Raw genomic sequence first — 110,161 nt, 5'->3', positions numbered from 1 at the left:
GAGATGCTCGCCTGTCAGCAGGCCGTCAACTCCGCCCTCGCCCAACAGCCGGCGCCGCCGCAATCGAAAGACCCGTTCGCGGCAAAGCCGGATACGCAGACCGCTTCCGATCCCTTTGAGCTGTAGAGCAATTCCAGAAAGAGCGTGAAACGGTCTTGCGTCCGGAATTGTTTGGAAACAACGAGATGGAGCTGCTCGCGGCTGGATCGACGCCGTTTGCGAAAACGGCGTTGCGCCTCAGTTGAGCACGCGCAGCAGGCCGGGCGAGTCCAGCGAGAAGGCGGGAATGTCCACGTCGAACAGCTCGCCTTCGTCCGTCTCCATCTGGTAATGGCCGAACATCAGGCCGGACGGCGTGTCGAGCGGGCAGCCGGAGGAATATTCGTAAGTATCGCCCGGCTGCAGCCGCGGCTGCTCGCCCACCACGCCGGGGCCGCTGACCTCGTCGATCTGCCCGTTCTGGTCGGTAATGTTCCAGTAACGGTTGACGAGGCGCACGGCGATGCCGGAATTGTTGCTGATGACGACGCGATAGCCCCAGACATAACGATCGTCGTCCGGATCGGATTGCTCCTCCAGATAAAACGGCTCGACAACGACTTCTATGTCTCGTGTGAGGGCGCGATACATGCCTTACACCTTAGTCAGTATATGTTACCCGTATCTTATAAGAGGCTTGCCCCGTCAAGAAACGGTACAGTGATCGCAGCCCCTCCACCCCCGGTTGGACCGCCTTTCGTTCATTAAGCCTAACTCTCAGTGTTAATTTCAAGGCAAATGCTACGGCCGCGGCGACTTCCGCGGCCGTAGCCTGCAGATCAGGCCGAAACCTTCGACAGCGCGCGGGCGAAATCCTCGATCAGGTCGTCCGTGTCCTCGATGCCGGCCGACAGGCGCACGGTGCCCGGCGAGATGCCGAGTTCGGCGCGGGCCTCGTCCGTCAGGTTCTTGTGCGTGGTCGTGGCCGGATGCGTGATCAGGCTCTTGGAATCGCCGAGATTGTTGGAGATCTTGACGATCTCAAGCGCGTTCTGCAGCGCAAATGCCGCGTCCTTGCCGCCCTTCAGCTCGAAACAGACGAGCGTGGAGCCGCCCGACATCTGCTTGGCGATGATGTCGGCCTGCGGATGGTCCTTGCGGCCGGGATAGATGACCTTGGCGACCTTGCCCTGGTCGGCCAGGAAATCGGCGATCTTGGCGGCGTTGCGCGTCTGCTGGGCGACGCGCAGCGGCAGCGTCTCGATGCCCTTCAGGAGCGTCCAGGCGTTGAAGGGCGACATGGCCGGGCCGGTATGGCGGAAATAGTCGTGCAGGTTCTCGTCGATCCATTCCTTGTCGGAAAGCACGACGCCGCCGAGGCAGCGGCCCTGGCCGTCAATATGCTTGGTGGCGGAATAGACGACGATATGGGCGCCGAGTTCCAGCGGCTTCTGGAAGAGGGGGGTGGCAAACACGTTGTCGACGACGACCTTGGCGCCGATCTGGTTGGCAAGCCGGGCGACGCCGGCAATGTCGACCACTTCCAGCGTCGGGTTGGTCGGGCTTTCCAGGAAGAACACCTTGGTCTTCGGCGTAACAGCCTTTTCCCAGTTTTCGAGATAGCGGCCGTCGACGAGCGTGCAGTCGATGCCGTATTTCGGCGCCAGCGTCTCGACCACCCAGCGGCAGGAGCCGAAGAGGGCGCGCGCCGCAACGATATGGTCGCCGGCCTTCAGCTGGCAGAGGATGGCGGCGGTGACGGCGGCCATGCCGGAAGCGGTGGCGCGGGCGTCTTCGGCGCCTTCCAGCGCGCACATGCGCTTTTCGAACATGTCGTTGGTGGGGCTGCCGTAGCGGGCGTAGATGAAACCGTCCGTCTCGCCCTTGAAGCGCGCTTCGGCGGCTTCCGACGTATCGTAGACGAAGCCCTGCGTGAGATAGATTGCCTCGGACGTCTCGCCATACTGCGAGCGCAGCGTACCGCCGTGGACGAGTTGGGTTGCCGGGCGCCAGGTCTTGCTCATGCCATCACCACTTTCAAACAACAAAAAAACCGGCCGCAAAAGCAGACCGGTTTCATACCCGGTCCTTTTAGCCACTTGTTTAACGTGGCTGCAAGCCGACCGGCCAAATCACCACGGGATAAATTTGCAATACTGCCGTTCTGTGCTTGCGTCAATTCCCCGACTTTGGTTTTGTCGGCACCAGATTATGGATGGAGCATGATGGCTCGCGAAACTGGAATTCTGGCCGACCGCGCGATTGCGGCGCTGTTTGAAACGGGGCGTCTGAAAAGCGAGCGCGAGCTCGACCGCGACCAGATCCAGCCCGCAAGCCTGGACCTGCGGCTGGGCGCCAAGGCTTTCCGCGTGCGCGCGAGCTTCATGCCCGGTCCCTCCCATCTCGTCTCCGACAAGCTCGACCGGCTGAGCCTGCACGTCATCGACTTGAGCGAAGGCGCGGTGCTGGAAACCGGCTGTGTCTATATCGTGCCGCTGATGGAACATCTCGACCTGCCGGCCGACATGTCGGCCTCGGCCAATCCGAAAAGCTCGACCGGCCGCCTCGATATCTTCACCCGCGTCATCACCGATTACGCGCAGGAATTCGACAAGATCCCGGCCGACTATTGCGGCCCGCTCTATCTCGAAATCAGCCCGCGCACCTTCCCGATCGTCGTTCGCCGCGGCTCGCGCCTGTCGCAGATCCGTTTCCGCGTCGGCCAGTCGGTGCTCGGCGAGCCCGAGCTTTTGAAGCTGCACGAAACGGAAACTCTGGTCGCCTCAAAACAACCCAATATTTCCGGCGGCGGCATTGCGCTGTCCATCGACCTGACGGGCGACAAGGACGGCCTGATCGGCTATCGCGGCAAGCACCACACCGCCGTCGTCGACGTCGACAAGAAGGCCCAGCACGATATCTACGATTTCTGGGAACCGCTCTACAGCCGCGGCCGCAACGAACTGATCCTCGACCCGGACGAATTCTACATCCTCGTCTCGCGCGAGGCCGTGCACGTCCCCCCGCATTACGCCGCGGAAATGACGCCCTTCGACCCGCTCGTCGGCGAATTCCGCGTCCACTATGCCGGCTTCTTCGACCCCGGCTTCGGCCACGCGCCGGCCGGCGGGCGCGGCAGCCGCGCGGTGCTCGAAGTGCGCAGCCACGAAGTCCCCTTCATCCTCGAAGACGGCCAGATCGTCGGCCGCCTGATCTACGAGCACATGCAGGAACAGCCCGAAAGCCTCTACGGCTCCGGCCTCGGCTCCAACTATCAGGCCCAGGGCCTGAAGCTGTCGAAACATTTCCGCATCTGAAATGCGTCAATGCCGCGGCTTGACAGCGGCGGCCATCTGTTGGAAATCTCGCGCATCAGGCGGGTGTAGCTCAATGGTAGAGCAGCAGCTTCCCAAGCTGAATACGAGGGTTCGATTCCCTTCACCCGCTCCATTCACCTTTTCAAGGGGTTGGAGGAAGATTTGTCGGCGGATTTTCGGCCGGTTTTACAGGCAGTTTTACACTGGCATTGATTTGACTGATGATCGCCCGCGTTGCTGCGGACCTGTCAACTTACCTGCGAATGATCCCTCGCACCTCATCCTCGGAAATACCGGATTGGTGACCTGGCGGCACAAGAAGTGAAAGACATTCAGAAGGTTGTTGATGAATCCGGAAGGCCTATAGACGTTGTAGGTTCGGCGGCAAAAGGAGCGGGACGATCACCTGCGGAAAATTTGCCTTACGGTAAAGGTCCAAGAACAAAAAGCGACATAGACTATGTCACGACGCCCAGCAGTTTAGAGTATTACAAGGGTATGGATGGAAGGCTGCCAGGTCTTGATCCCAAAACTGGGATAGTTCCAGGCACCCGTAACCCTTATATCGGACCCTCTCTCCGCTTTGAGCCCGGTTCTCCGCCTCGTTTTGTCCCAGGGCAATAGGATAATAATGAAACTATTTTGGATAGAATTTAAAAAAGGATCGACAGGAATGTTATTTCGATTGGGCTGCGGGATAAGTGCAGTTGACAAAGAGGATGCTTGGAAGGTGGTCAGAGAAAGCAAAACATTATCAACAATGATGGAAAATGTTTCATCTATAAAGGAGATAAAAGCGTCGGAGATAGAGAAAAACCATGTTTTGCCAAACTCTGGAAATTATGCCTCCAGAGGAATTTGGTTTCCAAACGGAATATAGGCTATATTATAAGTATACGATAGTTTAAAATCGGCGTGGGGAAGTGTCCCGTTCGTCTCCGCCATCGATACGGCCGATCATTATCCGCGAGGATGCATCGAGTTCGCTCATAATGATACCCCTTCCGAAGCGCTATCCATTCCACGCGTGAGCGTGGCCTGTCGGGAAGATAAGCAGAGCCGAGCTGCATACGTTGCTGAATCCAGAAAACGTTGCCGCCATCGAACTATGCGCGATCCTAAGAAAGGATCTCAACATATCAGCCGTTCGTGAGCCACAGCGAGGTCAATACGCGAGGGCCAATATATCGTCGAAGAAATAGCACTCGGTATTTTCAAACGGGACGCGCGATATGTTTCTCGCTTTGGCTGAACTGGCGATGCCCGGTGTCCCTCAATCATCCCCGAAAATATTGATCGGCCGGTATTGCCGGTGGGCGATCGCGAGGCTTCGGTCCGGGCGGATGATGTAGGTCTCCTCCACCTGCCGCCCGTACTGATCGATGAAATCATGCGGGAAGGTGGAGCCGACGGGTGATTTCGTCAGTTTGGTGCGCGGCTGGCCGTTATAGGTGATGCTGCCGGGAATGGGTTCGAGGCCGGGGCCGGTGTAATCGACAGTCGTGCAGCCGGCAAGCGCCAGCGCGCCGATGAGGCCAAGTGCGATCAGTTTCATGTCGGGAGCCTTTCCTTCCGCAGCACGGTGTCATTGTACCGCAAATCGCCGAAAGCTCACGACAGAAACGGCGCCGGTCCGTTCAACCCTTCGAGAAGCGCCTCGGTAAAGGTTGCGATCGGTTGCGCCAGCCGACCGGCCGGCGGGCGGTGGAGAACCCAGGCGTTCACCTTCGGCTGGAAATCGACCGAGTCGATCACGTCCACCTGATGCCGCCACGGGCTGCCGGCGAGCGCTGCCGGCGTGACGATGCCGATGCCGAGCCCGCGCGCCACGAGCGAGAGCCTGAGATCGGCGCTGAGAGCCTCCACCGCGACCTGGAAGGGCAGGCGGGCACTCTCGAAACGGTGGCGGATATAGGCGCGGAAGCCGCAGCCGGTTTCGTTCATCACGAAGGCAAAGCGGGAAAGCTCCTCCAGCTTCGCCGCCTTCGGAACGCCGAGCGAAGGGGAGGCGACGAGCAGGACGGAATGCGAGCCGATATTTTCCGCAACCAGGTCATCCGGCGGGCTGACGCCGTCGGCAAGGCAGACGGCGACGGCATCGAGCCCGCTGCGCGCCACCTGTTCCATCAGATGCAGCGACCATCCCGAAACGATGCGCAGCGTCAGTTCCGGAAACCGGCTGCGCAGCCGGTCGAGAGGTACGGCCAGCGCCGCTTCGGAAAGATAGGGCATGATGCCGAGGCGAAACTCGCCGCGGACCGCGCCGCCGGGCGAGACGCCGGCCTTGAGATCGTCGAGCGAGCGCAGCACCCGGCGCCCGTGCTCATAGGCCTCGCGGCCCGCGGCCGTGGGTTTCAGCGGCTTCGACTGCCGGTCGAGCAGGATCGTGCCGAGGCTGTCCTCCAGGTTCTGGATGCGGCGGGTGATGCCGGGCTGCGTTAGGTTGATCTGCGCCGAGGCCGCCACGATCGATCCCGTCTCGACGACGGCGACGAAGGCTTCGAGGTCATGAATGTTCATGCAAGATCCGCATAAAGAATATCACTTCAATTCAATTGTAGCATTATGCGATAAAAATATAAATGGGCTCCTCGATATGCCATAAATTTATTGGAGAACCCATGTCTTTGGAATCGAACCTTGCAGAGGAAGCGGACCTTGCCGAGCTGGAGCAGGCCGCGCCCGCTGCCGGCATCAGCCCGTCGCTGATCCTGCTTTTTGCCCTGTCCACCGGCGTCATCATCGTCAATCTCTTTGCGCCGCAGACGCTGATCGGCGTCATCGGTCCCTCCCTCGGCTTTTCGGATGCCGGCGCCAGCCTCGTCGCCATGGTGACGCTGCTCGGTTATGCGGCCGGTCTCTTTTTCCTCGTGCCGCTCGGCGACCTCGTCGAAAACCGGCGCCTCGTGCTGCATCTGCTCGGCGCGGCGGTGGCGGCGGCCTTTGCCGCCGCAGCCGCACCCAGCGGCTGGCTGCTTCTGGTCTTCCTGTTCCTGCTGGGGGCGGCCTGTTCGGCCATCCAGATCCTCGTGCCGGTCGCCGCATCCATGTCGGCGCCCGAACATCGCGGCAGGGTCATCGGCAATGTCATGAGCGGCCTGATGGTCGGCATTCTCCTGTCGCGGCCGGTCGCCAGCATGATCGCCGACGGCTGGGGCTGGCGGAGCTTCTATGTCGCAAGCGGCGTTGCCATGGCGGCGCTGGCGGCCGTGCTGGCCGTGCGCCTTCCCGAGCGCCGGCCCGAAGCCGCCGCGGGTTACGGCGCCCTCATCGCCTCGCTCTGGCATCTGCTTCGCGACGAACCGGTCCTGTGCAGCCGCGCCTTCAGCGCCGCCATGGCCATGGGCTGCTTCAGCCTGTTCTGGACGGTGGTAGCGCTGCGCCTCACGCTGCCGCCCTTTGGCCTCGACCAGGCGCAGATCGGCCTCTTTGCCCTTGTCGGCGCCGGCGGCGCGGTCTCGACGTCCTATTTCGGCCGGCTCGGCGATCGCGGTCTCAGCCGCCGCGCGACCGTCATCGCCGATCTGGTCATGATCGCCGCCATGGCGCTGGCCGCCTATGCCGGCACGGCAATGTCAGACGGTTTCTGGCCGTCGCTCGTTCTTCTCGGTGTCGCCGCCGTCATGCTCGATGTCGGCGTGACCGGCGACCAGACGCTCGGCCGCCGGGCGATCAACCTGCTGCGGCCGGAAGCGCGCGGCCGGCTGAACGGCCTCTTCGTCGGCGTCTTCTTCCTGGGCGGAGCGCTCGGCTCCGCCATTGCCGGCCCGGCCTGGAGCTATGGCGGCTGGCTTGCCGTCTGCGGCTGCGGCGGCGCCTTTGCCCTGCTCGCGCTTGTCGCCGCTGTTGTGAAGCCGCTCGATTGAGCCGATTGCCGCTCGTTGCGCAATCTGCTACAGCGGCGCTGTCGAAAAAGGCAGGACCGGATGAGGTAAGCCCGGTCCCTTCCGTTATGGAAGCTCTGCTCCGTGTTTCACACGAGAACCCGCGACGTGGCCCGCATGCGAATGCGGGGTCCCGGCGGCATGCGGAGCGTTAGAAGATGCACTCCTCCGGGATTTTATTCTCAAAGGAGAGACCAATGCGTTTGAACCATCTTGATTTCCACGTGCCCGATATCGCCGCGACGGCCGATTTTTTCCTGCGTTATTTCGCTCTGGAATTGCAGGAGATGAACGAAAGGATCGGCCGGGCGATCCTCCGGGACGAGCAGGGAACGGAGATCGTGCTGAGCCGCCCCGTGCCGAAATTCGGCGGTGCCGATCAGGTCGGGCTGCAGCGGCAGACCTATCATATCGGCTTCATTCTCGCCGAGAGGGCGCAGGTCGACCGGCTTCACGGCCGTCTGGCGGCAGATGGCGCCGACGTCTCGGGACCGCCGGCCGCCATTCGCGGCGGCTGGCTGTTCTATTGCACCGCGCCCGGCAATGTTCTTGTCGAGATCGGCTGGCGGCCACCGGCCTGAAAGGCCCGGAACGAAAATGGGCTGCGAAGCCGCCCATTCTCACGCAAACATGTCTTTCGCTCAGAATTCCGTCCAGTCCGCCTCCTGCGGGGCGGACGGGGCGGCGGCATTGCTCACCCCGAAGGCGCTGGCGAGCTTCTGGCCGAGCGCGCGGGCCGGCGAAGCCTTCGGGCGGGCCGTGCTTTCGGCAATGCGGACCGGGGGTCTCGCGGCTGGCCGTACGGCGGCGCGGGGCGCTGCCGGTGCCGGTGCCGTCGTGACAGGCGCGGCCGCCACGAAACCGCCGGTGCCCGTCAGGCGGAACTGGCCGAGCAGGTTGTTGAGCGCCGAGGCTTCCGTGGCAAGGCTGTGGCTTGCGGCGGTCGATTCCTCGACCATGGCCGCGTTCTGCTGCGTGCCCTGGTCCATCGTGTTGACGGCGGTATTGATCTCCTGCAGGCCGGTCGACTGTTCGCGGGCGGCTTCGGCGATCGCGTGGACGTGCTGGTTGATTTCCTGCACCTCGTGGACGATCGCGTCGAGCGCCTTTCCGGTCTCGTCGACCAGCGAGACACCGGTCTGCACATGCGTGCCCGACGTGGTGATCAGCGCCTTGATCTCCTTGGCGGCGTTGGCCGAGCGCTGGGCGAGTTCGCGCACTTCCTGGGCGACGACGGCAAAGCCCTTGCCGGCCTCACCGGCACGCGCGGCTTCCACGCCGGCATTGAGCGCCAGAAGGTTGGTCTGGAAGGCGATATCGTCGATGACGCCGATAATGTTGCCGATCTCGACCGAGGACTGCTCGATCTGCTGCATGGCCGAAACCGCCTTGCGGACGATCTCGCCGGACCGTTCCGCGCCGAGACGGGTGCGGGCGACGAGATGGCTTGCCTCTTCGGCGCGTTTTGCCGCGTCCTTCACCGTCGTGGTGATCTCTTCGAGGGCGGCTGCCGTTTCCTCGACGGAGGCCGCCTGCTGCTCGGTGCGCTTGGAAAGCTCGTCGGCGGACGAGCGGATCTCGTTGGCGCCGGCGCTGATGGCCCGCGCATTGGCGCCGACCGTGTTCATGGTCTCGTTGAGCTTCTCGACCGAGTTGTTGAAGTCCTGGCGCAGCGCATCGAGATGGGCGACGAAAGGTGTGTCGATATGCGAGACGAGGTCGCCGGCGGCAAGCCGGCGCAGGCCGTCGCCGAGCGCGCTGACGGCACGTTCGAGCTCGGCGGCTTCCTCAGCCTTCTGGGCCTCGCGTTCGCGGCGCTCGCTGTCGCTGAGGCTGCGGTCGGCTTCGGCGCGGGCCTCGAGCTGGATGCGCTCGATGGCGTTGTCGCGGAAGACCGCGACGGCTTCCGCCATCTTGCCCACTTCGTCGCGGCGGTCGAGCCCGGCGATTTCGCCGTCAGTATCGCCTTCGGCGAGCGCGGTCATGCGGTCGCGCAATTTTGCCATCGGCGTGGTGATGCCGATCTGCGAGATGACGACGCTGAGCCCGATGGCGCCGACGACGGCAAGGCCGATCAGGGCGAAGCAGAGGTCGATGCGACCGTTGACGGTGGCCGAGAGCGTGTCGCCGCCATCGTTCAGCATGCTCATCATCGCGTCGTTATTGGCCGTCATCTTCGGCGTCAGCACGTTCAGCTTGGCATTCATCTGCGTGATCGTCTGCTGCAGGCCGGCGCTGTCCTTGGCCTTTGCCTGTTCGACCGCCTTGGCGGCAAGGCTTTCGAGTTCGTCGATGCCCGCCAGGATTTCGTCGATCGCGGCTTTGCGGCTCGGCACCAGGTCAAGCGCCTGTTTCAGCCGGTCGCGGGCCTGCGGCAGTTTGCTCGGCGTGGAAACCGCCGTTGCGAAGGCCGGCGTATCCGGCTTGATATTGGCGAGCATGCTTGCCTGCAGCACCGAGGAGACGACCGAGGCGCTGGCGCGCGAACCCTGCATGGCGGCGACGGCCTCATGGTCGATGAAGGCGCTGTAGGCCGCGTCCGCGCCGCGGAATTCGGAGATGATATAGACCAGCCCGCCCATCGCGATCACCCCGAGAAGGGCGACGACAGAGATGATCTTCGTACGGATCTTCAGATGTTTCAGCATGGAAAAGTCACCCGATTGGCCGGGCGTGTTGCGTACCCGGTGTTTTGGAAATCATTTGTGGCAGAAGGATTCTTCGGTATTGCGCTGGTGGGATACCCTAAGAGGTTCGACATGCGCGTCATGCGGTCGGCCGGAGGGTCGATGTCGTCGCTACAGATAAGATGGGATATTGCTTAATTCCGCGCTAACGGGGCGTGCGATTCCTGTTAGTTTCAGGGGGTGCGGACCGCCCCCCCGTGTCCCGCGCAGGCTGCGAAAGCGCGACGGCCTCTCCGGCGCTCTTGCGGCCTGGAGAACGGACCGGCCATATTCCCCGCCGAAGACGATTCTGTTACATCTCGGCCGGGCGGCAAGCCCGCGTGCAATCTCTAGGCAGGTCATTATGGTGCGATCTAAACCGGCGTTTCCGGCTTCCGGAGGGATTCTCATCCTCTGCCTGCTGTCGATGATCCTGCTGTCGGCCCTGTCCGTTTGCGCCCAGCAGGCGGGCCCCTCCGTGCCGCTGCTCTTCGATTCCCGCGAGCGCCTGGCAAGGCCCGATCTCTCCTCGCTCGTGCGCCTTCGCTTCCTGACCTCGGTGGATTTTCCGCCCTTCAATTTCACCGACCAGAACGGCAAGCTCTCCGGCTTCAACGTCGATCTCGCCCGCGAAATCTGTTCCGAGCTGGAGATCGCCGACAAGTGCGAGATCCAGGCGCTGCCCTTTGCCGACCTGCAGAAGGCGCTCGCCGGCTCGCAGGGCGATGCCGTCATTGCCGGCCTTGCCGTCACGCCCGAGCTGCGCCGCGAGTTCCTGTTCTCCCGCCCCTACCTGATGCTGCCGGCCCGCTTCGTCCGCAACACGGCTGCCGCCATCACCGGGACGACGGCCGCCGGCCTTGCCGGCCATTCCGTCGGCGTCGTCAAGGGCACGGTGCATGAGGCGATGCTGGCCGCCTTCTTCCCCGCCCTCAAGGCCGAGCCCTTCGACAACAAGCAAGCGCTGCTGACGGCGCTGAAGGAACGCAAGGTCGACGCCGCCTTCGCCGATGCGCTGCAGCTTTCCTTCTGGGTCGCCTCGCCGGCATCCGACAAATGCTGCGCCCTGTTCGACGGTCCCTATATGTCCGAGCATTTTTTGGGCGAGGGCATGACGATCATGCTGCGCCAGAACGACAGCGTGCTGACGGCCGCCATCGACCATGCGCTCGCAACGCTCTCGCGCAACGGCCGCCTGCAGGAAATCTACCTGCGTTATTTCCCGTACGGGCTTTATTGAACCCGATTGGATCTCAGCCCTTGCGGAAGCGGGCGATCGCGCTGCGCTCGATGGCGGCGCAGGTCAGCTTGTCGAGGCCGAGACGGTCGCGCAGCAGGCTGAGCAGCCGCAGCTCTTCGGCCTTGACGGAAAGGTCGGCCGAGGCGACTTCGACCGCCAGCGCATAGGCCGTGTCGTAGAGACGGGCAGGCAGCGTGTCGCGAACGGTTTCCAGCACAACATCCAGCCCTTCCGGGCCGGCCAGCAGCGAGGCGCAGTCACGGGCGATGGAAATCAGGTTGTCGTCGTCGAAATCGCGGAACACCGGCAGGAAGCCGATCAGCTGGCCCATCCTTTCCATCTCCCGATCGTTCATGGTGCTGTCGACGGCGGAAGCCATCACCATCACATAGATCAGCGCGTCATGGGCAGAAAGCGGCTTGTTCATGTCTGATTCCTTCTTCGATGGGCGGAGATTAAAGCATGTCGCGCAAAAGTGTGTAGCGGTTTTGCGATAACGACATGCGTCGGACAAAATCCTGAAGCGTGGACGAGCGAATCTCAGAGATCGCGGCACGCTTGGGGAACTGGCGAGGTTCATTACAAGGGACGGTCCTGAAGGGGATCGTCCGGCTGCGGCCGGGGCGCTGCCGCCGGCCTGCGGCGCGGGTCCTCGCCGTGAATGCCCGCTTTCGCCTGCCTTGCCTTCTCGCCGGCAGCAGCAAGCGGCGAACCCGGCTGCGCCTCCGCCCAGCCGTTTTCCACCAGCCAGGCGCCGATATCCTGCTGCCCCAGCCGGCAGGCGGCTACCGCCATATCCTCCCATGCGTCGGAAGGCAGGTCGCAATCGATCGTGCGGTTGCGCAGGTAGAGCCGCAGCGCCGTCTTCGCCATCATGCCGCAGGGCCATCGCCGGCCTTCGGAGCCGCAGCTCCGGTCCACCGGCGTCTCGACGACATCGGCAATCTGCAGCCGTCTTTTGCCGAAGGAGAGAATGCCGGCGCTCTCCACCGTCGGCCGCAAGAGTTCCACGCTGTCCTTTCCCTCGGATGCGGCAGGCGGCGTCCCGCCCGGCGCGGCAGCATCTTGCGCCGTCTCCTCCGCCGGCGCATTGCCGGCGGCAGGCGTCGCGCCGTCTCCGGCCTGGGCTGCGGCTGGCTCGGCCGGCGCTGCTTCCGTTGCCCGGGCAACCAGCGCCGCCTCCTCGTCCGTCAGCGATACCGACGGTTTGGCCGCATCGGCATCCGCATCGGGCCGTATTGCGGTCATGCTGGCATCGGCGCCGGATGGCGGGCCTTCGCCGCCTTCGAGCTGCGCCCGTCCCGCCAGAAGCAGGCCGACCACCACCGCCATCCCCGCGATACCTGTGATCAAGGCTGCAGGGCGCATGATTATTTTCCTATTGGCTGGCCCAGATGATGCGGGCTATCCATTCGACGTCGGAAAGCTCGATCGTGCGGTTGGGATGTTCGGGATTGAGCGACAACAGTTCGATGGAACGCGGGCTCTGGCGCAAGAGCACCTTGGCCATGACCTCGCCCTCGCGCGTCTTGACGACGACGCGGTCGTTGCGGCGCACCTGTGCGCCGGGCTCGACGATCAGCACGTCGCCGTCGCGATAGAGCGGCATCATGCTCTCGCCCTGTACTTCGAGCGCGTAGACGCCGGCCTTGCGCGAGGGGGCGGCCGGAAATTCCACCACGTCCCAGCCCTGGCCGGCCGGAAAACCGCCGTCGTCGAAAAAGCCGCCGGCACCTGCCTGTGCGAAGCCGAGAAGCGGGATGGAACTGCCCGGCGCGGAAAAAAAACTGTCCGGCAGGCTGGTCGCCGGCCGCATGAAGCCGAGGAACTGCTCCATGCTCGCCCCCGTTGCCTCCAGCACCTTGGCGATGGATTCCGTCGAGGGCCAGCGCAGGCGCCCGTCCGCCGAGAGCCGCTTGGATTTGTTGAAGGAGGTCGGATCGAGCCCGGCCCGCCGCGCAAGACCCGACGGCGTCAGGTCATGCCGCTCGGCAAGCCTGTCGATCGCTCCCCAGATCTGGTCGTGTGACAGCATATGCGTCCGGTCCCGCGGTCCATCCGGCCGCTTTTTATCGCCGGCAGATTAACCGAGGCCCGTGCCCGAGTAAAGCGGCAATGAGGAATAAAATCCTGTCCTGCCGCGCGGGTTCAGGCGACCATCGCCATATTGATCTTGCCGAGCTGGATCACCGCCTGCGTGCGGCTGTCGACATTGAGCTTCAGGAGGATCGCCGAGACATGCGCCTTGATCGTCGCTTCGGAAACGCCGAGCTCGTAGGCGATCTGCTTGTTGAGCAGCCCTTCGCCAAGCATGGTCAGCACCCGGCTCTGCTGCGGCGTCAGCGTGTGCAGCCGGTGGATGAGGTCTGCGACGTCGGGATCCTGTTCCTGCCCGTGGCGATAGCTCTCCGGCGTGGCGATGTCGCCTGCCAGCACCGTCTGGATGCCGCGGCGAATATCGTCGATATCGGACGATTTCGAGATGAAGCCCGAGGCGCCGAGTTCCAGCGCCCGGCGGATCGTTGCCGCGTCGTCGCTCGCCGAGATGATGACGATCGGCAGGCTGGCGAATTCCGAGCGCAACGCCATCAGGCCGGAAAAGCCGCTGACGCCCGGCATGGCGAGGTCGAGCAGCATCAGGTCGGCATCCGGATGTTGCGATGCCGCCGTCCGTGCCGCGGCAAAATCCCCCGCCTCGACGATGGCCTGCCGGCCTTCCATGCCAAGCACCGCCTGCCGCAGCGCGTCGCGGAAAAGCGGGTGGTCGTCAGCAATGATAATGGTTTGTTGCATCGAAAACTCCCTCCCAAGAGCTCGACCCGATCGGCCCTGTCCGGCTCCCCCGCACGAACATGACCCTCCACTTATATGAATATAACCAGATCAACTGCGCTGCGGAAGAGGATTGGCCTCGTCCTCTGCCCGGAATTCCCGCACTATACCCATGAAACTGCGCATCATCCGCTCCATGATGCCGATCGAGCGGTCGACTTCCGCATCCGTCGGCAAGGCGGGGCGGGGCGCCATGCTCTTCTCCAGCGCGCTGACCCGGTCGGCCAGCCGGTCGAGTTCGTCCTCGTAAGCGGCGCGTTCGTCGGCGCCCATGCGGCAGACCAGGGCGCCGTCCTTTTCGGAGCAGAGAGACATGGCGCCGGTCTGCCGGTCGAGGCGCACGAAATGGTCGCCGCTGCGTTCGATCTGGAAGCGCGCCGCATCGGGCTCCGCCGCCAATGCCGCAAGCGGCAGAAGGCCGGCGGCAAGCAGGATTGCAAATGCCTTCATCGTCTCATCCTCCGCAAACCGCTGGCCTGTCCGTTTTTGCGCCCTCGGGCGTGGACATCGCCGTCTCTTTGGGGCAAAGCCCTCCTCAAGCAAGGCCAGCAAACGGGATCATCATGACCGCGACATCGACCCTTTACAAGATCGTGCCGGAGGCGCTCTGGCAGCAAGCCAGACAAACCGGCGTTTTTCATGGCGCCGGCATCGATATCAAGGACGGCTTCATCCATTTCTCGACGGCCGATCAGGTGAAACAGACCGCAGCCCTGCATTTCGCCGGCCAGACGGGCCTTGTCCTCGTCGCCGTGGACGGCAGGAATTTCGGCGACAGGCTGCTCTTCGAACCCTCGCGCGGCGGCGCGCTCTTCCCGCATCTCTATGCCGACCTGCCGCTTTCGGCCGTGCTCTGGGAGGCGGCGCTGCCGCTCGACGAAGCCGGCCTTCACATCTTCCCGGAGCTTGCCCCGTGATCGACCCTTTCAAGCGCATCGCCCGCCGCGGCCTCTTTCTCTTCGATCCCGAAACCGCGCACGGCATGTCGATCGCCGCGCTGAAATCGGGCGTCGTGCCCGCCTGCCGCATTGCGCCGGACCCGCGCCTGCGCCAGACCGTTGCCGGCCTCGATTTTGCCAATCCGCTCGGCATGGCGGCCGGTTACGACAAGAATGCCGAGGTGCCGGAAGCGCTGTTGAAGCTCGGTTTCGGCTTCACCGAGATCGGCACCGTCACGCCGAAGCCACAGCCCGGCAATCCGCGCCCGCGCATCTTCCGCCTCGTGGAGGATGATGCGGTCATCAACCGGCTCGGTTTCAACAACGAGGGCCATGAAGCGGCCTTCCGCCGCCTCTCGCGGATCGGCCGCGCCGGCATCGTCGGCGTCAATATCGGCGCCAACAAGGACAGCGAGGACCGGATCGCCGATTACGTTACCGGCATCCGCCGCTTCTATTCCGTCGCCCGTTACTTCACCGCCAATATTTCCTCGCCCAACACGCCCGGCCTGCGCGACCTGCAGGCGCGCGAAAGCCTCGCCGCCCTTCTGTCGGCCGTATTGACGGCGCGCGACGAGGAAGCGGAAAGGGCCGGCAGAAAGATCCCGGTCTTCCTGAAGATCGCCCCCGACCTTACCGAAGAGGGCATGGACGATATCGCCGCCGAGGCGCTCTCCCATGCGCTGGACGGCCTGATCGTCTCCAACACCACGCTGTCGCGCGACGGCCTGAAGGATCAGGTCCAGGCGAAGGAGGCCGGCGGCCTTTCCGGCGCGCCGCTCTTCGAGAAATCGACGGTCGTGCTTGCCAAGATGCGCAAGCGCGTCGGCCCGAGCCTGCCGATCATCGGCGTCGGCGGCGTTTCCTCGGCCGAAACGGCGCTGGAAAAGGTGAGGGCCGGGGCCGATCTCGTGCAGCTCTATTCCTGCATGATCTATGAAGGCCCGGGCCTGCCCGGCGCGATCGTGCGCGGCCTGTCGAAACTGCTCGACCGCGAGAAGGCCACCTCGATCCGCGATCTCAGGGATAGCAGGGTCGATTACTGGGCGGCGCGGAAGGTCTGAGCCGCCCGCGGCCTGATGAGCACCGCCAGGAAGAAGCCGCGAAACAGGAGGAAGGCGTTCATCGCCAGCCACAGGCCGTGATTGCCGAAGAGCGGCACGAAGACGGCGAGCATCGCCAGATAGCCGGCAAAGGACATCAGCATGCGGTTGCGCATGTCGGCCGACCATGTCGCGCCGATGAAGACGCCGTCCATCAGGAAGGCGAGCGCGCCGGTCAGCCCCGTCACCGCCGCCCAGGGCAGATAGGTCTCGGCCGCCGCCTGCACCTCCGGAGAGCTGGTCAGTCCGGCAATGAGGGCTGGGCCGGCGAAATAGAAGAAGGCGGAGATGATCGCCGCCAGCCCGAAGGACCACAGCGTCGTGAGCTTCAGCCCACGGTCGAAGGCCGGCCGGTATTGCGCGCCGATCGCCCGGCCGGTGATCTGCTCGGCGGCATTGGCAAGCCCGTCGAGATAATAGCCCGACAGCAGGAAGAAGTTCATCAGCACCGCGTTGGCCGCAAGCGTGATGGCGCCGAAGCTGGTGCCGATGCGGGTCATGATCGCAAACGAGCCGATCAGCACGAAGGTGCGGATCAGGATGTCGCGGTTGAGCGCGAAGAGTTCGGCGAGTTTCGCGCGCGAGAAGATTTCGGCCCGGCTTGGCCGGTGTGCCGCATCGAAGCTGCGCAGCACGACGAAGAGCCCGGCAAGCGCACCGGCCGTCTCGCCCGCCATCGTGCCCCAGGCGACGCCCGACACACCCCAGTCGAGCCCCAGGCCGAGATAGATGGAGAGCAGGATGTTGATGCCGTTGATCAGCGCCTGCAGCACGAGCCCCGTGCGGCCCTGGCCGCGGCCGAGCACGAAGCCGAGCAGCGCGTAATTGGCTAGCGCTGCCGGTGCGGCGAGAATGCGGATCGAGAAATAGGTGCCGGTCGCCTCGGCAATCCGCCCCTCCGCCCCCATCAGTTCCAGCCCGACGAGGATCAGCAGCGGCGAGAGGATGAGCAGCGCCAGACCGGAGCCGAGCGCCGAGACGATCGCCCGCCAGAACACCGCCTGCTGCTCATGCTGGTCGCGCCGCCCGAGCGCCTGTGCCGTCAATCCGGTCGTGGACGCGCGCAGGAAGTTGAAACTGCCCATGATGAGGTCGAACAGCATGGCGCCGATCGCAAGCCCCGCCAGCGCTTCCGGATCGCCCATATGGCCGACCACGGCCGTATTGGTGATGCCGAGCAGCGGCGTCGTCATGAAGCCGAGCGTCATCGGAATGGCGATCGACAGCACCAGCCGGTGCGTCACGTCGAAGGCCAATGTGTTTCTGCTGCCGCCGGTATCCATATCCGCCTCGTGAGGATCGAGGCGGGACCGCCTCAGTTGGAAAGCACCATTGCCCAATAGGGCAGATTCTTCGAAGACGTATTATGTGCAACGGCAACGCCGAGACCGCTATAGCGTCCGAGCATATTTTCCAGATGGTGGGGGGAATTGATCCAGGCGGTGACGGCCGCATCGACGCTCTGCTGGCCCGACGCGATGTTTTCGGCCGCCGGCAGGGCCACGCCGCTGGCCTTCACGCGCACGCCGAAACTGTCGGTCATGCCCATCAGATGCGCCATCTTGCCGGCACCTGCCATGCGCTTGGCCTGGAAGATGGCCGCCGCGCTGGCATGCGGATCGACGCTGAGCGGCGGCAGGCCGTTCTTGGCGCGAAGCTGGTTGACGAGCGGCAGCGCCGAAGCGGTCTCGTCGGTGGCGTTGGAGGGCGTGCCGGCAAGTTTCGGGGTCGTCGTGCAGCCGGCAATGCCGGCCACGACGGCAAGGCCCGAAAGCTGCAGCAAGCCGCGGCGCGAAAGGATGATCGAGCTCATGTTATTTTCGATAGCTGAAGAGACGGATGATGATGAAGATCGGGACGACGATGGTGGCGCCGAGAAGCAGGTAGTCGCCGACGCGCCCGAGCGCCGCAAAGCCCTGGCGCCACAGGTGCAGCACGAAATCGCGGAAATTGTAGATAAGCTCCCAGGGGGTGAGCCCGAAAATGGCCATGACGAAACCGACGATCAGCGACACCACCAAGAGCTTGATGATCGTGCGGCCGATTGAATCGCCGAGGAACCTGTTCACCTGATCGGACATGCGCCATCTCCTGTTTGCCTTGAGATACGGTCGCGGCGATTCGCCCGCAAGCCTTTTCCGCCAGGACAGCACCGCCTCTGAAATAGGACTTGAGTTTTTTTGTGGCCGCCGCCAAATGCCGGGAGATCACAGGGTCCGATCATGCAGCCAAGCCAGCTTTCCTCCGGCGACGTCATCGCCGACCGCCGCGCCGATTACGCCAGGATGCTTGCCGAGGGCGGCGATGCTGAAGCGGCGGCCGAGCTGATGGAGCAGGCGCTGGATCTCGCGCCCGGCTGGGCGGCCGGCTGGTATCGGCTCGCCACCTATCGGGAAAAGGCCGGTAAGGCGGATGCCGCCGTCCAGGCCTATCGCCGCACGCTGGACCTCGACCCCGAGGATATATTCGGCGCCGGCCTCAAACTTGCCCTGCTCGGCGATGCGCAAACGCCGGCCCGGCCGTCGAGCCGCTATGTCGAGCGCCTGTTCGACGATTATGCCGATCGCTTCGAGACCTCGCTGGTGGAAAAGCTCGACTATTCCGCCCCCGAGAAGCTTGCCGCCCTTGTCGCCTCCACCGGCCGGCACTACCGGCGCGCCGTCGATCTCGGCTGCGGCACCGGCCTGCTCGGCCCGGAAATCCGCTCCCGGGTCGCACAGCTCGAAGGTTTCGACCTGTCGCAGAACATGCTGGCAAAGGCGGCCGAAAAGCATGTCTACGACCATCTCGCCCAGGCGGACCTGTCGCTGGCATCGCAGGCCTCCGGCATCTTTTCCGGCGGCGGCCGGCAGCGCGCCGATCTCGTGACCGCCGCCGACGTGCTGATGTATCTCGGCAATCTCGAAAGCGTCCTTGCGATCGTCGATGACCTCGCCGCGCCGGGCGCCGATTTCGCCTTTTCGGTCGAGGATGGCGGCGAAGGAAACGGCTTCCACCTGGCGCCGTCGCTGCGCTATGCCCACACGCAGACCTATGTCGAAGGGCTTGCGGCGGCCCACGGGCTCGAAATCCTCGATCTCGTCAAAACCACCATTCGCAAAGATGGCGGCAAACCGGTTTCCGGCATTCTGTTCCTTACGCGCAAAACCCTCTGAGCGCATGTTTCTTGCGATTTTGAAATAGGTCAGCATTGCTTACGTATTTCGCTTGCGCGCAACCGGAAAAGCCCTGATAATCCGGCCATTCCGCGAGCAGGCGACGCACTTTCCAGGTGCCGTACGCGCCGCATCCACCCGTCTATTTCCTCTCCCTCCGGCCTGCCCGGAACAGCCGCCATCGGAGATCGCGACATGAGCCAGCTCATCAGTGCCCTCGGTTTCTGGAACACCACCGCCACGCGCCACACGCCGGTCGAGGATGTGCAGGGCATATTCTCCGGCAGCCTCGTGTCCGCGCTCGGCCTTTACGTCCTTGCCAGCGCCGGACTTCTGACCGGCAGCACCGCCGGCATCGCCTTCCTGCTGCATTACGCCTTTGGTGTGAATTTCGGCCTTGGCTTCTTCCTGCTCAACCTGCCCTTCTTCTATCTCTCGTGGAAGCGGCTCGGCCTGGCCTTCACCACCAAGACCTTTGTCGCCATCGGCCTGACCTCGGCGCTGACCAGCCTGCAGCCGAAGGTCATGGAGATTGCCGCGATCCATCCGGCCTGGGCGGCCCTTCTCGGCGGTCTGCTGCTCGGCTTCGGCCTTCTGGCGCTTTATCGCCACCGCGCCAGCCTCGGCGGCGTCGGCATTCTCGGCATCTACATGCAGGAGCGTTTCGGCATCCGCGCCGGCCTCGTGCAGCTTGCCATCGACATGTGCGTGCTGGCCGCCGCCTTCTTCGTCACCACGCCGCCGGTCGTCTTCTATTCGGTGCTCGGTGCGGTCGTCCTCAACCTGTTCGTGGCGATCAACCACCGTGCGGACCGTTACATCGCCCTCTAGGGTCAGCGTCAACCTTACAAAACCGTAAGCCCTTCTGAACAAAACGTAACTTGCCTGTGATCGGTCCTGGCGCGAGACTTTTCCCCGCGCCGGATATGATGAGGTAAGCTATGTCGGATTTGGAAAAGCTTGTCAGACGCCGCATGCAGGAAGAATACGCCAGGGGCGCTTCCGCAGAGGAAATCGCCAAAGTCGTGCGCGGCATATTCAACAGCATCGACCTCTCGGGCAAATGGCCTGAAGCCGCTGCCGTCAGGGCCACCGCAGAGCGCGAGTGACCATATATTCAACCGACCCGATCGTTTCGGGTCGGTCGCCGGGATCCGATCCCTCGTTCATCCAGTCGCGGTCAGGCCGCCTTCTGCGGCGCATCGACCGGATGCTGGCTGCGGAAGCCGACGGCCAGCCGGTTCCAGATGTTGATCGTGCCGATCGCAACGGTGATCTTGGTCATTTCCTCTTCGGAAAAATGCGCCTTGAGCGCTTCGTAATCGGCATCCGGCGCGCCGGTTTCGGCGATCTTCGTCACCGCATCGACCCAGCCGAGCAGGGCACGTTCGCGGGCGTCGTATACGGGCGATTCCCGCCACACGCACATCAGGTTGATCCACTGTTCGGAAAGTCCGTGATGGCGGGCTTCCTTCGAGTGCATGTCGACGCAATAGGCGCAGCCGTTGATCTGCGAGGCGCGAAGCTTGATCAGGTGAATGAAGCGCTTGTCCAGTCCGCTTTCCTGGACATATTGCTCCAGCGCAGCGACGGCCTTGTAGGCATCCGGGGCGGCTTTGCCGAAGTTGAAACGTGCTTGCATCGTAGTCTCCTTGGGTTGGGTTGGTTGGTGGCGCGGCTCAGCGAGCCGCCCTTCTCTCGTGCATGTCCATGAAAGCGCAGCCTCTGGCGGCGATGCCGCCGTCGTCATCCGCGGAAAGTTCGGCCAGGATATCGGCGATGCTGGTAGCGGCGAGTTCGGCACGGTAGGCGCGCTCGGCCCGCATCATCGCGGCACTGACCTGGCATGGTTTGGTGAAGTAGCGCTGCGGCAGCGGGTTCGGCCCGCGCTGGCGGATCTCCGAACAGCGGAAGGCCGGCGCCGGTCCCTCGATAGCCAGCACGATATCGAGCAGCGAGATATCCTCCGGCTTCTTCGCCAGCCGGTAGCCGCCTCTCGGCCCCGGCACCGTCTCCAGAATCCCGGCACCGGAGAGCGCCTGCAGGTGTTTCAGCAGGTAGCTCGTCGACACGCCGTGGAACTCGGCAAGCGCTGCCGCCGAGAGCACGCCGCCCTCGGAAAGGCCCGAGAGGACCGCCACGCAATGAATGCCCTGTTCGACACCGTCACCAAGCTTCACATCTCGCCTCCTCTAATCATGGATATTATTTATCCACGATTATTGCCGCGAGTCAATAGCGCTTCTCTTCGTCGTCGTTTGAACTACATTTGCCGCGTGGATCAGATCGAAGCCGACCTCAGCCTTGCCTTGCCCGCCCCCTTTCTCCGCTGGTTTGCGGAAAAAGGCTGGCGCCCGCGCGCCCATCAGCTCGAACTGCTGGCCCGCGCCGAGGCCGGCGAGAGCACGCTGCTGATCGCGCCGACAGGTGCGGGCAAGACGCTTGCCGGTTTCCTGCCCTCGCTGACCGACCTCACCCGCCGCGGCAAGATCCCGCCGGGTTCGGCCTTCACCGGCATCCATACGCTCTACATCTCTCCTCTGAAGGCGCTGGCCGTCGATATCGAGCGCAACCTGACGAAACCTGTCGCCGAAATGGGCCTGCCGATCTCGATCGAGAACCGCACCGGCGACACGCCGAACGCCAAGCGCCAGCGCCAGAAGCTGAACCCGCCGGATATTTTGCTGACGACGCCCGAACAGGTCGCCCTTCTGCTGGCAAACCGGGAAGCCGAGCGCTTCTTCAAGGATCTGAAATACGTCATCTTCGACGAGCTGCATTCGCTCGTCACCTCCAAGCGCGGCCATATGCTCTCGCTCGGCCTTGCCCGCCTGCGCCGTCTGGCGCCCGAGCTGAAGACGATCGGCCTCTCAGCCACCGTTGCCGAGCCGATGGACCTGCAAAAATGGCTGGTGGCGCAGCAGGAGGGCAGGGACAACCATGCCGGCCTCGTGCTCGTCGAAGGCGGCGCCAAGCCGGATATTTCCATTCTCGATACGGAAGAACGCATTCCCTGGTCCGGCCATGCCGCCAGATATGCGATCCCGGACGTCTACCGAAAGCTCATCGACCACAAGACGACGCTGCTCTTCGTCAACACCCGCTCGCAGGCCGAAATGCTGTTTCAGGAACTGTGGACGGTCAACGAGGAGAACCTGCCGATCGCGCTCCATCACGGCTCCCTCGATGTCGCGCAGCGCCGCAAGGTGGAAGCCGCCATGGCCGCGAACCGTCTGCGCGCCGTCGTCGCCACCTCCACCCTCGATCTCGGCATCGACTGGGGCGATGTCGATCTCGTCATCCATGTCGGTGCTCCCAAGGGCGCCTCGCGCCTTGCCCAGCGTATCGGCCGCGCCAATCACCGCATGGACGAGCCGTCGAAGGCGATCCTCGTTCCCGCCAACCGTTTCGAGGTCATGGAGTGCCGGGCGGCACTCGACGCGAATTATATCGGCGCGCAGGATACGCCGCCCGTCGGGCGCGGCGGGCTCGACGTGCTGGCCCAGCATATCCTCGGCATGGCCTGCGCCGAACCTTTCGACATGCTGGAGCTGCATGACGAGATCACCAGCGCCTTGCCCTATGCCGATCTTTCCTGGGAGACCTTCGAGCGCGTCGTCGATTTCGTCGCGACCGGCGGTTATGCGCTGCGCACCTACGAACGTTACGCCCGCATCCGCAAGACCAGGGAGGGTCGCTGGCGCGTCTCCAATCCGCAGGTCGCCCAGCAATATCGCCTCAACCTCGGCACGATCGTCGAAGACCCGATGCTGAACATCCGCATGGCCAAGCGCGGCGAGGGCGGCAGGCTCGGCCGTCCCGGCGCCGTGCTCGGCAAGGTCGAGGAATATTTCCTCGAACAGCTTGCGCCCGGCGACACGTTCATCTTCTCCGGCAAGGTCTTGCGCTTCGAAGGCATCAGGGAAAACGAGGCGCTGGTCAGCCAGGCCTACTCCTTCGATCCGAAAATCCCCTCCTATGCCGGCGGCAAGTTCCCGCTCTCGACCTATCTCGCCGATCAGGTGCGCTCGATGCTGGATGATCCCGACCGCTGGCATCGCCTGCCGGACCAGGTGCGCGACTGGCTGTCGCTGCAGAAGGAAAAGTCCCTGCTGCCGAAGCGCGACGAGCTGCTGATCGAGACATTCCCGCGCGGCAGCCGCGGCTACATGGTCATTTATCCCTTCGAGGGCCGGCTTGCGCACCAGACGCTCGGCATGCTGCTCACCCGCCGGCTGGACAGGGCAGGGGCAAAACCGCTGGGCTTCGTCGCCACCGATTATTCCCTCGCCATCTGGGGTCTGGAAGATCTCGGCCTGATGATCGCCAATGGCGGCTTAAGCCTTTCCGATCTCTTCGACGAGGACATGCTCGGCGACGATCTGGAATCCTGGCTGAACGAATCCTTCCTTTTGAAGCGCACCTTCCGCAATTGTGCCGTCATTGCCGGCTTGATCGAGCGTCGCCATCCGGGCAAGGAAAAGACCGGCCGGCAGGTCACCGTGTCAGCCGACCTGATCTATGACGTGCTGCGCACCCACGAGCCAGACCATATCCTGCTGCAGGCGACACGGCAGGATGCCGCGACCGGTCTTTTGGATATTTCCCGCCTTGGCGATATGCTGAGACGAATCAGGGGCCACATCACCCACCGGGCGCTGGATCATATTTCGCCGCTCGCCGTGCCGGTCATGCTGGAAATCGGCAAGGAATCGGTGCCGGGTCAGGCCCATGACTCGCTGCTGGCCGAGGCCGCCGACGACCTGATCGCCGAGGCGATGGCCTGAATCTATTGGGAATACGAGAGTGATGAACCGCCTGGCGCTTGCGCGCGACATGACCAGCCTTGCCGCAATACCGGGCGTCGAAACCGCCGTTCACGGTGTCGCCGCCGTCTGCGATCCGCTGGGCGCCCTCTACCTGCCGGATGCCGGCATTCTCGTCGTTTCCGACCTGCATTTGGAAAAGGGCGCGGCCTACGCCCGCCGCGGCATGATGCTGCCGCCCTACGATACGCTGGCGACACTGACTGTGCTCGCCGCCGTCGTCTCCCGCTACGATCCGAGGATCGTCATATCGCTTGGCGACAATTTCCACGACCGCGTCGGCTCCGAACATCTGCCGGAAGCCTTCCGCACGCTGATCGTCGAAATGGCCCGCGGCCGCGAATGGATCTGGATCAACGGCAATCACGATCCCGACGGCACGGTCGACCTGCCCGGCACCTGCTCGGACGAACTCTTCCATGCCGGCCTGACCTTCCGCCACGAGCCGCGCGACGGACTGCAGAAGGGCGAGATCGCCGGCCATCTGCATCCGGCGGCCACCGTCCGCCGCCGCGAAAAATCCGTCCGCCGTCCGTGCTTTGCCACCGACGGCGCCCGCCTGCTGATGCCCGCCTTCGGCGTCATGAGCGGCGGTCTCGACCTCGGCCACACGGCGATGAAAGGCCTGTTCGACAAGGCCTCGCTGGTTGCCCATCTGCTCGGCCGTGACCGGATTTACTCCGTTCGTTACGGCAATCTGCGCGGCTAGTTACATCCCTGCAACTGCTGCTGATAGGTGCCGGCCATGCGGGCAAACTTCTGCGCCGTCTGCTGCAGCTGGCCGTTGCTGCGCCAGTCGCCGCGCTTGTAGCCGGTCGGGCCGGAATAATAGGCGAGGTAGAGATTGTAGGCGTCGTTGAGCGGAATGCCGGTCGCCTGGGCGTTGCTGTAATGGTACCAGCCGATGAAATCGATCGCGTCGGCAAAATTGGTGCGGCTTGCCGACCAGTTGCCGGTTTCGGACTGATAGTGATCCCAGGTTCCGTTCAGCGCCTGCGAATAACCATAGGCGGTCGACGGCCGTGTCCACGGAATGAAGCCGAAGAGTTTGGTGCGCGGCGGGCGCGCATAGGGCTGGAAGCCGGATTCGACATACATGGTCGCCATCAGGATCGGCACCGGAACGCCGTATTTCTTTTCCGTGCGCTCGGCAGCTCCCTGCCAGCTGGTGAAGAGACCATCCTTCTGGTCGAACACGGCGCAGATATTGCGCGTCTGGCGCGGCGCTGTCGCGCAGCCCGCAAGCAGGGCCAGCCCGACGACCGCAAGCACGGTACGAGTACGCATGATACAAACCTCTCGTTTCCGAGAGATTACTAACTCGTAAACGTTAAAGAGCGGTTTTTATGCGAATGCGAGATGTTCCGACGGTTTTTTGTGAGGCCAGGGATTCGCCCCGTCCCTGAGCCAGAGCAAACTGTCGAGCCAGAAGCCGGCGGCATGGCGCGCGTGAAAGAGATCGAAATGCCCGATCCGCGTAAATCCGAGATCGTCTGGCGCAAGCAGCACCTCCTCCACCTGGGCGTTGCGATAGTGGGAAAGGCCGCGGCGAACGGCCCGCACGGTCGCAATCCCGTCATCGGTGACGGTGAGGCTGAGGATCGGCGCATGAAAAGTCTCGAAGGATCTTGAGGCATCCGTTTTTGCTGCCGAACGAGGACCGTTCCATCTCCGCTGCAATGCCCAGTCCAGCGCCACGCCCTTCGGCAGGTCCTCAAGCCAGCCGAGAGACCGTCCGGGAAAGTAGCCTGTCAGCAAGGTCATCGCCGGCATGAGCAGGTGCCATTTTACAAACAGCCGCCGGCGATGCGCCGGGGCGTAGTCCCGCCAGTTTCCATATTGCGCGCCGACCGCCAGCATCCGGGCAACACGGCCGGCATGCGCTGAAAGGCCGGGCAGGAAGCCGCCGATACTGTGGCCGACGACAAGAAGCTCTTGGCCGGGCCTTAGAGCCTCCATGAACAGCAGCGCCGCATCGAAATCCCGCTCGCCCCAGTCCCGCCAGCGATAGCCGCAGCCGCGCAGCCGTTCCGGGCGCGACTGGCCGATACCTCTGTAATCGTAGGTCAGCACGTCGAAGCCGTGCTCGGCGAGAAAGCGCGCATAGTAGTGGTAGTAGCGGGCCGCGACCCCGGTCGCCGGGTTGATGACCACGCTGCCGCTGCTCGGTCCGACGGCGCTCCAGAGGTGGCCGCCAAGCGCCACGCCGTCACGACAGCCGATCATGACAGCCTCCGCTTCCCGCGCAAGATCGCTCTTTCTGCCTGTGCTGCTTGCCGGCATGGCTGCTTCCTTTGTCCTGGTTCGACAAGCACGGTAGGCGGCATTGCGCGTTGATGACACTCACTAGTCGGTATACATTGCCGTCATGGCAAAAAACGCATCCGACACGCGCGAGCGCATCGTCGCCGCCGCCGCCAAGCTCTTCTACAGCGAGGGCATCCGTGCCGTCAGCGTCGATGCCGTGGCCGAGAAGGCCGATGTCACCAAGCGCACCCTCTACTATCATTTCGACAGCAAGGACGATCTGATCGCCGCCTATCTGGAGACCCGCGACCAGCCCAATCTTGCGGTCTACCGCCGCTGGTTTGCCGAGACGGATGGCGACCTGCCGGCGAAGGTGAGGGGCATTTTCGATCAACTGGCCCGCTCGGCCCGGCATCCGAAATGGAGGGGCTGCGGATATCTCAGAACATCGGCCGAACTTGCCAACATGCCCGGCCATCCCGCCATCAAGGTCGGTGCCGCGCACAAGAAAAATGTCGAAAAGTGGCTGGCATCTCTCTTCGAGGAGAAAGATTTCGCCGAGCCGGCAAAGCTCGCCCGCCAGATCGTCCTGCTGCTGGACGGCTGCTTTGCCGCCGTGCTCCTGCATCGCGATCCCGCCTATATGGAAACGGCCGGAGAAGCGGCCGCAACGCTTGTCGCCGCGGCGATGAGGAAGGCGAAATGATCAATCCTTGCGGAAGATCAGGCTGGCGCCCCATCCGGTCAGCACGGCCAGCAGCACGGCGAAAAAGCCGTAGAAAATCGGCTGCTCATGCGCCGCATCGGTGATCGTCTGCTCGATGCCGGTCTTGATGACGCGCAGAGGCTGCGATTTCTGGGTCACGAATTTGCCGCTCTTGAAGAGATAGGCGCGCACCGTATGCACGCCGTTCGGAATATTGGCGGGCAGCCGCAGGCTTGCCTTGAACAGGTTGGAGGAGACGAAGCGAACGCCGCTCGGATCGCGCTCATAGAGCCCGCCTGACTGCTGTATGCGCCGGAAGGAGGCGCGGAATTCGTTGAGACTGTTGAAGTTGCCGGTAAAATCGATCGGTCGCAGCGGAATATGGTCGATGCCGATACCCTCTCCGGTCAGGTCGAGCGGCGTCGTGATGTCGTCGATGGAACGCGAACTCGACATCGAATAGGAATGCGGTACCTCGGCAAAGGTCATCGACGTGGTATTGATCCAGATGCCGAAGACCCGTTCCTTCCTGCGCACCGTGGCGTCCACGCGCGGACCTTCCAGAACCACGACGACGTCATACTGGCCGATGGCAAGCAGAAGGTCGTCCGTATTGGTCACGGCCCCGAAAATCGTCAGGTCCGCGCCGCGAAAATCGGACGTGATGGCGATCTCGCTGGTGGACGTGCCGATTTCCAGCCCCTCGCGCTCGGCCTGCGTCGTTCCCTGTCCGGGCAGCAGCACCTGGCCCGCGGCGGCGGCAGGCATGAGAAGGGCAAGGATCAGCAGGAGCCGAAACATCAGTTCCCCACTCCCATCACCACCGAATAGATATCCTCCGGCGTCACCACCAGCGCGACGGCAAGGCGCAGGCCGACGGCAAGGACCAGCAGGCCGAGCAGGGCGCGCAGCTGCTCGCCGCGCAGCCGCTGGCCGACGCGCACGCCGTATTGCGCGCCGATGACGCCGGCGAGCATCAGGAAGAAGGCAAGCACGATATCGACGGAATAGTTGGTGGCCGCCTGCACGATGGTCGTATAGGCGGTCACGAAGATGATCTGGAAGAGCGAGGTTCCGACGACCACGTTGGTCGGGATGCGCAGCAGGTAGATCATCGCCGGCACCATGATGAAACCGCCGCCCACGCCCATGACCGAGGTCAGGATGCCGATGGCAAAGCCGAGCGCCACGATCGGGATGACCGACAGAAAGATCTTCGATTTCTTGAACCGCATTTTGAGCGGCAGCTTGTGGACCCAGTGCTGATGGCCGGGCCGGCGCGGGGCGGGCGCTTCGTTGCGGGCCGCGCGGCGCATGGCGTTGACGCTCTCCCACAGCATCAGCCCGCCGACAGTGCCGAGGAAGACGACGTAAAGCAGCGAGATGAACAGGTCGAGCTGGCCGATGGAGCGCAGCAGCGAGAAGATCCAGATACCGACCGTCGCGCCCGAAAGGCCGCCGACCAGCAGCACCGAACCGAGCTTCACATCCAGCGTACCGCGCCGGAAATGCGTGATCGCCCCCGATATCGAGGAAGCCACCACCTGGTTGGCGCCGGTCGCCACGGCAACGACCGGAGGAATATTGTAGAAGATCAGGAGTGGCGTGATCAGGAAGCCGCCGCCGACGCCGAACATGCCGGACAGGAAGCCGACGGCAGCCCCCATGCCGAGAATGATGAAGATGTTCACCGACAATTCTGCGATGGGCAGATAGATTGTCACAGCCGACCCCGATTATCGCCGCGCCCGCCGCGGCGGCCCGTCTCACGTCCCCGTTCGAATGGCGCATCCTACTGTGAAATCGTTGCCAGAGGCTTTCGAAGGAAAAAGCGCGATCAGCCGGATGCAGGCTCCGATATGTCCCGCATAATCCGGCTTTTTTCAGGTTTTGTGACACGCGGCCCGAAAAGGCCGAAAGCCCGGCGGCACGGGCCGCCAGGCGAAATCAGATGGCCTTGGCGCCCGGCTTGTTGCGCTCCAGCAGCGCCTTGACCGTCTCGTCGTTGACCTTGCCGGTCGGCTCCTGGCCGATCGACTTCTGGAAGTTCTTGATGGCGGTCACGGTCTTGGCGCCCATTTCCCCATCCGGCGGGCCGGCGTCGAAGCCGTTGTTGTTGAGGATCGCCTGGATGTTGCGGATCGCCTTCTTCATGTCCACGGTCGCCGTCTTCGGCGCGGCGCCGCTTGCCCATGCGTCGGGGATCTCGACGCCGTTCGCCTTGTTGTCGAACGGCTGCGGCTTCCAGAGGTCGGCCTTGGCGCGGGCGCGCTCCAGCTGGTCCGGCTTCATGGCGTTCGCCACTTCGTCGCGCTTCTGGGCGGCATCCTTGTCGCCGGATTTGGCGGCGATCGCAAACCACTTGTAGGATTCTTCCAGATCGGCCGGCACGCCGTTGCCGCGGGCGCACAGGATGGCAAGGTTGAACTGGCTGTCGGTAATGCCGAGATCCGCCGCCTTCTGGAACCAGGAGGCCGCCGTCGCATAATCCTGCTGGCCGAGCGCGCCGGACGCGTAGAGCACGGCGAGATTGTGCATCGCGCTGGCATTGCCCTGGCCGGCGGCCTGTTCGTAGAGGCCCTTGGCCTTCTGCACGTCGCGCTCGACGCCGTTGCCCTTCTCGTACATGCTGCCGAGGCGGTACTGCGCCGGCGCAAAACCCTTGTCGGCCGAAAGCTGGTACCAGCTTGCCGCCTGTTTCTGGTCGGCGGCAAGGCCGTTGCGGCCTTCGGTATAACGGGCGCCGATTTCGAAGAGTGCCAGCGCATCGCCGTTGCGCGCCGCGTCGGCGAGCGGCAGCGGCTGGATCGTGTCGGGAACGATGATCGCGGCGGTCGTCGAGGCAGCCGGCGTCACCGCCGGTTCGGCAGGCGTGCTCGGAACGAAGCCGGAGGCATCCTGCACCGGTGCCTGGGCGAAGCCTTCCGCGCCTTCGCCGTCGAGCGGCGCGGCATCGGTCAGGTGGTCGGCCGCGGCGGGAGCCGTTGGCGCCGGCGCGCTTGCCGGTGCCTCGGCGGCCGTCTCCGGTGCGGATGCGACCGGTGCGACCGGCGCCGGCGCTGCCATATTGGCCTGCGGCGTTTCCGCAGCTCCCGTCAGGGCCGAAACCTCGGCCGGCGGCGGCGCCTTCTGTCCCGATGTCAGCGTGCGGGCAAGCGGGAAAGCCATGATGGCAAGCAGTACGGCGCCGACGGCAAGCAGGATCGGCCGGCGGAAGCGCGAAAAGGCACTGCCCTTGCCGGCGGCCTTCTCGGGCTTGGCGGCACGGCGTTCGGCGCGCGTCGCGGGCTTGGCGTTGCTGTCGATTTCCATCGCGGCGGCCTGCGCGGCCCGGCGCGCGGCGGCGATATAGTCCGCCCGGTCGTTCTCTGTGGCCGCCTTGGCGCGCTGGGCGTTCTGGCTGGCGCGCACGCGCTCCAGGATCTTCTTCACGTCGGGCGCGCCCGAACCCGGTTCCAGGAGCTCGTTTGCGGCCTCGGCCGGCACCACGTCGACGGGATCGATCGAGGGGGCGGGATCGATGACCGGGCGCTCGGCGGCGGCCTTCTTTTCTTCCGCCTTGCGCGACGGCATCAGCTTGCGGCCAAGGCTGGCGAGCAGGCTGCCCCTGGCGGGAACGACCGGCTTGTCCGGCTGGCTGGTGGCTTCGATGGCGATCGCGCTGGTGCTGTCCGTCAATGCCGGCTCCGGCATGCGGGCCGGCGCTTCCTCGGCGATATCGGCCGTGCGCAGCACCGGCGAAGCCTTCGGGGCCTGCATCACGGCTGCCTTGGCCGGTTCCCGGCCGGCATCCACCAGCGCATAGGGATCGACGTTGAAATCGACATCGGCTGCCGGCATCCGGGCAGCGGGGCGCACCCGCTCTTCCATCGTGTCCAGCCGGTCGGCAATATGCACCAGCGTCTCGTGCAGGGCCTGGAAGGTCTTGTGGGTGCGCTCTTCGCTGTCGCGGCTCAGATCCTCGAGATGGCGCAGGTCTTCCGCAAGCGCGACGAGGGCCGACATGTCGGCGGCGGCCGGTGCCGCGCCCTGTGCCGCGCCGTTGCGGGAATAGGCGTCGACCACGGCTTCCGCCGCCTGTCGCGCCGCCTCGATAATATATTCGTCGTTGGTGGCGATATAATCTTCGATCGCGCCCATGCGGCGGTCGAGATCGGCGGATACTTCCGCATTTTCGCGCGGCGCGTTCAGGAGTTCGGAGAGATTGGCGATCTGGTCTTCGAGGTTCTTCAGCGCGCGCGTATCGGTCGGCGGTGCCGCCGTGCTTTCTTCCAGCCGCGCGGCGATGTCGCTGAGCCGGCCTTCGAGACGCTGAAAGGCGCTGTCGTCGATGACCGGCGCGGGCGCCGGGCGGATTTCCATCTCGTCGATGCGGCGTGCGAGATAGTCGAGCCGCTTGGCGAGGGCATCGTTGACCGAGCCGCTTTCGAGCGCATCGATCTTGCGGGAAATGTCGGAAAGCGCACCGGTCAGGTCCGGCTGCGGCGCCGCCTTCTGCGTGCGCTCGAGCAGGTAGGAAAGATGCTCCAGCCGCTCGTCCAGCCGTGAGGTCGCTTCCGCCTTGGCGAGGTCTTCGACGCGCGCCGTCAGCGCTTCCAGCCGGCCTGCCATTTCGTCTGCCGGGTTGGGCCGGCTCGAGGCGGCCCGCCCCATCAGCTCGATCTGGTCGCCGAGCGCGGAAAGGCGGCTCTCCAGCCGCTGTATCAGCGCCGGGTCGGTGCCGCCGGAGGTGCGTCCGCTGGCGGCGATCGCGCGGCTGATCTCGTCGAGCCTGATATCCATGGCGGCGAACTGCTCGGACATGATCCGGTCGTGCGGCTGGATCAGGTTGCCGAACTGCTCGATGGCGGAGGCGATGGTGATGAGCTTGTCTTCCAGCGCCTGCACGGCCAGGCTTTCGCCCATGCCGCCGAGATGCCGCTTGATGTCGTCGAGCCGGTAGGCGAGCGAGACCAGCTCTTCCTGCAGGCCGGCCGTGTCGAGGTCCGCCAGCCGGTTTTCCACGCTGTCCCAGCGCCGCTCCAGGTGGCGCATCGAATCCTCGCGCGCCAGCCCGTCCATCAGCGAGCGCAGCTCCTCGAATTCGTCGCGCAGGCCGCTCGCCTCCGGTCCGGCGGAGCGGCTGGTAAGCTGCGCGATGCCCTGCGACAGGCGGCCCATGTCGGCGCGGATGTCGTCGGCGAAATGCCGGTCCTGCGCGCTCGCCTTGATCTCGCGCAATTCGCTGCGCAGCGCATTCATTTCGCGCGTGACGCCTTCGGAAATGTCGCGCTTCAGGTCCTGCCGCAGGTTGACGAGCGCCTGGGCGATTTCGGTCATCGTGTCGTCGGAGCCACGGAAAGCGGCAGCGGCCGGCTGCGGTGCCGCGGCGTGCTGCGGGGCGGGCGTGCGGGCCGCTTCGCGCGTGTAGCCGCGCTCGCGATTGTCTCTGCCGGCGTCGAGCGCGCGCTGGCGCTGGCGGATTTCCGCAAGCGGATCGGCTGCGCGCGGACCATAGGAACCGGCGTAGGGATCACGGTCCGGCACCGGATTGCGCGGCCGCTGTTCGCGCCCGCTGCCCATCAGGCCTTCGATCCGCGCTTCCAGCCCTTCGATCGTGCGGTTCAACGCGTCGAGCGAGGTCCTGTCGGAATGCCGGGAAGAATGTGATCGCGATCCGTTCATGTTCTTGCTCGCTTCGATTGCCCGGTCCGGGCCAGATCATTGCCTTCGTCCGAAGCGCACCGGGGTACACGTCGGAGAGCGCCGTACATAAGGAAATAGTCAATTAGACTTTCCTCAAGTTGGACGGACTGTTGGCGGCACTCCTGAAACGCGAGACAGGAAAAAAGGAACGCAGATCGCCAATGCTCACCGCGCACCTTTTACGAAACGTGGTAAAGAACTCGTTAACCCGGATGAGAAATTTTTAACTTTTGCTATTTCGGGCCGGTTTTGCGCGCGAAACTCGACCTTCATCCGGTCCAGGCGCGGCATCGTCCCCTGCCAATCTGTCGGGGCGGCGTCGATCCAATCGCCTCGGCTGCGCTCGCGAAAGCGGATCTGCGGCACCATGCGCAGTATCGGGGGATCAGAAATTCTCGGTCCAGGGCCGCAATTCCACTTCCTGCGACCAGGCGCTGCGATGCTGCAGCAGAACGTCGATATAGGATTGGGCGATCGCGTCGGGCGAAAGCGTGCCGTCGGGCCTGTCTTCCCGGTCGGGTCTGGTCGCCGACCGCACGGCGCCGTCGATGATGAAATGCGCCACATGGATGCCGAGCGGCCCCAGCTCGCGGGCCGCACTCTGCGCCAGGCCGCGCAGCGCGAATTTGCCCATCGCGAAGGGTGCCGACTGCGCAAAACCCTTGACGCTGGCCGTCGCCCCCGTCAGCAGGATCGCGCCGCGCCCATGCGGGATCATCCGCCTTGCCGCCTGCTGCGCAACGAGGAAGCCGCCGAAGGCGCTCGTGGCGATCGCCTGCTGAACCTCCGCAGGGTCAAGCTCGGCAATCGGTCCGCGCAGCCGTCCGCTGGCATTGTAGATCACCACGTCGGGCTCGCCGATTTCGGCATCGACACGCTCGAACAGGGCCGAGACCGCCGCCGGCTGCGCGGCGTCGGTGGCAAAGGCCCTGGCCCCGGTCTCGTCGAGCAGCGGTCCGAGCTTGCCGATATTGCGCGCCGCAAGCCCGACCTTCACGCCGCGTTCCGAAAGCGCGCGGGCAAGCGAGCCGCTGATGCCGGAACCGGCGCCGACGATGAGCGCGCTGCGATAGGGAAACTCGGCCATGATCTTCTCCTTGGGATGAACCTTCCGGAGAGGTAGGCAGTCGCGGCGGTTCAAAAAACCGCCGGACGCGAATTTTTCACGCTTGCGGCGCGTCGATCGAAAGCCCGCAGATGCGCGAGAGGTGCGCGAGCGGCAGCCCCGTTTCCCCGGCCCAGCGGTTGAACGTCTGCTGGATCAGCTGCTGGTCCTTCTTGCCGGTCCCGGACGCCGAAAGCGGCACGCCCGCATCCCTGAGGCAGGCCAGCACGTCCGTCGTCATGATGAAGCCGTCGCGGCCGATGCCGCGCAGGAAATATTGTCCGGTCGCCCCGCCGAGCCGGTTGCCGCGTTTGCTGAGCACCTCGAGCAGGCCGATATGATCCTCGCGCGGCCAGTCCGCGAAAAAGGCGCCGGCGCTGCCGGCCTCGTTCGCCAGTTCGCGCACGAAGGCGGCGTTGGCGCGCACCGACATGATCTTCGCGCCGTTTTTGACGATGCGGTCGTCGCCGGTCAGGTCGTGCCAGAACTCGTCGGGAGCGATGTTGAGGGCGGCAGGATCGAAGCCTTCGAAAGCCTCTTCGAAGCCCGGCCATTTATTGTCGATGACCTTGTGTACGAAGCCGCTGTAGAAGATCCGCCGCGTCATCTGCGAAAGAATGCGGTCGTCGGGCAACGCGCGCAGCGCATCATGGTCCGGCAGGGCGGGCAGCATCGCCTTCAGCGCGTCGGCGCCGCCTTTTCTCTGCTCGGCGCGCTTGCGGATAGTGTCGAAATCGCTCAAGGCTCGGCTCCCGGATAACGTTGCTGGTGCAAGCCTATGCCGGGAGCGGCCCGATCTTCAAGCCGCGCGACCGATGCTCAGGCGGCGACAGGTTCGCGCACGTCGTCGAGCAGGAAATGCACGACGAGGTAATCGGTCCTGTAGTGCCGCCCGCTGTCGCCGACCTTCTCCTCCGAGCCGCCGTCGGCGGGATGCCAGGGGTGATAGTGCGGATTGGTGACGATCAGCGTCACCGCCTTGCCGGCATAGGGACCTTCGGCCGGCCGGAAGCGCATTTCGGCAAGCGGCCAGATGCGTTCGTAGGTTTCCATCGGAATGCGCACCCGAAGCGCCTTGCGCGGAGCCGGCGGCTCGTCATGGACTGCCAGCCTTTCGCCGTTGACCGGCTCGACCGCAACAGGTTCGATCGTCACTTCCTCCGCCGCATCGAAAATGGAATTGAACTCCGCAGGCCACGTCCTTCTCATGAAATCGCTCCTCCCAGGCTCTTTCTGCAGGTCTGATGGAATGTAGCGCGCTTAGCCGGAGAAGGAAACGGGCAGCATGCCGTTTGCAGCAGCTCGTTTCGCCTCTCACAAAATTGCGCGCATGCGGAATTTGACGTTTACGCAAACGTCAATATTTTGTAAGAGAGTCTCAAGGCCGGAGCGATCCGGTCGGCGAATTGGAGGAATTCGAACGATGCCAGTCTACAAGGCCCCGGTGAACGACACGCTTTTCGTACTCAACGACGTGCTGGGTCTCGAACGCTACAACAATCTTCCGGGCTTTGCCGATGCCACGCCTGACATGGTGGAGGCCATTCTGGGCGAGGCGGCCAAGGTGGCCGAGGAGGCACTGTTTCCTCTGAACTATTCCGGCGATCAGCAAGGTTGCCAGCGTCATGGCGACGGCACGGTCTCCACGCCGAAGGGGTTCAAGGAGGCCTATCGGGCCTATCGCGAAGGCGGCTGGATCGGTCTTGCCGTGCCGGAGGAATTCGGCGGCCAGGGCCTGCCCTATACGCTTCATGCCGCCGTCGGCGAATATACCTCGGCCGCCAACATGTCGCTGATGATGTATCCGGGCCTGACGCAGGGCGCGATTGCCGCCATCCTCGTCCACGGCACCGACGAGCAGAAGAGCACCTACCTGCCGAAGATGGTGGACGGCTCCTGGTCCGGCACCATGAACCTCACCGAGCCGCATTGCGGCACCGATCTCGGCATGTTGCGCACCAGGGCGGTGCCGCAGCCCGACGGCAGCTACAGGATTTCGGGCCAGAAGATCTTCATCTCCGCCGGCGAGCATGACCTGACCGACAACATCGTCCATCTCGTGCTCGCCCGCATCGAAGGCGCGCCTGAGGGCACCAAGGGCATCTCGCTCTTCATCGTGCCGAAATTCCTCGTCAACGCGGACGGCAGCCTGGGCGCCCGCAATGGCGTCAGCTGTGGCGCGATCGAGCACAAGATGGGCATTCACGCCAACGCCACCTGCGTCATGAACTACGACGGGGCGACCGGTTTCCTGATCGGCGCCGAAAACCGCGGCCTCAACGCCATGTTCGTGATGATGAACGAGGCCCGGCTGATGGTCGGCCTGCAGGGCATTGCCGTTGCCGAAATCGCCTATCAGAATGCCGCGAACTACGCCCGCGAGCGCATCCAGGGCCGCTCGCTCTCCGGTCCCAAGGCGCCGGACAGGAAGGCCGACCCGATCATCGTCCACCCGGATATCCGCCGCGCACTGATGACGATCCGGTCCTTCAACGAGGCCGGCCGCGCCTTCCTGCTCTGGACGGCGCTGAAATCGGATATCGCCCACCGCGCCAGCGACGAGAAGGAACGCCAGACGGCCGACGATATTCTCGGCCTCGTCACGCCGATCCTCAAGGGCGTGATGACCGACAGGGGCTTCGACCACGCCGTCATGGCCCAGCAGGTCTTCGGCGGCCACGGCTATATCGAAGAAAACGGCATGAGCCAGTATGTACGCGATGCCCGCATCGCCATGATCTATGAAGGAGCGAACGGCATCCAGGCGCTCGATCTCGTCGGCCGCAAGCTGGCGCTGAACGGCGGCCGCGCCGCCATGGCGCTCTTCAAGGAGATCGGCGATTTCTGCGAGGAAAACCGTGCTGACGAGCAGCTGAGCTTCTTCACCAAGCACCTGAAGAAGGGCTTGAACGACGTCCAGGGCGCGACCATGTGGTTCATGCAGAACGCCATGGCCAAGCCCGACAATGCCGGTGCCGGTTCGACCGATTACATGCACCTCTTCGGCCTCGTCGTTCTCGGCTACATGTGGGCGCGCATGGCCAAAGCCGCCAACGAACGCCTTGCCGCCGGCGACGCACGCGAGGATTATCTGAGGAACAAGCTGATTACGGCGAAATTCTTCATGGAGCGCATCATGCCCGAGACCGCCTTGCGCAAGGCCCGCATCGAAACCGGCGCCGACACGATGATGGAACTGGCCGCCGAAGCCTTCTGATTGGAGCCCCTTCTCCACGCAGGGGAGAAGGTGGCCCGAAGGGCCGGATGAGGGGGCCGCAAGCGCAGTCGTCTCCGGTTTCTGCCGGTCGGAAGAAAGAAATTCACCGGCGCTTCCGCGCCGCCAGGGAGATGAGACAATGACCGAGGTTTTCATTTACGATCACGTCCGCACGCCCCGCGGCCGCGGCAAGAAGGATGGCTCACTCCATGAAGTGCCGTCCGTGCGCCTTGCGGCCAGGACGCTGGAGGCGATCCGCGACCGCAACGGGCTGAACACCGAAACGGTCGACGACATCATCATGGGCTGCGTCGATCCGGTCATGGATGCCGGCGCCGTCATCCCCAAGGCCGCCGCGTTTGAGGCCGGTTATTCCACCAGGGCGCCCGGCATGCAGATCTCCCGCTTCTGCGCCTCCGGCCTCGATGCCGTCAATTTCGCCGCCGGCAAGATCGCGCAAGGGGCAGACGATATCGTCATTGCCGGCGGCGTCGAAAGCATGTCGCGCGTCGGCCTCGGCATGTCCGGCGGCGCGTGGTTCATGGACCCTTCGGTGAATTTTCCGGCCTATTTCATGCCGCAGGGCGTCTCGGCCGATCTCATCGCCACCAAATACGGTTTCTCGCGCGACGATGTCGATGCCTATGCCGTCGAAAGCCAGAAGCGGGCGGCCAATGCCTGGAACAACGGCTGGTTCAAGAATTCCGTCATCCCGGTCAAGGACCAGAACGGCCTGACCATCCTGGCCCATGACGAGCACATGCGCCCCGGCACCGACATGCAGGCGCTCGCCTCGCTCAATCCCTCCTTCCAGATGCCCGGCGAAATGGGCGGCTTCGAAGCCGTCGCCATCCAGGCCCATCCGGAAGTCGAGCGCGTCAACTATGTCCACCATGCCGGCAATTCCTCGGGCATCGTCGACGGCGCCGCTGCCGTCCTGCTCGGCTCGAAGGCCGGGGGAGCAAGCATGGGCCTGAAGCCGCGCGCCCGCGTCAAGGCCTTCGCCAATATCGGCTCGGATCCTGCCCTGATGCTGACCGGCCCCGTCGATGTCACCGAAAAGCTCTTGAAGCGCACGGGCATGACGCTTGCCGATATCGACCTTTTCGAGCTCAACGAGGCCTTCGCCGCCGTCGTGCTGCGCTACATGCAGGCCTTCGAGATCGGACACGACCGGATCAACGTCAACGGCGGCGCGATCGCCATGGGCCATCCGCTCGGCGCGACCGGCGCCATGATCCTCGGCACCGTGCTGGACGAACTGGAGCGCCGCGACCTCAACACCGCGCTTGTCACCCTCTGCATCGGCGCCGGCATGGGCACGGCAACCGTCATCGAACGCGTCTAAGGGAGAGAGACGATGAGCTACACCAATTTCACCGTCGAGACCGATGCCGACGGTATCGCCCTTGTCACCTGGGACATGCCCGGCAGGTCGATGAACCTCTTCACCCAGGAGGTGATGGACGAGCTCGACGCCATCGTCGATGCGACCGTCGCCGACAGCGCCGTCAAGGGCGTCGTCATCACCTCGGGCAAATCCTCCTTCTCGGGCGGCGCCGATCTCTCGATGATCAAGGCGATGTTCTCCTTCTACCAGCAGGAGAAGACCGCCGATCCCGAGAGAGCCGCGCAAAAACTCTTCGATCTCGTCGGCCGCATGACCGGTCTCTACCGCAAGCTCGAAACCTGCGGCAAACCCTGGGTCTCGGCCATCAACGGCACCTGCATGGGCGGCGCCTTCGAAATGTCGCTCGCCTGCCACGGCCGCGTCGCCTCCAACGCGAAGAGCGTCAAGATCGGCCTGCCGGAAGTCAAGGTCGGCCTCTTCCCCGGTGCGGGCGGCACGCAGCGCGTCGCGCGCCTGACCGATGCCCAGTCCGCCCTGCAGATGATGACGACGGGCCAGTCGCTGAACGCCTCGCGCGCCAAGGCGATGAACCTCGTTCATCAGGTGGTCGAGCCGGATCAGCTGATCCCGGCCGCCAAGCAGATGATCAAGGATGGCCTGAAGCCTGTCGCCCCCTGGGACGAGAAGGGCTTCAAGGTGCCCGGCGGCGGCATCTGGACGCCGGCCGCGGCCCAGCTCTGGCCGGCCGCGCCCGCCATCCTGCGCCGCGAGACGGCCGGCAACTATCCCGCCGCGCTCGCCATCCTGAAATGCGTCTACGAGGGCCTGCAGCTGCCCTTCGATACGGCGCTGAAGATCGAGCAGCGTTATTTCACCCAGGTGCTGCGGACCACCGAAGCCTTCTCGATGATCCGCTCGCTCTTCATTTCCATGCAGGAGCTCGGCAAGGGCGCCCGCCGCCCGGCCGGCGTGCCGAAGAGCGAGCTGAAGAAGGTCGGCGTCGTCGGCGCCGGCTTCATGGGCGCCTCGATCGCCTATGTCACGGCTGCCGCCGGTTTCGATGTCACCCTCATCGACCGCGATATCGAAGCCGCCACCAAGGGCAGGGGCGTCGGCGAAGGCCTCGTCAAGGATTCCATTGGTAAGGGTCGTCTTACCCAGGAGGAGGGTGCCGCACTTCTCTCCCGCATCACGCCCTCTGCCGACTACGGCGATTTGAAGGATGCCGATCTCGTCATCGAAGCGGTCTTCGAAGACCGTGCCGTCAAGAAGGCGGTCATCGAACAGGTGGAAGCCGTCATCCCGCAAACCACCATCTTCGCCTCCAATACCTCGACCCTGCCGATCACGGGCCTTGCCGAAAATTCGAAGCGGCCCGACCAGTTCATCGGCCTGCATTTCTTCTCGCCGGTCGAGAAGATGATGCTGACGGAAGTCATTCTCGGCAGAAAGACGGGCGACAAAGCGCTCGCCGTCGCCCTGGATTATGTCGCCGCGATCAGGAAAACCCCCATCGTCGTCAACGATACCAGAGGCTTCTTCGTCAACCGCTGCGTCTTCCGCTATATCCACGAAGCCTACGACATACTGATCGAAGGCGTGCCGGCGGCGATGATCGAGAATGCCGCCAAGATGGCCGGCATGCCGGTCGGCCCGCTCTCGCTGAACGACGAGGTGGCGATCGATCTGTCGCAGAAGATCCTCAAGGCGACTGTTGCCGATCTCGGCCCGAAAGCCGTCGACGAACGCCACCTTGCCCTCATCAACCGGCTGGTGGACGAACTCGACCGCCGCGGCCGCAAGAACGGCAAGGGCTTCTACGAATACCCGGCCAAGCCCGCCAAAAAATTCCTCTGGCCCGAGCTGAAGACCCTCTATGCGCAGAAGCCGGCCGCCGAGATCGACGTCGATATCCTGAAGCAGCGCTTCCTGGTGACGATCGCGCTCGAGGCCGCCCGCACCATGGAGGAGGGCATCGTCACCGACCCGCGCGAAGCAGACGTCGGCTCCATCCTCGGCTTCGGTTTCGCGCCCTATACCGGCGGTGCGCTGAGCTATATCGACGGCATGGGCGTGAAGGCCTTCGTGGACCTTGCCGAAAAGCTGGCCGCTGCCTACGGCGACCACTTCAAGCCGACACCGCTCCTGAAGGACATGGCCGCCAGGGGCGAAACCTTCTACGGCCGCTTCGACCCCTATCCGGCCGCTGAAAGGGTGGCATGAGCGGAGCATCCGGGGTCCCTCGCTGCAGCGCGGAGAGGGCTAGCGTGAGCGGCTCCGGGTCTCGGGCAGATCCAGGGGCCATATCTTGTCCTTGCCCTATCGCGCGGCCGCTTGGAAGCTTTCTCCGCCCGAAACGTTTTGGGCGAGCCGCGCAACGGCGGCCGGCCCGCCATGGGCGGCAATCCAGCGGTCCACGCGGCAGGCCGCCCGCGCGTAGAGTTCCTGCGTGCGTGCCGTCTCCACCCAGGCGCTGCGCGTCGTCGGCATGTCGCCGCCGGGTTCGATCAGGCAGCGGTCGCCATTGCCGGCCTGCCGCAGATAGCGCGGGTCGGCAGAGATGTCCGCGGCAAGGCCTTCGTCGAACCATTGCGGAATGGCCCTGTTCCAGGTCTTCACCAGCCCCAGCCGGCTGTGCAGCTCGATATGCGAGAGTTCGTGGGCGGCGATCACGTCGCTCGTGCCGCGCGGCGAAAGAAACAGCGCCCAATCGAGGATCGCCTGCCCGCGCGAGCCGCCACCGATCGGCTGATAACAATCCTCGCTCTTGCAGATCAGGATGCGGGGCCTGCCGTCAAGCGCACCGTAAAAATCCGCCACGCGTTCGCGCGCGGCCGCAACGACGGCTTGCGCCTGCTCGCGCTCCCCGACGCTCATGGTCTTTTCCACATAGATGCCGTTGCCGAGCCCCGTGAACCCATAGCAGTAAGGGCAGGCGACAGCCGCGACGGCGGGATAGGCGAAAGCCGTGCCCGCAACGGCAAGGACAAGAAAGGCCGCAAGGCCGATGACGATTTTCATGAGCGCTCCTCCGCGAGATGATCGCGACGGTGGGACCGGAAATCGCCATTTCCATGGCCGGTCGCCGGCGGGAAATGGCAAGGGATCGCACTCCGCATTCTCGCCTACCTCACAAATCTCTCGCCGGGCGCCTATATGCCTGTCTGGAATCATGACAAAAGGCGTGCAGGGCACCCTTCAGTTTAAGCGATGGAATCATGAAAAAGATCGGTTTTCTCTCCTTCGGGCATTGGACGCCCTCGCCGCAATCCCAGACGCGATCGGCAGGCGATACGCTGCTGCAGTCGATCGATCTTGCCGTCACCGCCGAGGAACTGGGCGCGGATGGCGCCTATTTCCGCGTCCATCATTTCGCCCGCCAGCTTGCCTCGCCCTTCCCGCTGCTGGCCGCCGTCGGTGCGCGCACCAGCCGCATCGAGATCGGCACGGCGGTCATCGACATGCGCTACGAGAACCCGCTCTACATGGCCGAAGATGCCGGCGCGGCCGATCTGATTGCGCGCGGGCGCCTGCAGCTCGGCATCAGCCGCGGCTCGCCGGAGCAGGTCATCGATGGCTGGCGCTATTTCGGCTACAACCCGCCGGAGGGCCAGAGCGATGCCGATATGGGCCGCCGCCATGCCGAAGTCTTCCTCGAAGTGTTGAAGGGCGAAGGTTTCGCCGAGCCCAATCCGCGACCGATGTTTCCCAATCCGCCCGGCCTCCTGCGCCTCGAGCCGCATTCGGCCGGCCTGCGCGAGCGCATCTGGTGGGGTGCCGGCTCGAATGCCACGGCCGTCTGGGCCGCCAGGCTCGGCATGAACCTGCAGAGCTCGACGCTGAAGGACGACGAGACCGGCGAAGCCTTCCATATCCAGCAGGCCAAGCAGATCCGCGCCTATCGCGCGGCCTGGAGGGAGGCCGGCCATCAGCGCGAGCCGCGCGTTTCCGTCAGCCGCAGCATCTTCGCGCTGGTCAACGATCGCGACCGCTCCTATTTCGGCTATGGCAATGAGGGCCAGGACAAGATCGGCTTCATCGACGAGAACACGAGAGCGATCTTCGGCCGCTCCTATGCCGCCGAGCCCGACGCCCTCGTCGAGGAGCTGAAAAAGGACGAAGCGATCGCCGAGGCCGATACGCTGCTGCTGACCGTCCCCAACCAGCTCGGCGTGGAATACAATGCCCACGTCATCGAATCGATCCTGAAATATGTCGCCCCGGCGCTCGGCTGGCGGTGATCGTCTCGGCCGACGGTCCTATGCCGTCGCCGTCTGCTTTGCTGCGCGCAAGGCCATCAGTCCGGCAAGGCTGACGAGCACGATTGCCGTGGCGTAGATATCGGTGGTCAGGCCGTAGCCGATCGATTTGACCAGGAAGCCGGCAAGGATCGCCGGCAGGCTGAAGGCCAGATAGCTCTGGACATAGAAGGCCGAAAGCAGGCCGGCGCGCTCCTCCGGCCTGGCAAGCGGCATGATCGTGCCGATCGAGCCGAGGAAGTTGGTGCCGAAACCGGCGCCGGTCAAAAGCGTGCCGACCAGCAGCAGCGGCACGCTGGCAAGATGCACGCCGCCGACCACCGTCGCGATGCCGGCTGTCTGGGAGGCAACGCCGAAGACGAGATTGGCCTTCGGGCTGCGGCTGCGCCGCAGGAAAACGGCGATTGCCCCCGACAGCATCAGCGCTGCGACGACAGCCCCGCCCGTCAGCGGCGCCCGGCTGCCGGTGGTGGAGGCAACCAGCGAGGGCACGAGCGACAGGTAGAAGCCGCCGAGCGTCCAGTTGGCGATGTTGATCGGCGTCACCAGCGACAGCGGCTTGCGCACCTGCGGCGGAATGAAAACCGCAGGCTTCAGCGCGTTGAGGATGCCGGGCCGCGTACCGCCGGTTTCGCGCGTCAGCCACAGCGCAAAGGCCTGCACGGCAAAGGCGGCCAGCAGCAGCGCATAGACGAGATGCAGCGGCTCGGGTCCGTACTGGATCAGCGCGCTCGTGCCGATGGCGCCGATCGCCATGCCGGAGAGCGGCGCGAGCGAGTTGACGATCTGCCCCTTTGCCCGGTCGATATCGACAAGGGCCGCACCGAGCGAGGCGCCGGCAATGCCTGTCGCAAGCCCCTGCACGATGCGCGCCGCGATCAGCCATTGCGGCCCGCTGGCCAGGCAAAACAGCGCCATGGCGATGATTTCGAGCACCAGCGCGCCGAAAATGACGGGGCGCCGCCCGAGGTGATCGGAGATCGAGCCGGCAATCAGGAGGGCCGCCAGCAGCGCGAAGGCGTAGACGGCGAAGATCACCGTGATGAGGAGGGGCGAGAGGGCGAATGTTTCCTGATAGATGCGGTAGAGCGGCGTCGGCGCCGCCGAGGCGCCGAAGAATATGGCAAGCGTCAGCGCATGGAAGCCCATGGGAGACGAATTCCGGATAGATTCGTGAGCGCCGGCCATGTAAGCTCCTTAAGGCTAATTCGTTGCGTTAGCCCCATCTAGGCGAGGTGAGGCTTAAAAGCAAATAATTTGCGTTAATGGATCGATGAAAGTTTCTGAACTGTTTGTGCCGGAGCCGTTTCAGCGAAAATGTGCAGCGCATTTGCGATAACGACATGTAAGGACAAAAGCCTAAAATGCGGCGCGCGAATCTGAGAGAACGCGGCCTGCGTCAGGTGGAGAAAGTTGGGTTTGGAATGGCAGTGAAAGAGAATGTCCGTCCGGGCGGCAGAAGTGCGCGTGTCCAGGCTTCCGTGCATGCCGCCGTGCGTGTGCTGCTTGCGGAGATGAGCCGGCCGGAGATCACCGTTCCGTTGATCGCGGCGCGGGCGGGCGTGACCCCGTCCACCATCTATCGCCGCTGGGGCGACCTGCAGGAATTGCTGGCCGATGTCGCCGTCGAACGTCTCCGCCCCGATATGGAGCCGGTCGATACCGGAACCGGTGCCGGTGATCTGGAAGCCTGGGCCGAACAATATGCGGAGGAAATGTCCTCCGGCCCCGGTCGGGAATATGTGCGCGACGTGCTCGCCGCCCAGACCTGCGACAATGCCAGCAAGTGCTGCAACTTCACCCGTCAGCAGATCGAGGCGATTGCCGGCCGGGCGAAGGCGAGGGGGGAGGCCTTTCCCGATATCGATGCGGTGATGGACCGTGTGGTCGCCCCCATCATGTACCGTATCCTGTTCGGCGACGCCCCGAGCGCCGCCCGCGTCCGGGAGCTTGTCGGCCATCTCTTCGGCCGCCGCAAGGCCGCCTGATCTTCACTCCGCCGCGGTGCGCTTCAGGCCGGAAACCTGCGTGATATAGGCGCGCAGCGCAGCCGGACGCACCGGCTTGTGCTGAACGGCGATGCCGTGTTTCTCCGCCTCGGCCCGCACTTCCGGCGTCCTGTCGGCGGTGATGAGCAGGGCGGGAATGTCCGCGCCGAAATGCTGCCTGAGATGCAGGATCGCCTCGACCCCGGTTCCGTCGGCGAGATGATAGTCGGCGATGACGAGATCCGGCGGCTGCCGGCCCGAAAGCCTCTGGACGGCGGCAAGCGAATCCACGGCCTGCGTGTCGCAGCCCCATCCGTCGATCAGAAGCCGCATGCCTTCGAGGATCTTCGTTTCGTTGTCGATGCAGAGGATGCGCAATCCCTTCAGCGGCTGGGCCGGCCGGTCGGCGGGAGGGGTGGCGGCCGTCGCCTGCGCACTCCTGGAGACGTCGAGCGGCATGAGGATACGGAATTCCGTACCCTTGCCATGCGTCGAATGCAGCTCGACCTTGTGGCCGAGCACGCGGGCGATGCGGTCGACGATGGAGAGCCCGAGCCCGAGGCCCGACGCGGTCCTGGCGCCCTCGTCCAGCCGCGCGAATTCCTTGAACACGGTGCGGAATTTCGAAGGCGGAATGCCGATGCCGGAATCGATCACCTGGATCATCACCTGGTTGCCGTATCTCCGGACCCCGACCAGCACCTTGCCGCTGACCGTGTATTTGATGGCATTGGAAACGAGGTTCTGCACCAGCCGGCGCAGCAGGTTCGGATCGGAGCGGACCCGCAGCGAGGTCGGCATCACCACGAGCTTCAGCTTCTTCTCGCGGGCAATCGGCGCAAAATCGGTTTCGATACGCTCCAGAAGGTCGAAAAGCGGCACGGATGCCAGCCGTGGCCGCATGGCGCCGGTATCGAGCCGGGAAATGTCGAGCACGGCCCCGAGGATGGATTCGACCGATTCAAGCGCGGAATCGATATTGCGCACGATCGGGCCGTTTTCCGATTGCGCCATGCGCTCGACAAGCGCCGAGGAATAGAGCCGGGCGGCATTGAGCGGCTGCAGGATGTCGTGGCCGGCAGCGGCAAAGAAGCGGGTCTTGCCGATATTGGCCTCGTCCGCCGCCGCCCGCGCTTCGGCAAGCTCCCGGTTGACGCGGGTCAGTTCCGCGGTGCGCTCGGCCACACGCTGTTCCAGCGTCTCGTTGGCCTGTTTCAGCGCCCGGTCGGCGGCCACGCGCTGGGTGATGTCGGTGAAGGTCGCGACGATGCCCTTGTCCGGCATGGCGTTGGAACGCACTTCGATGATGCGCTCGCCGCCGCCGAGCACGAGCGGGAAAGGCTTGTCGAGCGTCAGGAAATGCCGCACCGCCTGGCCCTGGTCGCCGGGGGCGATATCGCCGCGCTGGCTGAGGATATTGACGATCTCCGACAGCGGAAATCCGACCTGGCCGGCATTTTCAGGCAGGTCCAGCAATTGCCGGAAACGGCGGTTCCAGATCGTCAGCCGGTTGGAACTGTCGAAGACGGCAATGCCCTGGTCCATCTGCGACAGTGCGGTCTGCAGCATGTCCTGATTGTACTGCACCGCCTCGCTCGCCTGGTCGAGCAGCCAGGCCGTATCGGAAGACGCATCCTCGATCTTCTGCAGGATGAGCGAAAGCACGAGCCGCGCGGAAGACGAGCCGATGGCGCTGCCGAGAAGCTGTTCGGTGAAATGGATGAGCGCCATATCGGCCGGCTGGTCGTCCTCCAGCTTGCGCCCGGAGGTCTGCTCGTAGGTCGCGAGCGAACGCTGCATGCGCTCCTCGCCGAGATAGCGGGCGATCGCCGTTTTCAGGTCGCCGACGCTGACGCGGGTCTTCCAGCCGCGCGCGGCAAATTGCGAGCGCGAATGGCGCTTCACGAAGATGCCGGCCTGGATGCGCTCCAGCGGCTTGGCGTTGCGCGTCAGCGAGCCGACGATGAAGGCGGCGCTGTTGATGAGCAGACTCATCGCCGTCGCGTTGACCAGCGGATCGGCATCCGGGCCGGTAAAGAGCGTCGTGCCCGGAAGGATGAAGCCGAGGAAGCCGCTTGCCACATAGGAATAGTCCGGGCCGCCGAACGAAGGCAGGAACAGGAGGTAGAGCCAGACGATGAAACCGGAGGTCAGGCCGAGAATGGCGCCGCGCGCGTTCGCCCGCCGCCAGATCATGCCGCCGAAGAGGGCGGGCGCAATCTGCGCGATGGCGGCAAAGGAAAGCAGGCCGATCGAGGCGAGCCCCGCCGTGCTGTCGGTCGAGCGGTAATAGGCGTAGCCGAGCAGCAGCACGGCGAAAATGGCGCTGCGGCGGATGTTGAGCAGGCTCTTTGCGAAATCGTCGCGCTGGCTTGCAAGCCCCGCGAGCTTGCGGCGCAGGAAGAACGGCATGACGATGTCGTTCGACACCATGATGGAAAGCGCCACGGAATCGACGATCACCATCGCGGTCGCCGCCGAAAAGCCGCCGATGAAGGTAATCAGCGAGACGACCGGCATCTGCCCCGTCAGCGGCAGCGAGAGCACGTAAAGGTCGCCATTGCCGTTGCCGCCGAAGGTCAGCAGCCCGCCGATCGCGACCGGCAGCACGAAGAGGTTGATGGCGATCAGGTAAAGCGGAAAGAGAAAGCCCGCGAGCCGCAGCTGCTTTGCCGTGCGGTTCTCGACGACGGTCACATGGAACTGGCGCGGCAGCATGATGATGGCAAAGGCCGAAAGCAGCGTCAGCGTGATCCATCGGCTGAGCGGCGTCTGATAGTCGAGCGCGGCCGTGACCAGCGCGTTCTCCGACCCCTTCCGCCACAGGTCGCCCGGCCCGTCGAACAGGAACCAGATGACGCAGACGCCCGCCGTCAGGAAGGCGACGAGCTTCACCATCGATTCCATCGATACCGCAAGGATGAGCCCGTCCTGATGTTCCGTCGCGTCGGTGTGGCGGGTGCCGAACATGATGGCGAAGCAGGCGAGCACCAGCGTGACGATGAGCGGCAGGTCGAGGAAATAAAGGTTGCCGCTGCCGATGCCGTAGTCGGACGGGTTGACCATGGCCGTGACCGTCGCGGAAATGGATTTCAGCTGCAGCGCGATATAGGGAATGGTGCCGATGAGGCAGATCAGCGCCACGATGGTCGCGACGGTGGAATTCTTGCCGTAGCGCGCGGCGATGAAATCGGCGACGGATGTCAGCTTCTCGGCCTTGGCAAGCTCGATGATGCGCCTCAGGAGCGGCATGCCGAGCGTGAAGACGAGGATCGGCCCGATATAGATGCCGGCAAATTCCAGCCCGTGATGGGCGGCCAGGCCCACGCCGCCGAAATAGGTCCAGGACGTGCAGTAGATCGCCAGGCTGAGCGCATAGACCACGGGCCGGCCGCCTTCCGGCACGCCGAACTTGCGGCTGCGGCGGTCGCCGTAGCTTGCCACTGCGAAAAGCAGCAGAAGGTAAGCCAAGGCAAACGCAAATATGACCCAGCCTGGAAGCATCGACCCTCCGCCGGCGGATTGTCCGCCATCCTCCCGGAACATATCCGAGATTAGGGCAATTCAGCAGGTTTGGAAATTCCCGCGCTCTTGGTCTTAAGTTCTACGCGGATGGGGACGGGGGCCGAATATTTCCAATTGCCGATTGATTAATTGAAATGGAGGTGTAGCTAATAAATCAACGGCATGTCTTTGAAAATGCATCAAGGGGAGACGGATCGGATGCTCAACGAGTTCAAAGCTTTCATCGCCCGCGGCAATGTCATGGACCTCGCGGTCGGCGTCATCATCGGCGGCGCCTTCGGCGGCATCGTCAGATCTCTGGTCGAAGATATCATCATGCCGATCGTCGGCGCGATCTTCGGCGGTTTCGACTTCTCCAACTACTTCATTCCGCTGTCCTCCAAGGTCACTGCGGTAAGCCTTGCGGAGGCCCGTGGCCAGGGTGCCGTTTTCGCCTACGGCAACTTCATCACCGTCCTCATCAATTTCCTGATCCTCGCCTGGATCATCTTCCTCATGGTCAAGGCGGTGAACACGCTGCGCGAGCAGGTCGAGCGCAAGGAAAAGGAAGCGCCGGCAGAGGTTCCGCCGCCGCCGGCCGACGTCGCGCTGCTGACGGAAATCCGCGACCTTCTCGCCCGGCGCCCGGCGGTCTGATCTGGCGGTCTGATCCGGCCGGGAGCGCTTCAGCTCCGGCCGGGCTCATCCATCACGAAAATCGATATGCCATCACGCATTGTCATGGGATTTGCGCATGCAAATCCGCTATGAAGGCGTGAACCGGAGATATGCATGTCGATTATAAGCAGCCTCAGCCCGCGCGCCGTCGCCGCGCCAGAAAGCGGGATCGTCGAAGTCGTCAACTATGCCCGCGGCCGTGAAGGCCTGCTGCCGCTCTGGGTCGGCGAGGGCGACCTTCCCACTCCCGATTTCATCAATCAGGCCGCCATGCAGGCGCTCGCCGCCGGTGAAACCTTCTATACCTGGCAGCGCGGCATCCCCGAACTGCGCCAGGCGCTGTCTGACTACTATGTCAGGCATTTCGGCATCCGCCTGCCGGTGGAGCATTTCTACGTCACCGGCTCCGGCATGCAGGCGATCCAGATCGCCGTCCAGGCGCTGACCTCGCCCGGCGACGAGTTCGTCTACCTGACACCCGCCTGGCCCAACATCGCCGCCGCCCTCGAAATCGCCGGCGCCCGCTCGGTCGGTGTGACGCTGCAGTTCGAAGGCGGCACCTGGGCCGTCGACCTTGGCCGTATCGAAGCGGCGATCACGCCGAAGACCCGCGGCCTCTTCGTCAATACGCCGTCGAACCCGACCGGCTGGACGGCGACCAGGAAGGATCTGGCCGATATCCTGGCGCTCGCGCGCAGGCACGATCTCTGGATCATGGCGGACGAGATCTATGCGCGTTATTTCTATGCCGGCGGCCGTGCACCCTCCTTCCTCGACGTCATGGAACCGGCCGACAAGATCATCTTCGTCAACTCCTTTTCCAAGAACTGGTCGATGACCGGCTGGCGCGTCGGCTGGATCGTCGCCCCGCCCGAAACCGGCCAGGTGCTGGAAAACCTCATCCAGTATTCGACCTCCGGCGTGGCGCAGTTCATGCAGAAGGGGGCGGTCGCGGCCCTCAACGAAGGTGACGCCTTCGTGCAGTCGAATATCGACAAGGCGACCCGCGCGCGCGATATCCTCTGCGATGCGCTGATCGCCACCAACCGCGTCGAAACGCTGAAGCCGGATGGCGCGCTCTACGCTTTCCTCAAGATCGACGGCGTCACCGACAGCCGGAAGGCGGCGATCGACATCGTCGACAAGACCGGCGTCGGCCTTGCCCCCGGCACTGCTTTCGGTCCCGGCGGCGCGCTCTTCCTGCGCGCCTGTTTCCTGCGCGACCCGGCGCAGGTCACGGTCGCGGCCGAACGGCTCTGCGACTATATTCTCAAGCTTTAAGCGGAACGGCGCATCGCTTCCGGCAGCACCGGAAGCAGCGTCACGTTGCGGCCTTCGACAATGATGACCTCGCCGTCCCGCAGCGGCTGAAAGGGCATATCGGCCTCCTCCAGGAAACCGGCCGCCCTTTCGGCAGCTTCGGCCTCGTCATGCGCCGAGCGATAATGCGGGACGATGGAGAAATCGACGAGGCCAAGCCCGTCCCAGAGGATGCCCTCTTCGTAGCCCGGCGCGAGCAGATGCGGATCGTCCATGATGTCGATGCCCTTGAGCGAGGGCGCCGCCACGACCGCCCCGGCGCTGAAGCCGCCATAGACGAGCGCATCCGCGCGCAGCAATTCTCCGATGACGCGATCGAAGCCGCTCTGCCGCATGGCCCGCCGCAGAAGAAAGGCATTGCCGCCGACGGCCCAGACGAGATCGACACCGGCGAGCGTTTTTTCGAGCGCTTGCGGCTGTCCGAAATAGTCCCGCAGGTCGAGTTCTTCCGCCTCGATGCCCCAATCGGCAAGCTCTTCCCTGGGATCGTAGATATTGGCCGCATAGGCACGGCGCGCCCCGGAGGGAACGAAGTCCAAGGCGTTCTGGATGACGGCGGCGCGACGCCCGCCGTTGAGAAGCTTTCGGAGCCGGAAGGCGCTGGCGCCGAGCCGGTAGGATGACAGGTAGAGCCTCATGGTTGGCCCTCCCGGTTCCGGAGGGGCAGGTTGCAGGCGGGTCTTGAACGGTTTGGTGCCACGAGAAGTCCTTTGCATGGGGCGGACATCGGGGCCCGAAACAGAAAACCCCGCGCGTGTCCGGCGGGGTTGGGTCGGGTGAAATGAACAGTTTCAGGTCACAAGCCGACGCCCCCACCGCAAAGGGTGGTCGTCATGCCCATCGTCATGACCTGGAACGCGAACTTGTTCATGCTGCCAATCTGCCCCGCGGCGTGCCTGATGTCAACGAGGCGAAAATGAGAGGTTGCGAGAGGTTTTCGTCTCAAAACCGGCTGTCCGATAAAATTGTAGCAAAGCCCGAAATGGGCCTCTAACCACATGTCGAAACATACTGGCCGCAAAGGCTTTCCGAGGCGGTTTGATAACAAAATCGGAAAGGAAAACCCCGTTCTGATGCTCCCGAAAAAGATAAAACAGGGAATGCAGACATGGCGGTTCTGGTTACAGGTGGGGCTGGATATATCGGCAGCCACATGGTTTGGACGCTGCTGGATGCCGGTGAAGACGTCGTCGTGCTCGACCGGCTCTCCACCGGCTTTCGCTGGGCCGTGGCTCCGGCCGCGCGCTTCTATCTCGGCGATGTCGCCGATCCGGACGTCTTGAAAAAGATCTTCATCGAGAACGACATCGAGGCGATCATCCATTTCGCCGGCTCCGCCGTCGTGCCGGCCTCGGTCTCCGACCCGCTCTCCTACTACGACAATAATTCCGGCAAGACGCGCGCGCTCCTGAGCGCGGCGATCAAGGCGCACGTCCGCAACTTCGTCTTCTCCTCGACCGCTGCCGTCTACGGTCAGCAGAAAGGGTCCGCTCCGGTCAAGGAGACGGCGCCGCTCAACCCGGAAAATCCCTACGGCCAGTCCAAGCTGATGACCGAGACGATGCTGCGCGATGCCGCCGCCGCCTATGATTTCGACTATGTGGCGCTGCGTTATTTCAACGTCGCCGGCGCCGATCCGCAGCTGCGCACCGGCCAGTCCACCGCGGGCGCGACCCACCTCATCAAGGTCGCCTGCGAGGCCGCACTCGGCAAGCGCGACAGCATTTCCGTCTACGGCATCGACTACCCGACCCATGACGGCACCGGCGTGCGCGACTACATCCATGTGAGCGACCTGACGGCGGCGCATCTGAAAGCGCTGCAGCATCTGCGCAAGGGCAAGGGGCCGCTCGTCGCCAATTGTGGCTACGGTAACGGCTATTCGGTGCTCGACGTGCTGAACATGGTCACGCGCCTGAACGGCCATTCCTTCAAGATCCAGATGGCGCCGCGCCGGCCGGGCGATGCCGCAAGCGTCGTTGCCGACGCAACGCTTGCCCGCCGCGTGCTGGACTGGGTGCCGCAATACGATTCGCTCGAAACCATCGTCCGAAGCTCGCTCGATTGGGAGATCTTCCTGATGAACAGGAGTGTCGACGACCTGCACAGCATCCATCGCGCCCTGGCTGCGGCATCCTTCTGAGATGCGGTCGGCCGCAACCGGATATTTACCATCGCCGCCGGAAGGCGGGCTGCCTGACGTTACGTGAATAAGGAACAATCAAGCTTTCTCTGGCTCGTTTGCGCCAAGGGAAAAGGGATCATGAAGAACTTCTTAGCCTCGCTGCGGCTGCAAAAGGACAATCCGAAGTTTCTGGTGGCACAGTTCAAGGCTCTGTCGTCGCAGATCCCGATTCTATACGTTCTTCTCGTCATCAACGCGCTGGCCGTGGCCATCACCCACATCAAGTCGGCGCCGCTCTGGCTGTCTCTCTACATTCCCGTCGGCCTCAGCATCGTCTGTGTCTTCCGCCTCTGCTGGTGGGAGATTTCGGGCAAGGAAAACGTCACGCCCGAGCGGGCGCTGCGCCTGATGAAGGTGACGCTGGTCGGCGCCGCACTCCTGACGGTCGGCTTCGGCGGCTGGGCGATTGCGCTTTATCAATATGGCGATGCATCGCAGCAGGGCCAGATCGCCTATTTCCTCGTCGTGACCGGCATATCCTGCGTCTTCTGCCTGATGCACCTGCCGCTCGCCGCGGCAATCACCACGGTCATCACCTTCACGGCCATGGTCGTGACCTTCCTCTTTTCCGGCAACCCGGTTTTCGTCGCGACCGCCGTCAGCGGCCTTTTCCTGGTGCTGCCCTTCCTGCGCGTCATCAACAGCTACTTCCAGAATTTCGCCCATCTGGTGCGGCTTGCGGAAGAACTCAAGCAGAAGCAGGCCGAAGCCGAGGAACTGAACCTCGTCAACAGCCGCAATGCCCTGCAGGACCAGCTGACCGGGCTTGCCAACCGCCGCAGCTTCTTCCTGTCGCTCGAAAGGATGCTGCAGGCGGACCCGGCTTCGCCGCCCGTCATCGGCATCATCGATCTCGACGGCTTCAAGCCGGTCAACGACGTTTTCGGCCATGCCGCCGGCGATATCGTGCTGAAGGAAACGGCGCGCCGCTTCGTCTCGCTGGTCGGCGACCAGGGCGTCGTCTCGCGCCTCGGCGGCGATGAATTCGGCATCATCTTTCCTCGCGACATGACGCTGAGGGCCGTCTCCGATCTCGGCATAGGCCTGTGCGCGGCCGTTCGCGAACCCTATGAAATTCCCGACGGCTCGGTGCGTGTCTCCGGTTCCTGCGGCATCGTCTATCCGGACGCGGGTGAATACAGTGCCGAGGATCTTTACGAGAAGGCGGATTTTGCCCTCTATCAGATGAAGAGCAAGCGCACCGGCGGCGTCGAGCTCTTCTCGCCCGAGCATGAGAAGATCCTGACGCAGCGCTATCTGATCGAGCTGGAGCTGCAGGCGGAGAATTTCGCCCGGGAATTGAAGCTCGAATACCAGCCGATCGTCGAACTGCGCAGCGGCCGCGTCGTCGGTTTCGAGGCGCTCGCCCGCTGGGACAGCGCGCGCTTCGGCCGTATCAGCCCGGATGCCTTCATCCCCGCCGCCGAACGCACCGCCGTCATCGGCCGCGTGACGCGCATCCTCTTCGGTCAGGCGCTGGACGCCCTGAAAATCATGCCGCCGCACCTGCGCGTCTCCTTCAACCTGTCGGCCCGCGACATATGCGACCACGAAACCTCGATGGCGCTGCTTGCCATGATTACGCGTTCCGGCGTCGATCCCGGGCGCATCGAATTCGAGATCACCGAGACGGCGCTTCTGTCGGACTTCGACACCGCCGATCAGGTGATCGGCGTGCTGCGCGCCGCCGGCATCTCGATCGCGCTCGACGATTTCGGCACCGGCTATTCGAGCTTGAGCCACATCCACCGCCTGGCCTTCGACAAGCTGAAGATCGACAAGGCCTTCGTGATGAATTTCGATCGCGACGCGCGCTGCATGAACATCACCCGCTCCGTCGCCAGCCTCTGCCAGAACCTCGGCATTGCTTCCGTGGCCGAAGGTGTCGAAAGCGAGGATGTGGCGGAATCGCTGAAGGCTCTCGGCGTCCGGCTGGCGCAGGGCTACTATTTTTCCCGGCCGTTGCCGCTGGAACTGGCGATAGACTACGTCTCCAGGCGCGATGTCGCCGTTTCGCGATCCATCTCGGCCTGATTGGATAACCAGCCACTGGAACCTTGGCCCGACCGCGTTTATTCCTAATACCGGAGCGAGGTGGGATCATGGACAACGGCAATCAAAGCGAAGTCATCGTTGAACGGCGCGGCACGGCGGGCATCATCCGCCTGAACCGCCCAAAGGCCCTGAACAGCCTGACGACCCCGATGGTGCGCGCGATTGCCGCCGCCCTTGACGAGTTCGTCGCCGACCCGTCCGTGGCGAGCGTCGTCATCATGGGCGAGGGCGAGCGCGGCTTCTGCGCCGGCGGCGATATCCGTGCCATTCACATGAGCGGGCGCGCCGGCGACGGCCTGGCCGAAACCTTCTGGCGCGAGGAATTCCGCCTCAACCACAGGATCGCCAACTATCCGAAGCCCTATGTCGCGCTGATGGACGGCATCACCATGGGCGGCGGCGTCGGGCTTTCCAGCCACGGGCGCCATCGCATCGTCACCGAGCGCACCCGCCTTGCCATGCCCGAAACCGGCATCGGCTATTTTCCCGATATCGGCGCCACGTGGCTGCTGCCCCACATGCCGGGCGAAAGCGGCACATGGATGGCCCTGACCGGGCTCGACATCAACGCCGCCGATGCAATCCATGCCGGACTTGCGGATTTCTATATTCCGTCCGCGCGTCTCGAAGAGGCCGTCCGGCAAATCGCCGATCTGCCTGCAGGCAGTTCGTCCGATGATGTGGACGCGGCCCTGCGCCAACTTTCGCAGCAGCCGGGCGAGGGCAGGCTGCAGGCCAATGCCGCGATGATCGACCGTGCTTTCCACTTCAACAGTGTCGAGGACATCGTATCCGCCCTTGCCCGGGAGGAGGGCGAGTTCGCCGCCGAGACCCGCCGCGTGATGCTGACGCGTTCGCCAACCAGCCTCAAGCTCGCCCTGCGGCTCTTGAGGGCCGGGCGCCAGAGCCGCACGCTTGCCGAATGCCTGGCCCGCGAACTCGGCGCCTGCATGCATATCCTGCTTGGTGCGGATTTCTACGAGGGGGTCCGCGCAGCGGTCATCGACAAGGACCGCAATCCGAAATGGTCGCCGCCGACGATCGCGCTCGTCAACGATGAAATGATCGGCCGCTTCTTCGAACCGGCCAAACCGCCGCTTGCGCTCTGACCGGCCGCTTGGTCGGCGTCAACGCCACATGCCGCGCATGCGCGCGCCGACATCGATGCGCACCTGCCGGGCCTGCTGGGCCGCCGCCGTCTCGGCCTTCGCCTGCGGCCAGCCGCAGACTTCGAAGAATTGCAGCAGGGTGGCGGGAATGAAACGGCTGCGCGATGCGTAGACATGCCGGTCGCCCTGCGAATTCTGCCCATAGGTGAAGAAGCGCTGCGGCACGACAAGGTCGAGACTGTCCTTGGCGCGCGTCATCGCCACATAGAGCAGCCGCCGCTCCTCCTCGATTTCAGCCGTCGTGCCGACTGCGAGATCGGAGGGGATGCAGCCGTCGATGACGTTCAGCATGAAGACCTTGGTCCATTCCTGCCCCTTGGCCGAATGGATGGTCGAAAGGATGAGATAGTCCTCGTCGAGCAGCGGCACGCCGGCCTGATCCGAGGTCGCATCGGGCGGATCGAGAGTCAGCTCCGTCAGGAAGCGCTCGCGCGAGGCATAACCGCTGGCGATCTGTTCGAGCTGGATGAGATCGGCGAGCCTTGTGCTCGCATCCTCATGCAGCCGTTCCAGATGCGGCTCGTACCATTGCCGCACCAGTTCGATCTCCGCCGGCCAGCCGGCCTTGCCGGTCTTCAGCTCCTGCATGGTCGAGACGAAGGAGGTCCAGTCCTCGCCCGAACGCGGCGGGGCGGGCATGGCGGCAAGCGCCGTCATCGGGCTCGCATCCTCGGCCATATGGTCCAGCACCTTCTGCGCCGTGGAAGGCCCGATACCAGGCAGGATCTGCATCAGCCGGAAGCCTGCCACCCGGTCGCGCGGGTTCTGGGCAAAACGCAGCGCCGCCAGCATGTCCTTCACATGCGCGCTGTCGAGGAATTTCAGCCCGCCGAACTTCACGAAGGGAATGTTGCGGCGCGTCAGCTCCACTTCCAGCGGGCCGCTATGGTGCGAGGCGCGGAAGAGCACGGCCTGGCTTTTCAGCTTCACGCCCTCTTCGCGATTGTCGAGAACCTTGTCGGCCACGTAACGCGCCTGGTCGTTCTCGTCGCGCACCGTCACCAGCCGCGGCCGCTCCGGCGATTCCCGTTCCGTCCAGAGGTTCTTGGTGAAGCGCTCGGAGGCAAGGTCGATGACCGCGTTGGCGGCGGCAAGGATCGGCTGTGTCGATCGGTAGTTGCGGTCGAGCGTGACGATATTTGCGGCCGGGCTGAACGAGGCGGGGAAGTCGAGGATGTTGCGCACCGTCGCCGCGCGGAAGGAATAGATCGACTGCGCATCGTCGCCGACGACGGTCAGCCCCTGGCCGGTCGGTTTCAGGGCCAGCAGGATCGAGGACTGCAGCTTGTTGGTGTCCTGATATTCGTCGACCAGCACATGGTCGAAGCGGCTGCCGATATCCTCCGCAATCATGGGCTCGGCCACCATCTGCGCCCAGTAGAGCAGGAGGTCGTCGTAATCGAGCACGTTCTGGCTCTGTTTTGACTCGACGTAACAGGCAAAAAGCTCGCGCAGCTGCTTTTCCCAGGTGGCGCACCAGGGAAAGGCGTCGCGCAGCACCAGCGGCAATTCGGTCTCGGAATTCACCGCGCGCGAATAGATCGCAAGGCAGGTGCCTTTCGTCGGAAACCGGCTCTCGGTCTTCGAGAAACCGAGATCGTGGCGCACGAGGTTCATCAGGTCGGCACTGTCTTCCCGGTCGTGGATGGAAAAGGCCGGGTCTATGCCGATCTGTTCGGAATAGTCGCGCAACAGCCGCGCACCGATGCCGTGGAACGTCCCGCTCCAGGCAAGCGCATCCGCCATGATGCCGGAATTCTTGCCGAGAACCTCGCCGCAGATGCGTTCGACCCGCCGCCCCATTTCGGCGGCGGCCCGCCGGGAAAAGGTCATCAGCAGGATGCGGCGCGGATCCGCACCCTTGAGGATGAGATGGGCAACGCGATGGGCAAGCGTATTCGTCTTGCCGGAACCGGCGCCGGCGATGACCAGCAGCGGTCCCGCCACATGGCTGCCGTCCGTGAGCGTGCCGTATTCCACGGCCATGCGCTGCTGGGGATTGAGTCTTTCGAGATACATCCAGCCGTCCGGTTGGGCTCCGCGGAAGAATCAGCACCGCGAACAAGATCAGATGTTCCTTGGATGTTCTCGATTGGCGTCGCTGTCAAGCAGGCGCAGGCCGTCATGCACTATTGCGGAAAGTCCGGCACGATCTGGCGGCGCACCAGCTTCAGGCTGCGGTCGGGCTGCAGGATATAGGTTTCGTAGACGTGCTCGCCCTGCTGGTTGTAAAAGTCGTTGTAGACGGCGCTGCCGATCGGCGATTTCGTCAGCTTCGTGCGCGGCTGTCCGCCATAGGTGATGCTGCCGGGAATGGGCTCGAGCGCCGGCGCGTCCGCGGCCGAGCAGCCGGCGAGCAGCAGCGGCGCAGCCAGAAGGGCCGCGGCAAGAAGGGCAGGCACCAGCGTTTTCATCGTCGTCTCCTCCGGCCGCAATCCATCTGCGGCAGCGGGCGCCTCCGGCAAGGTTGCAATATCGGAGTATCATCATTGCGGCGACTTTGCATCCTGCCGCCCGCGCATCGCAACAAAACGTCGTCTTCCTGCGTTAAATCCCTATTAGCCAATGTCAGGAACGGTCATGGTGCTGCGGTTCCACGGTTCGCCGATGCAGGAGGAAGCCTGGATGAAGGGTCACAATGCGGCCGCCATGCGCGCGTCCGTCGAAAGCGCCCTGCATGCGGCAGCCGATCTCGATGCCGCCGAGATCACCGTTTCCACAATCGGTCCCTACGTCGTCCTCGAAGGGTTCGTGCCGCGATGGAGCGACAGCGAGCGGGCGCTGGCAATTGCCGAGGCGATCGTCGGAAGCGGCTACGTGCATTGCCGCATTCTGGTGAGATAAGTCCCGGAAACCGAGGAATTTCCAGGGAACCAACTCTGCGTCTTGCGTGTTGAAAAGCTGATTTCAATGCTGGAGACAATAATGCAAACGCTTATCCGCCTGTGGGCCGCCGGCCTTCTTCTCGGCTGCGGCGCCTTTGCCGGTTCCGCCTATGCCTCGCTCGAAGCCGGCATGAACTACTCGGCGCTGCCGAAGGACGAAATCGCCCTGAACGAATATTCCGGCGCCTCCGTCTGCAAGCCGGCCGAACCGCATTACCTGCCGTCCTTCATCCGCACTGCGGACGGCACAATCATCGGTGTGGGATATATTCAGGTCGAGGATGAGAATACTTCGGATTGCTGAGCGCATGTCTGAAAATTCTTTCGAACGAGGCTCGTCCGCAGTCTCCCGCAGAGGGTGACGAGCCTCTAACCATCATCATGATGGCTGGCGTCGTTCTATTGATGAACGGACGACCGGCGCAATGCTTTTCGGGACAAAGCCCTGCGCGGGCTGCGTGCAGGGTTAAGTGAAAATTAAGCATTGCTCCGTTTCGGAACGGATCGGACGTTCGTGGCCCGATATCGCCGCCAAAAGATTAATGCACTTTAAGCTTTGCTTCCTCGGCCGCCGCCATGAACTCTGCGCGGGCTTCCTCGACGCTCTTTCGGCCGTCGAGTGCTGCGCGGCAGGCGCTGCGTGCCTTCAGATATTTCAATCCGCGTGCGGCAGGCCACAGGTCGCTGAGGCATGCCAGGGCATCGAACGGTCCGTTAACCGTGCGCGCTCCCGCCTCGTCGAAACCCACCTTGATCGGACTATTCCATCGCTCAGTCGCCATCGATGCTCCTCCAGCATGTGTCGATAGAAACATTGAATGAAGCCTCGGGGTTCCCTCCGCAAAGACTTCAGGATGCCAATATTCTAGCGAGATTTTTGCCGGCAGCAATGGCACCAATTGGCGCGGTGGATAGCGACTTTGGAGGAGAAACTGGTGCTGCCGAGTGGGATTGAACCACCGACCTCACCCTTACCAAGGGTGTGCTCTACCACTGAGCTACGGCAGCAGGACCAGACGCGTGAGGCGCAAGCGCTCAATTCGCGTGAACGGGGCGCCTATTGCCACAGCTTCGGCAGGAGCGCAAGCCGCAAATTCCAACTTCTCTGGGAATAACGTCCGGACCACTTTTGGAACGGCGCAAATTCGGTTACTTCTGGGGCATGAACGAAGAGACTGAAAAGGCCCGGCAGAGCCGGAAAGCGGCCATGGAGGCCCAGGCGGCGCTGCGCCGCGAGCGGGCGGCCGAAAAGCTGAGAGAAAATCTTTCACGACGCAAACAGCAGGTGCGCGCCCGCCGGTCCGGCCAGGCCGACGAGACGGATGGCCTGCCGGCGGCAAAAAAGCCCGCCGCAAAAATGGACGAATCGTAATGTTCGCTCCGCGGCGAATTGAAGCGTCGGGGGATTTGCTCTAAAGACCCCCACTTCTTGCCTTGCCCACAGGCAAAACTTTTCAGGAAAGGCGGGCCTCGCCCGTAAGTGCACATGGATCGTATCAGAATTGTCGGCGGTAATGAGCTCAACGGCATCATTCCGATTTCCGGCGCCAAGAATGCCGCGCTGCCGCTGATGATCGCCTCGCTTCTGACGAGCGATACGCTGACGCTGGAAAACGTGCCCCATCTTGCCGATGTCGAATTGCTGATGCGCATCCTCGGCAATCACGGGGTCGACGTCGCCGTCAACGGCCGCCGCGAGCGCCAGGAAGATTCCTACGCCCGCACGATCCATTTCACCTGCCGCACCATCGTCGATACGACCGCGCCTTACGAACTGGTCTCGAAGATGCGCGCCTCCTTCTGGGTCATCGGCCCGCTTCTGGCGCGCGAGGGCCATTGCCGCGTATCGCTGCCGGGCGGCTGCGCCATCGGCACGCGTCCTGTCGATCTCTTTATCGAGGGCCTGACCGCGCTCGGTGCGACCATGGAAATCGATGGCGGCTATATCAACGCCAAGGCGCCCGATGGCGGCCTTATCGGCACGCACTATACGTTCCCGAAGGTCTCGGTCGGCGCGACGCATGTCATGATGATGGCGGCCACGCTTGCCCGCGGCACGACCGTCATCGGCAATGCCGCCCGCGAGCCTGAAGTCGTCGATCTCGCCAACTGCCTGAACGCCATGGGCGCCAAGGTTTCCGGCGCCGGCACCTCGACCATCACGGTCGAAGGCGTCACCTCGCTCTCCGGCGCGCGTCACCGCGTCCTGCCGGACCGCATCGAAACCGGCACCTATGCCATGGCCGTCGCCATGGCCGGCGGCGACGTCGTGCTCGAAAATACCGACGTGGCCCTCCTGGAAACGGCGCTGGAAACGCTGCGTCGCGCCGGCGCGGAGATTTCGCCGACCAACAACGGCATGCGCATCAAGCGCAACGGGGCCGGCATCAGCCCGGTCGATATCGTCACCGATCCCTTCCCGGGCTTTCCGACCGACCTGCAGGCGCAGTTCATGGCGCTGATGACGCGCTCGTCCGGCATCTCGCATGTCACCGAAACCATCTTCGAAAACCGCTTCATGCATGTGCAGGAGCTTGCCCGCCTTGGCGCGAAGATCTCGCTGTCGGGCCAGACGGCCAGGATCGAGGGTGTCCAGCGGCTGAAGGGCGCCCCCGTCATGGCGACCGATCTGCGCGCCTCCGTTTCCCTCGTCATCGCCGGCCTTGCCGCCGAGGGCGAAACCACGGTTTCCCGCGTCTATCACCTCGATCGCGGCTTCGAGCGGCTGGAAGAAAAGCTGACCCGCTGCGGCGCCATCGTCGAGCGCGTCAGCGAGTGATAAAGGGCGTCCATACGCCCTTTATCCCGGTTGCGTATTTGCCCTGAGCATCTTATTTCCCTTGTCTGACAGATCGCCGCAGTCGCGGCCGAAGGACATGGGATAGAGGCCGGATGGCAGACCTGAAGCTTGTTGCGCTCGATAGTGAGGACCTTGCGGTCATTTCCGCGCATACGCAGGACAGCGTCTTCAAGGTGGCCGATATCGACTGGTCGCCGCGCGACAAGCAGTTTGCGCTCGCCGCCAACCGTTTCGTCTGGGAAGAGGCGGCCCGCAAGCGCAAGGGTTTCGAGCGCCGCCGCGCCGCCCTCGTCTTCAAGCGTGTCCTGTCCGTCCGCTCGATCGGCATCGACCGCGCGCGACGCGACGACGTGCTGTCGCTGCTGGCGTTGCGTTTCGAGCAGAAGGGCGAGGGTCCGGAAGGCACGCTCGAACTCTCGCTGTCGGGCACGGCCTCGATCGTCCTCGATGTCGAATGCATCGAAGTCCAGCTTGCCGATATCGGCGGCGCCTGGGAAACCGGCTCGAAGCCGCGCCATCCCGGCACCTGAGCGCAACAGTTTCGAGTAGAGAAGGAATTCCGGCCTTGGCAATCTGGCTCAATCAGGCATCCGATGGTTTCGAGCAGCGTTTCGCCGCCTTCCTGACCACCAAGCGCGAGGTCTCCGAAGACGTCAACGCCGTGGTGCGCGCCATCATCGATGACGTGCGCGCCCGCGGCGACGTCGCTCTCGCCGAATATTCGAAGAAGTTCGACGGTATCGACTACGCCACCGTGCCGATGCGCGTGAGCGAGGAGGAGATCGAAAACGCCGTCGAGGTCGTGCCGTCGGAAGTGCTCGGCGCCCTGAAGGTCGCGGCGGTTCGTATCGAAGCCCATCACAGCCGCCAGATGCCGAAGGACGATATCTACGAAGATGCCATGGGCGTCGGCCTCGGCTCGCGCTGGACGGCGATCGAAGCCGTCGGCCTCTATGTGCCCGGTGGTACGGCAAGCTATCCGAGCTCGGTCCTGATGAACGCCGTGCCGGCGAAGGTTGCGGGCGTCGAGCGCATCGTCATCGCCGTGCCGGCAACCGGCGGCTCGGTCAACCCGGCCGTTCTGGCGGCCGCAAAACTTGCCGGCGTCGATGAAATCTACCGTGTCGGCGGCGCGCAGGCGATTGCCGCCCTTGCCTATGGCACGGAAACGATCGCGCCGGTCGCCAAGATCACCGGCCCGGGCAATGCCTATGTCGCCGCCGCCAAGCGCCAGGTCTTCGGCACGGTCGGCATCGACATGATCGCCGGCCCCTCCGAGGTGCTGGTCATTGCCGACAGGGACAACAATCCCGATTGGGTTGCCGCCGATCTGCTCGCACAGGCCGAGCATGACGAAAGCGCCCAGGCGATCCTGATTACCGATAACGAGGAATTCGGCAAGGCGGTGGAAGCCGCCGTCGAGCGGCAGCTGAAGACGCTGAACCGCGCGCAGACCGCAGCCGCCAGCTGGCGCGATTTCGGCGCTATCATCCTCGTCTCCGACCTGAAGGATGCCGTTCCGCTCGCAAACCGCATCGCGGCCGAGCACCTGGAACTTGCCGTCGCCAATCCCGACGCCTTCGTGGAGAAGATCCGCAACGCCGGCGCGATCTTCATCGGCGCCCATACGCCGGAAGTGATCGGCGATTATGTCGGCGGCTCCAACCATGTGCTGCCGACGGCGCGGTCTGCCCGCTTCTCTTCCGGCCTTTCGGTCCTCGATTTCGTCAAGCGCACCTCGATCCTGCGGCTCGGTCCCCAGCAGCTGCGCGATCTCGGCCCGGCGGCAATCGCGCTTGCCGTTTCCGAAGGTCTCGACGCCCATGCGCGATCGGTCGCGATCCGCCTGAACCTCGAAAGGTGAGGGAATGGCGAAGGACGACTTTCGGCTCTGCGACGTTGTCCTTGACGATACGATCGGCCGTTCGACACCCGATGTCGAACACGAGCGCGCGGTCGCGATCTTCGATCTGATCGAGGAGAATTCGTTTGCGCCGTCAGGCCATGCCGGCGGACCTTACCGGCTGAACATCTCGCTCGTCGATTCCAAGCTGGTCTTTGCGATCAGCACGGAAAAAGGCGAGGATGTCGCAACCCATATCCTGTCGCTGACGCCCTTCCGGCGGATCGTGAAAGACTATTTCATGATCTGCGAAAGCTATTACGAGGCGATCCGTTCCGCCTCGCCGAGCCGCATCGAGGCGATCGACATGGGACGGCGCGGCATTCACAACGAGGGATCGCAGACCCTGAAGGACCGGCTTTCCGGCAAGATCGACGTCGATTTCGACACGGCCCGGCGTCTCTTCACGCTGGTCTGCGTTCTCTACTGGCGCGGATGACGGCGATGGAGCCGCACGTCGAAACGGAAGATGGAAAGCGGCCGGGCGCCATCCTCTTCATGTGCGGGCTGAACGTCATCCGTTCGCCGATGGCCGAGGCGATCGCCCGTAGCATTCTGCCCGCCAATACCTATATAAAGTCGGCCGGCGTTCGCGCCGGCGAACGCGATCCCTTCGTCGATGTCGTGCTGGAGGAAATCGGCCTTTCGCTCGGCCGCCGCCAGCCGCAGACGCTGGAAGAGCTGGAGGACGACTATTTCGACCTCATCATCACGCTCTCGCCGCAGGCCCATCATGCGGCGCTCGAACTGACCCGCTCCAGCGCTGTCGAGGTCGTCTACTGGCCGACCATGGACCCGACGGTGGCGACCGGAACGCGCGAGCAGATATTGGACAGCTATCGCGAAGTTCGCGATCACCTGGCCGGCCTCATAGAAAGCCGGCTACTCAAGCGAAATGGCATTGCCGCGCAATCGGCGTGAAACAAAAATCGGAAAGCCCGATCTACGAGGTTCACAAATCCCCGTTGATTGTGTAGTTTCCGCGCAAATTTTCAGGCGCCTTGCGCCTTTTTACCCAACACACAGGAAGAAAACCCTTATATGCCGAAAGAAGAAGTCCTCGAATTCCCGGGTATCGTGACCGAACTTCTGCCGAATGCGACATTCCGCGTGAAGCTCGAAAACGAACATGAGATCATTGCCCACACCGCCGGCCGCATGCGCAAGAATCGCATCCGCGTTCTCGCCGGCGACAAGGTTCTGGTCGAAATGACGCCCTACGACCTGACGAAGGGCCGCATCACCTACCGCTTCAAGTAAGCCTGGTGTGCGAAGCTCGCATGAGCTTCCGCTCCCGCCTGCCGATGGTCGAGGTTCCATGGCGCTGAAATACAAGCTCATTCTGGCCTCGGGCTCGCCCCGCCGCGTCGATCTGCTCAATCAGGCCGGCATCGAGCCGTCGCGGCTGATGCCGATGGATATCGACGAGGCGCCGAAGAAGTCGGAACACCCGCGCTCGCTCGCCCGCCGTCTGTCGGGCGAAAAGGCCGAAGCCGCACTTGCCGCCATCAAGGGCGACATCACCTGGAAGGGCAGCTATATCCTGTCCGCCGACACGGTGGTCGCCGTCGGCCGCCGCATTCTCGGCAAGGCCGAATTTGCCGATGAGGCATCCAATTCCCTGCACCTGCTCTCCGGCCGCAACCATGTGGTCTATACCGGCATCTGCCTGATTACGCCCGACCGCAAGGTGCGCCAGAAGATCGTCGAGACCAAGGTTCGCTTCAAGCGGCTGTCGAGCTTCGAGATCGAAAATTACATCGCGTCCGGCCAGTGGCGCGGCAAGGCGGGTGCCTACGGCATCCAGGGGCTTGCCGGCACCTTCGTGCAGAAAATGGTGGGGTCCTACACCAATGTCGTAGGTCTGCCGCTTTATGAAACCATCCTGCTTCTGACCGGCGAGGGCTTCGATGTCCACAGCCGTTGGCCCGAGGGCTGATCTCCCGCCGGAGCGCCGTGTGTCCGTTCGGGCGCAGGAGGCATGCTCTGCCGTTTTGAATCTACGCATCAGGTTTTCCGAAAACCGTTCCGATTTTCGGACCGATGCTTTCGGAGGAAACCATGTCTGACGAAACGAAGACCGGCGGCAAGGTCGAGCCGCTGCGCAAGACGCGTCCCTGCCCGGAATGCGGCAAACCGTCGAACCGCGAACACTATCCCTTCTGCTCCAACCGCTGCCGCGAGGTGGACCTGTCGCGCTGGCTGTCGGGTTCCTACGCCATTCCCGTGGCCGACGACGAGACGAAGGCGGACTATCCGGATGAGGAAAACTAGGTTCTCCACCGCGAAGCCCTTATTTTTCCTCGCAAATCGCCAAAATCCGGAGGACCGTCAAAAAACTATCATTTGATGCTTGCCATGGGCGAACAAGATGCTATAACCCCGCTCGCTTCCGGGGCGCACCAAGGCCCCGACATTCCAGAGCGGGATGATCGTCAGGAAGCATGGTTAGCCCAGGTAGCTCAGTTGGTAGAGCAGCGGATTGAAAATCCGCGTGTCACTGGTTCGATTCCGGTCCTGGGCACCACTTATTTCCATCCGAAATTTCATGCGTTTCGACCGCTCGGCGATCAGCCAAGCCACGCGGCGCAATTGTTCAAACGGAAATGTCGCGCGGTTCTTCGACCGGCCGGAACTCCGGCGGGGGAGAAAAGGGCGGGGGGCCGAGATCGAAGCTCGAGAACCAGCCCGGCGGTCCGTATCTGGCCTCGTCCTTCACACCCGGCGGCGGAAACAGTCCGGCAAACTTCGCGCAGGAGATCAGCGCGCCGAAAAACAGCGTGAGGACGAGAGCGACTTTCCTGGCTCGGGCGACATCATCTTTTTGCATCTGTTTGCCTGCTGGTAACGATATCTAACCAGTTGATACGAAATCGTGTCAGGAAATTGTTCGAAACGAACATGTGATGGCCGCCGGGCCTCGCGGCGCCGCATGCCGTCGAGCCTCTGTCGCCGGAGCCGCAATTTTCTGCCTCGATCGCTCCGGCGGGCGGAACCTCTCGCGACCATTTCCGTTTAGGGCAGATGGCCCGGCAAACGTTCTGGAAAGGTTATCTCAAACTCTCCCTTGTCACCGCGTCCGTATCGCTGACGCCGGCGACGACGGAGCAGAGCAAGGTGCGGTTCCACGTCCTGAACCGCGCAACGAAAAACCGCGTCGAAAGCCGTTATGTCGACAGCGTCACGCATAGGCCCGTTTCCGAGAAGGATCAGGTGAAGGGCTATCCGCGCGGCGAGGACGACTATGTCCTGCTCGAAGACGAGGAGATCGAGGAAGTGGGGCTGGAAAGCACCCGCACCATCGATATCGACAGCTTCGTGCCGCGTGGCTCGATCGACTGGATCTGGTACGACAAGCCGCATTTCCTGGCGCCGGAAGACAAGGTCGGCACCGAAGCCTTTTGCGTCATCCGCGAGGCGATGCGGGCCAATGACGTCGTCGGCATCGCCCGGCTGGTGCTCTACCGGCGCGAGCGCGCCGTACTGCTCGAGCCGCAGGGCAAGGGCATTGTCCTGTGGACCCTGCATTATGGCGACGAGGTGCGCGAACCGGCGGGCCAACTCGACATGAAGGCCAAGGTCGACAGCGAGTTGCTGGCCCTGATGAAGAAGCTGGTCAGGGAGGAAACCAGGGAATGGGACCCTTCGATGGTGCAGGATCCGGTGCAGAAACGGCTGAAGGCGTTGATCCGCGGCAAGGAAAAGAGCCTCAGAAAGGCTGCCCCCGCGCGTAAACCCGCGCCGGTCAAATCGACGGGCAATGTCATCAACATCATGGATGCGCTGAAGAAGAGCTTGGCCACCGAAAGCGGGCGAGGGAAGTCGCGGTGATCTTCTTGCCAATGCCGCGCCGCTACCGCTTCCTCTTCTGCAAGGGCCTGGCTGCCGCGAAGAACCCCGCCCAAGGATCCCTGCCAAGCGCATCGAGCCGCGCCGGCGCATTGTCGACGGTGAAATAGGCAGGGCCGACGTCGGTCGTCAGTTCGTTCCAGTCCAGCGGCATGGAGACGGCCGCGCCGGGGCGGGCGCGCGCGGAATAGGCGGCAACGGCGGTATTGCCGCGGCCGTTTCTCAGATAGTCGATGAAGATCCTGCCGCTGCGTTTCGCCTTGGTCGCGGTTGCGAGATAGCGGTCGGGATCATCTTTCGACATGCTGTCGGCCAGCCATTTGGCGAATCCCTTGACCTCAGCCCAACCGGCCTTCGGCTCAAGCGGCGCCACCACATGCAGGCCCTTTCCGCCGGACGTCTTGACGAAAGCCGCAAGACCCTCGCCCTCGATGCGCTCCTTCAGTTCGTAAGCGGCGGCGATCACATTCTCCCACGGCACATCCTCGGCGGGATCGAGGTCCATGGTGATCATGTCGGGCTTTTCCCAATTGTCCGTCGTAGCACCCCAGGGGTGGATTTCCAGCACGGCCGATTGCACCAGCGCCGTCAGGCCGTCGAAATCGGTGATGCGCAGAAGCTTCTCGCCAGCCTTGTCCTTGGGGTCGGTAATTTCCTCGATATGGTCGTTCATGCCTTTCCAGGCATGTTTCTGGAAAAAGCGCTGACGCCCGGAAATGCCGTCGGGCAGGCGCAGCAGGGCGAGCGGCCGGTTGACCACATAGGGCGCCATGACGTGCCAGACCTGCGCGTAATAATTGGCAAGGCCCTGTTTCGTGACGCCTTCGTCCGGCCAGTATATGCGGTCCGGGTGGGTAAGCTGCACTGTGGATTTCGGCAGGTTTTTCGCGGTCGTCTTTTCCATCTCGCGCACAACGTCCTTCGCCGGCTTGTCCTCGCGCAATCCGCGGAAGGCTGCGTGGCGCAGATTACCATCCGCCGACCAGGCGCGGAACTCCACTTCCGCGACGAGTTCAGGCTTCACGTAATGCAGGCCTCGCCGCTCCTCGGCCGTCAGCTTGTCGCCGAAGGGACTGTGTTTCGTCTCCGTCGCCGAGAGCCGCTGATAAAGCATCTCGGCCGTCGCGACCGTGAAACCGGTGCCGACGCGGCCGACATGTCTCAGCGCGCCGTCCTCGTAATAGCCCATGGCAAGCGAGCCGATGGCGTTCTTCATGGAGGTCGAAGGCACGTAGCCGCCAATGACGAATTCCTGGCGATGCGAGCATTTGGATTTGATCCATTCGCCGTTGCGGCCGGACACATATTTGCTGTCGCGCAGCTTGGAGATGACGCCTTCGAGGCTGAGCCGGCAGGCATGGTCCAGCACAAGGCTGCCATTCTCGTTGAAATGCCCGCTGTAGCGCAGCTTGCCCTGATCGCTCGGCAACAGCCCCTCCAGCAGATGCTTGCGTGCGAGAAGGCTTGCGTTCAGCAGGCTGTAGCCGTCGAGATACAGCAGGTCGAAGGCGTAGACGACGAAGCGGTCATGGCGGCCTTCGCTGAGGTCATGCTGCAGGGCGGAAAAGTCCGATGCGCCGCTATCGCGCTCGACGACAAGTTCGCCGTCGATGACGGCGGTCTCAAGCGGCAGGGATGCGAAGGCTTCGACAATCTCCTTGCCGAATCTTTCTGTCCAGTCGAGCCCGCCACGCGTCAGCAGCGTCACGCGCCCGTCCTTGATCTTCGCCTGCAGCCGGTAGCCGTCGAACTTGATCTCGTGGACCCAGCGATCGCCGGCCGGCGGCGTTGGCTTGAGCTTGGCTAGTTCCGGTTCGGTGAAGTCGGGCATGGCTGCCTTTTTCGCTCCCTTCGGCCAGTCCCGCTCCTTCGGGGCCGGGGGCTTCGCCTTCCGGACCGGGGCCCTGGTCTTCGCGGCAACGGCCTTGCCGCCTCGAGGCCTGGATTGCCAGGTGGCGTCGGGCTTCTTGGCCACTTCCTCGATCTGCCGCCCGGTCTTGGCAGATTCCGGACGCTCGTCGAGAATGTCGGGCGCCCCCGCCTGCCGCGCCTCTTCGTCATCGCCTTTGATCAGCAGCCAGTTCTCGCGTTTCTCGCCGGGCTTGCCCTGCATGCGCACCAGATGCCAGCGTCCCCTCAGTTTCTCGCCGTCGAGTTCGAATTCCATATGGCCCTTGCGATAGGCCTTGTGCGCGTCGCCAAGCGGCGTCCAGGTGCCCCGATCCCAGACGATCACGGTGCCGCCGCCATACTGGCCCTTCGGAATGACGCCCTCGAAATCGCCATAGGAGAGGGGATGGTCCTCGACATGAACGGCCAGGCGTTTGTCTTCGGGATTGAGGCTCGGGCCTCTGGTGACGGCCCAGCTTTTCAGCACGCCGTCCATCTCGAGGCGAAAATCGTAGTGCAGGCGCGTGGCGTCGTGTTTCTGGATGACGAAGCTGTTGCCCTTCGTGCGTCCCCGCCTGCCGCGCGGCTCCGGCGTGACCTTGAAATCGCGTTTGGCCTGATAGGTCTCGAGCGCCATGCTCAGCTCGCCTTCTTGCTGCTTCTATCGGCGGCTTTGTGTGCGGCGGGCTTCCTGGCCGATGCCTTGCCGCTCGTCCTGGCGCCCATTTTGGCGCTTTGGCGCAAAGCCTCCATGAGATCGACCACCTTGCGCTCCGGCTCGCGCTTGCGTTTCGGCGGCGCCCGGCCCTCGATCTTGGCTTTCACCAACTCGACCAACGCCGCCTCGTAACGGTCGTGATATTCGCTTGGGTCGAAACTGCCTTGTTTGGTCGCGATGATATGGCCGGCGAGTTCCAGCATTTCCTTGTCGAACTTGATGTCGGGAATGTCCTTGAAGACGGTGCTTGCGGAGCGAACCTCGTAATCGAAGTTCAGCATGGTCGCGATGATATGGTCGTCATGCGCGCGGATGAGCAGCGTGCGGTTGCGGCGAAAGAGCACGGCTTCGGCAAGGGCCGCCACCCGTCCGTCCTGCATGCCGCGGGCGATGAGTGCAAGGGCTTCCGCATCGTGCTCGTCGACCGGCGCCAGATAATAGGGGCGGTCGAAATAGAGCTTGTCGATCCCGTCGAAGGGAATGAAGCCCTGTACGTTCAGCACCTTGTCGCTTTCGGGCATGATCTCGGCGATCTCGTCGCCCTCGATGAGAATGTAGTCGCCGCTCTCCATCCGATAGCCCTTGACCTGGTCGTCGCGTTCCACCGGCTTGCCGGTTTCGCTGTCGACGAACTGGCGTTCGACGCGGTGCCCGGTCCTGCGGTTGATGATGTTGAAGGAGAGGCGGTCGGACGCGGAAACGGCCGTATAGAGGCCAACGGCGCAAGCAAGGTCGCCGACCTTCAGATGGCCCTTCCAGCTTGCGCGTGCCGTCATCGCTCCCTCCGTTCAGCGTCTGCCGTTGCCTTTGTCCGTTTCGAGCGCCTGGAATTTCCAGCCGCTTCCGTCTGGTGCCGGATAGGCGAGCACCGCGTCGCCCTTGCCGATCTTCTGGCGCGCGGCAACATTTCTTGCGCGAGCCATCGCCTGTTCTGCCGTGGCATAGGGTTCGGACAGCGTGTCGCCGAGCTTGTAGGCCCAGCCGTTGTCGTGCGGAACGATCTGATAGGTGATGGCGGCCATGTGCTTTCCTCCTCGTCAGCCGTTCGGGTTGTTCATTTCCCTTTCGGGCGGGCGGCGCCGCTCGTCCGCCGCGACGATCTTTTCAAGCGCTGCGATATCCTCGCCGGTGACGGCAGGAACGGGATCGGCGGCGATTGCCTCCAGCACGTCCCTGGATACCGCGCCGTTGCGGATTGCCCATTCCAGCGTTTCGCGCGTTTCCCGCTCGGCCTTGAGCTGGGCATAGAGCGCCACGATCAGCCGGTCGCGGGCATCCATGCCTTTGTGCCTGCTGTCGATGTGGCGGATGTCGGGCATGGGAAAATCGTGCCTCTTCATGAGGTTGCTGCGACAAAAACTGCTGACGGGCAGAAAGGTTCCTTTCGGCGGCACTGGGCGAAAATCAAATTGCGGCATTGCGGCTTCGAGGCCGAAACACTATCTGAAAGCTCTATTCGATAGAGGATTTCAACATGGCCGATCTCAAGGCTCGTCCCCGCCCCACCGGTGCAAAAGCCGTTCTCGGCCGTACCGGATTTCCGCATGTCACGTCGGTCACCGGCGGTGAGATCGATATCGTCACCAGCCCGTCGCAGCCGGGCTTCAATCCGCTCGACCTGCTCTATTCCTCGCTTTCGGCCTGCCTCGTGCTCAGCGCCCGCATGGCGGCAAGCCAGCTCGGCATCCTCGACAGGATCACCGAAATCACCGCCGATGTGACCGGCGAAAAGGCCGCGGAAGGTCTGTCGCGCGTCGCCCGGTTCAACATCGCCTTCTCCATCAAGGGCGATATAGACGAAGAAACGCGCCGCAAGATCGCCCATATGGCCGAAGACGAGATCTGCACGGTCAGCAATACGATCAGGGGCACTCCGGAATTCGCGACCACGATCTCCGGATGATCGGACCGCAGATTTCTGCATAAAATTTATAGACAATTAGGGGCGGAGCATTGCGTGGTCCTCGCGCTCCACCTATGCTCCGGCATCGATTGAAATGATGCCGACTGAGATGCAGTTCCCGACAGAGCCTTCGACCGAAGAGAAATCCCAGCGGCCGCTCGTCGCCATCGTCGGCGGCGGCGTTTCGGGGGCGGGTGTTGCCTATCATCTGCTGAAACTCGCCGGCAATGAGGCACCCGATATCCTGGTCTTCGAGCCGCGCCCCATGCTGGGCCGCGGCCTTGCCTATGACACTGCCGATCCGGCGCACCGCATCAACGTACCGGCCGCCAAGATGAGCCTGCAGCCGGACGATCCGGAAGAGTTCCAGCGCTGGATCGAGGCGAACGATGCGCTGCGCGACGATCCCGAAGCTCAGCGCGAGAACGGTCAGCTTTTCCCGCGCCGGCGCGTGTTCGGCGATTATGTCGGTTCCCTTCTCCAGCCCCTCCTCAAATCGGGGGCCATCGCGCATCGGCGCGCAAAGGTGGCGGCCATCCGCCGCGCGCGCGACGGCTGGGTGATCCGCGACGACAAGGGCGGGCTGACGCAAGCCGATATCGTCGTCGTCGCCACCAGCCATCCGCCGCCGGTCGCACCCGGCAGGCTTGCCGCCATTCTTGCAAACCATCCTCGTTTCGTTGCCGATACCACCAAACCGGGCTCCCTCGAGGTCGTGCGGCCGCAGGACAGGGTTCTCGTCATCGGTAACGGACTGACGGCGGCAGACGTGATCGCCTCGCTCGCGCGAAACGGCCACGAAGGTCCTGTCGTCGCGATTTCCCGCCGCGGCCTGCGCTCGCGCGGCCATGCCGCGAGCCCGCAGGAGCCCTTCGGCGATTTCGTCACCGATCCCGCATCCTCGGCAGTCGCGCTGTTGCGCAAGGTCAGGACGAGCATTCGCCAGGCCGCAGGGCAGGGCTTGAGCTGGCATGCCGTCATCGATCAGGTGCGCTCCCAAGGGCACGATCTCTGGCGCGCTCTGCCGGTCGCCGAGCGCCGGCGGATCGTCCGGCATCTGAGGCCCTATTGGGATGTTCACCGTTTCCGCATTGCCCCGCAGGTCGAAGCCGTGCTCGATTCGGCGATCGAAGCCGGCCGGCTGGAAGTGCTTGCCGCATCCGTCGCCGATGCCGGCGTCAAGGGCGAGACGATCCGCATCACCCTGCAGCCGCGGCATGCTCGCGAAAGATCGGAACGGACCTTCGATGCGGTCATCGTCACGACCGGCCCGGCGCATGGCGGCATCCTGCAGACGCAGCCCTGGCTCGGCGAACTTGAGCGCGAAGGCCGTCTCGTCCTCGATCCGACCGGTCTCGGCCTTGCCTGCTCCGAACGGTCCGAAGCGGTCGGGGCGGATGGCCGGCCAATCCCTTCCCTGCTCGTTTCCGGTCCGCTTGCACGCGGCACGTTCGGGGAGTTGATGGGGTTGCCGCAGATATCGGAACATGCGCTCTTCGTCGCCCGCCAGATCGCAGACAAGCTGAAAGCCGCGGCCGCAGGATAATTCGCGACCTGTTTCCGACCGATCTGTCGTTCCCTGACTGTCATTGCGGCACGACTTCTGATAGTCGCTGCGTCAGCCGCGGCTTGCGAGATCAGCCGCGCAGAAAGTATCGAGATCATGTCGCAGGCCGCTTCCTCCGTTTCCGAAACTCCATCTTCCAGCCGCCTTCCGCTCGTCGCCCTTATTGTCGGCGGTGCGGCGATCGGCGGGTCGCCGATCTTCGTGCGGCTCTCGGAGGTCGGGCCGATGGCAACGGCCTTCTGGCGGGTGGCGCTGGCGCTGATCCCGATTTTCATCTTCTCGCTTCTGCGCAGGGATAGCGGCCCCAAGCCGAAGCGCCTTGCCGATTATGGCATGCTGATCCTGCCGGGCGCCGTGCTGGCGCTCGACCTCTCGGCCTGGCACCTGTCGATCACCATGACCTCGGTTGCCAACGCGACGCTGCTGGCAAACCTCGCTCCGGTTTTCGTCACCGTCATCGGCTTCCTGTTCCTCGGCGCCAAAGTGACCCGTGTCTTCGTGCTCGGCCTTATCCTGGCATTGGCCGGCGTGGTCGTGTTGAAGGGCGGGCCTGCCGCCCTTGGAAATGGCGACCTGCGCGGCGATGGCGTCGCCATGGTCGCCGCCGTCTTCTACGCCTGTTATATCCTGTCGATCGGCGCGTTGCGCAGCCGGTTCGATACGATCCGCATCATGCTCTGGAGCACCGCCTCCGCCGCGGTCGGCATCTTCCCGCTCGCCTTCTTCTTCGAGGGCCACATGCTGCCGGCAAGCCTTTACGGCTGGTCGGTGGTCTTCGGCCTCGCCTTCGTCAGCCACGCCGGCGGACAGGTGGCGATTGCCTACGCGCTGGCCTATCTGCCGGCGGCCTTCTCCTCGCTGACGCTGCTTCTCCAGCCGGTCGTGGCGGCCATTCTCGCCTGGGCGCTGCTCAACGAACCGATCACGGCAATGCAGGCCGTGGGCGGCCTGATCGTTCTTGCCGGCATTACGATCGCAAGGCGGGGATAACTCGGCTTAAAGGAAGCTTGACCATTGGCTGCTAGACCTGTCCCGGAGTTCGGACAGGATCGGCCATGGTGAACCTCGATCGGATAATGCCAGCGGACGTTCACAAGCCGGGAAAGCCGCAGGACGTTGCCGTCCGGCAGGCGTCGACGGTGCCTCTCTTCGTCTTCATGGGCCTTGTCGCCCTCCTGGTCACGCTGTTTAAATTTCCGCCCCTGCTCGACTACGCGAACCATTACGCCCGCATGTGGCTGCTTGCCGGCGGCATAAAGGAAGCGCCTTTCCCGGAAATCTACGCGATCGAGTGGAACCGCACCTTCACCAATGTCGGCATCGACCTGCTCGCCCGTTTCATCGGTCCCGTCATCGGTGTCTCGCTGCTCGCCCGCATCCTGCTGTTCCTGGCGATCGTGCTGCCGCCGCTTGGCGCCATCCTGCTGCATCGGCACCTGTTCGGCGGCAGTTATTACTGGCAGGTCGGCATGCTGTATCTGGCCTGGTGTGCCACTCTGATCGGCGGCTTCATCAATTTCCAGATCGCATTGCTGTTTGCAGCGGCGGATCACCGCTTGCAGCCCGGCTCCGTGCTCCGGCTCTTCCTGTGGCGCGTGGCGGTGTCGCTGCTGCTGACCGTCGTTCATATATCTTCTGTGGGCTTCTTTCTCGCAATCGTCTGCGGGCTGGAATTCTCCTGGCGCTTTGGTGTTCTGGCGTCCGGTGCGGCGGTGTTGCGTCTCGCCGGCAGGCTTGCGGCCGCGACGGTTGCCTGCCTGTTGCCGCCGCTTGCGCTGGCGCTGACCGCTGCCGACCTGCCCGGCAGTCATGCGGGCAGCATCCCGGCCTGGAACGACAGTCCGGTACTGCAGGCCCTGAACCTGCTGTCGGCCGTCTGGACCTATGTTGCGCTCGCCGATGTCATTTTCCTTGTGCCGCTTCTGTTCGTTTGCAGCAGGGCGATTGCTGCGCGAAACCTGCGGCTTCATGCAGGGCTCGCCGTCACTGCGGCAGGCCTTCTCCTTCTGTCCGTCCTTTCGCCACGGCACGCTTTTGGCACCGGCTGGATAAGCTGGCGCTTTCCCATCATGGCCGCCCTCGTCGGCATGGTGATGATCTGCCCCTTTCAAAAGGTCGGCCGGCGTCACGCTATCATCCTGTTCCTCGCCTTGAATCTCGCCGTCTTTGGCCGGACCGCCTGGATCGGTTTCAACTGGTGGCGGGGCGCAGCCGACGTTGCGAGCGTCGAGAGCGTGCTCGAAGCCGTTCCTGCGGGCGCTGCGATCTTGCCGCTGCAGCACGATCCGGCCTTTGCCGAGATAAAACTCGATCAGCGGCATTACGCCTTCGCCGAGGATACGTTCCGGCATCTGCCGACATTGGCCGTTCCACTGGCACATGCTTTCGTCCCGACGCTCTTCAGTGCGCAGGGCAAGCAGCCCCTTGCCGTCCTTCCATCCTGGTCGGATCGCTCGGTACCGGAAGGCAACCTTTTTTCAACGGGCGTGCTGTCCTGTCCGGGTCTGATGGCGGAGGCCGCCAGCTTCACGCCCTATCTTGTCGACTGGCGCAGCAAGTTCGATTTCATCCTGGTCGTTAACGCCGATGTGGCGGATCAGAATGTCGGCGACCTCATGCCGGTGGGTACCCGTCTCGTGAAAGACGCCGGCTTCGCAAGGCTTTACGGGATCGACCGCAACACGCAGGCACCGCCGGATGCGACACCGGCATCGTGCCCGGACAGCTTCCACGGGTAGGCTACTGGGTTTCCTGCAGCTTGCTCTCCTGCAGCAGCCATTTCTGAATGATCGGCACGTCGGCATCGCCGAGATCGTGACCGCCGGGGATGACGTCGGAATCGACGGTGGCACCCGACGTCTTCAGCCGCTCTTCCAGCTCGCTCGCATATCTGCCGTAGGCATCCATCTTGCCGCTGATGACGAGCAGGTCGGTGCCTTTGAGGTCGGCATGCGGATAGGTATCGAGCACCGGCATGGAGCGCAGAAGCACGGCCTTATGCACGAGGTTCGGGTGCAGGTAGAGCAGCGAGTTCAGAAGGTTTGCGCCATTGGAATAGCCGACATAGACGACTTTCTTCGGGTCGAGGCTGTAGGATTTGACCGCACCTTCGATGAAGGCGGCGAAGGCTTCGGCTTCGTTCTTGATGTCGTCCTGATCGAAGGAGAAAGGCGTAATGCGCTTGTACCAGCGTGGAAAGCCTTCCTCGGTCGCCCGCCCGCGCACGCCGAGAAGGGTGGCGCGGGGCGCGACCTTGTTCAGCAGCGGCATCAGCGTCGTCTCGTTGCCGCCCGAGCCGTGCAGCAGCACGAAGACGCTGCCGTCCGGGTCCGGCGGCGTGTAGAAGCGATGGACGAAGGGCAGGTCGCGATAGTTGATGCGCGGCTGGCCGGGCATGGAAAACTGCGGCAGCACCACCTTCAGGTCGCTGAGGCTGGTGATCGAATCCTTCGGCGGAACGAAGAGCTTGGTCCCGAGCGTGGCTTTCGGCTCGTCCACCATCATGCCGGGCTGATTGGTGGCAAGCTCTACAAGGCTGCCACCGGGCTCGCGGGCGTAGAGCGAGCGGAAATACTTGCGGTCGTGCAGGTTGGTCGCTGAGGCATTTTCCTTTTCGAGCGCCTCGCGGACGGCAAGCACGGCAGCGTCGTCGGCGGCGCGGAAGGCCACATGGTCGACCGTGCCGGTCCCCGGCGCGCCGGACCAGAAGCCACGCGCATCGCGCACGTCGATAACGTCTCCCGACTGCGAGACAAGGCGGTCGATCGCGCCGCGATTGGCCTGAAACCTGTAGCCGAAATGGCTTTCGATGAAATGGCGGCTCTCGGCCGGCTGTTCGGTCAGCATGGTTGCGCCGCGCACGCGCTGCACGGCATGCTCTGCCGGCACGTCGCCACCGTCCCAGACGGCGGGCGATTTCAGATCCCTGGCACCGGCGAGCTTGACGATGACATTGTCGGGATCCTTCAGCCGCAGCACCGGCTCGCCGAATTCATCCGCCGGGCCTTCGGAGCGGAAGCCGAAGCGCATGGCGCGCGTCAGCCAGTAGCCGATGCTGGAAGGATCGATCGCCAGCGATATTTCGCTGACCTGGCCGTAGCCTGCGCGGCCGGGTGCCCCGTCTTCCCAGACGAGGAAAGTGACGAGCGAGCCCGGCGTGCCCTCGGCGTCGCCGTAGAAGAGATGAAGCTGTGTGGCGTCCTCGAAACCGGCCGTCTGTTTGACGAGCCGCATGCCCAGGAACCCGGCGTAGAAATCCACATTCGCCTGCACCTTGCGGGTGATCAGGGTGATGTGGTGTATGCCTGATGCCATGGATGAAAGCCCGAATTGAAAAGGCGAGGCCAGGAGAGCGAATAGGAGTGTCGTTGCTAGCGTCATGCCGTTGCCAATGGCCTTTTCTCTAATTTTGTTCCGCAAAAAGTACAAGGGCGTCGCCGCGCGGCAGAAGCTCCAGCGTGTCGACCCCTTCCAATGCGTCTTCGAGTTGCTGCAGCGTCGGCGGCTTGACCATGTAGGCGCGCGCGCCGAGTTCTTTTGCCCGTTGCATGTCGCTTTCGTCGCTCGACGTGCTGAGCACGCAGACCGGAATCCGGCTCAGCCGCTGATCGGCTGAAAGCGCGTTCAGCACTTCGAAACCATCCATGATCGGCATGTTGATATCGAGCAGCATCAGGTCGATCTGCGGCTCGTCCGCAATACCGGCGCGCTGCTCCAGAAGCCGCAGCGCCTCGCGGCCGTTGCTGGCCACATGCAGGTTGAAGTTCACCTTCTCGCGCCGCATCAGCTTGATCTTCAGCAGCTGGATATCGGCCGGGCTGTCTTCCACCAGCAGCACTTCTGCGAGCCTGCCGCGACTTTCGTTGGCATTGTCGGATGCTTTTGCCGCCTGCGGCTGTTTGCTGGCGGCCGGTTGTGCGCCCGATATCGCCGCCAGCGGCAATTCCAGCAGGAAGGTCGCTCCCCTGCCGTTCCTGGCCTCGCACCAGATCGAACCGCCATGCAGCTGCGCGATGCGGCGGCATATGGCAAGCCCGAGCCCCGTACCCTCGATGCCGCGGCCGACAAGGCGTTTGAAGGGCTGGAAGATCAGTTCCCGATGATCGGGATCGATGCCCGGTCCGTTGTCGCCGACCGTCAGGCGGCACGTTCCCTTCTCCGCCGTGGCCGAAATGCGCACTTCCGGAACGGCGTCGTCGCAATAGCGGATCGCATTGGAAACGAGGTTCTGCAGGAGCTGGATCAGCAGCGTCGCGTCGCCCATCACCTCCGGCAGCCGGCCGCGAACGATGATTGCCTGCCGGCTTTCGATCTGCCGATGCAGGTTGTGCTCCACCTGGTCGAGCACGGCCGACAGCGCAACGGGCTTGAGTTCGAGTTCGCTCGAAACCTCCAGCCTCGTAAATCCCGAGACCTTGACGATCAGGTCTTCCATGTGGTCGGCCGCACTCAGGATATAGTCGAGCAGTTCGCGGTCTTCGGCCGGCAGTTCGGCCGAGCCGTGCAGGATGCGGCTGAAGGATTTGATCGTTCTGAGCGGTTCCTTGAGATCATGCGCCATGGCGCGGGTGAAGATTTCGAGCGACTGCCGCTTCTGTTCGAGCTTCGCTTCCAGCGCACCGTGCATCATGGCGCTCTGGATGCAGCGATGCAGCGTCTCGGGCGACAGCGCATCCTTGGTGAGATAGTCGCGCGCACCGCTCTTCATCACTTCGACGGCGACGGTTTCGTTGCCTTGACCGGTCAGCATCACCACATTGGCGGCCGCGTCCTGGGCGAGAATTTCCGAAAGCACGCCCAGGCCGTCGCGGCCGGGAAGCGAATAGTCGAGCAGGATGCAGTGGGGGTGCCTCTGGCTGTTGAGGGCGAGGCCCTCGTCACCGCTCTCGGCCTCGATGACGGTATAGCTCGTGCCGGAAACGCGTGCCAGCATGCGGCGATAGACTTCGCGGTCGTCCATGTTGTCATCGATGATGAGAACGCAGCAGTCTTCCGCCAAACGTCAGTCCTCTAAAGGCAGGATCGCGATTTCGAACCAGTATTCCTTGAGCCGCTGGATGGCGGCGAACAGCCCGTCGAGATCGACCGGCTTCTGCACATAGGTATTGGCGCCGAGCGCATAGCAGCCCTCGATGTCGCGCTCGTCGTCCGATGTCGTGAGGATCACGACCGGGATCTTGCGCCAATGCGCGTTGGATTTGATCGCCTCCAGCGTCTTGCGCCCGTCGAGACCCGGCATGTTGAGGTCGAGCAGGATGAGGCCCGGTTTCGGCGCCATGGTGGCGAGCACGTCGAGCGCCTCCTGGCCGGAAGCGGCCCAGCGGATGGGGTTGCGCAGATTGGTGCGCTTGAAGGCGCGCATCGTCGCTTCGAAATCGTCCTCGCTGTCCTCGACGATGAGGATCGGTTGCATGTCACGCTGCAGCATTCTGGCCCTCGCGCTTCCTTCCCAAGGTAAAGTAGAACGTCGTGCCGGCGCCGACGGTTGACTCCAGCCATATCTCGCCATTGTGACGCCCGATGATCTTGCGCACGAAGGTAAGGCCCGCGCCGGTGCCGTCTTCGGAATCCTGCGATTTTTCCAGCCGTTTGAAAATGCGGAAAATATCCTCGTGGAATTCCTGGGCAATGCCCTTGCCGTTGTCCTTCACGTAAAAGACGTTGCGCGCCGTCGTCCCGTCCGTGCCGACATAGCGTTCCAGATAGCCGACGCTGACGAGAGGGGCGGGCTTGTCGTTATATTTGATGGCGTTGGTCACGAGGTTGCGAAACACCTCGGTCAGGCGCGGAGCGTCGCACACGACCTCGGGCAGCACCCCGTCGACGACGACCTTTGCATGCCGCTCCTCCAGGAAAAGCTCCATCGTGGCAACGACATCGCGAACGATCGCGCCGATATCGGTGCGTTTGACGGCAAGCTGCTGGCGGCCGATGCGCGAGAAATAGAGAAGATCGTTGACGAGCTTTTCCATGCGCTGGCTGAGCCGGACCAGCCGGTTGAGCCGGCGCACGCCGTCTTCGTCGAGCTTGTCTTCGTAATCTTCCAGCAGGAAACGCGAGTGATTGTGCAGGCCGCGCAGCGGCTCCTTGAGATCGTGCGAGGCGATATAGGCGAACTCGTCGAGATCGTGGTTGGACCGTTCGAGATCGGCCGTATAGGCCTCGAGCTGGGCGAGCGTCGTCTTCATCCGCTCCTCCTGCCGCACGCGCTCGCTGATATCGCGCACGATGCCGACGAAGGTCTTGCTGGAGCCGGTAACGACGGCACTGACGGAAAGGTCGATCGGGAAAACCACGCCGTTCTTGCGGCGGCCGGAAACCATGCGCGTCGTGCCGATGATGCGTTCTTCGCCCGTGCGCCGGTAGTTGCCGAGATAGGTATCGTGCTCGGAATGATAGGGTTCCGGCATCAGCATCTTGATATTGTTGCCGATCGCCTCCTGCGGCGTATAGCCGAACATGGATTCGGCGGCCGGATTGAAGCTGGTGATCCTGCCGATCTCGTCGATGGCGATGACGGCATCGGGCGTATTGCGCACCAGCGCGCTGAAGCGGATGCGCTCGGTTTCCAGATGCTGGCTGTTGCGCATGAAATAGAAGACGAAAATGGCAACCAGCCAGAGCGTCGCTGCCGTGATCGAGCGATTGGCGGCTTCCCGCCAATATTCGTTCTCGCCGTGGCTGACGGCGAAGAAGCCGAGCAGCAGCAGCACGGTGCAGACGAAGGCGAAGAGGATCGGCGCGTTGCGATTGCCGAACCAGAGCGCCGTCAGCACCAGCGGGACATAGAGAATGCCGTTTGCCACGCCGAGCGGCGTATAGAGATCGACGATGAGGCCGGTAAAGCAGATCGTTGCCGGGATCCAGAGCGGGATCTCAGCCCTGTTGCCCGGCAACAGCCACCAGGACCTGGCGAGAAGCCCGCAACCGAAAGCAACCAGGCCGACGGCCGTCGGCAGGGCCATCGCCGCATAGGGACCCCAGCGATATCCCTGTTCGGCATCGGTGATATAGCCGGCAAGCGCGATCATGCCGAGCGTGATTGCGATATAGCTGGTGAGCTCCTGCACGAGCTGGCCGCGGCTTTCTCTCGCATGGAGGGCGAAGAGAATGGAAAGATTGGCGATCAGGAAAATCAGCGCCGTGTTCGGCCCCATGCCGCCGCCGATCTCTCCGGCAAAGGTCGGAGAGACGAAAATCTGCGTCAGGAACACATCGACATTGTGCACCGTGCGGCCGAGCGTGACGATCTCTGTCAGGCGCGCGGCCGTAAGCAGGGCGGCAAGGCCGCAGGCGATTGCGGATATGCTGCGGTAAGGCTTGCCTGTCTGCGTCGACGCGGCAAGCCCGATACCCGACAGCACGAAACAGAGGGCGGTATTGAACGCCATGGACGGAAAGCCGGGCACGACGGAGATGATGATCCCGATCTCCAGCAGCCAGCCGGTCAGTGCCGTCAGGCCGAGCAGGACCAGCAGGCAGCCGACGACCAGCGCGACCATGCGGTAGCGGTCGCTTTCCGTGCCGTCTCGTCCTGATGTCGCAGCATCCCGCACCTGCATCACCTCTCCGCCATGTCCGTGTCGGCAAGCCATCTTTTCCGAAATTGCCGAATACTCAATAGGCAGATTGTTGCGCAAAACATGCTTTGTGATAGCCAACTCCCCAAAGGTCGATATCGAATTTTAGCGAAGTGGCGTTAGTGTCTCCGTGAAGGACAGTGCAGAACGACCGCAACAATATCCGGATTTTGGTGTGCGATGCCGATCTTGTTCTACGTCGACGATAGCAGGGATGATCTCTTCTATCTCGATTATATTCGCAGGAAACAGCAGGTGGATGTCGATCTATTCTGCTTCTCCTCGGCACCTGCCGCATTCGAGGCGCTTGAGGCGCGCCTGGAAAAAGGCGAAGGCGCGCCGGACATACTGATTGCGGACCTCTACATGCCCCTGGACAGCGGCAGCGCCTTGATCGCGCAACTGCGACGGGACGATCGCTTTTCGGCCGTGCGGCTCGGCGTCTGCAGCGGTTCGGATGCGGCGGAGGACCGGGAACGGGCCTTTGCCGCCGGCGCCGATTTCTACCTTGAGAAACCGCTGAATTTTACCGCAATCCTCGACAATCGTTGACTGCCGGCGTGACCACTGCAGGACGGCCGCAGCGCGCCGGATACATGCAGGTCAGCGCAATTGACAAGCCCGGCAGCGCATTTCAGAATGCCGGCCGAAGAGAAGAAAACCAAAAAGCGCTGAGAGAGCCGTCCGATCCTGTTCGCCGCCACGAACGCCAGCCAACCCCTTAGCTGAATGGTTCGGCCGGCCCTCCCGCGCTTACTTCCGGCACTGTCTTCCGCATTCATGGATGTTGAATACGGAGAGATTGGCATACCTAGGTAAGAGCTACTGTTCGAGTAAACTGTCCTGTGCATTACCTGTAGTTGAGATGTCTCCGCTTGCGATATCGAAAACCCCCGTTTCGTTATCGGTCATCAACCGTCTCGCAATTTTTGTAATCGTTCGCGCCTAAGGCGTATATCCTAAGATTTCGGGATCGGCGGGTGAAAATCGGGGAGGAGGAAGAGTGGGAATGACCAGTGCTGCCGCGGTTCCCTTTCATGCCGGTCCGGAACTGAGCCGGGCCATCAATCGCACCGATTTCTTTCGCCTGCTGAAGTCGGCAGCCCAGCATTACCATTTCGACAATTTCACCCTGGCGCGCATCTCGGAGGCGGCAGCCCCCTTTGGCGAACGCGACGTCGTCATTACCAATGTTGCAGAGCGGCGCATGGGCCTCTTTGTCAAGACGTTGAAGGAAGCGCTCGGGACGGCCAAGGCGCGGACGGCGCAGTTCCTGACGACGCCGGTGCATGGAAAAAGCGCGGCGATAGAAGGGTATCCGTCGGACCTCGTCTTCAACGAATTCAGCGGCAACACATTCCTCTTCATCCCGCTGTTCACGCCGGAAGGGCGCCGCTACTGCCTGGTGCTCGGCGGCCAGCGCCAGGAGCCGGACCAGGGTGAGGTGGCCGATATTCTGCTCGATGCCATGCGCATCTTCGACAAGCTGTATGAGGAAATCCTGACGCAGGAAATGTCCGGTCGCCTCACGCAGCGCGAAACCGAAATCGTCAAGTGGACGAGCGAAGGCAAGACTTCCGCGGAGATCGCCATTATCCTCGGCCTTTCGGAACACACGGTCAATTCCCATATCACGGCCGCAGTGCGAAAACTCGATGCCGTCAATCGCGTTCATATGGTGGCGATTGCGCTGCGAAACGGCCTGGTTTCGTGAGCTGGTTTCATATTGGGGAAAGATGAAACGATGAGTGCGGAAGCAATGCGCAGGAATGCGGTGAAAGTATTGTTCGTCGATGACGAGTTCATCGAATTCCGTTCGCTCAAAAAGAAGATCGCCGAACTTTCCGAACCGCGCGTCGATGTCGAATATTCGCAATCGATCGGCGATGCGCTGGACAAGATAAGGGCGGCCCGCTTCGATCTCGTCCTCCTCGACAACCGCTTGCTGCCGAATGCGGATTTTCGCGAAACCGTGCCCGAACTCAGGGGCATCGGTTATACCGGCCCGATCGGCGTCGTCTCGACCGACATATCGGGCAACTATTTCCAGGAATTCCCCGATTACGGCGTCGATTTCCGCATCGGCAAGGACGAGATCGACGTCCAGACGCTGGAGCATATCATCCGGGAATACGTGACCTATGATGTCCCGGATTTCTGGAAGGACGATTACAGCATCTGACCCGGAAAGGCTCCGAGCCTCATGCCGGCAGGCGGATCGCAAAGCGGCTGCCGCTGTCGTCGGAATGCTCAAGCCGGATATCGCCGCCGAGCGCGGCGAGAAGTTCGCGCGTGCTCGTCAGGCCAAGTCCCGGGCCGGGCACGCTGCCTGCCTTGGGCAGTTTCCAGAAGGCGTCGAAAATCCTCTCCTGATGGGCCGGCTCGATGCCGCAGCCGTTATCGGCAACGACGATGCGCCAGTCGGCACCTTCCCGGACCGCCGTTGCGACGACATGCGGCGCTGCGGCGCCACGATATGCCAGCGCGTTGGAAAAAAGGTGCCGCAGAATGATGGTCAGAAGCGCCGCATCGCTGCGGATCAGGGGCAGGGCGTCCGCATCGAGTGCCGCGCCGCTGACGGGAAATTCCTCGATCGCCTGTTTCCAGGCCTCCTGCGCAACCTCGGCGAGCCGCACGTCGCCGATGGCGACCTGCGGCGTCGTGCCGGCGAGGCTCATCAATGCCTTGGTCAGCCGTTGCGCCGTCTGCGCCTTATCCATGATCATCCTGAGGCTCTGCAGCTGTTCGCTGTCCAGCGTCGGCTCCAGGTCGTCGAGCAGCATTTCCGCATACATGGCGATGTGGCGCAGCGGCGATTGCAGATCGTGAGAGGCGGTCGCGAGGAAGCGTTTGATGCGCTCCTCCTGATCGCTGGTGGAACCGGTTTCCGGCTTTTTCGACGTCGGGGTGGAAGACATGTGGCGGTGCTCCCGATCTCTTTGAACCGAACATAGAAAGAGGGCGCCGGTTCTGCAACCGGCGCCCTCCTCAAGTCGATGTCAGGCATTGCCCGTTCAGCTGGCCGACTTGCGCGGCTGGTCCGCGTCCGGCGGAATGATTTCCACGGCCGCATCGTTGGAGGCGGCGACCGCCTTGGCGTGGCGGCGGCGCCAGTCGCCGAGGAAGAGCAGGATCGGCGCAGCGATGAACACCGAGGATGCGGCGGCCACCAGAATGCCGAAGGCCATCGGAACCGCGAAGCTTTCCACCGCGCTGCCGCCCCAGATTGCCATGGGCAGAAGCGAGAGGAAGGCCGTCGCATTGGTATAGAGGCTTCGGGCCAGGGTCTCGTTGATCGACTTGTCGATGATTTCGCGCAGCGGCATCGACTTGTAGAGGCGCATGTTTTCGCGCATGCGGTCGTAGACGACCACCTTGTCGTTCACCGAGTAGCCGACCAGCGTCAGGATCGCCGCGATCGCCGTCAGGTTGAAGTCCAGCCCCGTCAGCGCGAAGAAGCCGATCGCCTTGGTCACGTCGAGAATGAGCGTGACGATGGCGCCGACCGCAAACGGCCATTCGAAGCGGTACCAGATGTAGAACAGCATCGCGAGGCTGGCGATGACGACCGACAGGATACCGGCCCAGGCAAGCTCGCCGCTGACCTTCGGACCGATGACGTCGGTGCCGGTGACGGTCGCCGACGGGTCGATCTTGACGATCTCGGCCTTGAGTTTGGTGACGGCCGCGGTCTGCGCTTCTTCGCCGCCTTCCTGCCGCTGCGCGCGCACCAGCATCGTGTTGTTGTCGCCGAAGGACTGCAACGCCACTTCGCCGAGGCCGAGGCCGTTCAGGCCCTCGCGGAAGCGGCCGAGGTCGGCAGCGTCCTGCGTCTTCACCGACATCTGGATGCCGCCGCGGAAGTCGACGCCGTAGTTGAGGCCCGGATAGATGAAGAGGGCGATCGAGGCGATCGACAGCAGGGCGGAGACGGTCACGCCGAAGAAGCGCGCCTTCATGAACTGGATATGCTTGTCGTAGGGGCTGAAGAGGGGGAACAGCGGCTTGATGTTCAGCACCTTCAGCTTGCGGCGGCGGGTGATCTCGATCATCGTGACGCGCACGAAGGCGACCGAGGTGAACATCGAGATGATCAGGCCGAGCGCCATGGTCACCGCAAAGCCGCGAACCGGGCCGGAGCCGAACCAGAACAGGATGGCGGCGGCAATCAGCGCCGTCATGTTGCCGTCGATGATGGTCGAGTAGGCGCGGCGGAAGCCGGTATCGATCGCCGCAAAGGCGCTCTTGCCCTTGCGGGTTTCTTCGCGGATGCGCTCGTTGATCAGGACGTTCGCATCGACCGCAAGGCCGATGCCGAGCACGACGCCGGCAATACCGGGCAGCGTCAGCGTGGCGCCGACCAGCGTCAGCGCCGAGAAGGTCAGGATCGTGTGGATGAGAAGCGCGATATTGGCGAGAATGCCCCAGGTGCCGTAGAGCACAAGGATGAAGGCGGCGACGAGCACGAAGCCGACGACACCGGCATAGAGGCCCATCCTGATCGCATCCGCGCCGAGGTCGGCGCCGACGGTGCGTTCTTCGATGACGGTCAGCTTGGCGGGCAGGGCGCCGGCGCGCAGCATGGCGGCCAGCGTATTGGCGCTGTCGGTGGTGAAGTTGCCGGAGATCTGGCCCGAACCGCCGGTGATCGGCTCGCGGATGACAGGCGCGCTCAGCACCTTGTCGTCCAGCACGATCGCGAAGGGATTGCCGACGTTCTGGCGGGTAATATCGGCAAAGCGGGTCGCGCCGGCGCTGTCGAAGCGGAAGGTAACGACCGGCTGCTGGCTCTGGTCGAAGCTGACGCGGGCATCCGAGAGGCGGTCGCCGGAAATCTCGACACGGTCGAGAACCGGGTAGCTGTTGCCCTCGTCATCCTTCATGATCGTCACACCCGGACCGGCCTGGCCGTTCGGGGCGAGCATGTGGAAGGACATCTTGGCGGTGGAGCCGAGCAGTTCGCGAAGGCGGGACGGATCCTGCGCGCCTGGAAGCTGCACGAGAATGCGGTTGGCGCCGATGCGCTGGATCGTCGGCTCGGCAACGCCGACCTGGTCGACGCGCTGGCGGATGACTTCAAGGCTCTGCGCGACGGCATTGTCCACATTGGTGGCAATACCGGCCGGCGAGAAGCCGATGGTGATGTTGCCGCCGTCGGCCGTGACCGCAAGGTCGGACTGGCCGGCGCTGATGCCGCTGGCGATCACATTGCCGAGCGTGCGAAGCTGCGTGACGGCCGCGTCGCTCTGCGACGGATCGGCAAGCGAAACGACGATATTGTTGTTGTTACGCACAACCGACTTCGGCTGGATGTTCTTTTCGCGCAGCACGCGGCGCGCATCCTGCAGGAGCGAGTTCAGGCGCTCCTTGGTGAGATCGGCTTCGTCCACCTCGAGCACGAGATGCGAGCCGCCGCGAAGGTCGAGGCCGAGGGAAACCTGGCTGTGCGGCAGCCAGGCGGGCAGGCGCTGCAGCACGCTTTGCGGCAATGCGTTCGGCAGGGCGATCAACAGGCCGAGCACGATGATCACCGTATAGGTGAACACCAGCCATGGTGAATTGCGCATATTTTAAATCCTTGGATAATGCTTGGGCCGGCGCAACCGCGCTGCGGCATGTCTATGGATCAGAAACGCCCGAAGGCTATGGGACTCAGGCAGCCTGCGGCGGCGCGCGCGGCTGCTGCGCCCGGGCTGCGGCAGGGGGCGGCGGCGCTTCGAATTCAGGCGCCGGCGTGGAGGCGCCCCAGCCGGCAAAGTGCAGCGCAGGAACAACGGCAAGCGCCGCCGGACCGGCATCCTGAAGCGTTTGTTTCGGCGCAGCCTTGCGGTCGCTGATCAGCAACCCGCGAATGGCGTCGCGCGCCGTTACCTGCGTCTGCTGCGTATCCCGGCTCGAAGAGGAGAGGCTGTTCGGCGCCGCGGACGGGCCGATGACGATATTGCCGCCGAAGAGCAGGCCGAGATAGGCAAGGATTGCAACGACGACGGAGGCGGCAATACGGCTAACCAGACGGCGCTGTTCCAGCTCCATCTCCCCAGTCCTGTCGATTTCACTCCCAAATCGGCTCAAAGGCGCGGCAATCTCTCATTCTTTTTCCGGCGGAGGCTCCACCGGCGGCTGGATTGTACCAGCCGAAGCTCCGTCTTCATAGGGTGCACTGTCATGATGCACTTGGGCCAGCCGGTCAACCATGCCAAGCGCAATTTCCCGCTCGCCCATGATGACGGTATCGGCGCCGTATTGCCGCAGTTCCTCCACTTCGGCATCGGAATGGGCGCGCGCGACGATCAGGATCGAGGGATTGACGGCGCGCCCCTGCTCGGCGATGCGGCAGGCCTCGAAGGCGTTGGGGATGGCGATGACGAGGCTGCGCGCACCGGCAAGATTGGCAAGATCGAGCGTTTCGCGGGTCACGGCATTGCCGGCAAGAACCTCGATGCCCTGCGCGTGCAGTTCGGCGACCCTCTTGTCGGAATCCTCGATGACGAGGAACGGCGTGCCCGACGACTTGAGGTTCTGGCCGACGATGCTGCCGACACGGCCGTAACCGACAAGGATGGCATGGCCGGCGAGCGCCGTCGGATGAGGCTCGTCTCCGTCGGGCAGCTCCTCCGCATGGCCGGGCGCGGCATCGGCCGCCGGGGCTGCCGGTTCCGCCGCCGGTTCTTCGCGCTTCGGGCTTTCAAGCAGCGGCCGCATACGGTCGCAGAGGAAGAACAGCAGCGGGTTGAGAATGATCGAGATGATCGCGCCGGCAAGGATGAGGTCGCGCCCCTCCTCCGGCAGCAGGCCGAGTTCGACGCCGAGCGCTGCCAGAATGAAGGAGAATTCGCCGATCTGCCCGAGGCTTGCCGAAATCGTCAGCGCCGTGCTGACCGGCTTTCTGAACAGCAGGACGATCAGGAAGGCGGCCACCGATTTGCCGATGACGATGATGAAAATGGTCGCAAGCACCGGCAACGGCCGTTCGATCAGGATATGGGGATCGAACAGCATGCCGACCGAGACGAAGAACAGCACGGCAAAGGCGTCGCGCAGCGGCAGGCTTTCCTGCGCGGCGCGATGGCTGAGTTCGCTTTCGGCGAGAACCATGCCGGCAAAGAAGGCGCCAAGCGCCAGCGAGACGCCGAAGAGCTTGGCCGCGCCGAAGGCAACCCCGAGCGCGATCGCCAGCACGCCGAGGCGGAAGAGTTCACGCGAGCCGGTATGGGCGATGCGGTGCATGGTCCAGGGAATGAGCTTGCGGCCGAAGACCAGCATGAGCGCGACGAAAAGCACCACCTTGACCAGCGTCATGGCGATAATGCCGCCGACGCCGAGATCGAGGCCGAGAAGACGGTTCAGCCCCGCCGAAAGCGGCTCGACCGGGCCATGGCCGCCGCCGCTGATACTGGCGGCGGCCGGGATCAGCACCAGCGCCAGAACCATCGCGAGGTCTTCGACGATCAGCCAGCCGACGGCGATGCGTCCGCGCTCGGTCTCGACCAGACGCCGCTCCTGCAGCGCTTTCAGGAGCACGACCGTGGAAGCGACGGAAAGCGCGAGGCCGAAGACGAGGCTGCCGCCCGTCGGCCATCCCATGAGCGCGCCGAGCCCCCAGCCGAGCAGGGTCGCAAAGCCGATCTGCGCGACCGCGCCCGGTACGGCGATGCCGCGCACCGAAAGCAGGTCCTTCAGCGAGAAATGCAGGCCGACGCCGAACATCAGCAGGATGACGCCGATTTCGGCAAGCTCGGGCGCGAGGCTCTGATCGGCGACGAAACCCGGCGTATGCGGGCCGGCGAGCACGCCCGCGACAAGATATCCCACGAGAGGCGGAAGACGCAGGCGATTGGCGATCGCGCCCAGGATAAATGCCAGCACGAGGCCTCCGACAATGGTCGAAATCAAAGGCGTATCGTGGGGCATCGCTCTCTCCCGATCTGGAAATCCCGTTCAAAACATGACATATATGATTTATATTGACCAATATGGGTGGTTTGGAAATATGGGTCAAGGCGCAAAACAGACAATTCTGACGCCCGCTTTGTGTCGGGCGGCCCGTGGCCTGCTCGATTGGACGCAGGCGGACCTGGCGGAGAAGGCCGCCGTCTCGCGCAGCACGATACGCGACTATGAGGGCCGCCACCACGAAATCCACCGCGCGACGGAGGCGCAGCTGCGCCTGGCCTTCGAGGAAGGCGGCGTGAAATTCATCGAAGTGGAGGGCGGCGGGAGCGGCCTTTGCATGCCCGAGCCCGCGAACTGACCGGTTTTGACGCATGTCGCGCAAACCTGCGCAGCGGTATTGCGTCCGCAATTGCCTGGGCGATGAAGCATTTCAGGCGATTCAATCCTCGCCGGAAATATTCTAGGGCCGCTTCAGGCAGGTGGCGTCGACCTTGTAGGCATAGATCGTCTTGCCCCGGTAATTGCCGTTTGCCGGCTGCCAGCTCTTCAGCAATTCCGGCGCCTCGCCGGCGCAGCTCAGCATATTGACCGTCACGAAGAGGACCGGCGCCTTCGTATCGGCCGGCAGGGCGAATTCCTGTTCGTAATAGCTCTCCGGCAGGTCGGCCGGCGCACGGGCGTAGATCTTGTAGGGGGCGGCTCTCAGCGTATGGAAGAGATCGGCGACCATGTCGCGGTTGTCGGTAACGATGATGCCGGCCCCGGCCTGCGCGGCAAGGTCGGCAGCCTGCCGGCTGACTTCGGCCCGGCCGAGATAGCGCTGCATGACTTCCTTGCCGCCGGGCAGCACCAGCTGGTGCGAGAAGATCGTCGCGAAGGGAAAGAGAAGGCAGGCGACGCCATTGATCCAGAGCGAGATCTTGAGACCGTTCGGCCACAGGCGCTGAAGCAGCCAGACCGCAAGCACGACGCCCGCCACATAGGCCGTGACGCCCCAATTGGCATAGGCCTTGGCGACGGTCGCCTGCAGGGTGATGAGCAGCACGACCGGGATCGACAGCCAGACGAGCATCTTCTCGCGCGGCTCGCTGCGGCCGCGAACCATGTTCCAGGCCGCCCAGAGCATGGCGAAGAAGACGATCGGGCCGACGACGCCGAACTGCGCGGAGAAGAATTCCAGCCCTGCGCCCACATTGACGCCGAGATCGCTCCAGTGCGCGATATCCTGCGTGTGGCGCACGGTCGTATTGTTGTTTTGAAGGTTCCACCAGAGGTTCGGGAAGGCAACGACCGCGGACGTGACCACGGCAACGACGAAGTCGCGCACGCAGATGCGCGCCGCCGGAATGAGCAGCATGGCGATGGCGCCGCCCGGCACGAGGAAGAGCACGGCATATTTGGTCAGAAACGCCAGCCCGACGCCGGCACCCATGAGAAGCGCCAGCCCGATCGAGCGCCGTTGCGTCAGTTCGAAATAGGCAACGAGTGCAATGGCGATGAAGAAGAGCAGGATGACGTCGGTCGAGAAGAAGACCGAAGAAAGCGCAACCGCCGGCAGCGTGATATAGGTCGCGCCGACCCAGCCCTCGATCTCAGGCCCGACGAAGCGTTTTGCCATTTTCATCAGCACCAGCGCGGTCGCCAAATGGAAGAGCGGGCCGGGCAGCCGCAGCCAGTAGATGTCGCTGGAGCCGGCAAGCGCGGTGAAGATCCTCAGCACCCAGGCGATCATCGGCGGCTTGGAATAATAGCCGAAATCGGGATTTTGCGACCAGAACCAGTATTGCGCCTCGTCGACGAACAGGTCCGTCGTATCGAAATGCAAAGTCACGATGCGGAAGATCGTAAACGCCAGGATGATGATGAGGCCGGTCCGAGCTGACATAAATCCGTTACTTCCGCTGACACGAGGAGCGCGTGTCGATACACCAACGGTGCCGGGCTGCCAACGGGAAAGGTAGCGGGAGACGTAAGGCGCGCCGGCCCTTAAAAGACGCGAAGCGTGCGGTTGTCGCGGTGTGCCGCGATCGTATCGAGGAGGGTGATGGCCGCGGCGATCGCCAGCGCGATCAGGCAGGAACCCATTCCGAGAACAATCATTTCTCTTTCCTTGTCGACGTCATGTCAGGCGCTTGAAATCGGTTCTATAACATAGAGCTTGCGTGTGCCTTGTAGCAGCCATGCAACTCCGCGCCAGTATTTACTATGCGAAGTCTGCCTAATTGTTTCAAAAGCTTCAGGCGGGAATGGCTTATTAACCTTCAAGCAAGGAATTAACCATAAACATTGGATTACACGTCGGAATGGGAAGATGCACTCGTTCCCACCAGGCATGACGCCGTACCGCCGTACCGGGTCGATCCGGTATCCATCTCTTCAGGCAGCTCCGAAACAGAATTGCTGAGCAGGAGGCTTCAGCCCATCGGTCGTGACCGATGGCGAAGACAGTCTCCGTGCGTGGCGTTCTTCGGAAGCGTCAAAAGTTTTTGGCCGGGTTCGCCCGGAAAGTGGTTGGGGACAGGCGTTGAGGCAGGATTTGCCATCAGATCAGGCGCGTGGAGCACAGGCAGGCAGCCTGCGCGACCGCCTGCGCTTTGCCGGCCTCGACACCGAACAGTGCGAGATGGTCCGCCGCAACCGGCCGACGCTGGAAGCCCACCTGAAGGCGGGCCTGCGCGATCTCTTCCACCGTTTCCAGTCTTTCCCCGATGCCGCCCGCAATTTCGAAAGCGAGCGCCAGATCGAGCGCCTGCACGACCTGCAATCCTCGCATTGGGATGTGCTGACGGACGCGCGTTTCGACAGTCTCTATGCCGAGCGCGTCAAGGTTCTCTCCGATACCGAAAGCAAGATCGGCCTCGACCCGCGCTGGCATGTGGCCGGTCACGGCGTCATGCTGGAACATGTGATTTCCGGTCTGGCCGACGAACTGGCCGGCCGGCCGGTGCTGCCCTCGGCGAGGCGTCGCGCCCGTGAAATCACCGACCTGATGACATCGATCATCCGCATCGTGATGGTCGACGTCGAAATCGCCGTCTCCCTGCGCTTCAATTCGCTGCGCTCCCTCCAGCAGCGCGCGCTCGCCGACCAGCGCGCTCGGGGCGAAGCGGAAGTGGCCCGCATCTTCGGCGATGTCATCGAAGGGCTGTCGGCGCGTGACCTGACGCGGCGTGCGCCGCTCGATGGCGCGCATGCCGATATTGCCGAGGCGCTGAACGCGGCGCTTGACGGCCTTCAGGCCGAATTTGCCGCGATTGCCGAGCGCAACGCCAAGGCGGAAGCCGCGACGCAATCGCTTGCCGGCGCCTCGCGCAATTTCGCCGGCAACGCCACCGGCCAGGCAAATCGCCTGCAGCTTTCCGCCGCAGCCCTGGGCGGCATCGCCGAGCGCGTGCGTCAAGGCGCCGCCGGCAGCCGCGCCGCCGAACAGGCCGCCGCCGCAACGCGCGCCGCCGTCGAGGAAAGCGGCGAGGTCGTCGGCCGCGCCATATCGGCCATGGCCGATATCGAGCAGTCGGCCGAAAAGATCGGTCAGATCATCGGCGCCATCGACGACATCGCCTTCCAGACGAACCTGCTGGCGCTCAACGCCGGCATCGAGGCCGCGCGCGCCGGCGAATCCGGCCGCGGTTTTGCGGTCGTGGCACAGGAAGTCCGCGCGCTCGCCCAGCGCTCCGCCGAAGCTGCCCGCGAGATCAAGACGCTGGTGACGACCACAAAGACGCAGGTCGATGCCGGCGTGCAGATGGTCGGACGCACCCAGGATTCGATCGCCAGCATCGTCCGTCAGGTGACGGACATCAACGCCGCAATCGCCAATATCGCCCACGAGACGGGCGAGCACGCGGCCGGTCTTGAGGCCGTGACGGCCGACGTGAAGGGCCTCGGCGGCGAGGTGGCGGACAATGCCGGCCTTGCGGAGCGTTCGGCCGAAGGCGCCGATCACCTCCACACGGTCATTCTGGAACTCGGCCAGACGATCCGCGAATTCCGCATTGCCCGCGAAAACGCTTACGCGACACGGCCGCATCCGCCGCGCGTTTCCGAGCCTCGGCCGGTTGCGATCGCGGCGCGTCCGGAAACGGTCGAGGACGAATACGAGAATGACGATTTCAGCATGCCGTTGCCTCTCGCAAGCGCCGGAGGTGGGCGGAATGTTTACTAACCTATCGGATTATGACGTCGGCTCGCTTTCGCGGGTCGGGGACAAGGGAACAAGGAAAAGCTGATGGCAGCAAAGAAGAGTGCCAAGACGCTGAATTTGGCAGCGGTTCTTGATCTCAATGAGGCTTCCGCATTGCGCGACAAGCTTCTCTCCATGCGAGGTAACCCACTGGCGATCGATGCTTCGGCAGTCGAACGCATCGGCGCTCTTTGCGCCCAGGTTCTGATGGCCGCCGAGAAGACCTGGGACCAGGACAAGCAGTCGTTCACCTTCTCGAAGGTGTCCGACGCATTTCACAAAACCATGCAGCTGGTTGGCGTCGATATCGACCATCTGCTTGCCAAGGAGATCCGGCAATGAAGAAAAAAGTACTGACGGTGGACGATTCCCGCACCATCCGAAACATGCTTCTCGTGACGCTGAACAATGCGGGCTTCGAGACGATCCAGGCTGAAGACGGCGTTGAGGGCCTCGAAGTTCTCGAAGAGTCCAATCCCGACGTCATCGTCACCGACATCAACATGCCGCGCCTCGACGGCTTCGGCTTCATCGAAGGTGTCCGCCGCAACGAGAAATACCGTGCGATCCCGATCCTGGTCCTGACGACCGAAAGCGACGCGGAAAAGAAGAACCGCGCCCGCCAGGCCGGCGCCACCGGCTGGATCGTCAAGCCCTTCGACCCCGCCAAGCTCATTGATGCCATCGAGCGTGTAACCGCTTAAAACGCCCAGGATCTGCTCCTATGGATATGAACGAAATCAAAGAGATCTTTTTCCAGGAGTGCGAGGAACAGCTCGCCGAACTGGAATCCGGTCTCCTGAAAATGAATGATGGCGATCGCGACCCGGAAACCGTCAATGCGGTCTTCCGTGCGGTCCATTCGATCAAGGGCGGTGCCGGCGCCTTTGGCCTGGATGATCTCGTCGCCTTCGCCCACGTCTTTGAGACCACACTTGATTGCGTTCGTTCCAACAAGCTTGAGCCGACCCAGGACGTCCTGAAGGTGATGCTGAAGTCGGCCGACGTGCTCGCCGACCTGACCAACGCTGCCCGCGATGGCGGCAGCGTCGACGAAAGCAGAAGCCGCGGCCTCGTCAAGGAACTGGAAGCGCTTGCCCATGGCGAGCTGCCGTCTCCCTCGGCAGTTTCCGAGGCGCCCGCGCCGAAGCCGGCCCCGAAGGCCGCTCCCGCTCCGGCTGCTGCGGCCCCGGCTCCCGCGCCGACCGACGATAGCGGCTTCCAGCCGATCCCCTTCTCCTTCGACGATTTCGGCGGCGAAGAGAAGCCGGTCGATCTGCCGGCCTACGAAATCACCTTCAAGCCGCGCTTCGAACTCTATTCGAAGGGCAACGACGCCACGCTTCTTCTGCGCGACCTCTCCCGCCTCGGCGAGATGAGCATCTATTGCAACGCCGATGCCCTGCCGGGCCTCGAGGAGCTCGATCCGGAAGGCGCCTATTTCTTCTGGAACATCACGATCAAGACCGACAAGGGCGAAGACGCCATCCGCTCGGTCTTCGAATTTGCCGAATGGGATTGCGATCTGACCGTGAAGCCGGCAGAGGACAGCAAGCCGGGCGAGACCAATGACGAACTGCCGATGGTCCCGGTTCCGTTCGATCTTTCGATCCTGGACGAAGGCGGCGCCTCCGAAGCGCCGGCCGCTGCCCAGGCCAAGGCCGACGACACCGCTGCTGCCGTTGCCGCCGCTGAAACGGCGACCAACGTCACGCAGATGGCGGCTGCCGCCGCCCGTGTCGAAAAGAAGGAATCGGCTGCCGCCGCTGCCGCCGCAGCGGCCAGTGCTGCGGCCCAGAACAATGCCGCTGCCAGCGCCGGCCAGACCATCCGCGTCGATCTCGACCGCGTCGACCGCCTGATCAACCTCGTGGGCGAGCTTGTCATCAACCAGGCGATGCTTTCCCAGAGCGTCATCGAAAACGATACGACCGGCACGTCCTCCATCAACATGGGCCTCGAAGAGCTGCAGCAGCTCACGCGCGAGATCCAGGACTCGGTCATGGCGATCCGCGCCCAGCCGGTGAAGCCGGTCTTCCAGCGCATGTCGCGTATCGTTCGCGAAATCGCCGACATGACCGGCAAGTCGATCCGCCTGATTACCGAAGGTGAAAACACCGAAGTGGACAAGACGGTCATCGACAAGCTGGCCGAGCCGCTGACGCACATGATCCGCAACGCCGTCGACCACGGTATCGAAACGCCCGAAAAGCGCGCCGCTGCCGGCAAGAACACCGAAGGCACGGTCCGCCTGACGGCAAAGCACCGTTCGGGCCGCATCCTGATCGAACTCGCCGACGACGGCGCCGGCATCAACCGCGAAAAGGTCCGCCAGAAGGCGATCGCCAACGAGCTGATCTCGCCCGACGCCAACCTGTCGGATGAGGAAATCGACAACCTGATCTTCCTGCCGGGCTTCTCCACGGCCGACAAGATCTCCGACATTTCCGGCCGCGGCGTCGGCATGGACGTCGTCAAGCGCTCGATCCAGGCGCTCGGCGGCCGCATCAACATCACCTCGAAGCCGGGCCAGGGCTCGGTCTTCACCATGAGCCTGCCGCTGACGCTCGCCGTTCTCGACGGCATGGTGGTCACGGTCGCCGGCCAGACCCTTGTCGTGCCGCTGACGGCCATCGTCGAAACCCTGCAGCCGGAAGCCGCGTCGATCCATTCCTTCGGCGCCAACCATCGCCTGATCTCGATCCGCAACTCCTTCTGCCCGCTGGTCGATGTCGGTCGTATCCTGAACTTCCGCGCCACCCAGGCCAATCCGGTCGAAGGTGTCGCCCTTCTCGTCGAATCCGAAGGCGGCGGTCAGCGCGCGCTCATGGTCGACGCGATCCAGGGCCAGCGCCAGGTCGTCATCAAGAGCCTCGAGGCGAACTACACCCACGTTCCGGGCATCGCCGCCGCAACCATTCTGGGCGATGGCCGCGTGGCCCTCATCCTCGATGTGGACGCAGTCGTCGGCGCCTCGCGCGGTCAGTCGCTCAAGGCGGAAATGTCTCTGGCGGCAGTAGGATAAGAGGCGATGTCGTACACGGCAAAAAATCTGACCCTGGGCGGAAACGAGCTTATCGCATTTCGCATCGGCGATCAGGAATTCTGCGTGAACATCATGGCGGTCCGCGAAATCCGGGGCTGGACCCCGGCGACCGCGATGCCGCACTCGCCGTCCTATATGATCGGCGTCATCAACCTGCGTGGTGCGGTGCTGCCGATCATCGACCTGTCGGCCCGGCTCGGCATGAAGCCGGTCGATCCGACCGCGCGTCACGTCATCATCGTCGCCCAGGTCCGCCGCAAGACGGTGGGCCTGCTGGTCGATGCGGTTTCCGACATTCTGACCGTCACCGACGCGGACATCCAGCCGACGCCCGAAGTGTCCTCCGACCTTCAGCGTCAGTTCGCCCGCGGCATCCTCTCGATCGAGAAGCGAATGATCTGCCTGATCGAACTTGAAGCCCTGTTCCCCGAGACCGAAAGCGAAGCCGCATGAATGCACTTGGCCTAAAAGATCAGAGGCAGCCCGGTGCCGACGAGGTTCTGGCGAGCGGCGAATATCCGCTGACGCGCCGCGACCTCTCGGAAATCGCTGCAATGATCTATTCGGATGCAGGGATCTATCTGAACGAGACGAAGGCCTCGCTGGTCTACTCGCGCCTGTCGAAACACATCCGCAATCTCGGCCTTTCGGGATTTCGCGAATATTGCGATCTCGTTGCCTCGCCGGCAGGCGCCGCCGCCCGGCGCGAGATGCTGTCGCACCTGACGACGAACTTCACGCGCTTCTTCCGCGAAAACCACCATTTCGAGCACCTGCGCGACCATGTTCTGCCCGATCTCCTGAACCGGGCGCGCGCCGGCGGCCGCGTGCGGATCTGGTCGGCTGCGTCCTCGGACGGGCAGGAGCCCTATTCGATCGCGCTGACCGTTCTGTCGATGATGCCGAACATCGCCGACTACGACTTCAAGATTCTCGCAACCGACATCGATCCGAAGATCCTCGCGATCGCCCGCACCGGCGCCTATGACGAAAACGCGCTGGAGACCGTCTCGCCTGCCATGCGTAAGCAATGGTTTACCGAAGTCGAGATGCAGGGACGCCGCAAGTTCCAGGTCGACGACCGCGTGAAGCGCCTGATCACCTACAACGAGCTGAACCTGATGGCGCAATGGCCCTTCAAGGGCAAGTTCGACGTCATCTTCTGTCGCAACGTCGTCATCTATTTCGACGAGCCGACGCAGATGAAGATCTGGCAGCGCTTCGCCGGCCTGCTGCCGGAGGGCGGTTATCTCTATATCGGCCACTCCGAGCGCGTCTCGGGCGAGGCCAAGCACGTCTTCGACAATGTCGGTATCACCACCTATCGCTATACGACCAAGGGCATCGGGAGGAAGGCATGAGCGCTCCGGCAAGAGTTCTCGTCGTTGACGACTCGCCGACCATGCGCGGCCTGATTTCGGCCGTCCTGAGTTCGGATCCCGAAGTCAGCGTCATCGGCCAGGCCGGCGACGCCCTGGAGGCGCGCGAGGCGATCAAGCGGCTGAACCCGGACGTCGTCACGCTCGATATCGAGATGCCGAACATGAACGGCCTCGATTTCCTCGAAAAGATCATGCGGCTGCGGCCCATGCCCGTCATCATGGTTTCGACCATGACGCATCGCGGCGCGGAGGCGACGCTCGCAGCCCTCGAAATCGGCGCTTTCGATTGCGTCGGCAAACCGCAGCCGGGCGAACCGCGCCCCTTCGGCGACCTCGTCGAGAAGGTGAAGGCGGCCGCCCGCACGCAGCGCAATTTCGGGCAGCCGGCCAAGCCCGCCGCCGTCACGCCGCCGCCCGCCGTCGCCGACTTCCGCGTCGGCCGCAAGATCGTGGCGATCGGTTCGTCGACCGGCGGCGTCGAGGCCCTGATCGCCGTGCTGCAGAAGTTCCCAGCGAACTGCCCGCCGACCGTCATCACCCAGCATATGCCGCCGACCTTCACCAAGAGCTTTGCCGAACGGCTGAACCGCCTGTGTGCGCCGGTGGTGGAAGAAGCGACCGACGGCGCGCGTCTGGAGATCGGCAAGGTCTATCTGGCGCCCGGCGGCGAACGTCATCTGCAGGTCGCCAACGTATCGGCGCCCTGCTGCCGGCTGGTCGACCGGGGGCCGGTCAACGGCCATCGCCCGTCGGTCGACGTGCTCTTCGATTCGGTTGCCGAGCTTGCCGGACGCAATGCGGTCGGGGTGATCCTCACCGGTATGGGTCGCGATGGGGCTGCCGGACTGTTAAAAATGCGACACGCAGGGGCCAGAACGCTCGGCCAGAACGAAAAAACCTGCGTTGTTTACGGAATGCCAAGAGTTGCCTACGAACTTGGCGCAGTTGAGCAGCAGCTCCCGCTTGCTGCTATCGGCGAAGAGATACTGAAAATGACAGCCGCCCGAAAGGAAGGGACCGAATAATGTCGATCGCGGAGAAAATCAAAGTTCTGATCGTTGACGATCAGGTTACGAGCCGCCTGCTGCTCAGCGACGCGCTGACGCAGCTCGGCTTCAAGCAGATCACCTCTGCCGGTGACGGCGAGCAGGGTATGAAGATCATGGCGGAGCAGCCGCACCACCTCGTGATCTCGGACTTCAACATGCCGAAGATGGATGGCATCGGCTTCCTGCAGGCCGTTCGCAGCAACCCCAACACCAAGAAGGCTGCATTCATCATCCTCACCGCACAGGGCGACCGCGCGCTGGTGACGAAAGCTGCCCAGCTCGGGGCAAACAACGTCCTGGCAAAGCCCTTCACCATCGAAAAGATGAAAGCGGCTATCGAAGCCGTGTTTGGAGCCCTGAAATGATCACTGAGGGTACGGCCCGTCGCGTACACATCATCCAGGGTGAATACAAGGTCCTGAGCGATCCGGATGCGGTGCTCACGACCATCCTTGGCTCGTGCGTGGCAGCCTGCCTCAGAGATCCCGTCGCTGGTGTCGGCGGCATGAACCACTTCCTGCTGCCGGGGACAGGCAACACCCCGATGACCGGCGGCGATGCCACGCGATACGGCGTGCATCTCATGGAACTGCTGATCAACGGCCTTCTGAAACAGGGCGCCCGGCGCGACCGGCTGGAGGCCAAGATATTCGGAGGCGCGAAGACGATCTCGACGTTCTCGAACGTCGGCGAGCAGAACGCGGCCTTCGCCGTGCAGTTCCTTCGGGATGAAGGCATTCCGGTGGTCGGCTCCAGCACCGGCGGAGAGCATGGACGCAAGATCGAATATTGGCCGGTTTCCGGCCGTGCCCGGCAATACCCGCTGACCGGTGCCGAAACGCAGCGAACCGTCGCTCTCGAACAGCGTCCCGCCGCTCCGCAGAAGCCCGCCGAAACCAGTATCGAATTCTTTTAATGGCGAGGATTTTTATATGACTTTTACACCGATTATCGAGCCGCCGTCGCCGGTTGAGGCGCTGAGCGACATATTGATGCGCATTGTTTCCGAGCTTCACGACGTCGCCTACCTCATCGAACGGATCGAACCGCAGCTGCTCGAACTGGGCGGCACGGAAATCCTGAACTCTCCCGACAGCATGAAGGTGATGCAGGGCATCGATCTTGCCGTGCAGAAATCGCGCGGTCTGGCCGAATTCATCGACACCATCACCGGTGAAATCCCGCAGAGCTGGTCGATCGACGTCGCCACCGCGCTTAGCCTCGTCAAGCTTGCCGAAATGCAGAAGGCGCTCGGCGGCGGCACCCGTCACGGCCATTCCCAGCCGCTCAGCAAGGCTGCCGGCGACTTCGATTTCTTCTGATCCGGCAATTCATTCCTGCATGCGCCGAACGAAACGCTCGCACAAGTTTCGGCGTCTATTCGTCAAATGAGGCAATAAGCCTGCTTTGTCTTTGACGGATCGTGCGAGAACAGAATGAATCTGTTAAATCAATTAGTTCAGATCTTTAAGAACTTTGGTTCCCTTGGGCGGACGCGTTTGATGATCCTTGGTGGGGTCGGCGCCGCTTCCATCGCAATCATCCTGGCGGCGGCAATTTTCGTCAACAAACCGGCCCAGGAAACGCTCTACGTTGGCCTGGAGACGCCAGATCTCAACCAGATCAGCATGGCGCTCGCCGAAAGCAATATCGATTTCCAGGTTGGGTCGGACGGCTCCAGCATCACCGTACCGGCCGGCATGACGGGCAAGGCCCGCCTGCTGCTTGCCGAACGCGGTCTGCCGAACAGCGCCAATGCCGGCTACGAACTCTTCGACAATGTCGGTTCGCTCGGCCTCACCTCCTTCATGCAGGAAGTGACCCGGGTGCGCGCCCTCGAAGGCGAAATCGCCCGCACGATCCAGTCGATCTCGGGCATCACCGCCGCGCGCGTCCACATCGTCATGCCCGAGGTCGGCAACTTCCGGAAGGCCGAACAGAAGCCGACGGCATCCGTCATGATTCGCGCCAGCGCCGCGACCGGGCGGAACGCTGCCACCTCGATCCGCCACCTTGTCGCCTCGGCCGTGCCGGGGCTCGACGTCGATGACGTGACGATTCTCGATTCGGCCGGCCAGCTTCTCGCTTCCGGCGACGAAGCCAGCAACAGCACGCTGAACCGCTCTCTCAGCATCGTCCAGAACGTGCAGCAGGAAGTCGAATCGAATATCGACAAGGCGCTGGCACCCTTCCTCGGTATGGACAACTTCCGCTCCAGCGTCACGGCCAATCTGAACACTGACGCCCAGCAGATCCAGGAAACCGTCTACGATCCGGAATCCAAGGTCGAACGCTCGGTTCGCTCCACCAAGGAAAATGCCCAGTCGCAGCAGCGTCAGTCCGACAACGCTACGACGGTCGAGCAGAACATTCCGCAGGCAGCCCCCGATTCCGGCGGCGCGAATGGTCCGCAGTCGGAGGACAAGTCCGACAAGCGCGAAGAGCAGACCAATTACGAAATCAACAGCAAGACGACGGCCACGACGCGCAACAGCTACCGCGTGGAGAAGCTCTCCGTCGCCGTCGTCGTCAACAAGGGCCGCATCGCCAAGATGGTGGGCGAGCCGGCCGACCAGGCCAAGATCGACGCTTATCTGGCGGAGATGAAGAGCATCGTCGCCTCGGCCGCCGGCCTCGATACGAACCGCGGCGACGTGGTCACGGTCACGGCGATGGACTTCCTCGAGAACCAGCTCCTCGACGACGCCAGCAACGGCATCCATGTCATGGATATGCTGAGCCGCAATCTCGCAGGCATCATCAACTCGCTGGCCTTCGTCGCGGTCGCCTTCGTGGTGGTCTGGCTGGGCGTGCGTCCTCTCCTGCGCACCATCAACGGCTCGGCATCCTCCTCCGCTGCGGTCTTCGGCGACGCAACTCCGGAATCGGCCGGCCTGGAACTGCCGGACTTCGCACCGGCGGGTGCTGCCGCCGGCGGCGCGCTCATGGACGGCTTCGGCTCCGACTTCGGCTTCGACAGCACCGAGGATCTGCTCAGCCTCGGCGACGACGACGGCAACTTCAACCGCCGCGTCAAGGAAGGCCCGGAACGCAAGCTTGCCCGCATGGTGGAGATCAACGAGGAGCGCGCCGCGAAGATCCTCAGGAAATGGGCCATCGACGAAGCAGCATGATGAAAAGGCCGGGAAACCGGCCTTTTTCATTTCAGCTGTGGAAAGGTCCGCCGGTAACGGCAACGTTACCCGCACGCATTGCCGGTTCGCAAGCAGGCCGATTGCGCCATTGCACAGAATGCCGATGTAGAAGTCGCAGGGTGGCGGAATGGCGCCGCTCAAACGAGGCTCAAGCCCTGCATAAGGCGAAAGGCTCAAGTATGTCTCCAGTAAAACAGAAGAGCGTTGCTTTCAGGCGTCTGAAATTTGCTTTCGCCGGGCATTCGGTTGCGGCGATTCCCTTCCGGGAACTGTGATAATTACGTCATTCGCATCGATAATTCCGCTCGCGGTCACTCGCGCATAAGGCGAGGAACATTGCGGCCAGGGCCAGAATCATCCTAGCTTCATATATCTTCGCGAGAGTGGAGTGGTGATCGAATCACCGCATGGAAGGCCGCAAAAGTAAATCCCCAGAAGTCGGAGATGGTGATTTGCGATGGTTGGCTTACCCTTAAGTGATTCGGAGTGGGATTCGCGTGGGGCATGTGTTTGAATCCCTTTCACAAAAACAGAACTTTTTTGCGGGAATCGACAGTTTCTCAGCCGCAGGTCACTGCCAATGGATATGGACATATTTCAGGCGAATAAAGGCGAGAAGCAGATGGCGAACTTCGTCGGCGCCAATGTACCGGATCTTCTGCCGCGCGATGAACTGATTGATCGCCTTCGCGTCATTGCCGAAACCGGCAAATTGCAGGCCGGCCTGCGGGCGCTGACCGAATATGTCGGCGCCATGCACTATCTGATGGCGCGCTGCGACCTCATCCAGGAAAGCGGCCTGGACTTCATCGTCTCGTCCGACTGGCCTTTCGATCTGGTGAAGGACGTCGCCAACGACCTGGTTGCCGGTTACGCGCGTTCGACCGAATTCGAGAAGTGCATGCAGGTGCTGCAGCCGGGCTTCGCGCTCCTGCCCGAAGGCGCCGAACTGCCCTACGGTGCGAGCCGGCAGTATTGCTCGCTGACCTTCAATGTCGGTCGCTCTCGTCTGGCGCTGATGTTCCTGTTCAGGGAAGGCTTCGTGCTTTCGCCGGAACGCCTTCGCGACGTCGGGCTGCTTGCCGGCTATTTCGCAAGTTTCCTTCGCTGCGGCGGCACGAAGGTCGATCGCGATTTCGAACTGACGGACCGCGAGCTGGAATGCCTCTTCTGGATCGCCGAAGGCAAGACGAGCGACGAGATCGCCATGATCCTCGGCATCTCCCGCAATACGATCAACAACTACATCACCAGCGTGATGCGCAAGACAGCAACGAAGACGCGTTCCGAAGCGATAGCCTTCGCCGTTCGCAACAATCTCGTCTGAGAGGAATCATGGGGCACCAACCAGGCAGGGCCATAGGCAATACGGACCAGATGCGGATGGTCCGTGTGAACAGGATTTCCAGCCGGTCTGACCTTTTCCCGCGCCTGATTGCCATGCAGAAGCTTGCCGATGCGCAAGGCTTCGCCGTCTTCCGGGTCAGCGGCTCCGGCGTGCCGGCAAAACAGCGCCTGATCTGCGAGCTGGAGAACTGGGGTCCCTCGAATGCCGGTTTCGGCAAAGCCTTCGTCGATGCCTATGGCGAGGCCCTGCTCGACCACATCGACCGCTCCCTGCTGCCTTTGTTCTGGGCCGGCAGCCATGATCGCGCGGCTCCGGGTCCTGCCGATTTCTCGCCTTTCATGGTCAGGCTGAGGGACGGCGTGGTGCCTTTCTCGGGTCTTGCCTTCCCGGTGCGCCTCGGCGCCATCGGCAACGGCTTCGTGCTCTTCACCGGCGACGATCTCGATCCGCAGAGCGATACGATCATCGAGCTGCACGGCCGCTGCTGCAATGTCATGATGGACCTTCTGTCGCTGGACGAACGGCGTGCGGCGGCGACCGAAGCCCTGAGCGAGCGGGAGATCGCCTGCCTTCAGCTTGCCGGCGACGGCCGTATCAGCGAAGAAATCGCCGACAAGCTCGGCCTGTCCGTTCATACGGTGAACGCCTATCTCGGCTCGGCGACCATCAAGCTCGATTCGGTCAACCGAATCCAGGCGATCGCCAAGGCGATTCGCCTGGGCTACATCAGCTAGAACAATCCCGGCGAAAGCGGGCCGCGGTTTGTGCCCGGAATTGTGTGAAGGCCGAAGCGTTTCCTGTATCGAGGAAGGCGGAAGGGCTCTGCAAACGGCAAGGCCCGGCGCCTTGCGGGCCGGGCCTGACAATCCGCAGCGAAAAATGCTTCAGCTGGCGAGCGCCTGGGGCCTGGCCACGATATAGCGCGCTTCGCGCAGGCTTCTTTCCAGGAAAGCCGTGTTTACGTCCGGATCGCTGGAGGCGTTCTGGAAGGAAATATGATTGATCTCGATGCCGGCATGGTCTTCGGCCAGCGTCAACTGCGCATAGACGGTCACGCCGCGCGGCTTGATTTCAAGATCGAGCACAACTTCGGGCTTGCCACCCCATTCCAGCGTATAACTTCCCCCCAGGCCGAAGTTGACAGTACCGGGGTGGAAAAACAGTTCCGCCGCGGAAGCGACGAGATCGGCGAGATTGCCGTAATACTCGAAACGCAGCAGAGAAATGAGATCGGATGCGTCCAGAAGCCTGAGCTCGGTTGCGACCGGGCTGATCGCTTCTGCAAGGATTTTTTCACGCTGGGCAGAGTAGGGGCATTTTTTCATTCGACTTATCTTACCCGTTTGTTCTTGGCCTCCGCGGCGTAAACCCGATGAATGAGTTCCGCGACGGCCTTATAGAAGACTGACGGTATGACACTATCCACCGAGACTTGCGCAAACATGGAGCGTGCGAGAGGCGGATCCTCGAACACGGGGATGTTGTTCTCTTCGGCGATCTCTCTGATTTTCAACGCAATCAGATCCTGCCCCTTGGCAAGCACGACCGGCGCGTCGTTTTCCTCGCGCACGTAGCGCAGCGCCACGGCATAGTGCGTCGGGTTGGCGATGACGAGGGTGGCGCGCTGGACGCTGGCGATCATGCGCCGGCGGGCGCGGTCGCGCATGACGGAGCGCTGTCTGCTCTTGACGAAGGGGTCGCCCTGCGACTGCTTGTTTTCTTCCTTCACCTCGTGCTTCGTCATCTTCAGTTCGGTGAACCAGTGATAGCGCGTCCAGAAGACGTCGGCGATGGCGACGATGGCGGTGGCAATCAGCATGACGATGATGATCTTGCGCATCGCCGTCATCATGCGCACCATGATCGTCTGCGGATCGGAGAACATCGCGTCGATCGAGCCGAAATATTCGCTTCTGAGCACGAAGAAGAGAATCACCCCGACGACGACGACCTTGAACAGCGATTTGCCGAATTCGACGAGGCCCTGAAGGCTGAAGAGCCGCGACCATCCCTTGATCGGCGAAATACGCGACGCCTGCGGACGGATGCGTTCGAGCACCGGCGTCGGCAGGTTCTGAAAGACCGACGAGGCGATGCCGAAGACCATGAACATGATGAAGGCGGGGGCAAGAAGCGCGGCCACCGCCCAGCCGAGCTTGGCAAAGAGCGAGATGACGTCAGGCCCGGTCTCGATTTTCCACTGGTCCGGCTGCTCGAAGACGTCGCGCAGGGTCTCGGCCATGTGTGACGTTGCGCTGGGCAGGAAGAAGACGAGGTAGACGAAGGTCGCCAGAATGGTCGCGAAGATGGAGATTTCGCGCGAGTGGGGGGTATTCCCTTTTTCGGCAGCATCAGACCGCTTTTTCGCGGTAGGGGCTTCTGTTTTGCTGTCCTTGTCCTCATCGGCCAAATGCGTGGCCCTCCGTCAAAGAAAAAGGCCGCTGCTGCGGCGCGGCCTGTTTCCAAGAACGGTAGACGTGTGCGCAGTGCCGATCAACCGCTGCCTTGAGGGTCAGCCGAATTGTCAACAGCTGCGATGGATCAGGCCGCCGCCGGGCCGCCTTCCTTTTCCTTGAGTTCGATCTGGCCGCCATTGGCCAGGCGAATCGCTTCCTGCGCGACGGCGCGGCGCGCAATCGCGATCTCGCGCGGGTTGACGCCAGCCATGCCGCTCTGCAGATCCGATTCGATCATGCGGCGCTGGCGCGGGCTGATGGAGGAAAGGACCGCTTCGCGGATTTCGGCCGATGCGCCGCGCAGCGCGACGGTAAGAACGTCGGCCGAAATGTCGTTGAGCAGCATGACGCGGCTGCGCTGCGGCATGAACATGATATCCTCGAAGAGGAAGATCTTCGGACGCACCTTGTTGACCGCTTCGCGGCTGATCGATTCGAGCGAGGTCAGCAGTGTGTCGACCTGCGGCTTGTCCATTTCGTTCATCAGGTCTGCGACCTTGGTCGAGCCCGATGCGTTGCGTTCCGCGTCGATCTCGGCAAGCAGCGTCATCACCTGGTTTTCGATGATCTGTGCGGCCTTCGGGCTGACGCCCTTCATATTGACCGTACGGTTCATGATATCGGCGCGGCGGTTGTCGGGAAGCTGCAGCAGCACCTTCGCTCCGAAGGAGGAAGGCATCATGGACAGGATATAGGCGACGGTCTGCGGATGTTCGCGCAGCAGGAACTGGGCGACGAAAGCCGGTTCGGCCTCGGCCAGACGGTCCCAGATGGATGTCTCGTAGGCCTGGAAGGCGGTGCGGCGGCCAAGCAGGCTGTCGACTTCGTCAGGCGTCAGGCCTTCTTCAAGGATGGCCTCGATCGCCTTGGCGTTGTCCATCAGACCCGCGCCTTCGGTGAAGAGATCTTCGAATTCGCCGACGAGCTGCAGCAGCTCGTCCGGCGGGATGGCGCGAAGCGCCTGGGCGGATGCGATAATGGTCTGCAACTCGGCCTGCGTGAAATATTTCAGCAATCGGCCGGCGACGCCCTTTCCCATAGCGAGAAGAACAGCCGCCGCCTTTTCAGCCTGGGTCAACGGTTTCCCGGCAAGTGCGCCGCCGAAATCGTCAAAGTCCATCATGGTCTAACCTCTCCGTCCCACACAGGGATCAGGCTTTTTTCGTGCTCAAAACTTCTATCAGTTTTACACCGAATCGCGTGTCGTCATTATCAAGAACCGTAATCTCGCCGCGTGCAATCTTGCGGCCGTTCACCATTATTTCGACCGGCTCGCCGATCTTCTTGTCGAGCGCGATGGTGGCGCCCTCGGTGAGGTTCATCAGCCCGGAAACCTGCATGCGGCTCGTTCCGAGCATGATCTGGACATCGATAGGAATATCCATGATCAGGTCGAAGTTCGAGTTCAGCGCGCTGCCGAGCGGTGCCGGGGCGGACTGGAAGGCGTTGCCGCCGAAGCTCGGCGCGGCGCTCGGGCTGGCAGCGCTCGCGGCCGCCATGCCCGCAGCATTGCCACCGAAATCGCCGCCACCGAAATCGCTGCCTGCGAAATCGGCGCCGCCGAAGGACGTTTCGCCGGCATCGCCGCCGAACGGCGAAAGGTCCGTTCCTGCTGCGAAAGCATCGGTCTGGAAGTCGCCGCCGAACTGCGAAAGGTCGCTGTCCGAATCCTTCTTCAGCACGCCGCGCAGATCGTCGATCGCCTGATCCAGATCGGCTTCGCTGCCCGGCATGTCCAGGGAGAGGTCACTGTTCTGCTGTGTCTTCTTCGTAGCCATGAAATCACTATTCCAGTTGAAACTTGCCTCAAACTGCCTTTGCGGCCGTGAAAGCGAGAGAACCGATTAATTCATTAAGTGCCGGATCAGCTCATCATCCGAATTCATGGTGTCTTTCACGCGCACCATGTAGTTGTCGCCTGAACGCCCGAACTCGCACACATACAATTCCCGGCTGTTGGCGCTGACTTCGACGCGCACGTCGCCGCTGTCGCGGAAGGGAATGACGTCGCCGGCCATCAGTTTGGAAATCGTCCTGAGCGTCAGGTCCTGCAGGCGGATCTTCGCTTCGAGCGTTACCTGCGAGCGGCGAACCTGGTCGCCGATCTGCTCCGTCCATTCCGGCGATTTGGCCGGCTGCTTCTTCGGCTTCGGCGGAGAAACCTTGGTCTTGAGCAGTGCCGCCTGGGGAACGATCAGGCAGAATTCGGAAACGATGCCGGCAAGCGTGATCGACATGTTGATCGCGGCCGCGAACTCGTCCGGACGGTCTTCCGGCGGACGGATGCGTGCCTCGAGTGCGAAGGGGGCCGACAGGCTGGGCTCGAAACCGCCTGGCGCGTTGACGGCCGAGCGAAGCACCTTGGAAATCTTGTCGAACACCATGCTGGCGAGATCGAGCTCGATAACGGAGAGAAGCCGGTCGGCCGGCTCCTCGATCGTATCGGCGGTCGCGCCAAGCAGATGTTCCATCAGCGCGATGATGAAACCGTTGCCGCAGCCGATCGTGATGTTCTGGGACCAGTTGCGCAGCGTCGCGTCGACCAGCGTCATGTTGGTGCTGAGATCGTCGACCAGATGATTCTTGTAGCCGATCTCGCAGCCGAGATAGCCGACCGTCACGTCGAGGCCGGTTTCGCTCTTCAGGACATCGGGAAGGAATTCGCTGTAGATATCGCCGAAGGAGCTGCAGAGCTTGGCAACCCTGCCCTTGTCGCCCAGACCGCCGGTCAGTTTGGCAAGAAGGACGGGATCCATTGTCTGGTTGTCATGCGAAGCATTGCTCATAGTCATTTAAGCTGCCTTGTTTTCGCCACCTGGGTTCATCATTTCCTGTTCCACTGCGTCGATCGACGGGCGTTCATAGGCCGAGATCGTCTTGCGGCCGTATTCGAGGGCGACCTGCGGCACTGAGCCGTTCATGTAGGCAAGCAGGGTCTGCTTGACGACGACGTAGAGGCGGTGCTGCTTGGAGCGGACGACCTTGATCTGCGAGACGAGCGGCGAGCAGACGCAGTAGGAAAGCAGAATGCCGAGGAATGTGCCGACGAGGGCCGAGCCGATGAGATGGCCGAGCACTTCCGGCGAGTCGTTAATGTGCGCCATGGCCTTGATGACGCCGAGAACCGCCGCGACGATACCGATGGCGGGGAACGAATCACCCATGATCTGGATCGCGTGGTAGGGCTTCATCTTGTCGTGCAGGATGGTGTTGATCTCTTCGTCCATCAGCGCCTCGATCTCGTGCGAGCGGGCGTTGCCGATGATGATGAGGCGCACGTAGTCGCAGATGAAGGCCGTCAGTTCCTTGTTCTTCAGAACCGTCGGAGCCTGCTGGAAGATCGTCGATTCGGCCGGGTTGTCGATATGCGCTTCGATTTCGTTGCGCGATTTCGTACGCAGGTCGCGCATCAGCGAATAAAGCACGCCGAGCGTATCGAGGTAGTTGCGTTCCTTGGGAACCGAGTGCTTGAAGGCCTCGCCAAGCGCCTTGCCGGAGTCCTTTACCACCTTCATGGGGTTCGCCATGATGAAGCTGCCGATGCCGGCGCCGCCGATGATCAGGAATTCGAAGGGCTGAAAAAGAGCATCGACTTCGCCGCCCATCGCCATGAAGCTTCCGACGATACAGCCGCAGACAACTACAAATCCGATAATAATATTCATCGTCAGCCCAATCTGAACGTTGCTTTTCTTTGCGACGGATAGGGTTTGTGCCTTGCGTGAGGCTGATGAAAGTGGCTTTTGCGAATTCATTTGCGCTGCCAGCTTCGCGCAAGGATTTGCCCTCACATTGAACGTGACGAGTGGGCCTATGCGCGCCCATGTCTGAGATGCCGCTCAGCGGAACCCGTGGCCGAACGAAAAGGAGCCCGGTGTTTCGTTCCGTTCATTGCCAATGTGGAGCTTACCGACATGCAATCCGGTCTTTACGTTTCCCTGTCGTCGCAGATGGCCCTCGAAAAACGCCTGACGACAATCGCCGACAACATGGCCAACGTGAACACGACCGGCTTTCGCGGCACCGAGGTAAAGTTCGACGAGATGGTGGCCAACAACAAGAACAAGACGAACACCAGCGTCGCCTTCGTCTCCCAGGGCAATGACTATCTGGACGGCACACACGGTGAATTGCAGCACACCGGCA

Annotated in this window: 109 protein-coding genes, 3 tRNA genes and 1 riboswitch (2 of these 113 only partly in view); of the genes, 60 read left to right on the top strand and 52 right to left on the bottom strand. The window is 63.1% G+C overall.

Going from position 1 to position 110,161, the window contains the following annotated elements; genetic code table 11:
- On the top strand, positions 1-126 hold the 3' portion of the coding sequence (locus tag ACFPWW_RS24065; protein WP_112573657.1) for a hypothetical protein. Its footprint begins 465 nt before the window's first position; 126 of the gene's 591 nt are visible here — the last part of the coding sequence; its start codon lies off the left edge, out of view; its stop codon occupies positions 124-126.
- Between the two features lie 111 nt (positions 127-237).
- Here the strand turns inward: ACFPWW_RS24065 and apaG are convergent, their stop codons facing one another.
- On the bottom strand, positions 238-630 hold the full coding sequence (apaG, locus tag ACFPWW_RS24060; protein WP_112705890.1) for a Co2+/Mg2+ efflux protein ApaG: 393 nt from the start codon (positions 628-630) through the stop codon (positions 238-240).
- Between the two features lie 188 nt (positions 631-818).
- Positions 819-2,003, bottom strand: coding sequence for an O-succinylhomoserine sulfhydrylase (locus ACFPWW_RS24055; protein WP_377313491.1), 1,185 nt, complete (start codon positions 2,001-2,003; stop codon positions 819-821).
- A 46-nt stretch (positions 2,004-2,049) separates the two neighbouring features.
- Positions 2,050-2,128: riboswitch (SAM riboswitch) on the bottom strand.
- 73 nt (positions 2,129-2,201) lie between these two features.
- On the opposite strand from ACFPWW_RS24055, the gene ACFPWW_RS24050 reads away from it, so the two are divergent.
- From ACFPWW_RS24050 to ACFPWW_RS24040, 3 genes are all read left to right on the top strand, one after another.
- Entirely contained in the window at positions 2,202-3,296 is a 1,095-nt protein-coding gene (locus ACFPWW_RS24050) for a 2'-deoxycytidine 5'-triphosphate deaminase (RefSeq protein ID WP_377313489.1), read from the top strand.
- A 59-nt stretch (positions 3,297-3,355) separates the two neighbouring features.
- A tRNA-Gly gene (locus tag ACFPWW_RS24045) sits at positions 3,356-3,429 on the top strand.
- A gap of 498 nt (positions 3,430-3,927) precedes the next feature.
- Positions 3,928-4,176: a hypothetical protein gene (locus ACFPWW_RS24040; RefSeq protein ID WP_377313487.1), complete on the top strand. Its 249-nt coding sequence runs from the start codon at positions 3,928-3,930 to the stop codon at positions 4,174-4,176.
- A 393-nt stretch (positions 4,177-4,569) separates the two neighbouring features.
- On the opposite strand, the gene ACFPWW_RS24035 is transcribed toward ACFPWW_RS24040, so the two are convergent.
- Entirely contained in the window at positions 4,570-4,851 is a 282-nt protein-coding gene (locus ACFPWW_RS24035; protein WP_112567118.1) for a hypothetical protein, read from the bottom strand.
- A gap of 56 nt (positions 4,852-4,907) precedes the next feature.
- Complete coding sequence (locus ACFPWW_RS24030; protein ID WP_377313485.1) at positions 4,908-5,816, bottom strand: LysR family transcriptional regulator; 909 nt, start codon at positions 5,814-5,816, stop codon at positions 4,908-4,910.
- 101 nt (positions 5,817-5,917) lie between these two features.
- On the opposite strand from ACFPWW_RS24030, the gene ACFPWW_RS24025 reads away from it, so the two are divergent.
- Positions 5,918-7,162: an MFS transporter gene (locus tag ACFPWW_RS24025; RefSeq protein ID WP_377313483.1), complete on the top strand. Its 1,245-nt coding sequence runs from the start codon at positions 5,918-5,920 to the stop codon at positions 7,160-7,162.
- Between the two features lie 215 nt (positions 7,163-7,377).
- A complete protein-coding gene (locus tag ACFPWW_RS24020) occupies positions 7,378-7,761 on the top strand; it encodes a VOC family protein (protein ID WP_112753840.1) in 384 nt (127 codons plus the stop codon).
- A gap of 60 nt (positions 7,762-7,821) precedes the next feature.
- Here the strand turns inward: ACFPWW_RS24020 and ACFPWW_RS24015 are convergent, their stop codons facing one another.
- Positions 7,822-9,828 (bottom strand): methyl-accepting chemotaxis protein, encoded by a 2,007-nt coding sequence (locus tag ACFPWW_RS24015; protein WP_377313481.1) that lies wholly within the window; start codon positions 9,826-9,828, stop codon positions 7,822-7,824.
- Between the two features lie 445 nt (positions 9,829-10,273).
- Here ACFPWW_RS24015 and ACFPWW_RS24010 point away from each other — a divergent pair, with 445 nt between their 5' ends.
- The gene (locus tag ACFPWW_RS24010; RefSeq protein WP_377313837.1) at positions 10,274-11,086 is read left to right on the top strand and encodes a transporter substrate-binding domain-containing protein; all 813 of its coding nucleotides are present in this window, start codon (positions 10,274-10,276) and stop codon (positions 11,084-11,086) included.
- A 13-nt stretch (positions 11,087-11,099) separates the two neighbouring features.
- Here ACFPWW_RS24010 and ACFPWW_RS24005 read toward each other — a convergent pair whose 3' ends face one another.
- The 5 genes from ACFPWW_RS24005 to ACFPWW_RS23985 form a co-directional block, all read right to left on the bottom strand.
- Positions 11,100-11,513 (bottom strand): tellurite resistance TerB family protein, encoded by a 414-nt coding sequence (locus ACFPWW_RS24005; RefSeq protein WP_112567100.1) that lies wholly within the window; start codon positions 11,511-11,513, stop codon positions 11,100-11,102.
- A gap of 152 nt (positions 11,514-11,665) precedes the next feature.
- The gene (locus ACFPWW_RS24000; protein WP_377313479.1) at positions 11,666-12,454 is read right to left on the bottom strand and encodes a thermonuclease family protein; all 789 of its coding nucleotides are present in this window, start codon (positions 12,452-12,454) and stop codon (positions 11,666-11,668) included.
- Between the two features lie 10 nt (positions 12,455-12,464).
- On the bottom strand, positions 12,465-13,121 hold the full coding sequence (locus tag ACFPWW_RS23995; RefSeq protein ID WP_112704527.1) for a S24 family peptidase: 657 nt from the start codon (positions 13,119-13,121) through the stop codon (positions 12,465-12,467).
- A gap of 113 nt (positions 13,122-13,234) precedes the next feature.
- Complete coding sequence (locus ACFPWW_RS23990) at positions 13,235-13,879, bottom strand: response regulator (RefSeq protein WP_112567091.1); 645 nt, start codon at positions 13,877-13,879, stop codon at positions 13,235-13,237.
- Between the two features lie 90 nt (positions 13,880-13,969).
- Complete coding sequence (locus ACFPWW_RS23985) at positions 13,970-14,368, bottom strand: hypothetical protein (protein WP_112753834.1); 399 nt, start codon at positions 14,366-14,368, stop codon at positions 13,970-13,972.
- A gap of 113 nt (positions 14,369-14,481) precedes the next feature.
- Between ACFPWW_RS23985 and ACFPWW_RS23980 the strand changes: the two genes are divergently transcribed.
- Positions 14,482-14,835, top strand: a complete 354-nt coding sequence (locus tag ACFPWW_RS23980; protein WP_377313477.1) for a DUF952 domain-containing protein — start codon at positions 14,482-14,484, stop codon at positions 14,833-14,835.
- Positions 14,832-15,920, top strand: coding sequence for a quinone-dependent dihydroorotate dehydrogenase (locus ACFPWW_RS23975; RefSeq protein ID WP_377313475.1), 1,089 nt, complete (start codon positions 14,832-14,834; stop codon positions 15,918-15,920). Before ACFPWW_RS23980 ends, ACFPWW_RS23975 begins: the two co-directional genes overlap by 4 nt.
- Here ACFPWW_RS23975 and ACFPWW_RS23970 read toward each other — a convergent pair.
- Genes ACFPWW_RS23970 through ACFPWW_RS23960 form a run of 3 tightly spaced genes read right to left on the bottom strand, consistent with a single transcriptional unit; the run spans position 15,896 to position 18,040 of the window.
- The gene (locus tag ACFPWW_RS23970) at positions 15,896-17,242 is read right to left on the bottom strand and encodes an MATE family efflux transporter (RefSeq protein ID WP_377313473.1); all 1,347 of its coding nucleotides are present in this window, start codon (positions 17,240-17,242) and stop codon (positions 15,896-15,898) included. The genes ACFPWW_RS23975 and ACFPWW_RS23970 overlap by 25 nt on opposite strands.
- A gap of 32 nt (positions 17,243-17,274) precedes the next feature.
- Complete coding sequence (locus tag ACFPWW_RS23965) at positions 17,275-17,772, bottom strand: CAP domain-containing protein (protein WP_377313471.1); 498 nt, start codon at positions 17,770-17,772, stop codon at positions 17,275-17,277.
- A 1-nt stretch (position 17,773) separates the two neighbouring features.
- The gene (locus ACFPWW_RS23960; RefSeq protein ID WP_112567073.1) at positions 17,774-18,040 is read right to left on the bottom strand and encodes a DUF6460 domain-containing protein; all 267 of its coding nucleotides are present in this window, start codon (positions 18,038-18,040) and stop codon (positions 17,774-17,776) included.
- Between the two features lie 141 nt (positions 18,041-18,181).
- Between ACFPWW_RS23960 and ACFPWW_RS23955 the strand changes: the two genes are divergently transcribed.
- The 3 genes from ACFPWW_RS23955 (at position 18,182) to ACFPWW_RS23945 (ending at position 20,223) form a co-directional block, all read left to right on the top strand.
- Positions 18,182-19,114 carry a class I SAM-dependent DNA methyltransferase gene (locus tag ACFPWW_RS23955; RefSeq protein WP_377313469.1) on the top strand — a complete coding sequence of 311 codons (933 nt, stop codon included), beginning with the start codon at positions 18,182-18,184 and terminating at the stop codon, positions 19,112-19,114.
- Positions 19,115-19,309: 195 nt separating this feature from the next.
- Positions 19,310-19,945, top strand: a complete 636-nt coding sequence (locus ACFPWW_RS23950; RefSeq protein WP_112704535.1) for a YitT family protein — start codon at positions 19,310-19,312, stop codon at positions 19,943-19,945.
- A gap of 110 nt (positions 19,946-20,055) precedes the next feature.
- The gene (locus ACFPWW_RS23945; RefSeq protein ID WP_162702871.1) at positions 20,056-20,223 is read left to right on the top strand and encodes a hypothetical protein; all 168 of its coding nucleotides are present in this window, start codon (positions 20,056-20,058) and stop codon (positions 20,221-20,223) included.
- A 71-nt stretch (positions 20,224-20,294) separates the two neighbouring features.
- On the opposite strand, the gene ACFPWW_RS23940 is transcribed toward ACFPWW_RS23945, so the two are convergent.
- Positions 20,295-20,756: a carboxymuconolactone decarboxylase family protein gene (locus ACFPWW_RS23940; RefSeq protein ID WP_112704536.1), complete on the bottom strand. Its 462-nt coding sequence runs from the start codon at positions 20,754-20,756 to the stop codon at positions 20,295-20,297.
- A 37-nt stretch (positions 20,757-20,793) separates the two neighbouring features.
- Positions 20,794-21,294 (bottom strand): RrF2 family transcriptional regulator, encoded by a 501-nt coding sequence (locus tag ACFPWW_RS23935; RefSeq protein WP_112753820.1) that lies wholly within the window; start codon positions 21,292-21,294, stop codon positions 20,794-20,796.
- 96 nt (positions 21,295-21,390) lie between these two features.
- Between ACFPWW_RS23935 and ACFPWW_RS23930 the strand changes: the two genes are divergently transcribed.
- The gene (locus ACFPWW_RS23930) at positions 21,391-23,901 is read left to right on the top strand and encodes a ligase-associated DNA damage response DEXH box helicase (protein WP_377313467.1); all 2,511 of its coding nucleotides are present in this window, start codon (positions 21,391-21,393) and stop codon (positions 23,899-23,901) included.
- A 22-nt stretch (positions 23,902-23,923) separates the two neighbouring features.
- On the top strand, positions 23,924-24,649 hold the full coding sequence (gene pdeM / locus ACFPWW_RS23925; RefSeq protein ID WP_112567055.1) for a ligase-associated DNA damage response endonuclease PdeM: 726 nt from the start codon (positions 23,924-23,926) through the stop codon (positions 24,647-24,649).
- On the opposite strand, the gene ACFPWW_RS23920 is transcribed toward pdeM, so the two are convergent.
- The gene (locus ACFPWW_RS23920) at positions 24,646-25,227 is read right to left on the bottom strand and encodes a transglycosylase SLT domain-containing protein (RefSeq protein WP_112754686.1); all 582 of its coding nucleotides are present in this window, start codon (positions 25,225-25,227) and stop codon (positions 24,646-24,648) included. The two genes, pdeM and ACFPWW_RS23920, sit on opposite strands and share 4 nt — an antisense overlap.
- Before the next feature lie 57 nt (positions 25,228-25,284).
- Complete coding sequence (locus ACFPWW_RS23915; RefSeq protein WP_377313465.1) at positions 25,285-26,223, bottom strand: alpha/beta fold hydrolase; 939 nt, start codon at positions 26,221-26,223, stop codon at positions 25,285-25,287.
- Positions 26,224-26,308: 85 nt separating this feature from the next.
- Here ACFPWW_RS23915 and ACFPWW_RS23910 point away from each other — a divergent pair, with 85 nt between their 5' ends.
- Positions 26,309-26,893, top strand: a complete 585-nt coding sequence (locus ACFPWW_RS23910; protein WP_377313463.1) for a TetR/AcrR family transcriptional regulator — start codon at positions 26,309-26,311, stop codon at positions 26,891-26,893.
- On the opposite strand, the gene ACFPWW_RS23905 is transcribed toward ACFPWW_RS23910, so the two are convergent.
- The 7 genes from ACFPWW_RS23905 to ACFPWW_RS23875 all read right to left on the bottom strand — a co-directional run bounded on the left by ACFPWW_RS23905 (position 26,894) and on the right by ACFPWW_RS23875 (position 34,892).
- The gene (locus tag ACFPWW_RS23905) at positions 26,894-27,694 is read right to left on the bottom strand and encodes a TIGR02186 family protein (protein ID WP_112704541.1); all 801 of its coding nucleotides are present in this window, start codon (positions 27,692-27,694) and stop codon (positions 26,894-26,896) included.
- Complete coding sequence (locus tag ACFPWW_RS23900; protein WP_112567041.1) at positions 27,694-28,617, bottom strand: sulfite exporter TauE/SafE family protein; 924 nt, start codon at positions 28,615-28,617, stop codon at positions 27,694-27,696. Before ACFPWW_RS23900 ends, ACFPWW_RS23905 begins: the two co-directional genes overlap by 1 nt.
- A 223-nt stretch (positions 28,618-28,840) precedes the next feature.
- On the bottom strand, positions 28,841-32,557 hold the full coding sequence (locus ACFPWW_RS23895; protein ID WP_377313461.1) for a peptidoglycan-binding protein: 3,717 nt from the start codon (positions 32,555-32,557) through the stop codon (positions 28,841-28,843).
- 186 nt (positions 32,558-32,743) lie between these two features.
- Entirely contained in the window at positions 32,744-32,947 is a 204-nt protein-coding gene (locus tag ACFPWW_RS23890; RefSeq protein WP_377313459.1) for a hypothetical protein, read from the bottom strand.
- A gap of 16 nt (positions 32,948-32,963) precedes the next feature.
- The gene (locus ACFPWW_RS23885) at positions 32,964-33,665 is read right to left on the bottom strand and encodes an SDR family NAD(P)-dependent oxidoreductase (RefSeq protein WP_112567035.1); all 702 of its coding nucleotides are present in this window, start codon (positions 33,663-33,665) and stop codon (positions 32,964-32,966) included.
- A 76-nt stretch (positions 33,666-33,741) separates the two neighbouring features.
- Positions 33,742-34,425: a DNA-3-methyladenine glycosylase I gene (locus ACFPWW_RS23880; protein ID WP_377313457.1), complete on the bottom strand. Its 684-nt coding sequence runs from the start codon at positions 34,423-34,425 to the stop codon at positions 33,742-33,744.
- 77 nt (positions 34,426-34,502) lie between these two features.
- Entirely contained in the window at positions 34,503-34,892 is a 390-nt protein-coding gene (locus ACFPWW_RS23875; protein WP_112567029.1) for a hypothetical protein, read from the bottom strand.
- Between the two features lie 214 nt (positions 34,893-35,106).
- Here ACFPWW_RS23875 and ACFPWW_RS23870 point away from each other — a divergent pair, with 214 nt between their 5' ends.
- The 3 genes from ACFPWW_RS23870 (at position 35,107) to ACFPWW_RS23860 (ending at position 40,474) form a co-directional block, all read left to right on the top strand.
- Entirely contained in the window at positions 35,107-36,900 is a 1,794-nt protein-coding gene (locus tag ACFPWW_RS23870; protein WP_112567025.1) for an acyl-CoA dehydrogenase C-terminal domain-containing protein, read from the top strand.
- A 139-nt stretch (positions 36,901-37,039) separates the two neighbouring features.
- On the top strand, positions 37,040-38,248 hold the full coding sequence (locus ACFPWW_RS23865) for an acetyl-CoA C-acetyltransferase (RefSeq protein WP_377313454.1): 1,209 nt from the start codon (positions 37,040-37,042) through the stop codon (positions 38,246-38,248).
- A 12-nt stretch (positions 38,249-38,260) separates the two neighbouring features.
- Complete coding sequence (locus ACFPWW_RS23860) at positions 38,261-40,474, top strand: FAD-dependent oxidoreductase (protein ID WP_377313452.1); 2,214 nt, start codon at positions 38,261-38,263, stop codon at positions 40,472-40,474.
- Between the two features lie 96 nt (positions 40,475-40,570).
- On the opposite strand, the gene ACFPWW_RS23855 is transcribed toward ACFPWW_RS23860, so the two are convergent.
- Positions 40,571-41,272: a hypothetical protein gene (locus ACFPWW_RS23855; protein ID WP_377313450.1), complete on the bottom strand. Its 702-nt coding sequence runs from the start codon at positions 41,270-41,272 to the stop codon at positions 40,571-40,573.
- 197 nt (positions 41,273-41,469) lie between these two features.
- Here ACFPWW_RS23855 and ACFPWW_RS23850 point away from each other — a divergent pair, with 197 nt between their 5' ends.
- Positions 41,470-42,492 carry an LLM class flavin-dependent oxidoreductase gene (locus tag ACFPWW_RS23850; RefSeq protein ID WP_377313448.1) on the top strand — a complete coding sequence of 341 codons (1,023 nt, stop codon included), beginning with the start codon at positions 41,470-41,472 and terminating at the stop codon, positions 42,490-42,492.
- A gap of 18 nt (positions 42,493-42,510) precedes the next feature.
- Here the strand turns inward: ACFPWW_RS23850 and ACFPWW_RS23845 are convergent, their stop codons facing one another.
- On the bottom strand, positions 42,511-43,698 hold the full coding sequence (locus ACFPWW_RS23845) for an MFS transporter (protein ID WP_377313446.1): 1,188 nt from the start codon (positions 43,696-43,698) through the stop codon (positions 42,511-42,513).
- Positions 43,699-43,934: 236 nt separating this feature from the next.
- Here ACFPWW_RS23845 and ACFPWW_RS23840 point away from each other — a divergent pair, with 236 nt between their 5' ends.
- Positions 43,935-44,498: a TetR/AcrR family transcriptional regulator gene (locus tag ACFPWW_RS23840; protein WP_112566999.1), complete on the top strand. Its 564-nt coding sequence runs from the start codon at positions 43,935-43,937 to the stop codon at positions 44,496-44,498.
- Positions 44,499-44,501: 3 nt separating this feature from the next.
- On the opposite strand, the gene ACFPWW_RS23835 is transcribed toward ACFPWW_RS23840, so the two are convergent.
- Positions 44,502-48,002 (bottom strand): PAS domain-containing hybrid sensor histidine kinase/response regulator, encoded by a 3,501-nt coding sequence (locus ACFPWW_RS23835; protein ID WP_377313444.1) that lies wholly within the window; start codon positions 48,000-48,002, stop codon positions 44,502-44,504.
- A gap of 219 nt (positions 48,003-48,221) precedes the next feature.
- On the opposite strand from ACFPWW_RS23835, the gene mscL reads away from it, so the two are divergent.
- Both mscL and ACFPWW_RS23825 read left to right on the top strand, forming a co-directional pair.
- Positions 48,222-48,659 carry a large conductance mechanosensitive channel protein MscL gene (gene mscL / locus ACFPWW_RS23830; RefSeq protein WP_112566994.1) on the top strand — a complete coding sequence of 146 codons (438 nt, stop codon included), beginning with the start codon at positions 48,222-48,224 and terminating at the stop codon, positions 48,657-48,659.
- A 135-nt stretch (positions 48,660-48,794) separates the two neighbouring features.
- A complete protein-coding gene (locus ACFPWW_RS23825) occupies positions 48,795-49,961 on the top strand; it encodes a pyridoxal phosphate-dependent aminotransferase (RefSeq protein WP_377313442.1) in 1,167 nt (388 codons plus the stop codon).
- On the opposite strand, the gene ACFPWW_RS23820 is transcribed toward ACFPWW_RS23825, so the two are convergent.
- Positions 49,958-50,638: a Type 1 glutamine amidotransferase-like domain-containing protein gene (locus ACFPWW_RS23820; protein ID WP_377313440.1), complete on the bottom strand. Its 681-nt coding sequence runs from the start codon at positions 50,636-50,638 to the stop codon at positions 49,958-49,960. The two genes, ACFPWW_RS23825 and ACFPWW_RS23820, sit on opposite strands and share 4 nt — an antisense overlap.
- Before the next feature lie 470 nt (positions 50,639-51,108).
- On the opposite strand from ACFPWW_RS23820, the gene galE reads away from it, so the two are divergent.
- The 3 genes from galE (at position 51,109) to ACFPWW_RS23805 (ending at position 55,349) form a co-directional block, all read left to right on the top strand.
- Positions 51,109-52,143 carry a UDP-glucose 4-epimerase GalE gene (gene galE, locus ACFPWW_RS23815; RefSeq protein WP_112753785.1) on the top strand — a complete coding sequence of 345 codons (1,035 nt, stop codon included), beginning with the start codon at positions 51,109-51,111 and terminating at the stop codon, positions 52,141-52,143.
- A 120-nt stretch (positions 52,144-52,263) separates the two neighbouring features.
- Complete coding sequence (locus tag ACFPWW_RS23810) at positions 52,264-54,219, top strand: putative bifunctional diguanylate cyclase/phosphodiesterase (protein WP_377313438.1); 1,956 nt, start codon at positions 52,264-52,266, stop codon at positions 54,217-54,219.
- Positions 54,220-54,287: 68 nt separating this feature from the next.
- Positions 54,288-55,349 (top strand): enoyl-CoA hydratase/isomerase family protein, encoded by a 1,062-nt coding sequence (locus ACFPWW_RS23805; RefSeq protein WP_377313436.1) that lies wholly within the window; start codon positions 54,288-54,290, stop codon positions 55,347-55,349.
- A gap of 18 nt (positions 55,350-55,367) precedes the next feature.
- Here ACFPWW_RS23805 and ACFPWW_RS23800 read toward each other — a convergent pair whose 3' ends face one another.
- The gene (locus tag ACFPWW_RS23800; protein ID WP_377313434.1) at positions 55,368-57,428 is read right to left on the bottom strand and encodes an ATP-dependent helicase; all 2,061 of its coding nucleotides are present in this window, start codon (positions 57,426-57,428) and stop codon (positions 55,368-55,370) included.
- A gap of 110 nt (positions 57,429-57,538) precedes the next feature.
- Entirely contained in the window at positions 57,539-57,823 is a 285-nt protein-coding gene (locus tag ACFPWW_RS23795) for a hypothetical protein (RefSeq protein ID WP_112704561.1), read from the bottom strand.
- Between the two features lie 166 nt (positions 57,824-57,989).
- On the opposite strand from ACFPWW_RS23795, the gene ACFPWW_RS23790 reads away from it, so the two are divergent.
- Both ACFPWW_RS23790 and ACFPWW_RS23785 read left to right on the top strand, forming a co-directional pair.
- A complete protein-coding gene (locus ACFPWW_RS23790; protein ID WP_377313432.1) occupies positions 57,990-58,253 on the top strand; it encodes a BON domain-containing protein in 264 nt (87 codons plus the stop codon).
- Between the two features lie 81 nt (positions 58,254-58,334).
- Positions 58,335-58,598: a hypothetical protein gene (locus ACFPWW_RS23785; protein ID WP_112754730.1), complete on the top strand. Its 264-nt coding sequence runs from the start codon at positions 58,335-58,337 to the stop codon at positions 58,596-58,598.
- Positions 58,599-58,833: 235 nt separating this feature from the next.
- Here the strand turns inward: ACFPWW_RS23785 and ACFPWW_RS23780 are convergent, their stop codons facing one another.
- Together ACFPWW_RS23780 and ACFPWW_RS23775 are read right to left on the bottom strand one after the other, a co-directional pair.
- Positions 58,834-59,076 (bottom strand): DUF982 domain-containing protein, encoded by a 243-nt coding sequence (locus ACFPWW_RS23780; RefSeq protein ID WP_112566962.1) that lies wholly within the window; start codon positions 59,074-59,076, stop codon positions 58,834-58,836.
- A gap of 151 nt (positions 59,077-59,227) precedes the next feature.
- Positions 59,228-59,302, bottom strand: a tRNA-Thr gene (locus ACFPWW_RS23775).
- A gap of 154 nt (positions 59,303-59,456) precedes the next feature.
- Between ACFPWW_RS23775 and ACFPWW_RS23770 the strand changes: the two genes are divergently transcribed.
- The 10 genes from ACFPWW_RS23770 to ACFPWW_RS23725 all read left to right on the top strand — a co-directional run bounded on the left by ACFPWW_RS23770 (position 59,457) and on the right by ACFPWW_RS23725 (position 65,524).
- Complete coding sequence (locus ACFPWW_RS23770) at positions 59,457-59,666, top strand: hypothetical protein (RefSeq protein ID WP_112567205.1); 210 nt, start codon at positions 59,457-59,459, stop codon at positions 59,664-59,666.
- 114 nt (positions 59,667-59,780) lie between these two features.
- Positions 59,781-61,073, top strand: coding sequence for a UDP-N-acetylglucosamine 1-carboxyvinyltransferase (murA, locus tag ACFPWW_RS23765; RefSeq protein ID WP_112566959.1), 1,293 nt, complete (start codon positions 59,781-59,783; stop codon positions 61,071-61,073).
- A 113-nt stretch (positions 61,074-61,186) separates the two neighbouring features.
- Positions 61,187-61,624 carry a DUF2948 family protein gene (locus tag ACFPWW_RS23760; protein ID WP_112566956.1) on the top strand — a complete coding sequence of 146 codons (438 nt, stop codon included), beginning with the start codon at positions 61,187-61,189 and terminating at the stop codon, positions 61,622-61,624.
- A gap of 35 nt (positions 61,625-61,659) precedes the next feature.
- Positions 61,660-62,958: a histidinol dehydrogenase gene (gene hisD, locus ACFPWW_RS23755; protein ID WP_113413071.1), complete on the top strand. Its 1,299-nt coding sequence runs from the start codon at positions 61,660-61,662 to the stop codon at positions 62,956-62,958.
- A 4-nt stretch (positions 62,959-62,962) separates the two neighbouring features.
- The gene (locus tag ACFPWW_RS23750) at positions 62,963-63,436 is read left to right on the top strand and encodes a UPF0262 family protein (RefSeq protein ID WP_112566950.1); all 474 of its coding nucleotides are present in this window, start codon (positions 62,963-62,965) and stop codon (positions 63,434-63,436) included.
- Positions 63,433-63,918, top strand: a complete 486-nt coding sequence (locus ACFPWW_RS23745) for a low molecular weight phosphatase family protein (protein WP_377313429.1) — start codon at positions 63,433-63,435, stop codon at positions 63,916-63,918. The genes ACFPWW_RS23750 and ACFPWW_RS23745 overlap by 4 nt, the downstream gene beginning before the upstream one ends.
- A 120-nt stretch (positions 63,919-64,038) precedes the next feature.
- Positions 64,039-64,257: a translation initiation factor IF-1 gene (gene infA, locus ACFPWW_RS23740; protein WP_003545338.1), complete on the top strand. Its 219-nt coding sequence runs from the start codon at positions 64,039-64,041 to the stop codon at positions 64,255-64,257.
- Positions 64,258-64,315: 58 nt separating this feature from the next.
- Positions 64,316-64,936 (top strand): Maf-like protein, encoded by a 621-nt coding sequence (locus tag ACFPWW_RS23735; protein WP_007821131.1) that lies wholly within the window; start codon positions 64,316-64,318, stop codon positions 64,934-64,936.
- Between the two features lie 122 nt (positions 64,937-65,058).
- The gene (gene yacG / locus ACFPWW_RS23730) at positions 65,059-65,271 is read left to right on the top strand and encodes a DNA gyrase inhibitor YacG (protein ID WP_112566945.1); all 213 of its coding nucleotides are present in this window, start codon (positions 65,059-65,061) and stop codon (positions 65,269-65,271) included.
- A gap of 177 nt (positions 65,272-65,448) precedes the next feature.
- A tRNA-Phe gene (locus tag ACFPWW_RS23725) sits at positions 65,449-65,524 on the top strand.
- Positions 65,525-65,593: 69 nt separating this feature from the next.
- Here the strand turns inward: ACFPWW_RS23725 and ACFPWW_RS23720 are convergent.
- On the bottom strand, positions 65,594-65,827 hold the full coding sequence (locus ACFPWW_RS23720) for a hypothetical protein (protein WP_112566890.1): 234 nt from the start codon (positions 65,825-65,827) through the stop codon (positions 65,594-65,596).
- A gap of 194 nt (positions 65,828-66,021) precedes the next feature.
- Here ACFPWW_RS23720 and ACFPWW_RS23715 point away from each other — a divergent pair, with 194 nt between their 5' ends.
- Entirely contained in the window at positions 66,022-66,828 is an 807-nt protein-coding gene (locus ACFPWW_RS23715) for a Ku protein (RefSeq protein ID WP_112754738.1), read from the top strand.
- A gap of 22 nt (positions 66,829-66,850) precedes the next feature.
- On the opposite strand, the gene ligD is transcribed toward ACFPWW_RS23715, so the two are convergent.
- The 4 genes from ligD to ACFPWW_RS23695 are packed head-to-tail and all read right to left on the bottom strand — an operon-like array spanning position 66,851 to position 70,773.
- Positions 66,851-69,373: a DNA ligase D gene (gene ligD / locus ACFPWW_RS23710; RefSeq protein ID WP_377313422.1), complete on the bottom strand. Its 2,523-nt coding sequence runs from the start codon at positions 69,371-69,373 to the stop codon at positions 66,851-66,853.
- Between the two features lie 2 nt (positions 69,374-69,375).
- Complete coding sequence (locus ACFPWW_RS23705; protein ID WP_112704567.1) at positions 69,376-70,230, bottom strand: Ku protein; 855 nt, start codon at positions 70,228-70,230, stop codon at positions 69,376-69,378.
- Between the two features lie 12 nt (positions 70,231-70,242).
- Complete coding sequence (locus ACFPWW_RS23700; RefSeq protein ID WP_112566880.1) at positions 70,243-70,476, bottom strand: DUF2188 domain-containing protein; 234 nt, start codon at positions 70,474-70,476, stop codon at positions 70,243-70,245.
- A gap of 15 nt (positions 70,477-70,491) precedes the next feature.
- On the bottom strand, positions 70,492-70,773 hold the full coding sequence (locus tag ACFPWW_RS23695; protein WP_112566877.1) for a hypothetical protein: 282 nt from the start codon (positions 70,771-70,773) through the stop codon (positions 70,492-70,494).
- A gap of 155 nt (positions 70,774-70,928) precedes the next feature.
- Between ACFPWW_RS23695 and ACFPWW_RS23690 the strand changes: the two genes are divergently transcribed.
- The 4 genes from ACFPWW_RS23690 to ACFPWW_RS23675 all read left to right on the top strand — a co-directional run bounded on the left by ACFPWW_RS23690 (position 70,929) and on the right by ACFPWW_RS23675 (position 75,662).
- Positions 70,929-71,357, top strand: a complete 429-nt coding sequence (locus ACFPWW_RS23690; RefSeq protein WP_112566874.1) for an OsmC family protein — start codon at positions 70,929-70,931, stop codon at positions 71,355-71,357.
- Between the two features lie 94 nt (positions 71,358-71,451).
- Entirely contained in the window at positions 71,452-72,903 is a 1,452-nt protein-coding gene (locus tag ACFPWW_RS23685; RefSeq protein WP_112753770.1) for an FAD/NAD(P)-binding protein, read from the top strand.
- 117 nt (positions 72,904-73,020) lie between these two features.
- Positions 73,021-73,914 (top strand): DMT family transporter, encoded by an 894-nt coding sequence (locus ACFPWW_RS23680; RefSeq protein WP_112753767.1) that lies wholly within the window; start codon positions 73,021-73,023, stop codon positions 73,912-73,914.
- Between the two features lie 86 nt (positions 73,915-74,000).
- Positions 74,001-75,662, top strand: a complete 1,662-nt coding sequence (locus tag ACFPWW_RS23675; protein WP_377313419.1) for a hypothetical protein — start codon at positions 74,001-74,003, stop codon at positions 75,660-75,662.
- 1 nt (position 75,663) lies between these two features.
- Here ACFPWW_RS23675 and ACFPWW_RS23670 read toward each other — a convergent pair whose 3' ends face one another.
- The 4 genes from ACFPWW_RS23670 to ACFPWW_RS23655 are packed head-to-tail and all read right to left on the bottom strand — an operon-like array spanning position 75,664 to position 81,485.
- The gene (locus ACFPWW_RS23670) at positions 75,664-77,304 is read right to left on the bottom strand and encodes a VOC family protein (RefSeq protein WP_377313417.1); all 1,641 of its coding nucleotides are present in this window, start codon (positions 77,302-77,304) and stop codon (positions 75,664-75,666) included.
- A gap of 22 nt (positions 77,305-77,326) precedes the next feature.
- Positions 77,327-78,922 (bottom strand): response regulator, encoded by a 1,596-nt coding sequence (locus ACFPWW_RS23665; RefSeq protein WP_112753761.1) that lies wholly within the window; start codon positions 78,920-78,922, stop codon positions 77,327-77,329.
- A gap of 3 nt (positions 78,923-78,925) precedes the next feature.
- Complete coding sequence (locus tag ACFPWW_RS23660; protein WP_112566857.1) at positions 78,926-79,351, bottom strand: response regulator; 426 nt, start codon at positions 79,349-79,351, stop codon at positions 78,926-78,928.
- The gene (locus ACFPWW_RS23655; RefSeq protein ID WP_377313415.1) at positions 79,338-81,485 is read right to left on the bottom strand and encodes a sensor histidine kinase; all 2,148 of its coding nucleotides are present in this window, start codon (positions 81,483-81,485) and stop codon (positions 79,338-79,340) included. The genes ACFPWW_RS23660 and ACFPWW_RS23655 overlap by 14 nt, the downstream gene beginning before the upstream one ends.
- Before the next feature lie 198 nt (positions 81,486-81,683).
- Between ACFPWW_RS23655 and ACFPWW_RS23650 the strand changes: the two genes are divergently transcribed.
- The 3 genes from ACFPWW_RS23650 (at position 81,684) to ACFPWW_RS23640 (ending at position 83,685) form a co-directional block, all read left to right on the top strand.
- The gene (locus ACFPWW_RS23650; RefSeq protein WP_113413081.1) at positions 81,684-82,055 is read left to right on the top strand and encodes a response regulator; all 372 of its coding nucleotides are present in this window, start codon (positions 81,684-81,686) and stop codon (positions 82,053-82,055) included.
- A gap of 457 nt (positions 82,056-82,512) precedes the next feature.
- Positions 82,513-83,217, top strand: coding sequence for a response regulator transcription factor (locus tag ACFPWW_RS23645; protein WP_377313413.1), 705 nt, complete (start codon positions 82,513-82,515; stop codon positions 83,215-83,217).
- A gap of 30 nt (positions 83,218-83,247) precedes the next feature.
- Positions 83,248-83,685 carry a response regulator gene (locus tag ACFPWW_RS23640; protein WP_377313411.1) on the top strand — a complete coding sequence of 146 codons (438 nt, stop codon included), beginning with the start codon at positions 83,248-83,250 and terminating at the stop codon, positions 83,683-83,685.
- A gap of 19 nt (positions 83,686-83,704) precedes the next feature.
- Here ACFPWW_RS23640 and ACFPWW_RS23635 read toward each other — a convergent pair whose 3' ends face one another.
- From ACFPWW_RS23635 to ybaL, 4 genes are all read right to left on the bottom strand, one after another.
- Complete coding sequence (locus ACFPWW_RS23635) at positions 83,705-84,421, bottom strand: sensor histidine kinase (RefSeq protein WP_377313409.1); 717 nt, start codon at positions 84,419-84,421, stop codon at positions 83,705-83,707.
- Positions 84,422-84,517: 96 nt separating this feature from the next.
- The gene (gene secD, locus ACFPWW_RS23630; RefSeq protein ID WP_112566839.1) at positions 84,518-87,070 is read right to left on the bottom strand and encodes a protein translocase subunit SecD; all 2,553 of its coding nucleotides are present in this window, start codon (positions 87,068-87,070) and stop codon (positions 84,518-84,520) included.
- An 85-nt stretch (positions 87,071-87,155) separates the two neighbouring features.
- Positions 87,156-87,536 (bottom strand): hypothetical protein, encoded by a 381-nt coding sequence (locus ACFPWW_RS23625; RefSeq protein WP_112754759.1) that lies wholly within the window; start codon positions 87,534-87,536, stop codon positions 87,156-87,158.
- 54 nt (positions 87,537-87,590) lie between these two features.
- On the bottom strand, positions 87,591-89,414 hold the full coding sequence (gene ybaL / locus ACFPWW_RS23620) for a YbaL family putative K(+) efflux transporter (RefSeq protein ID WP_113413084.1): 1,824 nt from the start codon (positions 89,412-89,414) through the stop codon (positions 87,591-87,593).
- A 34-nt stretch (positions 89,415-89,448) separates the two neighbouring features.
- Here ybaL and ACFPWW_RS23615 point away from each other — a divergent pair, with 34 nt between their 5' ends.
- Positions 89,449-89,754 carry a helix-turn-helix domain-containing protein gene (locus ACFPWW_RS23615; RefSeq protein ID WP_112566830.1) on the top strand — a complete coding sequence of 102 codons (306 nt, stop codon included), beginning with the start codon at positions 89,449-89,451 and terminating at the stop codon, positions 89,752-89,754.
- A gap of 102 nt (positions 89,755-89,856) precedes the next feature.
- Here ACFPWW_RS23615 and ACFPWW_RS23610 read toward each other — a convergent pair whose 3' ends face one another.
- Entirely contained in the window at positions 89,857-91,281 is a 1,425-nt protein-coding gene (locus ACFPWW_RS23610) for an ArnT family glycosyltransferase (RefSeq protein ID WP_377313406.1), read from the bottom strand.
- Between the two features lie 639 nt (positions 91,282-91,920).
- Here ACFPWW_RS23610 and ACFPWW_RS23605 point away from each other — a divergent pair.
- The 13 genes from ACFPWW_RS23605 to visR all read left to right on the top strand — a co-directional run bounded on the left by ACFPWW_RS23605 (position 91,921) and on the right by visR (position 104,293).
- A complete protein-coding gene (locus ACFPWW_RS23605) occupies positions 91,921-93,561 on the top strand; it encodes a globin-coupled sensor protein (RefSeq protein WP_377313404.1) in 1,641 nt (546 codons plus the stop codon).
- A 63-nt stretch (positions 93,562-93,624) separates the two neighbouring features.
- On the top strand, positions 93,625-93,921 hold the full coding sequence (locus ACFPWW_RS23600) for an STAS domain-containing protein (protein WP_112566822.1): 297 nt from the start codon (positions 93,625-93,627) through the stop codon (positions 93,919-93,921).
- A complete protein-coding gene (gene cheY1 / locus ACFPWW_RS23595; protein WP_003570362.1) occupies positions 93,918-94,283 on the top strand; it encodes a chemotaxis response regulator CheY1 in 366 nt (121 codons plus the stop codon). Before ACFPWW_RS23600 ends, cheY1 begins: the two co-directional genes overlap by 4 nt.
- A 20-nt stretch (positions 94,284-94,303) precedes the next feature.
- Positions 94,304-96,604 (top strand): chemotaxis protein CheA, encoded by a 2,301-nt coding sequence (locus tag ACFPWW_RS23590; protein WP_112566819.1) that lies wholly within the window; start codon positions 94,304-94,306, stop codon positions 96,602-96,604.
- A 6-nt stretch (positions 96,605-96,610) separates the two neighbouring features.
- Complete coding sequence (locus ACFPWW_RS23585) at positions 96,611-97,078, top strand: chemotaxis protein CheW (RefSeq protein ID WP_112566816.1); 468 nt, start codon at positions 96,611-96,613, stop codon at positions 97,076-97,078.
- Positions 97,075-97,986, top strand: coding sequence for a protein-glutamate O-methyltransferase CheR (gene cheR / locus ACFPWW_RS23580; protein ID WP_112566813.1), 912 nt, complete (start codon positions 97,075-97,077; stop codon positions 97,984-97,986). Before ACFPWW_RS23585 ends, cheR begins: the two co-directional genes overlap by 4 nt.
- Complete coding sequence (cheB, locus tag ACFPWW_RS23575) at positions 97,983-99,032, top strand: protein-glutamate O-methylesterase CheB (RefSeq protein WP_112566810.1); 1,050 nt, start codon at positions 97,983-97,985, stop codon at positions 99,030-99,032. Before cheR ends, cheB begins: the two co-directional genes overlap by 4 nt.
- Positions 99,032-99,421, top strand: coding sequence for a response regulator (locus tag ACFPWW_RS23570; protein ID WP_007816129.1), 390 nt, complete (start codon positions 99,032-99,034; stop codon positions 99,419-99,421). The genes cheB and ACFPWW_RS23570 overlap by 1 nt, the downstream gene beginning before the upstream one ends.
- On the top strand, positions 99,418-99,972 hold the full coding sequence (gene cheD, locus ACFPWW_RS23565) for a chemoreceptor glutamine deamidase CheD (RefSeq protein ID WP_112566807.1): 555 nt from the start codon (positions 99,418-99,420) through the stop codon (positions 99,970-99,972). The genes ACFPWW_RS23570 and cheD overlap by 4 nt, the downstream gene beginning before the upstream one ends.
- 16 nt (positions 99,973-99,988) lie before the next feature.
- Entirely contained in the window at positions 99,989-100,378 is a 390-nt protein-coding gene (cheT, locus tag ACFPWW_RS23560; RefSeq protein ID WP_112566803.1) for a chemotaxis protein CheT, read from the top strand.
- Positions 100,379-100,492: 114 nt separating this feature from the next.
- The gene (gene fliF / locus ACFPWW_RS23555; protein ID WP_377313399.1) at positions 100,493-102,190 is read left to right on the top strand and encodes a flagellar basal-body MS-ring/collar protein FliF; all 1,698 of its coding nucleotides are present in this window, start codon (positions 100,493-100,495) and stop codon (positions 102,188-102,190) included.
- Between the two features lie 601 nt (positions 102,191-102,791).
- Positions 102,792-103,538: a transcriptional regulator VisN gene (visN, locus tag ACFPWW_RS23550; protein ID WP_112566797.1), complete on the top strand. Its 747-nt coding sequence runs from the start codon at positions 102,792-102,794 to the stop codon at positions 103,536-103,538.
- 8 nt (positions 103,539-103,546) lie between these two features.
- The gene (gene visR, locus ACFPWW_RS23545; RefSeq protein ID WP_112566794.1) at positions 103,547-104,293 is read left to right on the top strand and encodes a transcriptional regulator VisR; all 747 of its coding nucleotides are present in this window, start codon (positions 103,547-103,549) and stop codon (positions 104,291-104,293) included.
- 150 nt (positions 104,294-104,443) lie between these two features.
- Here the strand turns inward: visR and ACFPWW_RS23540 are convergent, their stop codons facing one another.
- From ACFPWW_RS23540 to motA, 6 genes are all read right to left on the bottom strand, one after another.
- The gene (locus ACFPWW_RS23540) at positions 104,444-104,884 is read right to left on the bottom strand and encodes a hypothetical protein (RefSeq protein ID WP_112753745.1); all 441 of its coding nucleotides are present in this window, start codon (positions 104,882-104,884) and stop codon (positions 104,444-104,446) included.
- A 5-nt stretch (positions 104,885-104,889) separates the two neighbouring features.
- Positions 104,890-105,969 (bottom strand): flagellar biosynthesis protein FlhB, encoded by a 1,080-nt coding sequence (gene flhB, locus ACFPWW_RS23535; protein ID WP_112566788.1) that lies wholly within the window; start codon positions 105,967-105,969, stop codon positions 104,890-104,892.
- A gap of 131 nt (positions 105,970-106,100) precedes the next feature.
- On the bottom strand, positions 106,101-107,138 hold the full coding sequence (gene fliG / locus ACFPWW_RS23530; protein ID WP_112566785.1) for a flagellar motor switch protein FliG: 1,038 nt from the start codon (positions 107,136-107,138) through the stop codon (positions 106,101-106,103).
- Between the two features lie 28 nt (positions 107,139-107,166).
- Positions 107,167-107,793 (bottom strand): flagellar motor switch protein FliN, encoded by a 627-nt coding sequence (gene fliN, locus ACFPWW_RS23525; RefSeq protein ID WP_112566782.1) that lies wholly within the window; start codon positions 107,791-107,793, stop codon positions 107,167-107,169.
- Between the two features lie 66 nt (positions 107,794-107,859).
- A complete protein-coding gene (locus ACFPWW_RS23520; protein WP_112566780.1) occupies positions 107,860-108,807 on the bottom strand; it encodes a FliM/FliN family flagellar motor switch protein in 948 nt (315 codons plus the stop codon).
- The gene (motA, locus tag ACFPWW_RS23515) at positions 108,808-109,680 is read right to left on the bottom strand and encodes a flagellar motor stator protein MotA (protein WP_112566777.1); all 873 of its coding nucleotides are present in this window, start codon (positions 109,678-109,680) and stop codon (positions 108,808-108,810) included.
- Positions 109,681-109,929: 249 nt separating this feature from the next.
- Here motA and flgF point away from each other — a divergent pair, with 249 nt between their 5' ends.
- A protein-coding gene (flgF, locus tag ACFPWW_RS23510) for a flagellar basal-body rod protein FlgF (RefSeq protein ID WP_112566774.1) crosses the window boundary here: on the top strand, positions 109,930-110,161 show its 5' end (the start). Its footprint extends 503 nt past the window's final position; 232 of the gene's 735 nt are visible here — the first part of the coding sequence; it begins with the start codon at positions 109,930-109,932; its stop codon lies off the right edge, out of view.

It is taken from the genome of Rhizobium sp. GCM10022189 (genome assembly GCF_042656325.1).
Taxonomy (GTDB): Bacteria; Pseudomonadota; Alphaproteobacteria; order Rhizobiales; family Rhizobiaceae; genus Rhizobium.
This window is presented reverse-complemented; position numbering and strand designations above follow the sequence as displayed.

What these genes read in the sequence shown, in the direction of transcription:
- apaG (WP_112705890.1), bottom strand. Translation starts at nt 630, where the DNA reads ATGTATCGCGCCCTCACACGAGACATAGAAGTCGTTGTCGAGCCGTTT.
- ACFPWW_RS24055 (WP_377313491.1), bottom strand. Translation starts at nt 2,003, where the DNA reads ATGAGCAAGACCTGGCGCCCGGCAACCCAACTCGTCCACGGCGGTACG.
- ACFPWW_RS24050 (WP_377313489.1), top strand. Translation starts at nt 2,202, where the DNA reads ATGATGGCTCGCGAAACTGGAATTCTGGCCGACCGCGCGATTGCGGCG.
- ACFPWW_RS24040 (WP_377313487.1), top strand. Translation starts at nt 3,928, where the DNA reads ATGAAACTATTTTGGATAGAATTTAAAAAAGGATCGACAGGAATGTTA.
- ACFPWW_RS24035 (WP_112567118.1), bottom strand. Translation starts at nt 4,851, where the DNA reads ATGAAACTGATCGCACTTGGCCTCATCGGCGCGCTGGCGCTTGCCGGC.
- ACFPWW_RS24030 (WP_377313485.1), bottom strand. Translation starts at nt 5,816, where the DNA reads ATGAACATTCATGACCTCGAAGCCTTCGTCGCCGTCGTCGAGACGGGA.
- ACFPWW_RS24025 (WP_377313483.1), top strand. Translation starts at nt 5,918, where the DNA reads ATGTCTTTGGAATCGAACCTTGCAGAGGAAGCGGACCTTGCCGAGCTG.
- ACFPWW_RS24020 (WP_112753840.1), top strand. Translation starts at nt 7,378, where the DNA reads ATGCGTTTGAACCATCTTGATTTCCACGTGCCCGATATCGCCGCGACG.
- ACFPWW_RS24015 (WP_377313481.1), bottom strand. Translation starts at nt 9,828, where the DNA reads ATGCTGAAACATCTGAAGATCCGTACGAAGATCATCTCTGTCGTCGCC.
- ACFPWW_RS24010 (WP_377313837.1), top strand. Translation starts at nt 10,274, where the DNA reads ATGATCCTGCTGTCGGCCCTGTCCGTTTGCGCCCAGCAGGCGGGCCCC.
- ACFPWW_RS24005 (WP_112567100.1), bottom strand. Translation starts at nt 11,513, where the DNA reads ATGAACAAGCCGCTTTCTGCCCATGACGCGCTGATCTATGTGATGGTG.
- ACFPWW_RS24000 (WP_377313479.1), bottom strand. Translation starts at nt 12,454, where the DNA reads ATGCGCCCTGCAGCCTTGATCACAGGTATCGCGGGGATGGCGGTGGTG.
- ACFPWW_RS23995 (WP_112704527.1), bottom strand. Translation starts at nt 13,121, where the DNA reads ATGCTGTCACACGACCAGATCTGGGGAGCGATCGACAGGCTTGCCGAG.
- ACFPWW_RS23990 (WP_112567091.1), bottom strand. Translation starts at nt 13,879, where the DNA reads ATGCAACAAACCATTATCATTGCTGACGACCACCCGCTTTTCCGCGAC.
- ACFPWW_RS23985 (WP_112753834.1), bottom strand. Translation starts at nt 14,368, where the DNA reads ATGAAGGCATTTGCAATCCTGCTTGCCGCCGGCCTTCTGCCGCTTGCG.
- ACFPWW_RS23980 (WP_377313477.1), top strand. Translation starts at nt 14,482, where the DNA reads ATGACCGCGACATCGACCCTTTACAAGATCGTGCCGGAGGCGCTCTGG.
- ACFPWW_RS23970 (WP_377313473.1), bottom strand. Translation starts at nt 17,242, where the DNA reads ATGGATACCGGCGGCAGCAGAAACACATTGGCCTTCGACGTGACGCAC.
- ACFPWW_RS23965 (WP_377313471.1), bottom strand. Translation starts at nt 17,772, where the DNA reads ATGAGCTCGATCATCCTTTCGCGCCGCGGCTTGCTGCAGCTTTCGGGC.
- ACFPWW_RS23960 (WP_112567073.1), bottom strand. Translation starts at nt 18,040, where the DNA reads ATGTCCGATCAGGTGAACAGGTTCCTCGGCGATTCAATCGGCCGCACG.
- ACFPWW_RS23955 (WP_377313469.1), top strand. Translation starts at nt 18,182, where the DNA reads ATGCAGCCAAGCCAGCTTTCCTCCGGCGACGTCATCGCCGACCGCCGC.
- ACFPWW_RS23950 (WP_112704535.1), top strand. Translation starts at nt 19,310, where the DNA reads ATGAGCCAGCTCATCAGTGCCCTCGGTTTCTGGAACACCACCGCCACG.
- ACFPWW_RS23945 (WP_162702871.1), top strand. Translation starts at nt 20,056, where the DNA reads ATGTCGGATTTGGAAAAGCTTGTCAGACGCCGCATGCAGGAAGAATAC.
- ACFPWW_RS23940 (WP_112704536.1), bottom strand. Translation starts at nt 20,756, where the DNA reads ATGCAAGCACGTTTCAACTTCGGCAAAGCCGCCCCGGATGCCTACAAG.
- pdeM (WP_112567055.1), top strand. Translation starts at nt 23,924, where the DNA reads ATGAACCGCCTGGCGCTTGCGCGCGACATGACCAGCCTTGCCGCAATA.
- ACFPWW_RS23920 (WP_112754686.1), bottom strand. Translation starts at nt 25,227, where the DNA reads ATGCGTACTCGTACCGTGCTTGCGGTCGTCGGGCTGGCCCTGCTTGCG.
- ACFPWW_RS23915 (WP_377313465.1), bottom strand. Translation starts at nt 26,223, where the DNA reads ATGCCGGCAAGCAGCACAGGCAGAAAGAGCGATCTTGCGCGGGAAGCG.
- ACFPWW_RS23910 (WP_377313463.1), top strand. Translation starts at nt 26,309, where the DNA reads ATGGCAAAAAACGCATCCGACACGCGCGAGCGCATCGTCGCCGCCGCC.
- ACFPWW_RS23905 (WP_112704541.1), bottom strand. Translation starts at nt 27,694, where the DNA reads ATGTTTCGGCTCCTGCTGATCCTTGCCCTTCTCATGCCTGCCGCCGCC.
- ACFPWW_RS23895 (WP_377313461.1), bottom strand. Translation starts at nt 32,557, where the DNA reads ATGAACGGATCGCGATCACATTCTTCCCGGCATTCCGACAGGACCTCG.
- ACFPWW_RS23890 (WP_377313459.1), bottom strand. Translation starts at nt 32,947, where the DNA reads ATGGTGCCGCAGATCCGCTTTCGCGAGCGCAGCCGAGGCGATTGGATC.
- ACFPWW_RS23885 (WP_112567035.1), bottom strand. Translation starts at nt 33,665, where the DNA reads ATGGCCGAGTTTCCCTATCGCAGCGCGCTCATCGTCGGCGCCGGTTCC.
- ACFPWW_RS23875 (WP_112567029.1), bottom strand. Translation starts at nt 34,892, where the DNA reads ATGAGAAGGACGTGGCCTGCGGAGTTCAATTCCATTTTCGATGCGGCG.
- ACFPWW_RS23870 (WP_112567025.1), top strand. Translation starts at nt 35,107, where the DNA reads ATGCCAGTCTACAAGGCCCCGGTGAACGACACGCTTTTCGTACTCAAC.
- ACFPWW_RS23865 (WP_377313454.1), top strand. Translation starts at nt 37,040, where the DNA reads ATGACCGAGGTTTTCATTTACGATCACGTCCGCACGCCCCGCGGCCGC.
- ACFPWW_RS23860 (WP_377313452.1), top strand. Translation starts at nt 38,261, where the DNA reads ATGAGCTACACCAATTTCACCGTCGAGACCGATGCCGACGGTATCGCC.
- ACFPWW_RS23855 (WP_377313450.1), bottom strand. Translation starts at nt 41,272, where the DNA reads ATGAAAATCGTCATCGGCCTTGCGGCCTTTCTTGTCCTTGCCGTTGCG.
- ACFPWW_RS23850 (WP_377313448.1), top strand. Translation starts at nt 41,470, where the DNA reads ATGAAAAAGATCGGTTTTCTCTCCTTCGGGCATTGGACGCCCTCGCCG.
- ACFPWW_RS23845 (WP_377313446.1), bottom strand. Translation starts at nt 43,698, where the DNA reads ATGGCCGGCGCTCACGAATCTATCCGGAATTCGTCTCCCATGGGCTTC.
- ACFPWW_RS23840 (WP_112566999.1), top strand. Translation starts at nt 43,935, where the DNA reads ATGGCAGTGAAAGAGAATGTCCGTCCGGGCGGCAGAAGTGCGCGTGTC.
- ACFPWW_RS23835 (WP_377313444.1), bottom strand. Translation starts at nt 48,002, where the DNA reads ATGCTTCCAGGCTGGGTCATATTTGCGTTTGCCTTGGCTTACCTTCTG.
- mscL (WP_112566994.1), top strand. Translation starts at nt 48,222, where the DNA reads ATGCTCAACGAGTTCAAAGCTTTCATCGCCCGCGGCAATGTCATGGAC.
- ACFPWW_RS23825 (WP_377313442.1), top strand. Translation starts at nt 48,795, where the DNA reads ATGTCGATTATAAGCAGCCTCAGCCCGCGCGCCGTCGCCGCGCCAGAA.
- ACFPWW_RS23820 (WP_377313440.1), bottom strand. Translation starts at nt 50,638, where the DNA reads ATGAGGCTCTACCTGTCATCCTACCGGCTCGGCGCCAGCGCCTTCCGG.
- galE (WP_112753785.1), top strand. Translation starts at nt 51,109, where the DNA reads ATGGCGGTTCTGGTTACAGGTGGGGCTGGATATATCGGCAGCCACATG.
- ACFPWW_RS23810 (WP_377313438.1), top strand. Translation starts at nt 52,264, where the DNA reads ATGAAGAACTTCTTAGCCTCGCTGCGGCTGCAAAAGGACAATCCGAAG.
- ACFPWW_RS23805 (WP_377313436.1), top strand. Translation starts at nt 54,288, where the DNA reads ATGGACAACGGCAATCAAAGCGAAGTCATCGTTGAACGGCGCGGCACG.
- ACFPWW_RS23800 (WP_377313434.1), bottom strand. Translation starts at nt 57,428, where the DNA reads ATGTATCTCGAAAGACTCAATCCCCAGCAGCGCATGGCCGTGGAATAC.
- ACFPWW_RS23795 (WP_112704561.1), bottom strand. Translation starts at nt 57,823, where the DNA reads ATGAAAACGCTGGTGCCTGCCCTTCTTGCCGCGGCCCTTCTGGCTGCG.
- ACFPWW_RS23790 (WP_377313432.1), top strand. Translation starts at nt 57,990, where the DNA reads ATGGTGCTGCGGTTCCACGGTTCGCCGATGCAGGAGGAAGCCTGGATG.
- ACFPWW_RS23785 (WP_112754730.1), top strand. Translation starts at nt 58,335, where the DNA reads ATGCAAACGCTTATCCGCCTGTGGGCCGCCGGCCTTCTTCTCGGCTGC.
- ACFPWW_RS23780 (WP_112566962.1), bottom strand. Translation starts at nt 59,076, where the DNA reads ATGGCGACTGAGCGATGGAATAGTCCGATCAAGGTGGGTTTCGACGAG.
- ACFPWW_RS23770 (WP_112567205.1), top strand. Translation starts at nt 59,457, where the DNA reads ATGAACGAAGAGACTGAAAAGGCCCGGCAGAGCCGGAAAGCGGCCATG.
- murA (WP_112566959.1), top strand. Translation starts at nt 59,781, where the DNA reads ATGGATCGTATCAGAATTGTCGGCGGTAATGAGCTCAACGGCATCATT.
- ACFPWW_RS23760 (WP_112566956.1), top strand. Translation starts at nt 61,187, where the DNA reads ATGGCAGACCTGAAGCTTGTTGCGCTCGATAGTGAGGACCTTGCGGTC.
- ACFPWW_RS23750 (WP_112566950.1), top strand. Translation starts at nt 62,963, where the DNA reads ATGGCGAAGGACGACTTTCGGCTCTGCGACGTTGTCCTTGACGATACG.
- ACFPWW_RS23745 (WP_377313429.1), top strand. Translation starts at nt 63,433, where the DNA reads ATGACGGCGATGGAGCCGCACGTCGAAACGGAAGATGGAAAGCGGCCG.
- infA (WP_003545338.1), top strand. Translation starts at nt 64,039, where the DNA reads ATGCCGAAAGAAGAAGTCCTCGAATTCCCGGGTATCGTGACCGAACTT.
- ACFPWW_RS23735 (WP_007821131.1), top strand. Translation starts at nt 64,316, where the DNA reads ATGGCGCTGAAATACAAGCTCATTCTGGCCTCGGGCTCGCCCCGCCGC.
- yacG (WP_112566945.1), top strand. Translation starts at nt 65,059, where the DNA reads ATGTCTGACGAAACGAAGACCGGCGGCAAGGTCGAGCCGCTGCGCAAG.
- ACFPWW_RS23720 (WP_112566890.1), bottom strand. Translation starts at nt 65,827, where the DNA reads ATGCAAAAAGATGATGTCGCCCGAGCCAGGAAAGTCGCTCTCGTCCTC.
- ACFPWW_RS23715 (WP_112754738.1), top strand. Translation starts at nt 66,022, where the DNA reads ATGGCCCGGCAAACGTTCTGGAAAGGTTATCTCAAACTCTCCCTTGTC.
- ligD (WP_377313422.1), bottom strand. Translation starts at nt 69,373, where the DNA reads ATGGCGCTCGAGACCTATCAGGCCAAACGCGATTTCAAGGTCACGCCG.
- ACFPWW_RS23705 (WP_112704567.1), bottom strand. Translation starts at nt 70,230, where the DNA reads ATGACGGCACGCGCAAGCTGGAAGGGCCATCTGAAGGTCGGCGACCTT.
- ACFPWW_RS23700 (WP_112566880.1), bottom strand. Translation starts at nt 70,476, where the DNA reads ATGGCCGCCATCACCTATCAGATCGTTCCGCACGACAACGGCTGGGCC.
- ACFPWW_RS23695 (WP_112566877.1), bottom strand. Translation starts at nt 70,773, where the DNA reads ATGCCCGACATCCGCCACATCGACAGCAGGCACAAAGGCATGGATGCC.
- ACFPWW_RS23690 (WP_112566874.1), top strand. Translation starts at nt 70,929, where the DNA reads ATGGCCGATCTCAAGGCTCGTCCCCGCCCCACCGGTGCAAAAGCCGTT.
- ACFPWW_RS23685 (WP_112753770.1), top strand. Translation starts at nt 71,452, where the DNA reads ATGATGCCGACTGAGATGCAGTTCCCGACAGAGCCTTCGACCGAAGAG.
- ACFPWW_RS23680 (WP_112753767.1), top strand. Translation starts at nt 73,021, where the DNA reads ATGTCGCAGGCCGCTTCCTCCGTTTCCGAAACTCCATCTTCCAGCCGC.
- ACFPWW_RS23675 (WP_377313419.1), top strand. Translation starts at nt 74,001, where the DNA reads ATGCCAGCGGACGTTCACAAGCCGGGAAAGCCGCAGGACGTTGCCGTC.
- ACFPWW_RS23670 (WP_377313417.1), bottom strand. Translation starts at nt 77,304, where the DNA reads ATGACGCTAGCAACGACACTCCTATTCGCTCTCCTGGCCTCGCCTTTT.
- ACFPWW_RS23660 (WP_112566857.1), bottom strand. Translation starts at nt 79,351, where the DNA reads ATGCTGCAGCGTGACATGCAACCGATCCTCATCGTCGAGGACAGCGAG.
- ACFPWW_RS23655 (WP_377313415.1), bottom strand. Translation starts at nt 81,485, where the DNA reads ATGCAGGTGCGGGATGCTGCGACATCAGGACGAGACGGCACGGAAAGC.
- ACFPWW_RS23650 (WP_113413081.1), top strand. Translation starts at nt 81,684, where the DNA reads ATGCCGATCTTGTTCTACGTCGACGATAGCAGGGATGATCTCTTCTAT.
- ACFPWW_RS23645 (WP_377313413.1), top strand. Translation starts at nt 82,513, where the DNA reads ATGACCAGTGCTGCCGCGGTTCCCTTTCATGCCGGTCCGGAACTGAGC.
- ACFPWW_RS23640 (WP_377313411.1), top strand. Translation starts at nt 83,248, where the DNA reads ATGAGTGCGGAAGCAATGCGCAGGAATGCGGTGAAAGTATTGTTCGTC.
- ACFPWW_RS23635 (WP_377313409.1), bottom strand. Translation starts at nt 84,421, where the DNA reads ATGTCTTCCACCCCGACGTCGAAAAAGCCGGAAACCGGTTCCACCAGC.
- secD (WP_112566839.1), bottom strand. Translation starts at nt 87,070, where the DNA reads ATGCGCAATTCACCATGGCTGGTGTTCACCTATACGGTGATCATCGTG.
- ACFPWW_RS23625 (WP_112754759.1), bottom strand. Translation starts at nt 87,536, where the DNA reads ATGGAGCTGGAACAGCGCCGTCTGGTTAGCCGTATTGCCGCCTCCGTC.
- ybaL (WP_113413084.1), bottom strand. Translation starts at nt 89,414, where the DNA reads ATGCCCCACGATACGCCTTTGATTTCGACCATTGTCGGAGGCCTCGTG.
- ACFPWW_RS23615 (WP_112566830.1), top strand. Translation starts at nt 89,449, where the DNA reads ATGACATATATGATTTATATTGACCAATATGGGTGGTTTGGAAATATG.
- ACFPWW_RS23610 (WP_377313406.1), bottom strand. Translation starts at nt 91,281, where the DNA reads ATGTCAGCTCGGACCGGCCTCATCATCATCCTGGCGTTTACGATCTTC.
- ACFPWW_RS23600 (WP_112566822.1), top strand. Translation starts at nt 93,625, where the DNA reads ATGGCAGCAAAGAAGAGTGCCAAGACGCTGAATTTGGCAGCGGTTCTT.
- cheY1 (WP_003570362.1), top strand. Translation starts at nt 93,918, where the DNA reads ATGAAGAAAAAAGTACTGACGGTGGACGATTCCCGCACCATCCGAAAC.
- ACFPWW_RS23590 (WP_112566819.1), top strand. Translation starts at nt 94,304, where the DNA reads ATGGATATGAACGAAATCAAAGAGATCTTTTTCCAGGAGTGCGAGGAA.
- ACFPWW_RS23585 (WP_112566816.1), top strand. Translation starts at nt 96,611, where the DNA reads ATGTCGTACACGGCAAAAAATCTGACCCTGGGCGGAAACGAGCTTATC.
- cheR (WP_112566813.1), top strand. Translation starts at nt 97,075, where the DNA reads ATGAATGCACTTGGCCTAAAAGATCAGAGGCAGCCCGGTGCCGACGAG.
- cheB (WP_112566810.1), top strand. Translation starts at nt 97,983, where the DNA reads ATGAGCGCTCCGGCAAGAGTTCTCGTCGTTGACGACTCGCCGACCATG.
- ACFPWW_RS23570 (WP_007816129.1), top strand. Translation starts at nt 99,032, where the DNA reads ATGTCGATCGCGGAGAAAATCAAAGTTCTGATCGTTGACGATCAGGTT.
- cheD (WP_112566807.1), top strand. Translation starts at nt 99,418, where the DNA reads ATGATCACTGAGGGTACGGCCCGTCGCGTACACATCATCCAGGGTGAA.
- cheT (WP_112566803.1), top strand. Translation starts at nt 99,989, where the DNA reads ATGACTTTTACACCGATTATCGAGCCGCCGTCGCCGGTTGAGGCGCTG.
- fliF (WP_377313399.1), top strand. Translation starts at nt 100,493, where the DNA reads ATGAATCTGTTAAATCAATTAGTTCAGATCTTTAAGAACTTTGGTTCC.
- visN (WP_112566797.1), top strand. Translation starts at nt 102,792, where the DNA reads ATGGATATGGACATATTTCAGGCGAATAAAGGCGAGAAGCAGATGGCG.
- visR (WP_112566794.1), top strand. Translation starts at nt 103,547, where the DNA reads ATGGGGCACCAACCAGGCAGGGCCATAGGCAATACGGACCAGATGCGG.
- ACFPWW_RS23540 (WP_112753745.1), bottom strand. Translation starts at nt 104,884, where the DNA reads ATGAAAAAATGCCCCTACTCTGCCCAGCGTGAAAAAATCCTTGCAGAA.
- fliG (WP_112566785.1), bottom strand. Translation starts at nt 107,138, where the DNA reads ATGATGGACTTTGACGATTTCGGCGGCGCACTTGCCGGGAAACCGTTG.
- fliN (WP_112566782.1), bottom strand. Translation starts at nt 107,793, where the DNA reads ATGGCTACGAAGAAGACACAGCAGAACAGTGACCTCTCCCTGGACATG.
- ACFPWW_RS23520 (WP_112566780.1), bottom strand. Translation starts at nt 108,807, where the DNA reads ATGACTATGAGCAATGCTTCGCATGACAACCAGACAATGGATCCCGTC.
- motA (WP_112566777.1), bottom strand. Translation starts at nt 109,680, where the DNA reads ATGAATATTATTATCGGATTTGTAGTTGTCTGCGGCTGTATCGTCGGA.